The sequence below is a fragment of the Yoonia sp. D2-7 genome, from assembly GCF_055809435.1.
In genome coordinates, this window is the sequence record NZ_CM147912.1 from 2,797,393 (window position 1) to 2,910,000 (window position 112,608).

Annotated in this window: 99 protein-coding genes, 1 tRNA gene, 2 rRNA genes and 1 pseudogene (1 of these 103 only partly in view); 59 read left to right on the top strand and 44 right to left on the bottom strand. The window is 54.7% G+C overall.

Going from position 1 to position 112,608, the window contains the following annotated elements:
- The 5 genes in view from AC0L7R_RS13815 to AC0L7R_RS13835 are tightly spaced (at most 41 nt apart) and all read left to right on the top strand, a layout consistent with a single transcriptional unit that may run on beyond the window.
- Positions 1-1,814 carry the 3' portion of a molybdopterin-dependent oxidoreductase gene (locus AC0L7R_RS13815; protein ID WP_473657440.1) on the top strand. 763 nt of this gene lie to the left of the window's left edge, so 1,814 of the gene's 2,577 nt are visible here — the last part of the coding sequence; its start codon lies off the left edge, out of view; the stop codon is at positions 1,812-1,814.
- Positions 1,811-2,734: a glycosyl transferase family 3 gene (locus AC0L7R_RS13820; RefSeq protein ID WP_473657441.1), complete on the top strand. Its 924-nt coding sequence runs from the start codon at positions 1,811-1,813 to the stop codon at positions 2,732-2,734. The genes AC0L7R_RS13815 and AC0L7R_RS13820 overlap by 4 nt, the downstream gene beginning before the upstream one ends.
- Complete coding sequence (gene cysG / locus AC0L7R_RS13825; protein WP_473657442.1) at positions 2,731-4,137, top strand: siroheme synthase CysG; 1,407 nt, start codon at positions 2,731-2,733, stop codon at positions 4,135-4,137. Before AC0L7R_RS13820 ends, cysG begins: the two co-directional genes overlap by 4 nt.
- Positions 4,138-4,178: 41 nt before the next feature.
- Positions 4,179-4,934, top strand: coding sequence for a DeoR family transcriptional regulator (locus tag AC0L7R_RS13830; RefSeq protein ID WP_473657443.1), 756 nt, complete (start codon positions 4,179-4,181; stop codon positions 4,932-4,934).
- A 32-nt stretch (positions 4,935-4,966) separates the two neighbouring features.
- Positions 4,967-6,100: an MFS transporter gene (locus AC0L7R_RS13835; protein ID WP_473657445.1), complete on the top strand. Its 1,134-nt coding sequence runs from the start codon at positions 4,967-4,969 to the stop codon at positions 6,098-6,100.
- A 26-nt stretch (positions 6,101-6,126) separates the two neighbouring features.
- On the opposite strand, the gene AC0L7R_RS13840 is transcribed toward AC0L7R_RS13835, so the two are convergent.
- From AC0L7R_RS13840 to AC0L7R_RS13870, 7 genes are all read right to left on the bottom strand, one after another.
- Complete coding sequence (locus AC0L7R_RS13840) at positions 6,127-8,694, bottom strand: HWE histidine kinase domain-containing protein (protein WP_473657446.1); 2,568 nt, start codon at positions 8,692-8,694, stop codon at positions 6,127-6,129.
- The gene (locus tag AC0L7R_RS13845; protein WP_473657447.1) at positions 8,691-9,107 is read right to left on the bottom strand and encodes a heme oxygenase-like domain-containing protein; all 417 of its coding nucleotides are present in this window, start codon (positions 9,105-9,107) and stop codon (positions 8,691-8,693) included. The genes AC0L7R_RS13840 and AC0L7R_RS13845 overlap by 4 nt, the downstream gene beginning before the upstream one ends.
- 354 nt (positions 9,108-9,461) lie before the next feature.
- Positions 9,462-10,001 (bottom strand): EF-hand domain-containing protein, encoded by a 540-nt coding sequence (locus tag AC0L7R_RS13850; RefSeq protein ID WP_473657448.1) that lies wholly within the window; start codon positions 9,999-10,001, stop codon positions 9,462-9,464.
- A gap of 28 nt (positions 10,002-10,029) precedes the next feature.
- The gene (locus tag AC0L7R_RS13855; RefSeq protein ID WP_473657449.1) at positions 10,030-10,269 is read right to left on the bottom strand and encodes a hypothetical protein; all 240 of its coding nucleotides are present in this window, start codon (positions 10,267-10,269) and stop codon (positions 10,030-10,032) included.
- An 89-nt stretch (positions 10,270-10,358) separates the two neighbouring features.
- The gene (locus AC0L7R_RS13860; protein ID WP_473657450.1) at positions 10,359-11,684 is read right to left on the bottom strand and encodes an ATP-binding protein; all 1,326 of its coding nucleotides are present in this window, start codon (positions 11,682-11,684) and stop codon (positions 10,359-10,361) included.
- A complete protein-coding gene (locus tag AC0L7R_RS13865) occupies positions 11,653-12,336 on the bottom strand; it encodes a response regulator transcription factor (protein WP_348109282.1) in 684 nt (227 codons plus the stop codon). The genes AC0L7R_RS13860 and AC0L7R_RS13865 overlap by 32 nt, the downstream gene beginning before the upstream one ends.
- 29 nt (positions 12,337-12,365) lie before the next feature.
- Positions 12,366-13,727 (bottom strand): ferric reductase-like transmembrane domain-containing protein, encoded by a 1,362-nt coding sequence (locus AC0L7R_RS13870; protein WP_473657451.1) that lies wholly within the window; start codon positions 13,725-13,727, stop codon positions 12,366-12,368.
- 156 nt (positions 13,728-13,883) lie between these two features.
- Between AC0L7R_RS13870 and AC0L7R_RS13875 the strand changes: the two genes are divergently transcribed.
- Positions 13,884-14,798, top strand: a complete 915-nt coding sequence (locus AC0L7R_RS13875) for an endonuclease/exonuclease/phosphatase family protein (RefSeq protein WP_473657453.1) — start codon at positions 13,884-13,886, stop codon at positions 14,796-14,798.
- A 30-nt stretch (positions 14,799-14,828) separates the two neighbouring features.
- Here AC0L7R_RS13875 and AC0L7R_RS13880 read toward each other — a convergent pair whose 3' ends face one another.
- The 4 genes from AC0L7R_RS13880 to AC0L7R_RS13895 form a co-directional block, all read right to left on the bottom strand.
- Complete coding sequence (locus AC0L7R_RS13880) at positions 14,829-16,319, bottom strand: AMP-binding protein (RefSeq protein WP_473657455.1); 1,491 nt, start codon at positions 16,317-16,319, stop codon at positions 14,829-14,831.
- Positions 16,316-17,614, bottom strand: a complete 1,299-nt coding sequence (locus AC0L7R_RS13885; RefSeq protein WP_473657457.1) for a malonyl-CoA decarboxylase domain-containing protein — start codon at positions 17,612-17,614, stop codon at positions 16,316-16,318. Before AC0L7R_RS13885 ends, AC0L7R_RS13880 begins: the two co-directional genes overlap by 4 nt.
- A gap of 75 nt (positions 17,615-17,689) precedes the next feature.
- Entirely contained in the window at positions 17,690-18,352 is a 663-nt protein-coding gene (locus AC0L7R_RS13890; RefSeq protein WP_348109277.1) for a GntR family transcriptional regulator, read from the bottom strand.
- 12 nt (positions 18,353-18,364) lie between these two features.
- Positions 18,365-18,751 (bottom strand): YciI family protein, encoded by a 387-nt coding sequence (locus AC0L7R_RS13895; RefSeq protein ID WP_473657458.1) that lies wholly within the window; start codon positions 18,749-18,751, stop codon positions 18,365-18,367.
- 88 nt (positions 18,752-18,839) lie between these two features.
- On the opposite strand from AC0L7R_RS13895, the gene AC0L7R_RS13900 reads away from it, so the two are divergent.
- From AC0L7R_RS13900 to AC0L7R_RS13930, 7 genes are read left to right on the top strand one after another with little or no spacing between them, the layout of a single operon-like run.
- Positions 18,840-19,721: a fumarylacetoacetate hydrolase family protein gene (locus AC0L7R_RS13900; RefSeq protein WP_473657460.1), complete on the top strand. Its 882-nt coding sequence runs from the start codon at positions 18,840-18,842 to the stop codon at positions 19,719-19,721.
- Positions 19,718-20,383, top strand: a complete 666-nt coding sequence (locus AC0L7R_RS13905; protein WP_473657461.1) for a malonic semialdehyde reductase — start codon at positions 19,718-19,720, stop codon at positions 20,381-20,383. The genes AC0L7R_RS13900 and AC0L7R_RS13905 overlap by 4 nt, the downstream gene beginning before the upstream one ends.
- A 10-nt stretch (positions 20,384-20,393) precedes the next feature.
- Complete coding sequence (locus AC0L7R_RS13910) at positions 20,394-20,852, top strand: OsmC family protein (RefSeq protein WP_473657462.1); 459 nt, start codon at positions 20,394-20,396, stop codon at positions 20,850-20,852.
- 41 nt (positions 20,853-20,893) lie between these two features.
- Entirely contained in the window at positions 20,894-21,967 is a 1,074-nt protein-coding gene (locus AC0L7R_RS13915; RefSeq protein ID WP_473657463.1) for a TRAP transporter substrate-binding protein DctP, read from the top strand.
- Between the two features lie 30 nt (positions 21,968-21,997).
- On the top strand, positions 21,998-22,567 hold the full coding sequence (locus AC0L7R_RS13920; protein WP_348109272.1) for a TRAP transporter small permease subunit: 570 nt from the start codon (positions 21,998-22,000) through the stop codon (positions 22,565-22,567).
- Positions 22,564-23,868 (top strand): TRAP transporter large permease subunit, encoded by a 1,305-nt coding sequence (locus tag AC0L7R_RS13925; protein ID WP_473657464.1) that lies wholly within the window; start codon positions 22,564-22,566, stop codon positions 23,866-23,868. The genes AC0L7R_RS13920 and AC0L7R_RS13925 overlap by 4 nt, the downstream gene beginning before the upstream one ends.
- A gap of 12 nt (positions 23,869-23,880) precedes the next feature.
- A complete protein-coding gene (locus AC0L7R_RS13930; protein WP_473657465.1) occupies positions 23,881-24,747 on the top strand; it encodes a dioxygenase family protein in 867 nt (288 codons plus the stop codon).
- 15 nt (positions 24,748-24,762) lie between these two features.
- On the opposite strand, the gene AC0L7R_RS13935 is transcribed toward AC0L7R_RS13930, so the two are convergent.
- Both AC0L7R_RS13935 and AC0L7R_RS13940 read right to left on the bottom strand, forming a co-directional pair.
- Entirely contained in the window at positions 24,763-25,722 is a 960-nt protein-coding gene (locus AC0L7R_RS13935) for a DNA topoisomerase IB (RefSeq protein WP_473657466.1), read from the bottom strand.
- A 209-nt stretch (positions 25,723-25,931) separates the two neighbouring features.
- On the bottom strand, positions 25,932-26,831 hold the full coding sequence (locus tag AC0L7R_RS13940; RefSeq protein ID WP_473657468.1) for a LysR substrate-binding domain-containing protein: 900 nt from the start codon (positions 26,829-26,831) through the stop codon (positions 25,932-25,934).
- Between the two features lie 110 nt (positions 26,832-26,941).
- Between AC0L7R_RS13940 and AC0L7R_RS13945 the strand changes: the two genes are divergently transcribed.
- The 3 genes from AC0L7R_RS13945 (at position 26,942) to AC0L7R_RS13955 (ending at position 30,186) form a co-directional block, all read left to right on the top strand.
- Positions 26,942-27,652 (top strand): DUF4386 family protein, encoded by a 711-nt coding sequence (locus tag AC0L7R_RS13945; protein ID WP_473657469.1) that lies wholly within the window; start codon positions 26,942-26,944, stop codon positions 27,650-27,652.
- A 12-nt stretch (positions 27,653-27,664) separates the two neighbouring features.
- A complete protein-coding gene (locus AC0L7R_RS13950) occupies positions 27,665-28,666 on the top strand; it encodes a zinc-binding dehydrogenase (protein WP_473657470.1) in 1,002 nt (333 codons plus the stop codon).
- A gap of 161 nt (positions 28,667-28,827) precedes the next feature.
- On the top strand, positions 28,828-30,186 hold the full coding sequence (locus AC0L7R_RS13955) for a DUF3179 domain-containing (seleno)protein (protein ID WP_473657471.1): 1,359 nt from the start codon (positions 28,828-28,830) through the stop codon (positions 30,184-30,186).
- 30 nt (positions 30,187-30,216) lie between these two features.
- Here the strand turns inward: AC0L7R_RS13955 and AC0L7R_RS13960 are convergent, their stop codons facing one another.
- The 3 genes from AC0L7R_RS13960 to pcaQ all read right to left on the bottom strand — a co-directional run bounded on the left by AC0L7R_RS13960 (position 30,217) and on the right by pcaQ (position 32,947).
- Positions 30,217-31,170 (bottom strand): YHYH protein, encoded by a 954-nt coding sequence (locus tag AC0L7R_RS13960; RefSeq protein ID WP_473657472.1) that lies wholly within the window; start codon positions 31,168-31,170, stop codon positions 30,217-30,219.
- 23 nt (positions 31,171-31,193) lie between these two features.
- Positions 31,194-31,835, bottom strand: coding sequence for a PEBP family protein (locus AC0L7R_RS13965; protein WP_473657473.1), 642 nt, complete (start codon positions 31,833-31,835; stop codon positions 31,194-31,196).
- Positions 31,836-32,005: 170 nt separating this feature from the next.
- Entirely contained in the window at positions 32,006-32,947 is a 942-nt protein-coding gene (pcaQ, locus tag AC0L7R_RS13970; RefSeq protein WP_473657474.1) for a pca operon transcription factor PcaQ, read from the bottom strand.
- A gap of 93 nt (positions 32,948-33,040) precedes the next feature.
- Here pcaQ and pobA point away from each other — a divergent pair, with 93 nt between their 5' ends.
- A complete protein-coding gene (pobA, locus tag AC0L7R_RS13975; protein WP_473657475.1) occupies positions 33,041-34,210 on the top strand; it encodes a 4-hydroxybenzoate 3-monooxygenase in 1,170 nt (389 codons plus the stop codon).
- A 218-nt stretch (positions 34,211-34,428) separates the two neighbouring features.
- On the opposite strand, the gene AC0L7R_RS13980 is transcribed toward pobA, so the two are convergent.
- From AC0L7R_RS13980 to AC0L7R_RS14000, 5 genes are all read right to left on the bottom strand, one after another.
- Positions 34,429-35,031 (bottom strand): NAD(P)H-binding protein, encoded by a 603-nt coding sequence (locus tag AC0L7R_RS13980; RefSeq protein ID WP_473657476.1) that lies wholly within the window; start codon positions 35,029-35,031, stop codon positions 34,429-34,431.
- 17 nt (positions 35,032-35,048) lie between these two features.
- A complete protein-coding gene (locus tag AC0L7R_RS13985) occupies positions 35,049-35,663 on the bottom strand; it encodes a glutathione S-transferase N-terminal domain-containing protein (protein ID WP_473657477.1) in 615 nt (204 codons plus the stop codon).
- A complete protein-coding gene (locus AC0L7R_RS13990; RefSeq protein WP_473657478.1) occupies positions 35,660-37,036 on the bottom strand; it encodes an aldehyde dehydrogenase family protein in 1,377 nt (458 codons plus the stop codon). The genes AC0L7R_RS13985 and AC0L7R_RS13990 overlap by 4 nt, the downstream gene beginning before the upstream one ends.
- A 109-nt stretch (positions 37,037-37,145) precedes the next feature.
- A complete protein-coding gene (locus tag AC0L7R_RS13995; protein ID WP_473657479.1) occupies positions 37,146-38,087 on the bottom strand; it encodes an NAD(P)-dependent oxidoreductase in 942 nt (313 codons plus the stop codon).
- Entirely contained in the window at positions 38,084-38,497 is a 414-nt protein-coding gene (locus AC0L7R_RS14000; RefSeq protein ID WP_473657480.1) for a VOC family protein, read from the bottom strand. Before AC0L7R_RS14000 ends, AC0L7R_RS13995 begins: the two co-directional genes overlap by 4 nt.
- A gap of 90 nt (positions 38,498-38,587) precedes the next feature.
- Between AC0L7R_RS14000 and AC0L7R_RS14005 the strand changes: the two genes are divergently transcribed.
- The 7 genes from AC0L7R_RS14005 to AC0L7R_RS14035 all read left to right on the top strand — a co-directional run bounded on the left by AC0L7R_RS14005 (position 38,588) and on the right by AC0L7R_RS14035 (position 46,901).
- The gene (locus AC0L7R_RS14005) at positions 38,588-39,421 is read left to right on the top strand and encodes a LysR substrate-binding domain-containing protein (RefSeq protein WP_473657481.1); all 834 of its coding nucleotides are present in this window, start codon (positions 38,588-38,590) and stop codon (positions 39,419-39,421) included.
- A 115-nt stretch (positions 39,422-39,536) separates the two neighbouring features.
- The gene (locus AC0L7R_RS14010; RefSeq protein WP_473657482.1) at positions 39,537-40,607 is read left to right on the top strand and encodes a substrate-binding domain-containing protein; all 1,071 of its coding nucleotides are present in this window, start codon (positions 39,537-39,539) and stop codon (positions 40,605-40,607) included.
- Positions 40,604-41,953: an extracellular solute-binding protein gene (locus AC0L7R_RS14015; protein WP_473657483.1), complete on the top strand. Its 1,350-nt coding sequence runs from the start codon at positions 40,604-40,606 to the stop codon at positions 41,951-41,953. The genes AC0L7R_RS14010 and AC0L7R_RS14015 overlap by 4 nt, the downstream gene beginning before the upstream one ends.
- Before the next feature lie 61 nt (positions 41,954-42,014).
- Entirely contained in the window at positions 42,015-43,313 is a 1,299-nt protein-coding gene (locus AC0L7R_RS14020) for an ABC transporter permease subunit (RefSeq protein ID WP_473657485.1), read from the top strand.
- On the top strand, positions 43,310-44,542 hold the full coding sequence (locus AC0L7R_RS14025) for an ABC transporter permease subunit (RefSeq protein WP_473657486.1): 1,233 nt from the start codon (positions 43,310-43,312) through the stop codon (positions 44,540-44,542). The genes AC0L7R_RS14020 and AC0L7R_RS14025 overlap by 4 nt, the downstream gene beginning before the upstream one ends.
- A 3-nt stretch (positions 44,543-44,545) precedes the next feature.
- Entirely contained in the window at positions 44,546-45,823 is a 1,278-nt protein-coding gene (locus AC0L7R_RS14030; protein ID WP_473657487.1) for an MGH1-like glycoside hydrolase domain-containing protein, read from the top strand.
- Between the two features lie 25 nt (positions 45,824-45,848).
- On the top strand, positions 45,849-46,901 hold the full coding sequence (locus AC0L7R_RS14035; RefSeq protein WP_473657489.1) for a sn-glycerol-3-phosphate ABC transporter ATP-binding protein UgpC: 1,053 nt from the start codon (positions 45,849-45,851) through the stop codon (positions 46,899-46,901).
- A 29-nt stretch (positions 46,902-46,930) separates the two neighbouring features.
- On the opposite strand, the gene AC0L7R_RS14040 is transcribed toward AC0L7R_RS14035, so the two are convergent.
- Positions 46,931-47,944 carry an AraC family transcriptional regulator ligand-binding domain-containing protein gene (locus AC0L7R_RS14040; protein WP_473657490.1) on the bottom strand — a complete coding sequence of 338 codons (1,014 nt, stop codon included), beginning with the start codon at positions 47,942-47,944 and terminating at the stop codon, positions 46,931-46,933.
- 111 nt (positions 47,945-48,055) lie between these two features.
- Between AC0L7R_RS14040 and AC0L7R_RS14045 the strand changes: the two genes are divergently transcribed.
- From AC0L7R_RS14045 to AC0L7R_RS14060, 4 genes are all read left to right on the top strand, one after another.
- Positions 48,056-49,819 (top strand): acyl-CoA dehydrogenase C-terminal domain-containing protein, encoded by a 1,764-nt coding sequence (locus tag AC0L7R_RS14045; RefSeq protein WP_473657491.1) that lies wholly within the window; start codon positions 48,056-48,058, stop codon positions 49,817-49,819.
- Between the two features lie 21 nt (positions 49,820-49,840).
- Positions 49,841-50,650: a methylthioacryloyl-CoA hydratase gene (gene dmdD / locus AC0L7R_RS14050; RefSeq protein WP_473657492.1), complete on the top strand. Its 810-nt coding sequence runs from the start codon at positions 49,841-49,843 to the stop codon at positions 50,648-50,650.
- A gap of 240 nt (positions 50,651-50,890) precedes the next feature.
- Positions 50,891-52,135, top strand: coding sequence for an efflux RND transporter periplasmic adaptor subunit (locus AC0L7R_RS14055; protein ID WP_473657494.1), 1,245 nt, complete (start codon positions 50,891-50,893; stop codon positions 52,133-52,135).
- Positions 52,132-55,257, top strand: coding sequence for an efflux RND transporter permease subunit (locus AC0L7R_RS14060; RefSeq protein WP_473657495.1), 3,126 nt, complete (start codon positions 52,132-52,134; stop codon positions 55,255-55,257). The genes AC0L7R_RS14055 and AC0L7R_RS14060 overlap by 4 nt, the downstream gene beginning before the upstream one ends.
- A gap of 93 nt (positions 55,258-55,350) precedes the next feature.
- On the opposite strand, the gene AC0L7R_RS14065 is transcribed toward AC0L7R_RS14060, so the two are convergent.
- On the bottom strand, positions 55,351-56,241 hold the full coding sequence (locus AC0L7R_RS14065; protein WP_473657496.1) for a LysR substrate-binding domain-containing protein: 891 nt from the start codon (positions 56,239-56,241) through the stop codon (positions 55,351-55,353).
- A 104-nt stretch (positions 56,242-56,345) separates the two neighbouring features.
- Here AC0L7R_RS14065 and AC0L7R_RS14070 point away from each other — a divergent pair, with 104 nt between their 5' ends.
- The gene (locus tag AC0L7R_RS14070) at positions 56,346-56,636 is read left to right on the top strand and encodes an antibiotic biosynthesis monooxygenase (protein WP_473657497.1); all 291 of its coding nucleotides are present in this window, start codon (positions 56,346-56,348) and stop codon (positions 56,634-56,636) included.
- Positions 56,637-56,741: 105 nt separating this feature from the next.
- The gene (locus AC0L7R_RS14075; RefSeq protein WP_473657498.1) at positions 56,742-57,755 is read left to right on the top strand and encodes a zinc-binding alcohol dehydrogenase family protein; all 1,014 of its coding nucleotides are present in this window, start codon (positions 56,742-56,744) and stop codon (positions 57,753-57,755) included.
- Positions 57,756-57,821: 66 nt separating this feature from the next.
- Here AC0L7R_RS14075 and AC0L7R_RS14080 read toward each other — a convergent pair whose 3' ends face one another.
- Positions 57,822-58,466, bottom strand: coding sequence for a DsbA family protein (locus tag AC0L7R_RS14080; protein WP_473657499.1), 645 nt, complete (start codon positions 58,464-58,466; stop codon positions 57,822-57,824).
- A 196-nt stretch (positions 58,467-58,662) separates the two neighbouring features.
- Positions 58,663-59,682 (bottom strand): AraC family transcriptional regulator ligand-binding domain-containing protein, encoded by a 1,020-nt coding sequence (locus tag AC0L7R_RS14085; protein WP_473657500.1) that lies wholly within the window; start codon positions 59,680-59,682, stop codon positions 58,663-58,665.
- 131 nt (positions 59,683-59,813) lie between these two features.
- Here AC0L7R_RS14085 and AC0L7R_RS14090 point away from each other — a divergent pair, with 131 nt between their 5' ends.
- Positions 59,814-60,860 carry an efflux RND transporter periplasmic adaptor subunit gene (locus AC0L7R_RS14090; protein ID WP_473657501.1) on the top strand — a complete coding sequence of 349 codons (1,047 nt, stop codon included), beginning with the start codon at positions 59,814-59,816 and terminating at the stop codon, positions 60,858-60,860.
- 9 nt (positions 60,861-60,869) lie between these two features.
- Entirely contained in the window at positions 60,870-63,917 is a 3,048-nt protein-coding gene (locus tag AC0L7R_RS14095) for an efflux RND transporter permease subunit (protein ID WP_473657503.1), read from the top strand.
- A gap of 81 nt (positions 63,918-63,998) precedes the next feature.
- Here the strand turns inward: AC0L7R_RS14095 and AC0L7R_RS14100 are convergent, their stop codons facing one another.
- Genes AC0L7R_RS14100 through hmgA form a run of 6 tightly spaced genes read right to left on the bottom strand, consistent with a single transcriptional unit; the run spans position 63,999 to position 70,029 of the window.
- A complete protein-coding gene (locus AC0L7R_RS14100; protein WP_473657504.1) occupies positions 63,999-64,193 on the bottom strand; it encodes a DUF2783 domain-containing protein in 195 nt (64 codons plus the stop codon).
- Positions 64,190-65,818: an FAD-dependent monooxygenase gene (locus AC0L7R_RS14105; RefSeq protein WP_473657506.1), complete on the bottom strand. Its 1,629-nt coding sequence runs from the start codon at positions 65,816-65,818 to the stop codon at positions 64,190-64,192. The genes AC0L7R_RS14100 and AC0L7R_RS14105 overlap by 4 nt, the downstream gene beginning before the upstream one ends.
- A gap of 5 nt (positions 65,819-65,823) precedes the next feature.
- A complete protein-coding gene (locus AC0L7R_RS14110; RefSeq protein ID WP_473657507.1) occupies positions 65,824-66,774 on the bottom strand; it encodes an MBL fold metallo-hydrolase in 951 nt (316 codons plus the stop codon).
- A gap of 11 nt (positions 66,775-66,785) precedes the next feature.
- Positions 66,786-68,033, bottom strand: coding sequence for a fumarylacetoacetase (gene fahA / locus AC0L7R_RS14115; protein WP_473657508.1), 1,248 nt, complete (start codon positions 68,031-68,033; stop codon positions 66,786-66,788).
- Positions 68,030-68,671 (bottom strand): maleylacetoacetate isomerase, encoded by a 642-nt coding sequence (maiA, locus tag AC0L7R_RS14120; RefSeq protein ID WP_473657509.1) that lies wholly within the window; start codon positions 68,669-68,671, stop codon positions 68,030-68,032. The genes fahA and maiA overlap by 4 nt, the downstream gene beginning before the upstream one ends.
- Positions 68,668-70,029, bottom strand: a complete 1,362-nt coding sequence (gene hmgA / locus AC0L7R_RS14125; protein WP_473657510.1) for a homogentisate 1,2-dioxygenase — start codon at positions 70,027-70,029, stop codon at positions 68,668-68,670. Before hmgA ends, maiA begins: the two co-directional genes overlap by 4 nt.
- A gap of 184 nt (positions 70,030-70,213) precedes the next feature.
- On the opposite strand from hmgA, the gene AC0L7R_RS14130 reads away from it, so the two are divergent.
- The gene (locus tag AC0L7R_RS14130) at positions 70,214-70,546 is read left to right on the top strand and encodes a MarR family transcriptional regulator (RefSeq protein ID WP_473660429.1); all 333 of its coding nucleotides are present in this window, start codon (positions 70,214-70,216) and stop codon (positions 70,544-70,546) included.
- Between the two features lie 72 nt (positions 70,547-70,618).
- On the opposite strand, the gene AC0L7R_RS14135 is transcribed toward AC0L7R_RS14130, so the two are convergent.
- Positions 70,619-71,770, bottom strand: a complete 1,152-nt coding sequence (locus AC0L7R_RS14135; protein WP_473657511.1) for a helix-turn-helix domain-containing protein — start codon at positions 71,768-71,770, stop codon at positions 70,619-70,621.
- Between the two features lie 172 nt (positions 71,771-71,942).
- Here AC0L7R_RS14135 and AC0L7R_RS14140 point away from each other — a divergent pair, with 172 nt between their 5' ends.
- The 3 genes from AC0L7R_RS14140 to AC0L7R_RS14150 all read left to right on the top strand — a co-directional run bounded on the left by AC0L7R_RS14140 (position 71,943) and on the right by AC0L7R_RS14150 (position 75,951).
- The gene (locus AC0L7R_RS14140) at positions 71,943-72,638 is read left to right on the top strand and encodes a hypothetical protein (protein ID WP_473657512.1); all 696 of its coding nucleotides are present in this window, start codon (positions 71,943-71,945) and stop codon (positions 72,636-72,638) included.
- 92 nt (positions 72,639-72,730) lie between these two features.
- A complete protein-coding gene (locus AC0L7R_RS14145; RefSeq protein ID WP_473657513.1) occupies positions 72,731-73,561 on the top strand; it encodes a MipA/OmpV family protein in 831 nt (276 codons plus the stop codon).
- A 386-nt stretch (positions 73,562-73,947) separates the two neighbouring features.
- The gene (locus AC0L7R_RS14150) at positions 73,948-75,951 is read left to right on the top strand and encodes a Hint domain-containing protein (protein WP_473657514.1); all 2,004 of its coding nucleotides are present in this window, start codon (positions 73,948-73,950) and stop codon (positions 75,949-75,951) included.
- Positions 75,952-76,039: 88 nt separating this feature from the next.
- Here AC0L7R_RS14150 and AC0L7R_RS14155 read toward each other — a convergent pair whose 3' ends face one another.
- On the bottom strand, positions 76,040-76,939 hold the full coding sequence (locus tag AC0L7R_RS14155) for a LysR substrate-binding domain-containing protein (RefSeq protein WP_473657515.1): 900 nt from the start codon (positions 76,937-76,939) through the stop codon (positions 76,040-76,042).
- Positions 76,940-77,046: 107 nt separating this feature from the next.
- Between AC0L7R_RS14155 and AC0L7R_RS14160 the strand changes: the two genes are divergently transcribed.
- The 4 genes from AC0L7R_RS14160 to AC0L7R_RS14175 all read left to right on the top strand — a co-directional run bounded on the left by AC0L7R_RS14160 (position 77,047) and on the right by AC0L7R_RS14175 (position 81,345).
- On the top strand, positions 77,047-77,685 hold the full coding sequence (locus tag AC0L7R_RS14160; protein ID WP_473657516.1) for a glutathione S-transferase N-terminal domain-containing protein: 639 nt from the start codon (positions 77,047-77,049) through the stop codon (positions 77,683-77,685).
- Complete coding sequence (locus AC0L7R_RS14165; RefSeq protein WP_473657517.1) at positions 77,682-78,158, top strand: DUF1348 family protein; 477 nt, start codon at positions 77,682-77,684, stop codon at positions 78,156-78,158. Before AC0L7R_RS14160 ends, AC0L7R_RS14165 begins: the two co-directional genes overlap by 4 nt.
- A 69-nt stretch (positions 78,159-78,227) precedes the next feature.
- On the top strand, positions 78,228-80,201 hold the full coding sequence (locus tag AC0L7R_RS14170; protein ID WP_473657518.1) for a pyridoxamine 5'-phosphate oxidase family protein: 1,974 nt from the start codon (positions 78,228-78,230) through the stop codon (positions 80,199-80,201).
- Between the two features lie 262 nt (positions 80,202-80,463).
- Positions 80,464-81,345: an MBL fold metallo-hydrolase gene (locus AC0L7R_RS14175; RefSeq protein WP_473657519.1), complete on the top strand. Its 882-nt coding sequence runs from the start codon at positions 80,464-80,466 to the stop codon at positions 81,343-81,345.
- Positions 81,346-81,383: 38 nt separating this feature from the next.
- On the opposite strand, the gene AC0L7R_RS14180 is transcribed toward AC0L7R_RS14175, so the two are convergent.
- Positions 81,384-82,142, bottom strand: a complete 759-nt coding sequence (locus tag AC0L7R_RS14180) for a GntR family transcriptional regulator (RefSeq protein WP_473657520.1) — start codon at positions 82,140-82,142, stop codon at positions 81,384-81,386.
- Positions 82,143-82,346: 204 nt separating this feature from the next.
- Here AC0L7R_RS14180 and AC0L7R_RS14185 point away from each other — a divergent pair, with 204 nt between their 5' ends.
- The 8 genes from AC0L7R_RS14185 to AC0L7R_RS14220 are packed head-to-tail and all read left to right on the top strand — an operon-like array spanning position 82,347 to position 90,586.
- Positions 82,347-83,357, top strand: a complete 1,011-nt coding sequence (locus tag AC0L7R_RS14185) for a TRAP transporter substrate-binding protein DctP (protein ID WP_473657522.1) — start codon at positions 82,347-82,349, stop codon at positions 83,355-83,357.
- 11 nt (positions 83,358-83,368) lie between these two features.
- Complete coding sequence (locus AC0L7R_RS14190) at positions 83,369-84,388, top strand: TRAP transporter substrate-binding protein DctP (RefSeq protein ID WP_473657524.1); 1,020 nt, start codon at positions 83,369-83,371, stop codon at positions 84,386-84,388.
- Positions 84,389-84,442: 54 nt separating this feature from the next.
- The gene (locus tag AC0L7R_RS14195) at positions 84,443-84,982 is read left to right on the top strand and encodes a TRAP transporter small permease subunit (protein WP_473657525.1); all 540 of its coding nucleotides are present in this window, start codon (positions 84,443-84,445) and stop codon (positions 84,980-84,982) included.
- Positions 84,979-86,340 (top strand): TRAP transporter large permease subunit, encoded by a 1,362-nt coding sequence (locus tag AC0L7R_RS14200; RefSeq protein ID WP_473657527.1) that lies wholly within the window; start codon positions 84,979-84,981, stop codon positions 86,338-86,340. Before AC0L7R_RS14195 ends, AC0L7R_RS14200 begins: the two co-directional genes overlap by 4 nt.
- Before the next feature lie 15 nt (positions 86,341-86,355).
- Entirely contained in the window at positions 86,356-87,795 is a 1,440-nt protein-coding gene (locus tag AC0L7R_RS14205) for an aldehyde dehydrogenase family protein (protein ID WP_473657528.1), read from the top strand.
- Complete coding sequence (locus AC0L7R_RS14210) at positions 87,774-88,610, top strand: glutathione S-transferase N-terminal domain-containing protein (protein WP_473657530.1); 837 nt, start codon at positions 87,774-87,776, stop codon at positions 88,608-88,610. The genes AC0L7R_RS14205 and AC0L7R_RS14210 overlap by 22 nt, the downstream gene beginning before the upstream one ends.
- 15 nt (positions 88,611-88,625) lie before the next feature.
- Complete coding sequence (locus tag AC0L7R_RS14215) at positions 88,626-89,378, top strand: SDR family oxidoreductase (RefSeq protein WP_473657531.1); 753 nt, start codon at positions 88,626-88,628, stop codon at positions 89,376-89,378.
- Between the two features lie 26 nt (positions 89,379-89,404).
- Positions 89,405-90,586, top strand: coding sequence for an OsmC family protein (locus AC0L7R_RS14220; RefSeq protein WP_473657532.1), 1,182 nt, complete (start codon positions 89,405-89,407; stop codon positions 90,584-90,586).
- 307 nt (positions 90,587-90,893) lie between these two features.
- On the opposite strand, the gene AC0L7R_RS14225 is transcribed toward AC0L7R_RS14220, so the two are convergent.
- The 3 genes from AC0L7R_RS14225 to AC0L7R_RS14235 form a co-directional block, all read right to left on the bottom strand.
- Complete coding sequence (locus AC0L7R_RS14225; protein ID WP_473657533.1) at positions 90,894-91,706, bottom strand: SIP domain-containing protein; 813 nt, start codon at positions 91,704-91,706, stop codon at positions 90,894-90,896.
- Between the two features lie 81 nt (positions 91,707-91,787).
- Positions 91,788-93,326, bottom strand: a complete 1,539-nt coding sequence (locus AC0L7R_RS14230; RefSeq protein WP_473657534.1) for a glutamate synthase-related protein — start codon at positions 93,324-93,326, stop codon at positions 91,788-91,790.
- Between the two features lie 86 nt (positions 93,327-93,412).
- A complete protein-coding gene (locus AC0L7R_RS14235; RefSeq protein WP_473657535.1) occupies positions 93,413-94,180 on the bottom strand; it encodes a nuclear transport factor 2 family protein in 768 nt (255 codons plus the stop codon).
- A gap of 260 nt (positions 94,181-94,440) precedes the next feature.
- Between AC0L7R_RS14235 and AC0L7R_RS14240 the strand changes: the two genes are divergently transcribed.
- Positions 94,441-95,328 carry a LysR family transcriptional regulator gene (locus AC0L7R_RS14240; RefSeq protein ID WP_348106695.1) on the top strand — a complete coding sequence of 296 codons (888 nt, stop codon included), beginning with the start codon at positions 94,441-94,443 and terminating at the stop codon, positions 95,326-95,328.
- Here AC0L7R_RS14240 and AC0L7R_RS14245 read toward each other — a convergent pair.
- A complete protein-coding gene (locus tag AC0L7R_RS14245; RefSeq protein ID WP_473657537.1) occupies positions 95,322-96,248 on the bottom strand; it encodes a LysR substrate-binding domain-containing protein in 927 nt (308 codons plus the stop codon). The genes AC0L7R_RS14240 and AC0L7R_RS14245 overlap by 7 nt on opposite strands.
- Positions 96,249-96,340: 92 nt before the next feature.
- On the opposite strand from AC0L7R_RS14245, the gene pcaC reads away from it, so the two are divergent.
- The 8 genes from pcaC to AC0L7R_RS14285 all read left to right on the top strand — a co-directional run bounded on the left by pcaC (position 96,341) and on the right by AC0L7R_RS14285 (position 104,614).
- Positions 96,341-96,727, top strand: coding sequence for a 4-carboxymuconolactone decarboxylase (gene pcaC / locus AC0L7R_RS14250; RefSeq protein ID WP_473657538.1), 387 nt, complete (start codon positions 96,341-96,343; stop codon positions 96,725-96,727).
- Positions 96,724-97,452 carry a protocatechuate 3,4-dioxygenase subunit beta gene (gene pcaH, locus AC0L7R_RS14255; RefSeq protein ID WP_473657540.1) on the top strand — a complete coding sequence of 243 codons (729 nt, stop codon included), beginning with the start codon at positions 96,724-96,726 and terminating at the stop codon, positions 97,450-97,452. The genes pcaC and pcaH overlap by 4 nt, the downstream gene beginning before the upstream one ends.
- 1 nt (position 97,453) lies before the next feature.
- Positions 97,454-98,074, top strand: a complete 621-nt coding sequence (pcaG, locus tag AC0L7R_RS14260) for a protocatechuate 3,4-dioxygenase subunit alpha (protein ID WP_473657542.1) — start codon at positions 97,454-97,456, stop codon at positions 98,072-98,074.
- Positions 98,075-98,084: 10 nt separating this feature from the next.
- The gene (locus AC0L7R_RS14265; protein WP_473657543.1) at positions 98,085-98,933 is read left to right on the top strand and encodes a 3-oxoadipate:acetyl-CoA acetyltransferase; all 849 of its coding nucleotides are present in this window, start codon (positions 98,085-98,087) and stop codon (positions 98,931-98,933) included.
- Positions 98,933-99,718, top strand: a complete 786-nt coding sequence (gene pcaD, locus AC0L7R_RS14270; RefSeq protein ID WP_473657544.1) for a 3-oxoadipate enol-lactonase — start codon at positions 98,933-98,935, stop codon at positions 99,716-99,718. The genes AC0L7R_RS14265 and pcaD overlap by 1 nt, the downstream gene beginning before the upstream one ends.
- Positions 99,715-100,785, top strand: coding sequence for a 3-carboxy-cis,cis-muconate cycloisomerase (locus AC0L7R_RS14275; RefSeq protein ID WP_473657545.1), 1,071 nt, complete (start codon positions 99,715-99,717; stop codon positions 100,783-100,785). The genes pcaD and AC0L7R_RS14275 overlap by 4 nt, the downstream gene beginning before the upstream one ends.
- 687 nt (positions 100,786-101,472) lie before the next feature.
- The gene (locus AC0L7R_RS14280) at positions 101,473-103,062 is read left to right on the top strand and encodes a substrate-binding domain-containing protein (protein ID WP_473657546.1); all 1,590 of its coding nucleotides are present in this window, start codon (positions 101,473-101,475) and stop codon (positions 103,060-103,062) included.
- Positions 103,063-103,189: 127 nt separating this feature from the next.
- Entirely contained in the window at positions 103,190-104,614 is a 1,425-nt protein-coding gene (locus AC0L7R_RS14285; protein WP_473657547.1) for a type IV pili methyl-accepting chemotaxis transducer N-terminal domain-containing protein, read from the top strand.
- Positions 104,615-104,822: 208 nt separating this feature from the next.
- Here AC0L7R_RS14285 and AC0L7R_RS14290 read toward each other — a convergent pair whose 3' ends face one another.
- From AC0L7R_RS14290 to tnpB, 3 genes and pseudogenes are all read right to left on the bottom strand, one after another.
- Positions 104,823-105,026, bottom strand: coding sequence for a dodecin family protein (locus AC0L7R_RS14290; protein ID WP_247125784.1), 204 nt, complete (start codon positions 105,024-105,026; stop codon positions 104,823-104,825).
- Positions 105,027-105,226: 200 nt separating this feature from the next.
- Positions 105,227-106,356, bottom strand: a protein-coding gene (locus AC0L7R_RS14295; protein ID WP_473660431.1) for an IS3 family transposase whose coding sequence is annotated in 2 segments (ribosomal slippage) — positions 105,227-106,122 and positions 106,122-106,356 — 1,131 coding nt in all. Because the reading frame shifts where the segments join, the coding sequence is not laid out codon by codon here.
- Positions 106,357-106,481: 125 nt separating this feature from the next.
- Positions 106,482-106,850, bottom strand: a pseudogene (gene tnpB / locus AC0L7R_RS14300) (IS66 family insertion sequence element accessory protein TnpB); the annotation flags it as partial.
- Positions 106,851-107,017: 167 nt separating this feature from the next.
- Between tnpB and AC0L7R_RS14305 the strand changes: the two are divergent.
- Positions 107,018-107,173 (top strand): hypothetical protein, encoded by a 156-nt coding sequence (locus tag AC0L7R_RS14305; RefSeq protein ID WP_473660433.1) that lies wholly within the window; start codon positions 107,018-107,020, stop codon positions 107,171-107,173.
- Positions 107,160-108,107, top strand: coding sequence for a hypothetical protein (locus AC0L7R_RS14310; RefSeq protein WP_473657549.1), 948 nt, complete (start codon positions 107,160-107,162; stop codon positions 108,105-108,107). Before AC0L7R_RS14305 ends, AC0L7R_RS14310 begins: the two co-directional genes overlap by 14 nt.
- A gap of 457 nt (positions 108,108-108,564) precedes the next feature.
- Here the strand turns inward: AC0L7R_RS14310 and AC0L7R_RS14315 are convergent.
- The 3 genes from AC0L7R_RS14315 to AC0L7R_RS14325 all read right to left on the bottom strand — a co-directional run bounded on the left by AC0L7R_RS14315 (position 108,565) and on the right by AC0L7R_RS14325 (position 112,263).
- Positions 108,565-108,641, bottom strand: a tRNA-Arg gene (locus tag AC0L7R_RS14315).
- A gap of 566 nt (positions 108,642-109,207) precedes the next feature.
- Positions 109,208-109,322 (bottom strand): 5S ribosomal RNA (gene rrf / locus AC0L7R_RS14320).
- Between the two features lie 101 nt (positions 109,323-109,423).
- Positions 109,424-112,263, bottom strand: a 23S ribosomal RNA gene (locus AC0L7R_RS14325).
- Between the last annotated feature and the right edge of the window lie 345 nt (positions 112,264-112,608).

A 112,608-nucleotide genomic window follows, 5' to 3' on the forward strand; every position in this document is an offset into this window, starting at 1 on the left:
CGGGTCTGTCCGACATTGAGTTGCAGGACTTTTATGCGCTTTGGACTGGCACGAAGAAGGTCATGACCCTTTATTCCCAAGGCGTGAACCAATCCGCCGGCGGTAGCGACAAGGTCAACGCGATCCTGAATTGCCACCTTGCGACGGGTCGTATCGGCAAGGTCGGCGCAGGCCCGTTTTCCCTGACCGGACAACCTAACGCGATGGGTGGTCGCGAAGTTGGTGGTCTGGCCAATATGCTCGCTAATCACCTCGATATCGAAAATGCGGACCACCGTGACGCGGTGCAATCTTTCTGGGAAAGCCCCACGATCTGTACGCAAGCGGGTCTGAAAGCCGTTGATCTATTCGACGCCTGTGCATCCGGCAAAATCAAAGCGTTATGGGTCATGTCCACCAATCCCGCCGTGTCGATGCCGAATGCCGATGCAGTCGCTGATGCGATAAAGGCGGTGCCTTTCGTTGTCGTGTCCGACATCATGGAACGCACTGATACGGGCGATCTGGCCGACGTATTGCTGCCTGCCGCTGGTTGGGGCGAAAAGGACGGCACAGTTACAAATTCCGAACGTCGAATTTCACGACAACGGTCGTTTCTACCGATGCCGGGTGAAACGCGTGCGGATTGGAAAATCATCTGTGATGTGGCTGTGAAGATGGGATTTGGTGATGCATTCGCATTCGAAACGCCTGCCGATGTTTTCGCCGAATACGTCGCCCTGTCCGCCGATGTGTCAGGCTTTGACCGCGATTTGGATCTCAGCGTTTTTGCAGATGCCGATTATGCGAACCTGATCCCGACACAATGGCCCGTGAACGATCGTCGCTTCTTTGCAGACGGGAAGTTCTACCACGCGGACGGCAAAGCCAAGATGCTGCCGATAACCGCCCCGACCCTGAGCAAGACAGATTTTCGTCTGAATACAGGTCGTAACCGCGACCAATGGCACACAATGACGCGCACGGGTAAGACTGCGCGGCTTGGGGCGCATCTGGCAGAACCATATCTGGAACTACACCCCGACGATGCGCATGCCAAAGGTGTCACGGACGGTGATCTGGTCACGATCAGCAATGATTTCGGACATGCCGTGCTGCGTGTACTGGTGACTGACCGCGTGGCCGTTGGCCAGCCGTTTGCCCCGATGCATTGGACGAAACAACGCAGCCGCAACGGGACCGTGAACGCGACGCTCGCGCCCGTGACTGATCCGTTTTCGGGTCAACCTGCCCTGAAAGGCGGCGATGTGGCCCTCGCAAAATTCGACGCCGCTTGGTTCGGGTTTGTGGCCTGTGCCAATGCGATGGAACCGACGGCCGATTACGCAGCGCTCGCCCGCACGCAGACAGGCTGGCAGATGGAATTGGCAGGTCAGACATTGCCCGACGACTGGGCTGATTTCACGATCATGCTCACTGGCTTAACTGACGCCGATGTCGCCCTTGTGACTGATCCCGCGTCAGGCACAACGCGGATTGCGATTTCCCAAAATGGTATCGTGCAGGCGCTTGGCTTCTTTGGCAAATCCCCGATCGCGTTGTCACGCAACACTGCGATCAACACGATTGGCACGACCGACGCGCCACTGTCAGCGCTCAGCGGGCGTCCTGCCGCCGATCGTCCTGATCCCGGTGTGACCGTATGCGCCTGTCTGAATGTGGGCCGGAATACATTGCTGAACGCGATCGCGGGCGGCGCCGTTACGGTCCCTGCTTTAGGCGATTGCACCGGTGCCGGAACCAACTGCGGATCGTGCAAACCCGAATTGGCAGCGTTAATCGCAAGTGCGACAATCCCGATGGCAGCCGAATGAGCCTCGCACCCTATGTCCAGATCGTCGCCCGTGGCCAAGGGCGCGCACGGCCAATGACGCTGAATGAGGCCCGCGCTGCCATGACGCTGATGCTGTCGGGCGACGCGGAACCCGAAGCTGTTGGCGCATTGCTGATGGTGTTGCGTTTGCGCGGCGAAGTTCCCGACGAAATCGCAGGGTTCACCGCCGCATTGCGAGACCATGTGCATGGCACGGTCCCAGAGGCTGATCTGGATTGGCCCGTTTATGCGGCGGGCCGGACACGCGGTGTGCCGCTGTTTTTGCTGTCTGCAAGGTTGGTTGCGCAGGCAGGTTACAAAGTTTCGATGCATGGCTGGAACGCCCCTGCGGCGCTTCGTGACCACCTGCATTTGGCGGGGCCAAGCATTACCTACAGCCCACTCGAAGACATCGCGCCTGCCGCGTTTCGCCTGCTGAAATTGCGCGATAGCTTTGGCTTGCGATCCTGCATCAACACGGTTCTACGGATGTGGAACCCGTCGGGTGCTGCTGCGACTGTGCAAGGTGTGTTTCATCCGTCATATCGCAGCCTACAGGCCGAAGCCGCGCATCTATTGGGCCAGACCGATCTGACGATTATCAAAGGCGGCGGTGGCGAATTCGAACGGCATCCGTCCAAAGGCGTCACGCTGTTTGGTCTGCGCGGTGGCGATCATATTGCCGAAGATGCGCCCGCGCTTTTGCCCGTTATCCGCCGTTTGCACGAAGCGGATGACGCGCTGGACCTTGGCCAAATCTGGCAAGACCACCGCACGGACAGCTTCGCGACAGCAACGGTCACCGGAACGGCTGCGCTGGCTTTGTGGACATTGCGCGCCGCACCAACCTTACCCGACGCACAAACGATGGCTGATGATCTTTGGGATCGCCGCCATCAGACAGAAGGACTAAGCGCATGAAAACCTTCCCGATGTTTCTGACAATGGCGGGCCGTCGCGTTGTTATCGTGGGTGGCGGCGAACAAGCCGCGCAGAAATCGCGTTTGATCTTGAAAACCGAAGCCGAAATTGTCGTGATGGCCCCTGTGTTGGATGAAGAGCTGTCCGCGCTCGCCGCCGCCGGTAAATTGCGCCATGACACATCACCGATTACCGCCGCACATTTCGCAGACACCGCTTTGGTTTTTGTCGCCTCTGGTTGCCCGGGCATTGATGCCGCGATCCACGCGATTGCGAAAGATGCAGGTGCCACCGTCAATGTCGTCGACCAGCCGGCGTTGTGCGACGCAATTACCCCGTCGATCGTGGACCGTGACCCTGTTGTCGTGGCGATTGGCACCGAAGGCACAGCACCCGTTCTTGCCCGCCAGATCAAAACGCAAATGGAACAAGCGTTGGAACCGCGGCTTGGGGATCTTGCCGCACTTGCGGGACGGTTGCGCGACGCAGCCGCCGCCCGTCTTGCCCCACGCGCACGGCGTGATTTGTGGCGCTGGGTCTTTAACGCAGCCCCGCGCGAAGCCCACGCACGCGGCGCAGAACGCGAAGCGGCCAGCCTGATCAAGAACGCGATCGCCACAGGCGAGATTGACGCAAAAGGTGCGGGCAGCGTGTCGCTGGTCGGAGCCGGTCCGGGATCAAAGGACCTGATCACATTACGCGGCGTGCAACGCCTGCAAGAAGCCGACGTGATCTTTTACGACCGCCTGCTGGAGCCTGAAATCTTAGAACTGGCCCGCCGCGATGCCGAACGCGTTTACGTGGGCAAAGCCCCCGGATGCCATAGCTGGCCGCAGGAAAAGATCACGCAAACGTTGATTTCTGCCGCAAAACGCGGGCAGCGCGTGGTACGTTTGAAGTGCGGCGATCCCGGTATCTTTGGACGCGGTGGCGAAGAGGCGCGCGCGCTGAAAGCCCATGACATTGACGTCGAAATTGTACCGGGCGTTACTGCTGCTTGCGCGGCAGCCGCTGCGATTGGCGAAAGTCTAACAGACCGCGACGAAGTGAATACCCTAGTACTGACGACGGGGCATCTGCAAGACGGCTACGTTGTCCCCGAGGCCGTGATGAACATGCGTCCGGGCACTTGCGTGGCGCTGTATATGGCAGTGGGCGCTGCGGCAGATATCGGTGCCCAGATTGAAGCCCTGTACGGTGTCGACCAAATCGAAATCACGGCAGTGGCCCACGCACAACGGAGTTCGCAGAAGGTCGTCAAAAGCTGCGTGCGCCAGCTTTCCGATGATCTGGAGGCGGCAGGCATTACGGATACGGCGATTGTGTTCCTGCGGTGGCCTGACACGAAACAGATCAAACAGCCTGTTGTTCCCGCGGCACCGAAGTTGACGATGGTCTCGTAAATCAGGTATGCATGATTCTGCAGCTTTTTGCAGGATTTTGCATGAATCTAAATATCCCTGATACGCGCCAACAGGTTTTGGCCGAACGTCTTGCTGACGGACGACAAATCATTGCGCAAGACGTCGCTGTAGAATTTGATGTTTCTCTCGATACGATCAGACGCGACATTCTCGCGCTGGAAGCGGACGGGAAAGCCCAACGCGTGCGCGGTGGCGCAGTGCCGATCGCAGCACCTTCATCCCCGTTACATTCACGCTTGGCGAAGCAACCGCCCGTCAACACGGCACTGATTGATGCGGCAATCGCCTGCATCGTAGATGCCCCAACGGTCCTGTTTGACGGAGGTACAACGACGCTCGCGATTGCCGTGCGTCTGCCGATCATCCCCGGACGGCTTGTTGTGACACCATCACCATGGATCGCGGTCGCCTGCCAAGAACGCAGCATCCCCGTGTTTTTGTTAGGCGGCACATTAAGCGCGTCGGGCGGGATCGCGACGGGCGACGTGACACATGCAAAGATCGCGACCCTATCTGCGGACATCGCGGTGCTGGGCGCATGTGGGTTGGACTGCGACTTTGGCCTCAGTTCCGATGATCACGCCGAAGCATTGGTGAAGGCCGCAATGGCAACCGCCGCGTCCCGAACGCTGGTTGTGACAGATGCCGCGAAGATTGGTCGCCGCGCCCGACATCACACACTTGCGTTGGACCAGATCGACGACATCGTCACCGACGCCTTGCCTGAAACGACGCTACCGCTTTCATGTGCGGGCGCGCGTGTCATCACCGCATAGTCACAAGACATTTCATTCCCCGAAGGACCGCCATGACCGATTACATAGAAACTGCGCCTGCACGCCTTGCGACGCGATTGGCGTTCTTGGTTGCAGGGTTTGCGATGGCCTGCTGCGCCCCGCTTTTCCCGTTTATCAAAGCCAATGTTGGCGCGGATGAAGGTCAATTTGGTTTACTGCTACTCTGCTTGGGTCTTGGGTCAATTGTCGCGATGCCCGTCACAGGTGTGATCGCGGCAAGACGCGGGGCACGGTTGATGATCCTGTGCGGAGGTTTCGGTCTTGTTGGGATGCTGCCGCTTTTGGCTTTGGTCAATACGCCCATAGGGTTGGGGGTTACGTTGTTTGTTTTCGGAGCATCAATTGGCACTTTGGATGTTGCGATGAATGTTCACGGGGCCGAAGTCGAAGGGCGCGAGGGACGCCCGCTGATGTCTAATTTCCACGCACAATTCAGCATTGGCAGCCTTGCTGGGGCCGCGATGGTAACGGTATTGCTGTCTGTCGGTGTGCCGATCCCGTTGACTGCCCTGGTCGGCGCGATTCTGGCGGGCGGCGCGATGCTGCACACCCGTACACGGTTGCTGTCCGTCAGCGGAAATGACCCCGAACCATTTGCGGCCCCGCGCGGCGTTGTTTTGTTGCTGGCCGTGCTCGCAGCGATTACATTCTTGGTGGAAGGCGCTGTGCTAGATTGGGGTGCCCTGCTGGTCATCGAACGGGACCTGAGCACAGCAAAGAACGCAGGCATCGGATATATTCTGTTTTCGGTAGCCATGGTTGTCGCACGGCTTGGCGGTGATCGGATCATCCGCGGATTGGGCGAATTTCGGGTGCTGATCGCGGGCGGGATGATCACCATATGCGGTGTCGCGTTGATCCTACTGGCAGAGGCACAGGTCGCTGCATTTGCCGGATTTGTCCTGATCGGACTGGGGGCCGCAAACCTTGTGCCGATCTTCTTTAGTGCCGCTGGGCGTCAAACGATCATGCCCGCCGGACTGGCAATCGCATCGGTGACAACGACAGGATACGCTGGGGTGCTGCTTGGGCCCGCGCTGATCGGGTTCACGGCCGATGCAACGAGCCTACCCAGCGCCTTCTGGTTGGTCGCGGCGTTAATGGCTGCGGTGCCACTGACGGCCCATATTGTCGTACGCAAATGATGTCCGGAAACAGCGTGGCAATCAGATCAGTTCATCGCGCGGAACACGGCATTCTTTAGCTTTTCAGCAGTGAACGGCTTTTTCACGACGTGCGTTGGCGGGTAATTTGCGGTGATGCTTTGCGCGTCGCCATACCCAGTCGCCAACACAAACGGGATGCCGCGTTCTGCAAGCACAATGGCGACCGGAAGAGACGTCTGATCACCCAAGTTCACATCAAGCAAAGCGAAGGAAACGTCAGCCTTTTCCAAAATTGCCAGCGCATCATCGACGGATCCGGCCATATGCACATGGTCGGCCCCGCAATCGCTTATGATATCAGATGCATCCAGCGCGATGACCATATTGTCTTCGACGACCAAAACTTCACCGGACAGAAGAACATCCGGGGTAACCGGTTTCGCATCGTTCGATTGTGTTTTTGGCACGACCGGTTCTTTTTCGCTGGAAATAAAGCGAGACGGGATCGTGATGTCTGCTTCAAAACCAGTCAGCAAAAACCGTGTTTCGACCTTACCTTTGAGTTCGTAAGGAATGGTCTTTTCGATAATCGTTGACCCAAATCCACGGCGCAGAGGGGCCTGTACGGGCGGGCCACCAACGTCGCGCCATTGAATGATCAATGCGCCATCGGCTTGTACCTTCAAGTCAATCGACACGGCCCCTGACCGATCCGTCAAAGCGCCGTATTTCGCAGAGTTGGTCATCATCTCGTGTATCACAAGCGCGAGGGTCGAAAACGCTTCGGGCATCAGCATCGGGGCGTCACCCGTGATCTTAACACGGTCGTTTCCGTTCAATAGAAAGGCCTGACCTTCAACGTTGATCAGCTGCCGCAAAGAACTTGGTGACCATTCCTGATTGGTCAATTGGTCATGTGCGCGGGCAAGCGCGTGAACGCGTCCATCCAGAACCTTTGTATAGGTCGCAACATCAGAGGCGCCACTGCGGCTTTGCGCGACCAACCCTTGGATCAAGTTTAGGATGTTGCGCACGCGGTGGTTCAATTCCGCGACAAGAAGTTCTTGTTTGTCGGCCGCTTTCCGGCGGGTTTCGTTTGCTTCATCCGTCAGCTTCAAGACGATTTCGGTCAAAGAAATCCGCAGCCCTTCGGCGACCATTTGATCGCCTTCGGACCACCGCGCGGACGTATTCCGGACCATTTCGCTCCAAGTGTCGAAACTTTTGCGTGGTGTCAGACGGGTGCCGTTTGGGCCGACCGTGACCGGCTTGTTCGGATCACCTGCCCATTTGACCGATTTGACGATTTCACGGCGGAAAAACACGATATAGTCGCGCGGCGTGCGCGAAATGGGCACAGCCAATACCCCGGCGACATCGGCATCTTGGTCCTCGATAGCAGGGTAAACTGCAGGCAACGCATGCGTTGAAAAAACCTGACCGGACGGCGCAGTATTCAAAAAGCGCACCAACTTGCGAAAGCTTACTTCATCCGGTGTATCACCGTGCGATGCAAAGCGGCCATCGGTGTAGACCGCAACGCCATCGTTTGCGATCAGACCGCTCAATTCACCAACGATGGAATCGAAACCTTCGATCAAGTCGGCCCCACCCGAAATCTGCACCATCAGATTGTCGTGCATCTGGCGGGTTTCTTGGGTCTTGAGCCGCGTCTCTAGTTCCATCTTTTGGATCAGTTCGTAAGTGAAGAACTGCGTGAACAACTCAATCGCTGTGCGCCGTTCAAAATCGACGTAACGCGCCGTTTCGTGGTGACACGCAAACAGGCCCCAGAGTTTTCCGTCTTTGATGATTGAAATGGACATCGACGCGCCAACGCCCATGTTCCGCAGGTATTCCAAGTGGATCGGGGACACAGCACGGGTCACGCAAAGCGACAGATCAAGCGGTTTACCATGGACGTTTGTCGCAGGCAGGATAGGCGAAACGGACCCGTCCACATCCGAGATCAAGCGCAGCGGACTACGTAGATACAACGCACGGGCCTGTTTCGGAATATCGCTTGCCGGGTACCGCAGCCCGAGAAACGGTTTCATATGGGCGCGGCGTTTTTCTGCGATCACTTCGCCCGCACCATCGTCATCGAACTTATAGACCATCACACGGTCAAAGCCTGACAAGGCTTGCACGGCGACCGCCGCTTGTTCGCACGCCTTCATGACGTCCGGCGCACGGGTGACACGCGCAACAAGCGGCTGCACGAGGCTCATTTCATCACGCGTTTCCAGCGCAATCTTCGGTTCAAATTCAAACACATAGGACTGGTCGACCGAACTGATCGAAATATCGAAGTAAGTGCCATTTTCAAGCACGTCATATCCAAAGACACGGGCGGTCGGCATTGTCGCATTCAACATCTGCAACTTCGTACGCAGGTCATGGACCATGCGTTGTGATAATAGATCATTCAGACGGCCACCGATCGCGGCATCTGGGTCGATATTCAATAGTTCTTGGACGTTCGCCGACACGTGCTTGACCATAAAGTCGGACGAGGTCGCAATCAGGCAGCCATAAGACTGCACATTGCCTAAAAACTGGATAGGTTCACGGTCACAGTTGGTCAGATCGACAGTTTCATTTGGGTCCAACCGGAGGCTTTCGTCAGTCAAAGGGTTGCATCCTTTCTTGAAGCAACGTTTTCGGATTCCGAGATAAATAACTGAAAAAGCGTTCTCGCGTCTTTTACAATATACGCAGCACGCGCATGCGCAACAGGGATGTCAGACAGGGCGCGACATGTAGCCGGCCACAAAGTCGGGTCGCTGGGCTGGCTGAAATACGTCTTAGCATTCTGAACCAACGGATCTTGCGATTGGGCCCAGCGCCGCGACAAAACCTTTGACCCCAATCGTGATCCAGCGACCAAATAGTCGATCGCCAAAGGATCGATCTGTTGCTCTAGCGCGGGTGGGTCGATGGAGTGATCGAGGCCGAGCACTGCTGCATCCAAAGCAAGGCCGCCGATCATGTCCTGCAACGTCGCAGCAGACAAATTCGGGGACCGCAGTCGCGCTTGCATCATCTGAAAACAAGCCAAATGAACGTCAACGAAAGCCTTAAGGCCATCCCGGCTAGCGATATCGATTTGAGTGAAATGATGATCTAGCTGATCATGCGCAACACGCGTTTCTTGACGTAGAATATTTCGGAAGTCTTGAGGCAAAGTAGAAACCATATGGAAGCGAAGTCGCGCGGGGTGTCGCTTCGATGAGAGGAGACAACTTTCATGACGCCGTGCAGTTGTCATTAATCTATGACATAGCAATTTACACTAAATGCGTCCATGGGGCACCGCTGCACAAGTGTCTTAGATTGCAAGCCACACATGTGAAAAGGGCCGCCAATTTGGCAGCCCTTCCCCGTATTGATGGATGTCTTACGAACGATCGCGACCATTTTTACGGTGTCCGCGATCATCTTCTGTCAACGCACCGTCATCATTGCGGTCCATCCGTTCGACAATGTCGCCGAATTTCTCGTCCATTTCGGCTTGCGTGATTTGACCATCGTCATCCGCATCAAGGCGTTCGAAACTGTGAACGACCCGTTCTTGCATCAGTTCCAGATAGATAGACTGGAATTCGTCGATAGAGATATCGCCTTCACCGGATGCATCTGCACCAGCCACCAGTGCGGTCCGGAACAAATCGATTTCGTCTTGCGTAATCGCACCGTCATCATTTGCGTCGTTCAGAAGCGCGCCGAATGCCATGCCACCGCCGCGACGTTCGCCACGGTCACGACCATGATCGCGGTCGCCCCGATGATCAGCGCGGGTCACTTGACCATCAACGGTTGTTTCAGCCTGTTCCGTAACGGCGTTGGTGTCAGTAGTTTGTGCGCCTGCCACACCGATACCTGTCAGTGTCAAAGCAACAGCAAGAAACGTAGCGGGGATCATTTTTTCGGTTTTCATAACAATTTCCTTTAGGTTGGGTTGGGAGTTAGGCAGACTGCGCATCAGATGCGTCGGCCTGTGTATCGGGCGAAGTCGCCCGAGGTTGACCAGTGTTGAACTGTGGTTGATTGCGCCAAGCAATGGCGATCATCGCAACGGTCATCAGGATCGACATGCCAAAGGCGAGGCCCAGCATGGTCAGCCCAAATACGGCGACAAAAGGCGCGATGAGCACTGCGACCAATGCGGCCCCTGCAGTTGCGGCGTATGTTTTGAACTTTTCCATTTTCGTCTTTCCATCTGTTGTTGCGATGAAAGACATTTGGAGGGTGGAGATGACGGTTGCTTGGCGCGAACCTTACATTTTTGTCAGGTTCATTTTTTGTTAAAAATCATGCGGGCAAACAGCCCTTGCCCCGCGGGATTATCAGATAGATCGATACGGGCATCATGCAAATCTGCGATCTTTGCGGCCAAGGCAAGCCCGAGCCCTGCCCCTTCGGTCGTGCGACTTTTTTCCAACCTATACAATGGCTCCAACGCGCGATCCCGCTCGGCTGCGGGTATGCCTGGACCGTCATCCATGAGGCCAAGTTCGTGCGCATTGGCGACAAGAACCATAGATGATCCTTCGGGCGTGTGCCGCAATGCGTTTTCGATCAGATTAGCCAAGAATTGCGTCAACAACACACGATCGCCGTTAATCTCAACTGCGGAAATCTGGGTTGAAAAATGTCGTCCGCTGTCTTCGACCACTGGCGCGTAGGTTTCGGCCAATTCGGTCGCAACGGCCGCAAGGTCGACAGGAGCGAAGGTCTGTTTCATGGCACCGGAATCCAGTTTCCCGAGCTGCAGAATTGCATCAAATATCGACATGACACGGTCAGTTTGTTCCAACGCCGCGCCGATCCCATCCATCGGATCACCATCACCAGTCAGCGCGGTTTCAAGTCGTATGCGCAACCGTGTCAGCGGCGTCTTGAGATCATGCGCGATATTGGCCGAAAAGCTGCGTGCCTGCACCAGTAGTACATCAATCCGCGCAATGGCGTCGTCCACTTGGTCACCAAGCATTTTCAGGTCGTCTTCTTGGCCCTTTGCATGCACCCGCGCCGATAAATCACCTTGCGCCGCTTGATTAAGCACCGTTGAGATTGCCGTGATCCGCCGTTGGCTGCGCCAGCCAAACAGCAGCCCAAATACCAACGCGACAATCGCGGCCAACGTCCCGACCCAGAGAAATGCTTGGGCCAAAACCTCATCGAAGATAGCGAATTCGCCGATATTCTGCCCGACGACCAGCCACCCGCCCGACACTGCCCCACCGTAGAACATCCAAACACTGTCATCGTCGCGCCGACGCGGCAAAAGACGCTGATCGGTAAAGAACCCCTGCCGCCTGAGACTCCGGTCTTGCGATGCCGTTTCTGGCGTGAAGAAAAACCGTTCCAGTCCGGTATTGCGCAGGTCTTTGAGATCGAATTCACCAGCGGCCACGTCGCGCACGATCTGGATATGGCGGCGTTCGATACGATCATCGGCCCGTCTGGACATTTCTTCGCGAACTTCGAATGCCGCGATGATCCCTGCCCCGACCAGCACGATGATGAACACACCAGTCAAAAGCACCGTTTGCCGCAGCGCTGTCATCCGCCAGATGCGGGCAGCGCTAGCCTTGAGGGTCGAAAATATATCCAGCACCTCGGATCGTCCTTATCACGGTATCGCCAAACGGCTTTTCAATCTTTCCACGCAAGCGGCTGACGTGGGTTTCCACGACGCTTGTGGTCGGGTCAAAATTCATGTCCCAGACTTTTTCCAGCAACATGTTGCGCGTCAAAACGCGCCCCTTTGCCCGCATGAATGCTTCGAGCAGTCTAAATTCCTTGGTGTTCAAATCAATATGCTGGCCCTGTCGCGTGCAGCTTTGCTTCAACAAATCCAGAGCAATATCGCCAACGTTCAAAGAAGTCGCTTCAGCCGTTTGGGCCGGTTGTGCTCGACGGCCAAGTGCTGCGACACGCGCTTCCAATTCGGTCAGCGCGAAGGGTTTGGGAAGGTAGTCGTCCGCGCCGGCCTGCAGGCCTTCGACACGATCATCAATATCGGACAATGCGGTCAGGAAAAGAGCTGGCGTTGTATTCTTGGATGCGCGCACAGCTTTCAGAACAGACATACCGTCCAGACCCGGCGTCATCCGGTCCAACACCATCACGTCAAAATCCTGCGTGGTGGCCAAGACCAACGCATCTTTGCCGTCGGTCACCCAATCAACGACGTGACCCGCCTTTGACAGGCCATCACGGACCCAACTACCAATCTCTTGATCATCTTCCAAAAGCAGGATTTTCACTGTGTTTTCTCCGGGTTCACGGATCAGGCTTAACGCCTAAATCCACGCGGGACCAGTGGCACGAAAGTAGTCGAAAGCATCCTCAGCACGCTCTGCGCTGACTTCCAAAGGTCAGAAACATGCCATGCATTCCTGAAATCGAACGCCTCCGTGTGGATACGCCCCGTCTGCCCCACGTCGCGCCAAACCGTTGCAATCATTGCCTTCAATTGCTCTGATCCACACATGAACAAAGCTGCCCCTTTGGGCATCTGGCCAATCACAGACTGGACTTGATCCAGTGTTAGGCGCCCCGCCGCGCTGCTGTTTGCTTCGATTAGGGTGAGTTGCGGCAGTCTATCCGCATGGTGGCGTAAGGCAGCCAACCCCACAGCCGTGTTTTGCCCACGGTAGCAATAGATCATTGTCACACCTGCGCCGTCATCAGGTTTCATCGCCTCAAGAGCCGCCAGAAAAGGCGTCACGCCGATACCGCCCGCAACCCACATTTGCGCAGGACGGGTGTCGGCGATTTTGGGATAGAAACGCCCTTCTGGTGATCCTAACTCCAATGTGTCCCCTGCGCGGATGCGGTCCACCAAATTTCGCGTCCAATCGCCACCAGCTGCAATCCCGAACTTGCGTTGTCGACCGGAGCCACCTGCGATCGTGAAGGGATGGCGTTCTTCCCCAAGAGACGGATCGCGCAGTGTCGCAAATTGTCCCGGACGGTAGTCCTGCAAAGGATGGTCAGCGGCGACAGTCAATTCGATGGCATGCCCCACTGTATTCACATCCACGACGGACACAGTGGTCACGCCACGTTTGTGCCGCGATAGCGTTCGGCCCCATGCGATCAGACCCAGAACACTGACTACGGCAAGGTAAATCCAAGGGGCGCTGAATGGCGCAAGCGGCGTTGCGGCTAGAAACGTATGATAGACGGCGATTAGGAACATGGGGCCCATCAGCCAATGGCTGGCTTTCCAGATATGATAGGGGATCATCTTCAACGCAGACACCGCCGCCAAGATGAGCATGGCGTAGGCTGCAACGACGCCGGCGGCTTCGCCAGTTTCGGCAAGCGGTGGGAAAATCCCCCGCCCCACGGATGACGCCAGAGCCCAGTGCCCCGACAAACCAATCATCGACAAGATACCTGCTGCGCGGTGCGCTTCATAACTTTTGTCCGGACCACCAAGGATCGTGTCGACAACCCGCCATCTCGCGGCAAGCACCAACGCCGCCGCCAGCGCGGTCAGCGTTAACGCACCAAGACTTGCAGGCAATATAGTGCCAACGGGCACAAACGGCGCGACGATTGCGACTTGTGCAAGCACGATGACACACATCCAGACCAGCGAACCTGTTTTTTTCAGTCTATGTTTCGCTGACGATAATCCCAAGCCCATTCCATGTCCCTTCTGATTGGATTGGAATGACCTAGGCGTCGACCTTTACCTCGGGCTTGCCGCAACATTACATTTTTGTCAGCAAAGCGAATTTGCCTGTGCGCAAGGCTATCGACGCGATAAACGGAGCAAGACAAATACGAAAGTAGCTGCCCCATGATCAAACGAATTGCCAAGATTTTCGTCAGCCTTGTTTTGACATGCTTGACCGTTGTCGGCTGCCAGATTGCGCGCAATTCCGGCGAAACCGCGCTACCGCCTACGACAGATGAAACGCTGCGCATCGCGACTTACAATGTGCACTACATCATCCTGAGCAAAGAAACCGGCCCGTGGTCGGTCGCCGATTGGGAACGCCGGAAGCGCCCGTTAGACCTTGCCTTTAAGGAAATTGGCGCTGACGTCATTGCGTTTCAGGAAATGGAAAGCTTTGCGCGTGGCAGTAACGGGGATACGAACCTGACGCTCGACTGGTTGCTGGAAAACAATCTCGATTATGCCGCGGCGGCCGTTGGCGATCCCAATGAATTTCCGTCAACACAGCCCATCTTGTACCGCGCAACACAGTTGGACTTGGTCGACCAAGGCTGGTTCTTTTTCTCGGACACGCCGGATGTCATCTATTCACGCACCTTTAACGGATCGTTCCCCGCTTTTGCATCATGGGCCATCTTTCAGGACAAAAGAACCAACGGTCAGTTCCGCGTTGTAAATATCCATACGGATTACGCCAGCCGATCAAACCGCCTTCAATCGGCGCAGTTGGTTGCTGACCGCGTTGCCCCTTGGATCGCAGCGGGTGAAACGCTTTTTGTTGTGGGTGATTTGAACGCACGCATAGGCGACAAAACCGCAAACATTATTGCGGATGCCGGTGTCGATTTTGCGCCTGTGCGTGGTGCGACGTACCACATGAACAGAGGCATCAACCTGTTTGGTGCAATCGATCATATTGGCAGTGCGGGGGCGGTTGATCTGGTCGGCGATCCCGTTGTTCTTAGACGCAAATTTGACGGCGAATGGCCGACAGATCACTATCCGGTTGCTGCGGATTTCAAGTTCAGCAGGTAATCATTCGCGCGTGTCTACGTGACGCTTCATTCAGTCCGTATTTTCGGCACGCAACACATTCTTTTGCACCTTGCCCATCGTGTTGCGCGGCAACGCGTCGGTGATCATGTAGCGACGCGGGTGTTTAAAACGGGCTAATTTCGGTTCGACCTGCGCTGCAATCGCATCGGGGGTCATGTCCGTATTTTCGAGCACCACTGACGCCAAAACGCTTTCGCCAAAATCAGGATGCGGCACACCGAACACAGCGCTTTCAAGCACGCCGTCAATGTCGTTGATGACATCTTCGATCTCTTTCGGGTAAATGTTGTAGCCCCCCGAAATGATCAGATCTTTTTCGCGCCCGACAATCGAAATGCGCCCATCCTCTGACTTCACACCCAGATCGCCAGTGATGAAAAAACCGGTGTCGCGCAGTTCTTCTGCCGTCTTTTCCGGCATTTTCCAGTAGCCTTGAAACACGTTGTCGCCGCGTACTTCGATCATGCCGATTTCGCCTGCGGCAACCGACGTGCCGTTGTCGGTGATTTCGACCTCTGTGCCCGGCAATGCGTAGCCGACGGTCCCTGCGATCCGGTCCCCGTCAAACGGGTTTGACGTGATCATGTTGGTTTCGGTCATCCCGTAGCGTTCGAGAATACGGTGTCCTGTGCGGTCTTCAAAAGCCGTGTGCGTTTCAGCAAGCAATGGCGCGGACCCAGAAACAAAAAGACGCATGTTGGCGACCAGATCACGCGTCAGCCGCGCATCGCCAAGTAGCCGTGTGTAGAACGTCGGCACACCCATCAACATCGTCGACTGGGGCAATTCAGCGATAATCGTATCAATGTCGAAAGCTGTCATAAACCGGACCTGCGCCCCCGCCAGCAACGACGTGTTCATCGCCACGAAAAGTCCATGCGTATGGAAAATAGGTAGGGCATGGATCAAACGGTCGTCGGCGCTGATCTGCCACAGATCGGTCAGGCTTTGCGCGTTCGACAGCAGGTTTTCATGCGACAGCATTGCGCCTTTCGACCGCCCAGTGGTGCCAGACGTGTAGAGCAATGCAGCCAAATCTTCCGGCCCCCGTGGCACAGTTTCAAAGGTCTTTGATTTCGCATCCGCCTGCGCGGACAATGTCCCTTGCCCTTTTGCATCAAGCGTCAGGATTGTCGTGCCATCCGCGCAAATCGACGCTACCTCTGCTTGGCTGCTTGCGTCACAGACCACCACTTTGGGTCCAGCGTCTTCGATGAAATACGCCAGTTCGGTCTGCGTGTAGGCAGTATTCAACGGCAAATAGACCGCACCTGTCTGAACAGACGCACCATAAAGCGCGACGGTATCCAGAAGTTTCGGCGCCTGCACCAAAACCCGATCGCCAGCCGATACGCCAGCATCTTGCAAAACATGCGCCAATTGCGCGACCCGACAGGTGAAATCGGCAAAACTGAGTGTGCGACCATCATCGAGCGTCAGGAAAGTTGCATCACTTTTAGCGTGCGGCGCAATCAGCGCGTCATAGAGTGTATTGGTCACGTTGCGACTTCCTTGGGCTTCGCTGAAAGCGTTGAATTTGACAGTGCCACCGCAGGCTTCGCAGCTGTCACAATTGCGTTTAGGGCAAAATCTTCGTGGTGCCGCTGGGTGAGCGACAAATCGTATTTGTAATTGACCATAGCGCCGCTGGATTGAGCAAGACCATTGGCAGACATGTCCGCATCCGCATGCACATCAAAGACCTCTGCGCCATTACCCAAATGAAACCGCGTCACGGGATCAACGGGCATCCCGTCATCACGTTTCGCGTGCAAAAGATATCGGGCCGCCATTGCGCGAATGTCTTGCGGTTTAGCGCTTTGGTCCAGAATGGCTGTCGCAATATGCCCATGATCGGGATCCGACGTTTGGGTCGATAGCCAGCGTTTCAGGCCGGGTATGGGGGACAGGGTGACGAAGTCTTCCAATTGCGGAAATGCGTGGGACAATTCCGCGACGACCTGTTTGATCAGAAGGTTGCCAAAGCTAATCCCCGTTAACCCGCGTTGGCAATTAGAAATCGAATAAAACACCGCAACTTTCGCATCTTCAGCGGCGAGCGGGGTGCGCACTTCGGACAGTAGCTTCGTCACGGACCCCGGCACCGTTTCCGTCAGCGCGACCTCCACAAAAATCAACGGCTCATCCGGCATCGCAGGATGAAAGAATGCAAAGCAACGGCGGTCCGCAGGGTAGAGCCTGCGCCGCAAATCATCCCAATCGTTGATCTGATGCACCGCTTCGTAAGCCACAATTTTGTCGAGCAATCGAGCAGGTGTATCCCAATCGATGGCCTTCAATACCAAGAACCCGCGATTAAACCAGCTGCTGAACAAATGGATAAAGTCGTGGTTGGTGCGTTGCAGTTCGGGGCGCGATTTCAAGATGCGCAGCAGATCGACCCGCATCCCGACGATGATCTGCGTCGCACCAACCGGTTGGTTCAACCGGCGCAGTAATTCCTGTCGTTTGGGTTCAGCGGCAAACGACATGGCTTCGAAATTCTTGGGCGTGGGGTTATCCGCGTAGGACTGGACCAAGCTGGAAAGTGCGCCCGTATCGACATCAAGCTCATCGTTCAGAAACGTGAAGAATGAAACTTTTTCCGCATCAGTCAGTGATTGGTAGCGTTGCAGTACCGTTCCCGCCAATGTCTGTCCGGAAACATTTCCTTCTGCCGACAAAAGCGCGCGACATAAGGCGTAGATATCGCGCGTGTCATCCGTGCTGCGCAACGTGCTGTTACGATCAAATAATGTGGACAATAGGTCGCCAAGGAATCGATTGCGCTGCACGTGTCTCTCCGTCTTTCAGAGTGATGCTGTCAGAATATCGATATTATTGCAATCATATACTTTAAATCGGTATATTTACAGATCGGTCAGCTGAGACATGAGGTATTCGCCTGTTAGTCGATAGTGGCTGAGCAATGCATCAGATGCCGCATCTGCATCGCGCTGCACGGCTGCTTCAAAGATGGTGTCATGCTCGGCTGCGATATCGCGGCTTTGATAGTTGTCACCAGACGCCGCTAGATAACGATACCGAATGTTCAGATCATAAAGCTGACTGCAATAGCGTTCCAACATGGGCGATTTCGCACTGCTCAGCAGCGTCATGTGAAATGTCTTATGCGCATCTTCGAAGACATCGGTATTTGTCATGCGCTTCATGCGGTGATGCGACAAAACAAGCTGTTCTTCCCATTCTGGGGTGCCCTGCCCGATAGACTGGCGCAATGCCATATCTTCCAGAACACACCGCAGCCTGAGAATTTCATCAAAGTTGGCAAGGCTCGCAGGGGCCGCACGAAAACCGCGCTGATCGATGCGTTCGACCAACATGTCAGACGTCAGCAGGCTTAGCGCCTCGCGCACTGGCGATGCGCCGGTGTCCAGCAATTTGCGCAATTGTTCGATCTTCAGCTTTTTACCCGCCGGCAATTCGCCGGTCAGGATCATATCCCGCAAAGACAGATAGGCCGCGCGGGTGGCAGATGTTTCTCTGCCGCTAGTGTCGTCCATCATGTTCATGCGGAAATCCCCTTAAGTCAGCGTTACGGCGTTCGTAGATAGACCAACCGACAAATTCAATGATCCCTCGTTGATCATCCAGCGTCGCAAAGTAAATGCCCGCGCGCCACTTTGGTGCATCGGGTCGCCCTCTGCCAAAGCACGTGCCGCTTCAAGGCTTTCGGCCCGGTAAACGACCAACCCGACCCCTTGCATGTGGTCGCCGGTTTCATCGGACATCGGTCCTGCGAAAGCCAATGCGCCCGCTTGTTCCAGTTTCGCCTGATAGGCGAGGTGATCTGGCAAGGCGGCTTTGACGTCCTGTGGTTCTTTAGCCGGTGTCGACATAGCGACGTATAATTCCAAGGCCAAAGCGCCGCGCGACTTTGCTTCCGCCTTATAGTCTGCCCATGCAACCATTTTGCACTCCTTAGTAAAAATATCGATATTTATTGACTTACACCGCAATTGTAGGCAGAAATCATCCAAACTGACAAGGATTGTACTTATGAAATATTTGGTGGGCGAGACGGCGAACGGCGCAGCGGTGTTTGCTGTTAAGGGTGACGAGGCCGTTAATTTGACGGCTTTGGACGCTGCTGTCGGCTCTGACTTGATGGCCCTGATTGCGGATCCCGCGCTGGCGGAATCGGTCGCGGCCAAGATTGACGGTGCTACTCGTGTTCCAGTCAGTGACATCACGCCTGCCTTGCCAGTCGCCAAGCCCGGAACGATCATTTGTCTTGGTTTGAACTACACTGATCACATCAAAGAGGGTGGCTACGACATCCCCGACTACCCTGCCCTGTTCATGCGCGGGAAGAATTCGATCATGGCAGCTGGCGCACCTTTGGTTCGCCCGACGTGTTCCGAAAAGCTGGACTACGAAGCAGAGCTGATGATGATCATCGGCAAAGGTGGTCGTCATATTTCAGAGGCCGACGCGCTGGATCATGTGTTTGGCTATACCGTCTTTAACGACGGGTCGGTGCGCGACTATCAACGCAAAACCCACCAGTGGACCCCCGGCAAAAACTTCGACAACACAGGCGCAATCGGCCCATTTGTTGTAACGCCAGATGAAGTCCCCGCTGGGGCTGCGGGCCTGAAGATCGAAAGCCGCGTCGGGTCCGAGATTTTGCAATCATCCAATACCGGCAACATGATCTGGTCGGTCGCGCAAACCATTGCAACCATTTCAGAATACACAACGCTTGAACCCGGAGATTTGATCGCAATGGGCACACCACCGGGTGTTGGCCACGCCAAGAAACCGAACCCGCGCTGGCTGGTCCCCGGGGAAACTATTGATATCGAAATCGAAGGGATCGGCATTTGTTCGAACCCAATCGTTGATGAAAAAGATAGCCAAGGGGTAGCGGCAGAATGAACGCGCCAACCGGTTCAGAACTGGACGCTTTGCGCGCCAAAGCGCAGGAAGACCACCGTACACTGCGTGCTCGCATCGGGCGTCTGTCCGACGATGCCATTGATCTGATCCTGCGCGAAGCAAGATCGCATTATGCGTGGACAGATCGCCCGATACCGGATGGCATGCTCGAGGAAATTTTCGACATCACCATCAATGGCGCCACGTCGATGAACACGCTGCCTGCACGTTTCATATTCGTGAAGTCCAAAGAAGGTAAAGAACGGCTGGCCAAATCGCTTAAGCCGCAGAATGTCGCAAAGATGATGGGCGCGCCAGTCACTGCGATTATCGCGCAGGATATGGATTTTTGGCACGAACTGCCGTTCCTTTTCCCGCATGAAGACCGCCGCCATTTGTTTGATGGGAACGATGCCTATTGCGAAGACACCGCAAACCGCAATGCGACGTTACAGGGCGCTTATTTCATGATCGCGGCACGTGCTGTTGGTTTGGACGTTGGTGCGATGTCCGGTTTTTCAAACGCAATTGTTGATGAAGAATTCTTCAAAGGCACGCGTTTGAAATCAAACTTTCTATGCAACATTGGCTATGCTGACGAAACGGCGCTGTTTCAAAAACTACCACGCTTTTCATTCGACAAAGTCTGTAGCGTAATCTGAGGGTACGAAGATGGCTGTTAAAATGAAAACCGTCGTGACGTACCGCGCCAAAGCGGCCTGTCCGACGCATGCCCGCACCGAAATTCCGGTGCGCGATTTGAATGTCGTTATTGATGAACCTGCGGAACGGGGTGGCACAAACCTTGGCCCGACCCCGACGGAAGCTGCAATGACAGCCTTAATCGCTTGTACCAACGTCATTGGACATAAAAATGCAAAGCGGCTCGGCGTTGATCTGGGAGAGATCGACATCGACGCCAACTGCAAATTCGACCGGCGCGGCGTTCTCATGGAGGAAGAGATCGGCGTGCCGTTTCCCGAAATCACACTCACGGTGAATTGCACCACCCCGGCCAGCCAAGAGGAGTTGGATTTGGTTGGGGTGGAGACTGCAAAGTACTGTGCCATTGCCAAGCTGTTCGAAGCAGCGGGCACGGATTTGACCGTGAATTGGGTGAAAGCAAACTAAAATCAATTGGGCGAATGCCCGTATTCTGGGAGGAATGACAAATGATGACTTGGACAAGACGCACCGTGATGGGTGCTGCGCTTGCGACGATGACGGCCCTGCCCGTCGCCGCACAAGAGACGATTTCAGCAGTTGTGATCGACGGTTATCCGGATCGCGCCCTGTGGGTAAAAGAATTCACGAATTTCTTCATTCCGGAAGTTGACCGCCGTCTTGCCGAGAACGGCAATTACGTCATGGACTGGCAGGAAAACTACGGCGGCTCAATCGTAAAGCCTAAGGGCGTTCTTGAAGGCATCCAGTTGGGTTTGGGCGACATCGGGATCGTCACCACGATCTTCCATTCTTCTAAGTTGCCAAGCCAAGGCCTGTCCGCCGTCACACCGTTTGTGTCATCTGATGCCCGCGCCGTGGCACAAGCCGTTGATGAAATTGCCCGTGAATTTCCGGCGATGCAAAACGAATTCGCAGCCCAGAACCAAGTGTATCTGGCGACGGGTGTTGTGCTGAACAGCTATCAGGTCTTTTCGACCCAAGAAGTCGCAGGAGTTTCTGATCTTGAAGGTTTCAAGGTTGCCGGCGCCGGTATGAACTTGCGGTATCTCGAAGGTATTAATGACGCAGCCGGCGTCCGTGGCGGCCTGACTGATTTTTACAACATGATGCAGACCGGTTTGGCCGATGCAGGCATGCTGTGGCCAGAAGCTGCCGCGACCTTCAAGATTTCCGAAGTAGCGCCTTACATGCTGCGCGCCGATCTGGGGGCTGTGAACTCTAAGACCGTGACGGTGAACCAAGACTACTGGAACAATCTGCCGGATGAAGTGAAAGAGGTCCTGCAAGCCGTGGCAATTGACTACCGCGATCACCTTGCAGGCATCGCAATGGATCGCGCTGCAGCCGCCGAAGAGACTTATGTCGCAGCCGGTGGGACTATCGTTGATGTGCCCGAAGAAGATCGTGCCGCTTGGGCCGCCGCCATTCCTAACATTGCGCAAGAATGGGCAGCGACACTGAACGATAACGGTGAACCGGGGACAGAGATGCTTGAAGCATATCTTGCCAAGCTTGAAGCGGCTGGTTTCACCGGCGTTCGTGACTGGTCCGCCCAATAATCACTTGTCGACCCGAGAAGGGAGCACAACATGCTCAAGTCAGCAATCGGCGGTCTTTCTCGGGTCGCCAATGCCTTAGCCATGGCCGCAAATATCGCTGGAACCTTGATGGTTCTCGCCCTTGTCATCATCCTGAACGTCGACGTGGTCGCGCGAGGGCTGTTCAATTCCCCGCTGAAAGGGACATACGAAATTGTCCAGCTTTCAGTCGTCTTTATCGTTTTCTTGCAGCTTGCAGACGTTGTCCGCGTGGACCGATTGACCCGCTCTGACGGGTTTCTCAACCTGCTGCATCAAAGCAAGCCACGCCTGACATCGAATATCCGGCGGATCATCAATGCCGTCTCTGCAATCTTTATGTTCCTGATTGCCTACATCATGTTCCCCGAGTTCATCAAAATGTGGGGCACGCAGGATTTCTTTGGCATCCCCGGCGTCTTTACCGTGCCGTGGTGGCCGATCAAACTTGTCATCGCAAGCGGCAGCGCGTTGGCCTGCCTCATCTTTACCATCAAAGTCATCACCGCGCAGGATCGCCCACAATTGATCCGCGCCCCAGAACATGACGACAATGCCAAGACAGGCGGCACCAAACCATGACACCAATCGAAATCGGCCTCATTTCGGTCGCTGCCATCGTTTTTCTGATCTATTCGGGCGTCTACATTCCAGTTGCCTTGGGCATGGTGTCGTTGATCTCGATTTGGTTGATGCGCGACAATTTCACTTTGTCGCTGAACCTGCTGAAAATTGCCGTCGGCGACAGTGCGATGGTCTACAGTTTCGCGACCATTCCGTTATTTACCTTCATGGGATTAATCGTGTCGAAAGCCGGATTAGGCAGGGACATCTATGAAGTGATGACCATGCGGTTTCGCCGCGTTAAAGGTGGCATCGGCATGGCCACAGTTGGCGCAAACGCTGTTTTTGCTGCTGTCACGGGATCGTCGATTGCATCGGCTTCGGTCTTTACCAAAGTATCTGTGCCCGAGATGATCGCCCAAGATTACAACCCGCGTTTTGCGGTTGGTGTTGTCGCGGGATCATCGGTGCTTGGGATGATCATCCCACCATCCGCGATGTTGATCATCTATAGCTTTGTCGCAGAGCAATCCGTGGGCGACATGTTTCTGGCAGGCGTCATTCCCGGCATCATGCTGGCGGTCGCATATGTTGCAGCGATTTGGTTCATGGGGCGTTTCACCCCCGAATTTGTCGGCGGTCGCACGGTTGCTGACAGCGAATGGATGTCCGCACGCGAAATCGCATCCAAGACCCTGCCCACTGTCGGTCTGATCACAATCGTGCTGGGTGGCATTTACACAGGTTGGATGACTGCCGTCGAAGCCGGCGCAACGGGTTCGCTTGTCGCGCTGATCATTGCATTGGTGCGTCGGTCGATGACATTGAAAGGCTTCTGGGAGGCGTTGCTGGAAACAGGTCACATCACAGCCGCCATCCTGTTTTTGATCACTGCCGCTTCGATCTATAGCCGGATGTTGGGCCTCGCCGGTCTGCCGAACCAACTGCAAGATCTACTGGCGGGCAATGCCGCGTCGTTCTGGACCGTAATGCTGCTTTACGTCTTGCTGATGATTTTCCTTGGCACAATTTTGGACACTGCATCCATCATCCTGATCGTCGTGCCACTGTTCCTGCCGCTGGTCGAAGCGATGGACATGTCGTTGATCTGGTTCGGCATCATCACAGTGGTTGGGGCCGAAATCGGGCTGCTCACGCCGCCGCTGGGCATATCCTGCTTTGTGATCAAATCAACGCTGAACGATGACAACATCACGCTCAAGGACGTGTTCATGGGCGCCCTGCCCTTCGCCTTTGTGATGCTGATAATTTTGTTCATTCTGATCGAGTTCCCAATTCTCAGCCTTGCACTACTTTAAGGACCTATCGCCATGCGTAACGTGACCAAAGACAATATCACCGACGTTTTCAAAAGCTACATGGCCGACGACATGGCACCGCGCACCCGCGAAATCATGTCGGCCCTGGTCCAGCACATGCACGACTTTGCCCGCGAAACGAAGCTGACCCACGACGAATGGCGGCAAGGCATCGCGTTTCTGGAAGGCTGCGCCGCGATCGAAACCGAAGACCGCCACGAATTTGTGCTGGCCTCTGACGTGTTGGGAATGTCGTCGCTGATCGACATGCTGCATTCCAGTGATGAAGCGACATCATCGTCCGTTTTGGGGCCATTCCACGTTTCTGGCGCGCCGCCGTTAGAGGTTGGTGGTGATATGAAACGCAGCTTTGGCGGCTCTGTTTTGCTGGCCGAAGGCGTCATTCGCGACACGGACGGCACACCAATTCCAGGTGCTGAAATCGACATTTGGCAGACTGCCCCAAACGGGCTTTATGCCAGCCAAGACGAAGACCAAGACACATTTTCGTTTCACGGATTAATGACAGTCGGCGGCGATGGCCGTTATGCGTTCACGACCGTTAAGCCCGTTGAATACACGGTGCCGTCAGATGGTCCGGTCGGTGGCATTCTGCGCGCATGCGGGCGTCACCCTTGGCGGCCGTCACACCTGCACTTCATCGTGAAAGCACCCGGTTACCGGACGCTGGTGACCGAAGTCTTCCCCGATGACGATCCGTACCTTGATCAAGACACGGTGTTTGGCGTACGTGATGATTTGGTCATGACCTATGTTGAGCAACCTGCGGCATCATTCCCTGAAGGGATGGCGCTGTCAGGCAATGTGGACGCTCCATATCTGTCGGTGAATTTCGATGTTGTTCTGGCGCGCGACTAAACGGCAGCGCCTTGATCAACGGGTCAGCAAACCAAGCAGACGATTTTCCGTCGCATAAAGACCGTGACGGTTAGCCGATGTGACGTCGATACTGTCCTGACCGGCTAAGTCGATTACTGCCGGATGTATGTAGCTGTTTCGCGCGACTGTTGGCGTGTTGTGCAACCGCGTGGCGGCGGCCTGTGCGATGTCTTTGATAGTCGCGCTGCCTTTTTCTGCGCAGGCAAATCCGGCAACCGTGCCTGCCCAAGTCCGAAAGGTTTTCGCTGTAACCGCATCGTCGCCTGCCGCGTCGGCCAGATAGTCGTTCAACTGATGCGACGACAACGTTTGCGGTGTTCCGTCTGCGTCGACCCAGCTTAACAACGCGCCGCCCGGCACATCGTTCATGTCATGTAGAAGTCGTTGCAGCTTCTTGTCCGTGACGGTCTTGCGCACTTTCTTGCCGCCCTTGGCCGTAAAGTTCAGCCCGATCTGTTCCCCGTCAAACGACACATGTCTGCGACGCAGCGTGAGAGCGCCGTAGCTACCATTTTGCGCGGTATAGTCAGGGTTCCCGACGCGGAGCGATGCGCGATCAATCAACATGACCGCGGCGGCGAGCGCAAATTCGACGTCACCGGGATCGGCTTCGACATCGCGGGCAATCCGACGCCTGATCTTCGGCAATGCTTCACCAAAATCGGCGAGGTGATCGAATTTGGTTTGGGATTGTGCGGCTGACCAATCGGGATGGTAGCGATATTGTTTGCGGCTGCGCGCATCGCGCCCCGTCGCCTGAAGATGTCCGTTAATCTGCGTGCAGATCCATACATCTTCGTAGGCGGGCGGGATGCCTAATGCCTCGATCCGTTTACGTTCTGGACCCCGCGCAATCGTCGTGCCGTCGGGACCGACGTAGGAAAACCCACGACCGCACCTGCGCCGCGCAATACCCGGATCTTTGTCAGACACGTAAACGAGGTGCGAAACCATGGGCGTGCCCTTTAGCGCAAGCCGAGGAACGAAAGGACAAACAGGATGACGACGATAAGGCCGATAATATAAATAATGCGGTTCATGGCTTGGGTTCCTTGATAAATTGATGCGCACGATTGTTGGCGCGTCGATGTTCAAGGAACTGGGTGAAGCGGAAAGAGTTCCACGGCATTACTGCGACAAGAACAAATCCCCGTTCCGACAGTCTAACGTTTCAGTTCTGCGACAAGGAAATCGTAAACCCGCCGGATGCGTCTGCTCGTCGTCAATTCGCGATGTGCGACAAGCCATATCGGGAAGGTCAGCGGTTCGAGATCAGGTAGGACACGCACGACGGCGGGTTCTGCGTCGCCAATCTGAGAATCGAGGATTCCGATTGCAGTGCCCTGCTTCACAAGTTCCCACATCACCAAATAGCTTTCCGTCAAAAGTGGAAAATTCGCCTCTGTCAGCCCAAGTCCTAGCGTGTTGAGCCCTTTTAGCATCATCCCGGCCCTGTCTAGATTCACAAAGTCAGCATGCCGCAGATCATAAGGCGTCTTGGGCGACCCCAATTGTTCAATATAGGCTGGCGTTGCGTACAGAATTGCATCGGCCATACCGATCTTTTTCGCGACGAGATCGGGTTCGGTCGGGCGGAAGTTCCGCAACGCGATATCCGCTTCGCGCCGCAACAGATCACTGGCCTGATTGGTGACGACAATTTCGACGTGAATGCCGGGTTCTTCTTTGCGCAGTTTCGCGATGATCGGCGGCAAGAGGACAGCAGCGTAAGTTTCGCTGGCAGAGATGCTAATCGTCCCCTCCAGCGCTTGCGATTGGCCAAGAGCGGCAAGCGAAACACGTCCAGCAGCCGCCCCCATGTCGCGCACATGTTCGAGCAGTTCCAACCCGCTTGGCGTCAGCGTCAGGCCCCGCCCGACCCTTTCAAACAGAACCACGCCCAGTTCCTGTTCCAATCCGTCCACTTGCCGTCCCAGTGTCGGCTGCGCCATGCCCAGCGCGCGTGCGGCGGCAGACAAAGATCCTTCTTCGGCCGTCACTAAAAACGCCCGTGCCTTATTCCAATCAAATCTAACCGCGCGCCAATCCATGCACATATGCATATCAAACTAAGAAATTTGGTCAATTCGCATGAATTCCCGTCTGCCGTACACCTTTCCCAACAGAAACGCAGTTATCGCCAAACATCGAATTGGCGCGGAAAGGAATGATTATGACCCGAACCATTCATCATCAATGGGACGCTCCCGCCGCACGTTATGCTGGTGCGCTTTACCTCGCTATCGCCGTATGTGGTGGTTTCAGTATTGGGTATGTGCCCATGCAAATCGTTGGCCCTGACGGCGCGACCTCTCTTGCAAACCTGGCAGCTAACGAAGGGCTATTCTTGCTTGGCGTATTTGCCGATTGCGCTGTCATCTTGTTTGAATTGGCCATCACGGCTGTTTTGTACCAGTTGTTCCGATCCATCAGTCCGGTGATGTCGACCGTCGCACTGATATCCCGCGCAGGCATGATCGTCGTCATGGGCCTGAACCTGCTGATCTGGGTGCTGCCCTACGCATTAATGCAATCGGCATCGGGCCCGCACGTATCGCCAGAAATGGTTCAACTCAGCTTCCGAGCCCACGACCTTGGTGTTTTCGTCTGGCAGCTTTTCTTTGGCGTACATTTGCTCGCGCTTGGCTGGCTGACACTACGATCCTCAATCGTGCCGACCATCTTGGGACGAGGCCTGTTCATTGGCGCCTTTGGTTACCTGATCCAAGGTGTCGCCGAGCTGATGTTTATCGACCTACCGATCATAAACGCGCTCATCATCTTGCTCCTGATCATCGTTAAAGTGTCTGAAATTAGCTTCGGTCTTTGGTTGCTGATCCGCGGCGCACGCAAGCCATCCACAACCGCACTTTCATTTATTTAAAGGACAACCAAAATGTTTGCTTCTTCATATAGACAATACGGATCACCCGACGTTCTAGAGCTGATCGAATTGCCGACGCCCACGCCAAAGTCCAACGATATCCTCGTGCAAATCGTCGCGACCACCGTAAGCGCGGGGGATTGGCGGGCGCGCAGCCTGACGATGCCAAAGGGGCTTGGACTGGTTGGCCGTTTGGTGTTCGGCATCACAGGGCCACGTAAGCCAATCCTCGGAACCGAGTTTTCGGGCGTTGTTGTCGCGAAGGGTGCAGATGTCACCAATTTTGAAATTGGCGATGCAGTTATCGGGTTTCCCGGCGCTTCCTTTGGTGCCCATGCCGAATTCATTACTATGCCGGCCAACGGCAAAGTCGTCCGCAAACCCGACAACCTGTCATTTGAAGACGCCGCCGCAATCCCGTTCGGGGCAACGACCGCCTACGATTTCCTTGTGAACAAGACAAAGTTGCAAAAAGGGCAAACCGTTTTGATTAACGGAGCATCGGGTGCGGTGGGGTCGGCCTGCGTACAAATTGCGAAGCACATCGGCGCACATGTCACTGCGGTCTGCAGCGGAAGAAACGTCGCATTGGTCAAAGAAATAGGGGCGGACAAGGTCATTAACTACCGCGAGCAATCAGTCATATCACCGACCGATACCTATGACGTCGTTGTCGACACAGTCGGCACGCTGTCATGGGCGCAGGCCCAACACGGTATCAAAGTCGGGGGCAAAATGGTCCTGATCGCGGGCAAAACGTCCGACATGATTTTTGGCGGGATCAAAGCGAAACTGGCGGGCAAGACAATGATTGGCGGTGTGGCAAGCGAAGCACCGGATATTCTTGCGGCGGTTGTTCAACTTGCGGCACAGGGGAACTATCGGCCTGTGATTGATCGTGTCTTTGCATTCGACGATATGCAAGCCGCGCATGCCCATGTCGATACTGGACGCAAACGCGGCAATGTTTTGATAACCGTAGCGCAACCATCCAGCATCGAAATCGTCGCTTGAATGGCGTGGCAGGATTGAGGGTGGCGGCAATGATCGCCGCCCCTTTTCCAGAGGTTTTGCCCCACGAAACCGATCTAACGAAAACCTGATGGAAACGTGAAGCTCGCATTGCGCTTTTCGAGGTAGTTTATCCCGAGAAGTCCCAGCGCATAGGAACCGTCATGTTTCGCCAAGCCATCGCAACTGTAATCGCCGTTTGTCTGTCCTCCGTCCCTGTTTGGGCGCAGACGACCACGCCGCTGCCTGATTACGTTATCGCCGCATTTGGCGAACCTCCGGCGATCCCTGAAGGGCCGCTTGCCGCAGATAGCATCGCCGCTGTGGATGACGTTCTCGCCATTGCGGTGAACCAGTCAGACTGGTCTCCGACAGATACAGACGCCTTAGATATCATTGCGCAAACTCGCGATCCGCGCCTTGTTTGGCTTTTGACGGACATGCAGCGTTTCGCGTGGCGTCCAGAGTTTCGCGCGGCGCTGACCCGTACGGCCGCAGACATACTTGATACATCTTTCGAAAGCGGTCGCCAGCGCACCGAAATCATCAACAAAATGATGGCGTGGGATATGCCTGCATATCCGGATTACCTAAGCCATAAGGCCCGTGTTTTCACGAACTACGTACCGGGATGGGAGACCTTATTTGTCGAAGGCGACATTGATTGGCATCTGGTCGACTGGGGCGGCGTGAATATTGATGCGCGCCCCTATGACACGACGGATGAAATCTGCCACTGCATCCCCGCTGTCGACAACCCTGAGGTCGACACCGCCGAAGACGCCACATGGCTGCAAGACGACGACATCGTATTCGGGATCGCCATCAATGGCGAAGCCCGCGCCTACCCCCGTCGCATCATGGAGGTGCGCGAAATGGTGAACGATACGTTAGGCGGCCGCGATCTTGGCATCCCATATTGCACCCTGTGTGGCGCAGCACAGGCTTATTTCACCGATCAACTGCCCGCAGGTGTGCAGCGGCCGATCTTGCGCACATCCGGCCTACTGATCCGGTCGAACAAGGTAATGTACGATATCGAAACCCAATCCGTTTTTGATACGTTTACTGGCAAGGCTATCGCCGGACCGCTAGCAGAAACTGGGCTGCAATTGGACCAAGCAACCGTCATTACAGCCGATTGGGGCACATGGCGGACCACATTTCCTGACACAACCGTATTGAAGGAAGAATTGGCATTGGGCCGCGATTTTAACTTGCGCGAAACACGCGATGCAAACGGCCCGATTTTTCCGGTTGGTGATGTTGATCCACGGTTGGGCGTCCATGAAGACGTCATTGGGGCGATCACCGCGAATGGGATGCCAGTTGCCTTTCCTCGATCGCTCGCGGTCGCGGCCCTCAGTGCGGGACAATCGGTGACGTTTAACGACGTGAAACTGGAACTCTTTGCAGGCGGGCTTCGTGCCGTTGGGCCTGACGGTCAGGACCTCGGAAGCCACCAAGCATTCTGGTTTGCATGGTCCCAGTTCTATCCCAACACGGCGCTTTGGGAAGGGTAAGCAGCAAGGCGCGCCTTCCTTTAAGCAAAGCTATCGACAGAATTTGCCCTGCATGACCTGACCTGCATTTGTCACCGTCTCAGTAGTGTAGTCATAGCAATTCGCCTGATCCGAAGGGGCGTACCGTATGTAATAGTCCTGTCCTTGATATGTGTAGTCCATGCTCCGGCTACCATCATCGTTTTGCGTGAAAACAAGGTCTTCCACCCCGTCTCTTGGGGGACGACCCGGCTCAGCCCCACCACCGGCAGTCGCCGTTAGCGGACGCACGCGCGGCAACTGATCAAAGTCGGCCACAACGCCCATCAAGCATTGCACTATATAGGGCGCATCAGGTGAGGTGTGATAGCGATACCCAAACGTATCATCCATTTGGCCATTACAGACGTCCAACGACCCCGCGATGATTGCGGACCCATCAGGGTTGCTATCGCCGTAGATAGGGTAGCCATCAAACGCCCAGCCGATAATGGCGTCAGGTCCCGCATTTTCCATATGCGCGATCATGCAGGTTGGGGCCACATGGTAATGGTAGTCATCCCCGCGACCCGCATGGCCACCGCAGACATCAAGTTGACCCGTCTGTAAGGTATCGTGCTGCGCTTGATGATGGGCCAAATCGGCTTCGGTCATTTCGCCGCCACCTGTGTAATCGTAGATCGGCACGCCATTCACCGCGACACCTAGTGCGGCATCACGGGTCAACGGGGTGCCACTGAGAACCGGTGCCAACAGGATCGGCGCGCTGTAATCTGCGGGAACCGGCACCTGTTCGTTTGTCGCAACGATCCCGGTCATCATATCATGATCGGGATAGGTATCGGATGTCAGGGTCGCGTGGCTATCCGTACAGTTCACTGTGACACTGTCGCTAAACCCTGCGTCCGCGACTGAATCTGCAACCGCAGCACAGTGATCTTCGTGTGCCGCGGCGGGGGCTGCGAAAAGGCACAGGACCGAAGCGATATAAGCGGGACGTGTCATGTTTGGTGTCCTTTGCAAGAGGGTCATTCGACCGTTAAACGGCACAGAACTGTGTTGCTTTGTTCAAGATCAGGGCCCCAGATCAATTCCGCATCGTCAGCCCAGTTGATCCGGTCATAGCCGTCTTTTGGGTCCACCTGCTGTTCAGTATAGACATCGGCCGCGGGCCAATCTGTAGCGTCGAACGCTGCGGTGTCCCACCCTGCCGGTTCGTCTTCAATTTCAAACGCGCATGCACCAGCACCAGCCACGGGATCGGATACGCTTTCGCAAGATTTATCGAGCGGGGCTGTATGGATGACGTGGCATTGCCAGTCACCGTCACTGACGGCCACGATGTCGCCGGACTCATCTGAAATCTGCACGATGACGCCGCCGTCGCCCATTTGTTGTCGACCTGTCCCGATGTATTCCAATCCGGTGTCATTTTCTTTGAAATCTTTGGCCACCAGACCAATCACAAACGGACGTTCGGCTGCAAACGTAAAGCTTTCCGCATTGAAAGAGCGTTCGGTCGTAATCGACACGCTATCTTCGGCCACCTGTTCGCCGTCTATGCGCATTTCGAACCAATTATCTGCCCAGACGTCGGCCGAAAAAGTCTCTGCGTGCGCGCTGTTCGCAGAAAGGCCTAGAAAGATGACGGTTGGTATTGTCGTGCGCATGGGATTGCTCCTGTCTGGATGTCTTTGAACATTGAACGTGCAAGGCAGACAGTTCCGTCGCATTCTTTTCGATCATTTTCAGCACACGCGGCATTTCCAACGATCCAAGACTTCATTCTGACTAGGGGTAATGCGTTTAGTGGTGAAATCGGTCCAATCTGAGCCCGTTCTTACCCTTGTTCTTTATCCATTCGCGCCCCGTGCGGGTCATCAATTGCGCATATGTCTTGCAACACTGTCGTGAAAGTGCGCGTAGCCACCGACGGGATTTCTTCCGCCCTGCTCATAATGCCGACTGCGCCTTCGGTCGCTCCAGTATCCACTGTAATCATCTTTAAGCGGCCTTTTGCGATGTCGTCGGCGACCACACCCTGACTGATGATCCAAACGGTGTTAGGGTCCGCTAGGGTCACAGCACGCCCAAAAACGGGCGATGCGGTTTCAATCCTATTGCGGAAAAGCGGCACGCCTTTCGAAATAAGCATACGCGCAACAAGTGGACGGATGGCTGCATCTTTTGGTGGGTATAAGACACGGTAAGCTTCAAGTTCCGCAGGATCGCGCACAGCCAACGCGGGGCTATCTGGTCGGGCAACGATGACGACCTGTTCAGAATATAGCTGCTGAAAGATCAGACCGATCATCGTATCGGGTTTGCCTAGACGCCCCACCACGATATCCATCGCGCCACTGCGCAGACGCGTCGTCAGATCAAGATGGGCCCCTTCATGGATTTCCACCTGCGTATTCGGGCTGTGCGCTGAAAAGGTCAAAACGGCCTGCGGCAGAAGCGACGACGCAACGCTTGGTAACGCCCCTATGCTCAACCGCCCCGCCGTACCTGCGGACGCTTGGATGCTGCGAAGACCATGGCGCAAAGCCGCTGTGCTTTGTTCGGCAAACTGCAAGAAAACTTCGCCTTGCGATGTCAAAGACACGCCCGAACGGCTTCGCTCGAGGACTTTCGTGTCAAGAATGTCTTCGAGTTCTTTCATTGTTTTGGAGATCGCTGGTTGGGTCAGGTTCAACTGATCCGCTGCCACCGTGAAACTACGTGCCCGCGCAATCGCGCTAAATGCATCAAGGTGCCTGAATTTGATACGTCGATCCATATTCATTCCAATATAAGCATGAAAAACACACAATAACTCATTTTAAATATCGCTCCAAGTATGGGAAAAATCGTAAAGGACGGGGAGGGTCATGTGAGAACGCAAGTCGCAATCATCGGTGGCGGGCCATCGGGTCTGTTGCTGTCGCAGCTATTGCACACGCGCGGCATCGACAGCGTTGTTCTTGAACGTAAGACTAAAGACTATGTCTTGGGCCGAATTCGTGCCGGTGTTTTGGAACAAGGCCTTGTTGCGTTGATGGAAGAAGCGGGGTGCGCGGATCGTTTACATGCCGAAGGCATATTGCACGATGGGACCCTGATTTCTTATGGCGATGACATGTTCCGCGTCGATTTCAAGGAACACACAGGCACGCCGGTTGTGGTTTACGGTCAAACCGAAGTGACCCGCGATTTGTACGATGCGCGTGAAGTGGCGGGTGGAAAGATCGAATTTAACGCCCAAGATGTTGTGATCCATGGGGCAGATACGGACACGCCGCATATCACCTATTCCGTCAACGGTGACGCACGCCAACTAAACTGTGATTTCATCGCAGGCTGTGACGGTTTCCACGGGGTCAGCCGCCAGACAATTCCGCGCGATGTTCGCCGCGAATACGAAAAGGTTTACCCGTTCGGCTGGCTTGGCATCCTGTCAGAAACGCCGCCGGTTAATCACGAACTGATCTACGCGAATTCACCGCGTGGCTTTGCATTATGTTCGATGCGCAACGAAAACCTAAGTCGCTATTACATTCAATGCGAACTGACCGATAAGCCAGAAGATTGGACAGATGACGCGTTTTGGGCAGAGTTGAAGCGGCGCATCCCTGCGGATCAGGCGCGGAAACTTATCACGGGCCCCAGCATCGAAAAATCGATCGCGCCGCTGCGGTCTTTCGTGACAGAACCGATGCGCTGGGGCCGGCTTTTCCTATGCGGTGACGCGGCCCATATTGTGCCGCCGACAGGCGCCAAAGGGTTGAATACGGCCGCTTCAGACGTGCATTACCTTTATAATGGCCTACGCGATTACTATGAAAACGACAGTAGTGACGGGATTGATGCCTATTCACAAAAAGCGCTTTCGCGCGTTTGGAAGGCGGAACGCTTTAGTTGGTGGTTCTCGTCGTTGATGCACAAATACCCGGATCAATCCGAATTCGACCGGAAAATGCAGGTAGCTGAAATCGAATTCCTGCGCACAAGCGAAACCGCCCAAAGATCAATGGCCGAAAACTATGTCGGTTTGCCTTACTAATGAGAGTGGTCCCATTGGGACTAACCAATGTAGGGCCGATGAAGCAGATCGTTCGGATCCCGAACGTTCACCTGTGACAATTCAGGCGTTTTACGATTTCATTCGCAAACATTCTGGATGTGATCCGCCGATCTTTATCGAGGCCAGTCCTGAAACGTAAATCGAGAACATCCAAGAGGTTTTAGGTCAGCGCAATACTGCGCTGACCAGATGATGTATCAGGCGGATTGCATATCAACCGCTGCTCCGTCGTATTGCCCGGTCGTGGCTGCCATAGCCAACACATGGGCGACGTCCGCACGGCTCGCTTCGGCGGATTTGTCGACGTCACTGCCAACGATCACGTCGCTGCTTCGCCCATCATCAGTGAGCGCGACAGGTCGTAGAATCGCATAGGTCATCCCGGATGCTTTTAGATGCTCGTCGGCGTCATGTTTGGCTTTCAAATAATGCGCCAGATCACCGGATGGATCAGACTGATCCGCACCGACAGAGCTGAGCATGACAAAACGTTCGGCCCCCGCATCCTTTGCCAGATCAACCAGTCGCATCGCGCCGTCGCGGTCAACTTTGTCGGTCATCTCGGGACCGGTTGACCCGCCGGATCCTGCGGCAAAGATCACAACGTCTGCGCCGTCGCAAACGCCTGCTTGCAGATCAGTGAGGTCTGCTTGCCGTAGCTTCGTGGCCTTGGGCAATTGGCTCGTGTCGGAACCATCGCGCACCAATGCTGTGACACTGTGCCCTTGGTCCAAAATCTCTTGGGTCAGGATACGGCCGGTTTTGCCGGTCGCACCGGCGATAAGAATATTCTTGGTCATGTCGTTTCCTTTCTTGTTCAAACGCTCGGGGCCATTGGGCCCGCGGCTTTTAGTGCGGCGATGTAGCCCGGCTGTTCTTGTAAAACGTCCCAATAAGCCGCGATTTCGGGATGGTCGCCCAACAGGTCAAGCTGCGCCAAAAGTGCTATGATGTAGGACATCTGGATGTCGGCCAGCATGGCGCGCTTGCCAAACAAGAGCGGGCCGTCACCAATCAGCTGGGTGATATAGTCAAGATGTTGATGCAGCGCCGCGCGCGCCTTGTCCGGTACGGGTTTGCCGTCAAAAGCGGGCAGAATGGCTTGCAAAGCGACCTCGGCGAAGGATGCCTCGACATAGTCGAGCACCGCTTCGTGCTGCCAATAGGCCGCGGTGTCCTGCAGCGGGGTGTGAGTTTCATCACCATACTTCGCCGCAAGGTAGCGCAGGATCGTAGCCGATTCCGCGACCATTTCACCGTCATCTTCGATCACTGGGGATTTCCCCAACGGATGCACCTGCTTCAACGAATCTGGAGCGCGAAAGCTATCTGTGCGGTCATAATCCACACGGTTGCAGGGCTGGCCAAGATCGGCCAGCAACCACAACACGCGCGTGGCGCGGGAATATTTCAATGCATGTAGTGTAATCATGAGAAAAAGATCGCCTTTGCGTTTGTGAATTCCTTCATGCCAAAACCGCCGTGTTCGCGCCCGTAGCCTGAATCCTTCACACCACCGAAGGGCATGTTAGGATCTGCGGCACCAAAGGTGTTGATGCGGACCATACCAGTATCGAAATGATCGCGGGCGAGTCTTAGCGCACGTTCTTCGTCTTTGCTGAAAATCCCGCCGCCAAGACCGTACCGGCTATCGTTGGCGATGCGCATCGCATCTTCGTCGTCCTTCGCGCGGATGACTGCGGCGACTGGACCGAAAATTTCATCATCGTAAGCGGGCATACCCGGGGCCACATCTGCGAGAACAGTCGCAGGATAGTAGGCCCCTGTGCGGTCAGGTGCTTCGCCGCCGCAAAGGATTTTCGCACCGTTTGCGACGCTTTTCTCGACTTGTTCTTTCACCGTGTTGAACTGGTCTTCGCTGGACAACGGCCCAAGCTGTGTGTCGTCGTCGGTTGGATCGCCTAGGGTGATCGCCTGCATCTGTTCAATGAAGGCGGACATGAATGCGTCATAGACCTTGTCCGTCACCACGAAACGTTTGGCGGAAACACAGGTTTCGCCATTGTTATACAAACGGCCCATGACGGAATATTTGACGGCCGTCTCAATGTCAGCATCTTCCAGCACGAGGTAGGCGTCGTTTGACCCCAGTTCGAGCACTGTCTTTTTCAGCGCCTTAGCAGCCGTTGCACCAATATGGCGCCCTGCCCCGTCGCTACCCGTCATGGTCACACCACGGACAAGCGGATGTTCAATCAGATCATCACTTATTTCGTGGTCGATCAGAATGACCTGAAACAAATCTTCGGGCAGTCCGGCTTCAATACAAAGTTCGCGCAGGCGCAGGCCCGATCCAGTACAGATACTTGCGTGCTTCAGCACACAGCCGTTGCCCGCCATTAGGTTCGCCGCCAAAACGCGGACCGGCTGATACAATGGAAAATTCCATGGCTGAATTGAATAAATCACACCGATGGGTTGGTGGGTGACCACACCACGGGCTTCGTTTTGGCCATGCACGCGTTCCTCGTCGGCCAGAACGTCCGGCCCGTTTTTCGCAGTGTAGTCAAAGATTGCGGCACAGATTTCGACTTCGGTTTTGCCATCTTTGATCAGCTTGCCCGTCTCACGGGTCATCAGCTCTGCCAGTTCATCCGAATGCGCACGCAGAACTTCGGCAATCCGCGACAAATAAGGGGCGCGTTCCGCATGTGATTTCGTCCGCCAATCAAGAAAGGCCGCGTGTGCTGCTTCCAGCTTCTGCACGGCTGTTTCTTTGGTCATCAAGTCGTAGGTTTCAATCGTCTCGCCTGTGGCGGGATTGGTCGTAGTGATCGTCGACATGGTGTCTCCTTCAAGCGTCTAAGCGTTGGGGGGACAACATCGAGATCATGATTTGGTTCCTGCCGTTCCTTTGCGATGCGGGCGCATCACCGAAACGTTATCGCACCGTTCAATATCCTCGCTGGCGATCAACGCAGTCCGGCACCTGACCCGTTCGAAAATAGGTTGCGATGTTTTTCGCGGCGACTTCAGATGCGGTTTTCATGTTTGTCGGCGCTGATACATGAGGCAGAATTGTCAGATTATCAGTGCGCCACAAACGATCCGTCTGCGGCAGCGGTTCGACTGCAAAAACATCCAACACGGCGTGGTTGAGATGCCGCGCCGCAAGCATATTGAGCAGCGCATCCGTTTCGATGATCTGCGCACGGGCGAAGTTGATGACCGATGCACCGCTTTTCATACGTGACAAACGGGTGTGGTCCAGCAATCCGCGCGTTGTTGTGGTAAGCGGTAGCAAAACAACGACGATATCGCTGACCTGTAACAAATCGGTCAGGCCGTCTTCGCCGGAAAAACAACGGACGTTTGGTATGGATTTGGGTGATCTGCTCCACCCCAGCACATCAAAACCGTGCTGTGATAATGCGGCGCAGGCGGAACGACCTAATGCGCCAAGCCCTAGAACGCCGACCTTGCGATCCTCGGGCAGGACGACGTCGTGTTGTTCCCAAATGCTGGACGCCTGTTGGGATACGTATTTTGGCAGATCGCGGTGTAGGTACAACGTCATTGTCAGAACGGCTTCGGCCATTGTTTTCGCCAACTGCGGATCGGTCATCCGCACGATTGCGACGTCATTCGGTAAGCTAAGCACCAGATTTTCCACACCAGCCCAAAGGCTTTGCACCCATTTCAGGTTTGGAAATTGCGACAGGTGGTCGGGGTTAGGATTTGCGACAAGGGCGAGCTCTGCGTTTGCGAAATCGACGTCCGGGTCAAATGGCACAATGCGGAATTCTGGCAGCGCAGCTTGCAGCTGGACCGACCACGCGTTGCGCGACGCATCGCTGATATTGCTGATGAAGGGGATTATTGTTCGGTCTGTCATGCGGCGAAAACCTTTGTTTGGTCCTTGAAGCCTTTCACTTCGATCGGATTGCCTGATGGGTCGCGAAAGAACATGGTTGCTTGTTCGCCCGGTTCGCCGGCGAACCGTAAACTTGGTGGAATGATGAATGCGACGCCTTGGCTTTCAAGGTGCGCGGCCAAGGCGTTCCAATCATCCATCCGAAGGACGACGCCAAGATGTGGCATCGGGACCAAATGATCGCCGACATGACCCGTTGCGACAGTTTTGAAGGGGTCGCCTAGATGCAGCGATATCTGATGCCCAAAGAAATTGTAATCGACCCATGTTTGCGTCGACCGTCCTTCAACGCACCCGAGCGTTTCGCCGTAGAACTGGCGGGCCGCATCAAGGTCGCGGACGTTATAGGCGAGATGAAAGGTGCTTTGCATGGTGTTCTCCGTAGTATTTTCGGAGACAGAGTAGCGCGCAGGCAACAAAACGAATAATGAGTATTCCGATGGTCAATCGAAAGAGATAGTTTGGATATTCGTTACCTGCAGACCTTACTAGACGTCGTCGAGGGCGGGTCACTGGCGGAAGCGGCGCGCCGTCAAAACCTGACCGCCGCTGCCGTTGGTCAACGTTTGAGGGCGTTAGAAAACGAACTTGACGTGGTTCTTGTCCGCAGGTCAGGGCCAACCGTGCGCGCGACCCCAGCGTGTACGCGGATCATCCCGCGCATCAAAACGATCATCGCGGAAACCGCCCTTTTGCCAAGCGATATCGCAGCGGACGGTTTGGCCGGTCCGTATCGGCTCGGTGTGATTTCAACTGCGTTGGCCGACCATGTGCCATCGCTGATCAAGCACCTTCAGGCGGTCGCACCGGATGTTGATCTGACCATTACACCGGGATCATCTGCCCATCTGTTTGACCTGCTGTCGCGTGCAGAATTAGACGCGGCCATTCTGGTTGCACCACATTTTGCGCTTCCCAAAAGCGTGAGGTGTGAAGTGTTGGAGGAGCAATCGTTTGCATGGGTCACCCCAACTAAAGCCGCGTCATCGGATCTACCACTCATCGTATACGACAAAACGTCGTGGGGTGGCGAAATCGCGTGGCGCTGGATTGCGCAGAATCTCAAATCACAGAACATGCTCTGCGAGATGGATGCGCCAGAAACCGTCGCGAGTTTGGTCGCGGGCGGCGCAGGTCGCGCCATTTTACCGATCTGGGCGGGCCTGTCGAACACGGCAGGGATCGACATTGAAATCATCCCAGAACTGTCGAAGCGATCTGTCGTGTTTGTACATTCTGCATCGCCTATTGATGAAGCCTGTCAGGCATTCTTCAAACGAAAAATCACCGTTTAGGGCCATATCCTGCAACGCGATCTGCAATTACGTCCGTCGCCCAAAAATCACCGAAACCGATTTCGGTTGATTTGCGAAACCGGTTTCGGTTAGCGTTTACTTAGGGGGAGAATCGATGGCGGACAAATCAGTTAATCTAAAAGTTCTGGCTGCGCATTTGGGGCTGACGGTCAGCACCGTTAGCCGCGCGCTGAACAATTACGCTGATATCAGCCCTGCGACTCGTGAACGGGTCAAGAAGGCGGCGGATCAACTGGGGTATCGCCCGAACCAAAACGCGCGGCGGTTATCGATCGGAACGCCTGAAACGATTTGCTACCTAATGCCACGCCAAATTGGTGCGATTGCCCAGCCTTTTGTAGCGCAATTGCTTGCCGGCTTGGGTGAAGCATTGAATGAACGCAATTGGGATCTTCTCGTTAGTCAGGCGGATGCATCCGTCGGTGATCTGGCCAGCATCGAACGGTTGGTCAAGTCAGGTCGCATTGCCGGCTTGGTTATTTCACGTCCCTTAAAGAACGATCCACGCGTCAAGCTGATGCAAAGTCTTGGTTGTCCGTTTGTGGTTCATGGCCGCACCCAAAACAGCGACGATTATGCATGGTATGATGTGGATGGCGAAGATGCGTTTGTGACGGCCGTCAACCACCTAGCCCGGCTGGGTCATCGCCGGATCGGATTTATCGGGGCGCCACTACAGTATCAGTTCGCACAGGAACGTCTTGACGGATATTTGCGTGGTCTCAAGCATAATGGCCTAGTCGAAGATCCTGATCTCGTGCAGATCGCCGAATTTAACGACGATGGCGGCACGGCGGCGGCCAGTTTGTTGATGGATCTGGACGTTCCTCCAACTGCAATGGTCTGTGTCACGGACATGATGGCACTGGGTGCCTTAGATGCGTTGCGGACCCGTGATCTTGTTCCGGGTCAAGACGTGTCTGTTATTGGGTACGACGGATTACATTTTGGCAAACACGCCAATCCGCCACTGAGCACGATGGCACAGCCGCAGGCACATGCGGGGCGGCGTCTGGGCGACATGCTGTTGTCGATCATCGACGGTGGAGACCCGACCAAGTTTCAAGAACTACAGCGCGCACATTTGGTGCAGCGCATGACGGATGGACCTGTGCATCAAAATGCAGGCCAAACTGAAGTTTCAATTAGGGAGGAACTACAATGAAACGGACGACAACTATATTAACAGGGCTCATGCTATCGACCGCTCTGGTCGGGGCTGCGTCTGCTGATACGATCCGCGTTTGGACGATGGAGGTTCAGCCAGAACGGATGGAAATTCAGCAACAGATGGCCGATGCGTTTGAAGCATCAACAGGTCACGTTGTTGAACTTATTCCTGTTGAGGAATCCGATATTCAGACCCGCGCTACCGCTGCTTTTGCGGCCGGTGATCTGCCAGATGTCCTAAACCACACAGTCCAGCACCTTTTGCCATACGCAGAAGCTGGTCTATTGGATACCGCAGCTGCTGACGAAGTGGTTAATGATCTCGGCGTCGACACATTCGCAGCGGGCCCAATTCGCATGGCTTCGAGCGACGGAGAGATCGTTTCGGTCCCAACCGACGGTTGGACACAGATGGTTGTCTATCGTAGCGACCTGTTTGAAGAAGCAGGCCTTGCAGCACCGACATCCTACGACGCGATCCGCGCTGGCCTTGAAGCACTGCACAATCCGCCAGAGATGTACGGTTTTGTAGCAGCGACCAAGATCGACGAAGGCTACATGATGCAGTTGATCGAGCATCTGTCATTGGCAACGGGCTATACACCGGTCAATGCAGACGGTTCCGTGAACGAGGACACAACGAACCTCAAGCAACTTCTTGAAATGTATCAGGAACTTGTTGCTGCATCACCAGAGGGCGACCTGTACTGGTCTCAATCTCGTGAGCTGTACCTTGACGGTAAAGCCGCGATGATCATCTGGTCCCCGTCCATCTTGGACGAACTGGGCGGTCTGCGTGATAGCGCGCCTGTTACAATCAACGACGATCCGACAACAAAAGAACTGGCTGGCAACACTGGTTTTGCCACGATGGTTTCCGGTCCGGGTAATGCGGACGGTGCGGCATGGTCCGACGTGCGCTACATGGGCATCACCGCCGATGCGAACACAGAAGTGGCACAGGAATTTGTGAAATTCCTGCTATCCGACGGATACGGTGACTGGCTCAGCCAAGCGCCTGAAGGAAAGTTCCCTGTTCGCACGGGTCCTGAAGCCGGTTCTTCGGAATACGAAGCCACGTGGGCCGGACTTGATGTTGGTGTGGATCGCAAGGCCCCGTTGGGTGACATCTACCCGCAGCAAGTCATCGACGATATCGTTGCAGGTCTGTCAGTGGGCGACCGTTGGGGCGTGGAATCAGGCCAGTTGGCCGCCGCATCCACCATCATCAACAGCCAGATCATGAGCAAGGTCATTCGCGAAATGACAGACGGCGATCTGTCCGTCGATGAAGCCGCCGATAAAATCGTCGCAGAGCACATGGCGCTGATGGCCAACTAAGCCAAACGATCGGGGCGGCCTCGCGCTGCCCCGACCATTCATTTGAACCGAGTATTTCAATATGCCCATCCCCGACATCCCCAATCAAGGTCCGCCGAAAGGTCTTGGCCCGCTCGCCAAACGCGAGATGCGGTTTGCCTACCTTTTGCTGCTGCCGACCTTTCTGATCGTGCTGTCCGTTGTGCTGTTCCCGTTGATTGCAAACGTTTGGATCAGTTTCAAACCAGTCACGCTTGGCGATCTTCGTGCGCCAGCAATTTTGATGAATGAACGCCTGATGGGTGATCTTGCGGTTGCAGGCGATGAGGCCGATATTCGCTACCGCGCCCGCAATTCATCGCGCAAAAGCGCGATTGCAGATGTCGTTTTCACGGACACAGTGCCCCCTACGCTCGAAATCGTCACGGTTGATGATCGGTGTGAACGTATGGGTCAGGACCTAACGTGTGATCTGGGGGATTATGAGCCCGGACAACGCGAAGACATTATTGTCAGAGTTGCCGCAACGCAGGCGTTTATCGACGCGCCGGACAATATCAAGGACAGCGATCCCGTCTTTACCTTTGTGCCTGAAAACATCCTGACGAATGGCGATTTCACGCTTGATAACTTCCGCCGCGTTTTCAACGCGTCTGACTTTTGGACGGTCCTGTGGGCGTCGATGTACTACACCATTGCCGGCACAGTTGGTGCGTTGGTTATGGGGCTTTTTGCCGCCCAATTGATGAACATCTCATTTGGCGGTCGGGCTTTCCTGCGCGGTTTGTTCCTGTCCCCTTACGTAGCCCCCGTGATCGCCGTCGCATTGGCGTGGGTGCTGCTGCTGGATCCCGGACCGGGCGGCACGTTAAACGCGCTTTTGATCCAACTTGGCGTGATCGAAACGCCGATCAGTTTCTTGGGCCAACGCGCTGTCGAAATCCGTTTCCTTGGTCTGACTTTCGACTTCCCAGTCGCATTGACAGTCGTGATCATCTTCGAAATCTGGCGTTATTTTCCGCTTGCGATGTTGTTCATCCTTGCGCGGATGCAATCCATGTCGACCGACATTTATGAAGCCGCCGAGATCGACGGGGCCACCCCTTTGCAGCAGTTCCGCTTCATATCGTTGCCGCAACTGATGGGTATCATGGCGGTCCTGTTCCTGCTGCGCTTCATTTGGACGTTCAACAAATTCGACGACATCTTCTTGCTGACTGGTGGGGCCGCTGGCACCCGCACACTAACCGTCAACGTCTATGAACAAGCCTTTGCAGTGTCCAACCTTGGTGCTGGTGCGGCGGTCGCTGTGGTCGTGTTCTTGGTGCTGCTGTGTTTCTCGGTCATTTTCTTCAAATTCTCGCCGGAGGATGACGCATGAGCCGTCTTGGAAACATCTTCTATCTCTCGGTCCTGTTCGGGGCACTTTGGGGGGCGATTTGGTCGATCATTGTCACCTTGCTGGCATTGTTCATTTCCGGCCTGACGTTCCAGCCACAGGTAACCGCAGGTGCACTTGGTGGATTGGTTGCGGCGGCAGCACTCGCGTTTCATGCACCGCGCGACCGAACCATTGGCATATGCCTGATCGCGGGATTTGCATTTATCGTGGTGCTTGTCGTGGCATCCGGTGCGCAGCCACTTGGGCTTTCGCTCGATACCTATTCAATTGGCCAATTGATCTTCACCGTTTTGATGGCCGTTGTTGTAATGCAGTCAATTCATCTGACCTGCGCCAATCTGGGTCCGGGGCACGAAAAGCGGTACAATGTCGAAGTCTTGTGCCTGCGGTTCGTGAAAGGGTTTGGTCTGGTGACCTTCACCATCGCTGTGGCCTTGCCGTTCTTTGTCATGGTGATGATGAGCCTCAAGAACCAGCAATTGCTGTTGTCCAACCCGCTCGATTTCTCAATCGACTTTGGCCAAGGCTTTACCGCATTGTTCCGCAGCTACATCGAACTGTTCACCCAATACCATTTTGGGACCTACTTGTTCAATTCGGCGTTGGTGTCTGTCGCGACGGTGGTCATCACACTGTTTTTCGCAGTGCCGGGCGCTTACGCCGTCGCAAGACTGCGGTTTCCCGGTCAGAACTTTCTCAGCCGGTCGATCCTGCTGATCTATATGGTGCCGATGATCGTGCTGGTCATTCCGCTTTATGCAATCTTTAGCCAACTGGGAATGCGCAATACGTTATGGGGGCTTTTGTTCGTCTACCCCGCCACAACGATCCCTGTCGCGCTATACATGTTGCAAGGATATTTCCGCGGTATTCCCGCCGAACTGGAAGAAGCGGGTCTGATGGACGGCCTTACCCGGCTGAATGTCATTCGCAAGATTACGCTGCCGCTGGCTCTGCCCGCGCTGGCATCGGTCGCGCTCTACGTCTTCATGATCGCTTGGAACGAATTTTTGTTCGCCTTCATGTTCCTCGACAACGTCGATCTGTTCACCTTGTCACGCGGCATCGCGGAACTGAATTCGTCAGAGGTCCCGCGCCAACATCTTATGGCGGGGGCCGTGATTGCGACTGTTCCCGTTCTTGCCCTTTTCCTTTGGTTCGAACGCTTTTTGGTAGCCGGACTGACTGCTGGCAGTGTGAAAGGATAACACATGACCTTAACCCAAAGCGCCATCGATATCCTGTCTCGCAACGACAGGGGTGGCTTCACAATCCCGACCAAGGGGCTTTATCCCTACCAGTGGAACTGGGACAGCGCCTTTGTCGCGCTTGGCATCGCGACCTATGATATGGATCGTGCATGGGGCGAAATTACATCGCTGATCGAAGGGCAATGGCCCGATGGTATGATCCCATCCATCATTTTCCGCAGCGATGACCCGGACTATTTTCCCGGGCCATCACGGTGGGGCAGTACAAAGGGACCGATCCCGTCAACTGGCATTTCCCAACCTCCTGTTTTGGCGACGATTGTTCGCAAGCTGACCGAAGGCGGCAGCATGCAAGACAAAGCGCGTCTCGCCGACGTGTTCGACGCAATCTATCGCTGGCACGCTTGGTGGCATGATGCCCGCACAGTTGATGGTATCGTCACAACTGTGCACCCTTGGGAAACGGGTCGCGATAATTGCCCCGAATGGAACCTTGGGCTTGGTGCAATGACCGTTGCCCCCGATCTGGCGCCCTATACGCGCAGGGACAATAAACACGTCGACGCAAGCTTCCGCCCTAGCCAAGAGCAATACGACAAGTACCTGACCATCGTGCAGTTTGGCGATAGCGTGGATTGGGATCAACGTCGGTTGACTGACGAAGGGCCGTTCCTGATGGCCGATCCTAACCTGCATTTTGTCCTGCTACGCGCCGACAAAGATCTGCGCGACATGGCAGCGGAGCTGGGCAAACCGCAATCGGTCTGCGACCAGATCGACGCATGGATTGCCAAAGGCGAGGCTGCGACAGACACAATTTGGAACGATGAACTGGGCGCCTTCACAGCCCGTGATATGCACTCTGGCACGTTCTGCAACGGCTTCAGCAATTGCAGCCCTTTATGTTTCTACGCCGACAGCGGTTCCGCTGAACAATGGGGCAAGACGATTGATCATATGACCCGGATCGCGGCACAGGTCGAATACATGTTGCCAAGCTGGGACCCTGAAGCGCCCGACTTTGAAGCGCAGCGGTACTGGTGTGGGCCGTTGTGGCCACAAATGAATTACATGACAGCCCTTGGTCTTGCAGAACAAGGCCACACCGACATGGCTGCCCGTGTCCAAAACGACCTGTGCCGTGTCATCGAAAAAAGCGGCTTTTGGGAATGCTTTAATCCCCTGACGGGCGAAGGGTGCGTCGGCAACAACTTTTCCTGGACTGCCGCGGTTTGGCTGTCTTGGCAGCATGATAAAAAATTGGAAGGCGTGGCTTAGGGCCTGCCTGAAGCGAGGAAAGAACATGGGGTCAATCAGCCTGAAATCGGTCGAAAAATGGTTCGGCAATGTACAAGTTATCAAGGGCGTCGATCTGGACATTCACGATGGCGAACTAATCATTTTTGTCGGCCCTTCCGGCTGCGGGAAGTCCACATTGTTGCGGATGATTGCAGGTCTAGAGGAAACCAGTCGCGGGCAAATCGTGCTCGACGGGGATGACGTGACGCATAAGGTTCCGTCGGAACGGGAATTGTCGATGGTGTTCCAATCCTACGCCCTCTACCCGCATCTGTCGGTTGGCGACAACATGGGGTTTGCGTTGCAAACGGCTGGCGCGTCGAAAGCCGAAATTGCCGAAAAGGTGAACCATGCGGCGGACACGCTGAAGCTGACCGATTATTTGGATCGCCGTCCCAAAGACTTGTCAGGCGGGCAGCGCCAGCGCGTCGCCATTGGACGTGCGATTGTGCGCAAACCCAAAGGGTTTCTGTTCGACGAACCCTTGTCCAACCTCGACGCTTCACTGCGTGTAGATATGCGGTTCGAAATTGCGCGGCTTCACAAGAGCCTGCAAAGCACGATGGTATACGTGACGCACGATCAGGTCGAAGCGATGACGCTTGCCGACCGGATCGTTGTCCTGAAAGACGGTCAAATCATGCAAGTCGGCACACCGCGCGAATTGTACGAAAACCCGCAAAACGTTTTTGTAGCGCAATTTATCGGCAGCCCGAAAATGAACCTTATGCCTTGCGGGACTGACCGTGATCAGTTCACGCTCAAGGGCGGCGGACGTGGCCCGCTTCAGAACGATACCCAAAGTGCCGCTGTCCAGCTTGGAACACGCCCCGAACACATCAATGTCGTGGCATCGGGCGCGGGTCATTGCGACGGTGTTGTGCAAGTGAGCGAATATCTGGGCGCGGATTATTTTCACTACGTTGATTGTGGTGATCTTGGCCTCATGACTGTGCGGACTGCCGGTTCGACCGAAGCGCTTGAAGGACAGACCGTGGGGCTTCAATTTGATACGAGCCGCCTGCATTTCTTCGACAGCGCGGACCAACGGGTCTAGATCGGAGCATATTGCCAAGTAATTGGGGATCAGGCGCGATAAGACCCCGGCGTTTTGTTCGTCCATTTCCGAAAGGCGCGATGGAAATTTGCAGGCGCCGAAAAACCGGTTTCATAGGCGATTTGTTCGATACTGACGGCACCTTCCTGAAGCGCACGGATCGCGATGTCGCGGCGCAACGCATCTTTGATGCCCTGAAACGATGTGCCTTCATCTTTCAGGCGTCGGTTCAACGTGCGGGGTGTCATTTTCAGATCATTCGCCGCGTCAGACAGCTGACCGGTCTGCCATTTCGCTCCGTAAAGAAAAGCGCGCACCTGCAGGCTGTAAGTATGGGCGCGTGAGCTAGTGAATATCCAATCAATCGGCGCGCGTTCAAGAAATTCAGACGCCTCTTCAGTGCTACGTTTGATCGGACGGGTGAATTGGCGTGGATCAAACCGGATGCCTGTTTCTTTGGCCGCGAATATCACGGGACACGGGAACACAACGGCGTAGTCGGCAGCAAAATCCGGACGCGCAAATGCAAAGTGAACTGCTTTCACAGGCGTTTCAACACCGCCAAGCCAAGACAAAAGCCCATGCGCCAACTTCAACAAAAGCATATGACCAAACCGTTGTGGCCGTGTGTCGGAGACGTAAGGAACAAGGGTCAGTTCCAACTCGTCAGGATCGGTACGCAAATCCAGTCGGAAATCATCTAACATCAAATTCCAGAACGTCGAAAAACGGTATAAAGCAGACGTCAGGCTGCCAGCCTCGCGCTGCACCGTGACAAGATGCTGCAACGCGCGTGGGCGAATTGGTCGGCTCCATAACCCCATCATTTCGTCCTGCGTTTCAGGTGCTGCCAGTTGATACAGCTTCACGAATTCATTCAGCGTAATACGTTGCGCAGGCGCCATTGGCCCCGTTTGCAGGCCCGAGCGGGTCAGTAATGCAGCCAATTCATCGGGTGTGCAGCGCACCCTTAATGCGTCCAACCAGTCCTGAATGAAGCCCGCCGATACTGTGGTCAGAGCAATAGGATCGTTATCTGGCATGCGCGCACCTTCTGTCGTGATCGGATAAGACTTTGGCGAAAGATGAGCTTATCGACAAGCCTTTCTGCGAATAGATGACGTGAAGCCATAGTTTGCACGAGGACGTCAGGCATGCCATTTCAGCCGCCCGTACAAGATTTGATGTTTTGCATCGAACATTTGTCCCACTGGGACAAGGTGTCCGCACTAGATACTTATGAAGACTATGACCTGCCTGATATCCACGCCGCGCTAGACGCATACGCACGGTTTTGCAGCGAACAGATCGCTCCGCTGTCCCACATTGGTGATACGCTGGGCGCGCGGTTCGACCAAGGGCGCGTGACAATGCCTGAAGGGGATGTTCAAGCATATACGCAGTTTGTCGAAATGGGATGGCAGGCGCTGACACATCCGATTGAGCATGGCGGAATGGGTCTACCGCGTGCGGTCGGCGCGGCGGCAGTCGAAATGCTGAATGCGGCGGATATGAGTTTTGGCCTTTGCCCCCTACTCACCGATGGTGCAATCGAAGCGCTCTTGCTGACGGGGTCAGACGACCAAAAAGCCACGTACCTGAAGCCGCTTATTGCAGGACGTTGGTCAGGTACGATGAACCTGACCGAACCGCAGGCGGGCAGCGATCTGGGGCGCGTCTCTACGAAAGCATCACTGCGCAGTGACGGCAGCTACGGGATTTCCGGCACTAAGATCTTCATCACTTACGGCGCCCATGATCTGACTGAAAACATCATCCATCTCGTTTTAGCACGCACATCTGACGCGCCCGCGGGGCCAAAGGGACTTAGCCTATTTATCGTGCCCCAGAAAATGGTGAACCCAGACGGTACGCTGGGCGCCGAGAACGCGGTCAACTGCGTCAGCATCGAACATAAGCTGGGCGTGCGTGCGAGCCCAACAGCGATGCTGAACTATGACGACGCAACTGGTTTTCTGATCGGGGACGAAAACTGCGGGTTGAAATACATGTTTATCATGATGAACGCCGCGCGGTTTTCTGTGGGCGTTCAAGGTGTCGCAACATCTGAAAGGGCCTACCAACGGGCGCTGGCCTACGCGCGTGACCGTGTCCAAAGCCGGCCCGTTAATGGCCAAAACGTGGATGCTGTCCCCATCATCTCGCATCCGGACGTACGCCGTATGCTTTTGCGAATGCGCAGTCTGACCGAAGCAGGTCGCGCCATGGCCGCAGCAACCGCGGGGCTGCTCGATATCGCTCACCTTCAAGGCGACTCTGGAATAGCGGCACTCGCTGAATTCATGGTTCCTTTGGTGAAAGGTTATTGTTCAGAACGTGCCGTCGAAGTGGCGTCGCTTGGCGTGCAGATTCACGGCGGGATGGGTTTTATCGAAGAAACAGGTGCAGCACAGCATTATCGCGACGCCCGGATCTTGCCGATCTATGAAGGCACCACAGCCATTCAAGCGAATGACCTTTTGGGCCGCAAAGTGATGCGGGACGGCGGCACAACCGCCCGTCTTTTCGCAGCGGGTATTGCTGAGACCGAAACAGCACTGGCGCAGGGCAATACGAGCATGCAGGCAATCGGCGAAAATCTCGGGTTGGCACGGACTGCGTTCGAAAGCAGTTTGGACTGGCTGCTAACAAACAGCCGCAAAGATATCGACGCGGCCTTTGCAGGGTCTGTTCCTTTCTTGATGCTCTCGGGCACGTTGGCGGCGGGGTGGAAGCTCGCTGATGGTGCGCGCGCGGCGCAAGCCGCAATTGACACCGGACAGGACACAGATTTTATGACTCAGAAAGTCGCGACCGCGCTATTCTTTGCCCAACATGTGTTGCCGGAATGTACAGTCGAACAAACCCGCATTCTACACGGGTCCCGCAGCCTGTTGGACGCGGCATTCCCTGAATAATCCCAGAAAGGACCCCTTCCCATGAACGACGTTGTGAACCCAGACACCTACGAAAGACTTTCGATTTCGCCGCGCGATAATGGCGTCTACGTTCTGACGTTGAACCGCCCGTCCAAACGCAATGCCTTGGACGTGACGACAATCGAAGAACTGATCCGCTTCTTTTCCGGTGCGCGTATCGCAGGTGTCAAAGCGGTTCTACTGGCGGGTGACGGCGATCATTTCTGCGCAGGGCTTGATTTGATTGAACACTGGAAAGCAGACCGAAGCCCCGATGATTTCATGCATGTTTGTCTGCGCTGGCATGAGGCATTCAATAAGATGGAATATGGCGGCGTGCCGATCATTGCCGCACTACAAGGTGCCGTTGTCGGTGGTGGACTGGAATTGGCAAGTGCCGCACATGTGCGCGTATCAGAAACCGGCACTTACTTCGCCCTTCCCGAAGGCCAGCGCGGTATTTTCACGGGCGGCGGCGCGACAATTCGTGTGTCCGAGATGATCGGCAAATACCGCATGATTGACATGATTCTTACCGGACGCGTCTACCAAGGTCAGGAAGCCGTCGATCTGGGCCTTGCGCAATACATCACCGAAGACGGTGGCAGCTTTGCTAAAGCGATGGAAATTGCCGACAAGGTCGCGCAAAATCTGCCGCTGACGAACTTTGCCATCTGTTCCGCAGTCAGCCACATGAACAACATGTCGGGTATGGATGCGGCATATGCTGAAGCGTTTGTGGGCGGAATCGTCAACACGCAACCCGCCGCCCGCGAACGTCTGGAAGCCTTTGCAAACAAGACCGCGGACCGCGTGCGACCCAACAGTTAGGCAGGTGGCACTGGTTGCGAACTGCCATGAAAGACGTGCGCGACCAGATACCTGCCAATCAGATGCTACACATAGAAATAACTGCATCATTGTAATGCCCCGCCACCCGCAGGGGCATTGTGTCTAATGTCGTTTTCTATGCTTCTTTGGATGCGGCATTGGAATCGGCTATCATCGGGCTTAATTCTACAAAGAATAAATATCAGGGGCAGCAGCCCGTAGCCCCAAAGGACAAGTTTGATGACCAGCAAGAAAAATGCCGCTGAAGCGCCGACCGAAGATGCATCGTCTGGCGCGACGGCGGCAGACGTTGTCGAACCTGTTCCGACCGAGACATCGTCAGCAAAACAGGCCGTGATTGATACATCAGCGGCGCCTGATGCTCGCCCACAGCGTTTGGAGTTTACGTCTGACAAGGGGGCATCACGATCGACTTGGGTCGCGGCCCTTTTAGTGCTTTTGATCGTCGGTTGGATGGGGAGCGGGTTCGTCATTCCATCCGAGGACACAGATCCAGTGGTTGCCCGAGAGGACCCAAAACCGGTTGCCGTCGCCGTCACCACGTCAATGGCTGAAACGGTCACACAGTTTTATCAAGCAGAAGGCCAAGCCTTACCGGATCGCGACACAACGATGCGGGCTGAAACGTCTGGCGATATTGCCGAAGTTTTGGTGAGCAAAGGACAGGATGTTTCGGCTGGCGATATCATTGCTCGCTTTGACCCAACGAATAACGATGCCGACGCCAATCGCGCATCCGAAGCGTTGATCCAAGCACAGCGCGAATTCGACAATGCCGAACAATTGCTGGACCGCGGTGTGGCGACGACTGACCGTGTGGTCCAAGCACGTGCCGCGTTGGCGTCCGCGCAGGCACAGGTCACCGCAGTGGAACAAGCTGCCGAAGCACTGACAATCACAGCCGCATTTGACGGGCGCATCGAGACATTGAACCTCGATGAAGGTGAATTCGTTTCAGCAGGCACAGAGGTCGGCCGTCTGGTGGATATCACACCGTTGACGGTTGCCATTCAGGTGCCGCAACAATCACTAACAGGGTTGTCGGTCGGGCAACCCGCGACTGTTCGTTTTATCACGGGTGAAGAACGCGAAGGTGTGCTGACGTTCGTGGGCACATCCGCTGCATCCGAAACCCGTACATTCTTGGCCGAGATCGAGGTCGCGAACGAAGACGGCGCAATCCCCGCCGGTGTCTCTGCTGAGGTCGTGATCCCGACGGGCGAAGTCACCGCGCACTTTCTGTCGCCGTCTATCGTATCTCTCGACGCCGAAGGCGCGTTGGGTATCAAAACGGTCAATGGCGACAATGTCGTGGAATTCTACGAGATCGAAGTCGTGAAAGCGCAGATCGACGGGATTTGGGTCACTGGCCTGCCCGAAAGCGTTGATATTATCACCGTCGGCCAAGGTTTTGTAAACGAAACCGAAACCGTCGCGCCGATGGCTGGGGAGCAAAGCGAATGAACGCCATCATTGATTTTGCGTTTTCGCGGTCTCGCGTCGTGGTCATGGCCCTGATCATGATCCTATCTGTGGGGGCTTATGCATATGGGTCGATCCCAAAGGAAGCCAACCCTGAAGTCCCCCTGCCCCTGTTCTACGTGTCCACAGGCCTAGACGGCATCAGCCCCACAGATGCAGAGCGCCTGCTGTTGGAACCAATGGAAACCGAATTCGGGTCAATCTCTGGCCTTATGTCGATGAACTCTGACGCGACCGAAGGGTTTGCGTCCATTCAACTCGAATTTTCCCCTGGCGGCGACAATCAAGAAGCCTTGGACAAGGTACGTGAAGCTGCAGATCGTGCGCAAGGCGATTTGCCCGAAGACGCCCGTGACATCACGATTACTGAAATCAATACCGCCCTGTTTCCAATCATCACAGCTATCCTGTCCGGCCCTGTCCCCGAAAGGACCTTGAACGATCTTGCAAACGAAATGCAGGAAGAAATTGAGGGGCTCAGCGGCGTGTTAGAGGTCGACATTGGTGGCCAGCGGTTCGAATTTCTGGAGGTCCTGATCGACCCCACGGTTTTCGAGACCTACAACCTGTCCTTCGATGAACTCATCGGTCAAATCCAACGGAACAACCGCCTGATTGCGGCCGGTGCGATCGAGACGGGTGCTGGACGCATCGTGCTCAAGGTACCGGGCTTGATCGAAGACCTTGAAGACGTGATGGCGATGCCCGTGAAGGTGCGCGGCGATGCAGTTGTGACATTTGGCGATGTAGCGACTGTCCGCCGTACGTTTGAAGACCCCACATCATTTGCACGCATCAATGGCCAGCCCGCTTTGGCGCTGGAGATCACGAAACGGTCTGGTGCCAATATCATCGACACTGTGGATGAGGTCAAAGCACTGGTCGAAACCTTGGCGGTTGATTGGCCCGAAAGCGTTGATGTCACTTATCTGCAGGACCAATCGGTACAGGTCAAAGACATGTTGTCTGACCTAGAGGCCAACGTAATTGCAGCCGTGATCCTTGTGATGATTGTTATTGTCTTTGCATTGGGCACGCGGTCTGCCCTCTTGGTTGGCCTATCCATCCCCGGTGCGTTTTTGGCAGGGGTTGTGGCCCTATGGGCGATGGATTTCTCGATGAACATCATCGTTTTGTTTGCTCTTATCCTTGTGGTCGGCATGCTTGTGGATGGTGCGATTGTGACCACCGAATTGGCGGATCGAAAACTGCAAGAAGGCCAGCCCGCAAAACAAGCCTACGCAGAGGCCGCAAAGCGGATGGCATGGCCGATCATCGCATCGACTGCCACCACATTGTCCGTGTTCTTTCCGCTGTTGTTTTGGACAGGCATGGTCGGCGAATTCATGAAATACCTGCCGATCACAGTGATCCTGACTCTTTCGGCATCGCTGTTCATGGCGTTGATTTTCATTCCAGTCATGGGCGGCTTGATCGGCAAACGCCCACCGCAATCGGCCAAAGCGCAGGCTGCGCTGCATGCCGCTGAAATCGGTGATCCGCGTGAAATGGGCGGTTTCACCGGCGGATATGTGCGGCTGCTGGAATGGGCGATCACACGTCCTGCGGCAACGCTTCTGCTTGCCGTGGCTTTGCTGCTTGGCGGGTTCAGCGCCTACGGTCAATTCGGCAAAGGCGTTACTTTTTTCCCGGCCGTCGAACCCGACTTCATGCAGGTGCAAGTGCGGGCGCGTGACAACTTTTCGATTTTCGAACGTGACGCGTTGGTCCGCGCGGTCGAAGACCGCATCCTGCCCTATGACGAGATTGCCAGCATTTATGCGCGATCCGTCATGTCGGCGGGACAAGGCGACGAAGAAACCATTGGCACATTGCAATTGGAACTGATGCCTTGGGACACCCGTCGCACTGCCGCGGAAATTGGCGTAGATATCCGCGAAAGCGTATCCGACATCGCCGGCATTGACGTGCAGGTCCAAACCGAAAGCGGTGGCCCAACGGCAGGCAAGCCCGTGAATTTGCAAATCACGGCTCGTAATCCGGATGTACAGGCGCAGGCCGTCCAGCAGGTCCGCGACATCATGGATGGTGTTGGTGGTTTTACAGATGTGACCGACACGCGACCTGTGCCGGGCGTTGAAGTCTCTATTCTTGTGAACCGCGCGGAAGCCGCAAGGTTCGGCGCCGACGTCAGCCTTTTGGGGCAAGCGGTGCAACTGCTAACCCAAGGTATCACCGTGGCCGACTATCGCCCCGATGACGTTGACGGCAGTTTGGACATTCGCGTACGTTTTCCGCGCGAAGAACGGACTTTGGCAGAACTTGGCGGGTTGCGTGTCCCGACAACATCGGGGTTGGTTCCCATCTCGAATTTTGTGACCTTTGCCCCGTCCGAACGTACAGGCGTCATCCGCCGCATTGACGAAAAACGGGTCGCCACGATTGAAGCCAATGTTGCACCAGATTTGTTGGTCAACGATCAGGTCATCGCACTGACGGCTGCGCTGAACGCGGCTGATCTGCCCGAAGGCGTGGATTTCAGTTTTGCGGGTGAAGCGGAGGATCAGGCCGAAAGCATGATCTTTCTTGTCGGTGCTTTCATCACGGCCATCTTCCTGATGTTCGTCATCTTGGTGTTGCAGTTCAACAATTTCTACCAAGCCTTTGTCGTCATGTCGGCGATCGTCTTTTCCATCGCAGGTGTGCTGCTGGGCCTGATCGTGACCGGCCGTCCGTTCGGCATCGTGATGGGCGGGATCGGCGTCATCGCATTGGCGGGGATCGTAGTGAACAACAACATCGTCCTAATCGACACGTACAACGATCTAAAGGCTTCCGGCCAATCACCAATGGAAGCGGCACTGCGCACAGGTGCACAGCGTCTGCGTCCTGTCATTCTGACGTCAATCACGACGGCGCTCGGGCTGATGCCAATGGTCATCGGGGTCAACCTGAACTTCTTTACCCGTGAAATCGTCTATGGCGCACCGTCAACGCAGTGGTGGACGGAACTGTCTTCGGCGATTGCAGGTGGTTTGGTCATCGCGACGATCCTCACACTAGTCGTGACCCCCGCCATGCTGATGTTGGGCGAAAAACGGGCCAAGCGAAATGTCTCCACCGAAGGTATCCCTGTCACCTAAGGCGGGCGCCGATAACTGTCGTTGCGAAGCACCAAGTTGTTTTGCAACGGCGCAGGGTCATCAAAGATGACACCTACGCCCGTGTCTATCATGCTATAATTCTTCGGCCATCGCTGTCTTTAGTGCCTCTGCCAATGCACGGACCCGGCGCGGCTGTGCCCGACCCGGCGGGAACATCATCTGGAGCGGGTTTGGCGGTGACGCATAGTCTTGCAGCAACGCGACAAGTTTCCCATCCTCCAAATCCGTTGCCACATCGAGTTCTGATTTCAGAATAATCCCATGCCCTTCGAGCGCCCATTTTCGCACAAGTGAGCCATCATTCACGATCATATTGCCGCGCACGGTGACTGTTTGCGGCTTCTTTTCAGCACCAAAGCGCCAGACATTATCCAAGGTCGTCCCGAAACGCATGATCAGGCAGTTGTGTTGCGCCAAATCGACGGGTGTCTCGGGCGCGCCGTGCTTTGCGATGTAGGACGGTGCGGCGCAAACGATACGGTGGAATTGGCCCAGATTGCGCGTGCGTAGGGTGCTGTCTGTGACCGTGCCAAATCGTATGGCCAGATCGAAGCCCTGCCCGACGATGTCGACATAGCCGTCTGACAAGAGCAGTTCGATTGAAATGGCTGGATGCTCTGCCGTGAATTTCGATATGACCCGCGACACGAAACTGCGGCCGATGTCGATTGGCGCGCTGACACGGATTGGACCGGATAACGTATCTGCGCCGTGCCGTATACGTGTTTCAAGGTCTTCGACTTCGCCCAATACCACCTTGGCGCCACTCAGTAACGTGCGCCCTTCGTCCGTCAGGCTTAGCGACCGTGTCGTGCGGTTGAATAGAACCACGCCGTAATGCGCCTCAAGAGCTGCCAAACGTTCGGATACTGTGGTCGCGGACAGGCCCGCCTCACGCCCTGCCGCGACGAGACTACCCTTTTCGGCGATGGTCAAAAACAGGCGGATATTGTCGATCAGCATTAAACGGATTTTCCGGATTATCATTTCGAATGACGATTGCTTATCCGTATATGCCAACGATGTATATGTACCTCATCAGAAAAGACACCCAAAGAAACATTACAATGTCCAAGCTTACAATCGTCGCCAACATCACAGCAAACGCAGACAAAATCGATTTGGTGAAAGCCCAGCTTTTGAAGCTGATCCCGATCACCCGCGCCGAAGAAGGTTGCATCAACTACGACCTGCATCAGGACAACGAAGACCCAGCGCATTTCACCTTTTACGAAAACTGGGAAAGCCGCGAACTGTGGCAGACGCATATGAACGCGCCACACCTTGCAGCCTACATGGCGGCCACAGATGGCGCTGTTGCTGAATTCATCCTGAACGAGATGACCCACATCGACTGAACCCCGCGACCATAAACTGACATCGTTTTTTTCCCCCCCCAACCAAACATCGTGCGGTACCTATTGCAGGTGCCGCGCAGCCCCCATCACATTCGGAGAATGAACATGAAAGCCATCGGCTATACCACAAAAGGCGCAATTGATCGCGCTGACGCCTTTCTCGATCTGGAGGTCGATAAACCAACAGCAACCGGCCATGACATTCTGGTCAAGGTCGCTGCCGTTTCCATCAACCCTGTCGACACCAAAGTCCGCCAAAACCGCGATGCGACGCCTGACGCGCCAGTAGTCCTTGGTTGGGATGCGAGCGGCGTTGTCGAGGCCGTTGGCCCGGACGTGACGCTGTTTCAGGTTGGCGACGAAGTTTACTATGCGGGCGACATCACCCGCGCCGGATCAAATTCGGAATTCCAGCTTGTGGACGAACGGATCGTAGGCGTTAAGCCAAAATCGCTAAGCTTTGCAGAATCTGCCGCGTTGCCGCTGACAACCATCACGGCCTATGAAGCATTTTTCGACCGGCTTGGCATTGATCGCGACGGCGCGAACAAAGGCGATAGCATCCTCATCATCGGGGCTGGCGGCGGCGTTGGATCCATCGGTATCCAGTTGGCCAAAGCTGCTGGACTGACGGTTATCGCGACCGCATCACGGCCAGAAACCGAAGCTTGGGTCAGGGAACTTGGCGCGGACCACGTCATCAATCACCGCGAAGATATGGTCGCACAAACCCGCGCGCTTGGCATGCAACAAGTCGATCACATCGCAATTTTCAACGACATGCGCCATTGGGATACGGCAGTGGAATTGATCCGTCCACAAGGCGGCATTGTGTCAATCGACGACACCAACCTGCCGATGGAAATGGCTGGCATGAAGACCAAGGCGGCCAGCCTGCATTGGGAATTTATGTTCGCCCGCGCCATGCACCAGACCGACGACATGATCGAGCAGCACAACCTGTTGAGCTATGTCGCGGATGAAATTGACGCGGGCCGCATCCGCACAACGCTTGATACAGTGCTGTCCCCTATTAACGCAGAAAACATGCGAGAAGCGCACCGCTTGATTGAAACACGCACCGCAAAAGGCAAAGTTGTCGTCGAAGGTTTCGAATAGGCCACTTTGGTCCAGCGGCCTCTTCGTGAGTGCCGCTGGACCAAGCTAACAAACAAATGATGCAGGTTATGCGTCCATTTCGGCAAGTTGTGTCAGAATGCTGGTGTAGTTTTCGACGCCCTGCGCCCCTGTCACAAGGTGTTTGCGGTTAAACACAACCGCTGGCACACCGGAGATACCCTGTTGTTGCCAGAACTGTTCGGCGCCGCGCACGTCATTGGCAAAGCGCTGATCGTCAAGCACCGCCAGAGCCTCTGCACGGTCCAACCCGATTTCGGCGGCAACATCAGCTAAGACGGCATTGTCAGACAGGTTGCGTTGGTCTGTGAAATGGGCGGTAAACAGCGCCATCTTCAAATCATGCATGCGACCTTGGGTGTTCGCCCAATGCAACAACTGATGGGTGTTGAACGTGTTGTGCATGCGTGACTCTTCGGTCCATTCGAAATCAAACCCCAGATCGGCCGCCAGTGCTGTCATCTGCTGGCGGGATTGCTCGGATTGTTCAGGCGTACTGCCGTACTTTTCCGCAATATGTTCACGGGTGTTTTGACCTTCGGGCGGCATTTGCGGGTTCAGTTCGAACGGATGCCACTGAATTTCGTGTTCAGTGCCAGTGGCGTCCAACGCCTTTGACAACTGGCGATACCCGATGATGCACCACGGGCACATGACATCAGATACAATATCGATTTGTAGAGTTTTGGACATTTTCATACGCTCCGTTTGGGATCAAAGGTACGGCGGTCGCCGCCTAACCAAAGCCTAAAATCATTGATGTCGAAAACCCTGAACAGGGCCGTCGTCACCGACAGAATGTCTAGATAGGGGGCGGGAACACCATTTGCCACAGGGCCCGCGACGATCCGCGGTAAACCTTACGGCATCTCCGCAAGAAATCGGACCGCTAGCCGATCTTTTTGCGGCTCTTGCGAATGGCGATGGGCGGCATGTCGAACCATTTGCGGCAGGCGCGCGACAATGCGGATTGTTCAGGGAAGCCGAGCAACGCAGACAGTTGCGCCAGCGTCGCATTTGTTTCTGTGAGGTATTTCAGGGCCAGCTCTTTGCGCAGGGTGTCTTTAATGTCTTGAAAGCTGGTCTTTTCATCAAGGAGTTGTCGGTGAAGGGTTCGCGGGTGAATGGCGAGGATGCGCGCGACATCCTCGCGGTTGGCTTGGGGCGTTCCGATCATGGGTCGTAGAACAATCCGAACGCGATCTGCGAGGCTTTGGCCCGGAACCGGAAAATTCCGCTCAAGGTGTTCCTTGACGATTTGCCCAACCTTCGGCACGACATCCCCGATCGGCACATTCCATGCGGCTGCGTCACAATGAAACGCAGCGTGCGGTTGGTTTTCGTACACCGGAAGACCGAAAAACTTCTGATACCGGCCTATTGATCCGCCCGCGCTATGCGGCAAGGAAACCGCTTTGATCGTCTTGCGGAGCGGGTCGCGCATTTGTCCGGCTTGGAAGCTCATGCCAAGGGTGAGTTGAAGGGCCTGTCGCTGCGCCTCTGCCGATACGCCATCGATGAAAACGTTGATGGCGACCGTGTTGGGGATAAGTGTGCCGGGGTCTTGAACATCGATCCTCAGCGCCGTGCCTTGCAGGAAAATAAAACGCGAAACGACGCTCGCCGCTTCGGCTGGGGTGCTCGCGTTCATCATGGCAAGTCCAAGGATGCCTAGAACTTCGTGATCCTGATATTTGGCAATGCGCAGCCCGAGGTCGGGACATTTTGTGGCCATACTGCTGGCTTCGAGCAGGCCGCACACAGCGCCGATGGGCAACAACGCGTCTTCATCGCGCAAAGTTGCATCGCTGATTGCGAATTGTTCCAGCAATTTGGCATGCGAAACGCCCAGTTCCTGCATGACCTTAGTGTAGCCCCGAAGGGCAGCGGCGCGGATTACATATGTCATGTCCTTAAATGACAATTTTTTGTCCTTAAATGTCAAGACAGACTACATGCGGGGGCTTAAGTGAACGGTTCAGTTTAGATAAGAGTCTTTGTGATAGGTCCACGAATCTATCGCAGCAAGGAGAGTTCAACGTGAACCGGATACATCTCGCAATACGGACAATTGCCATCGCTACAATCTTGGCATTCCCAACGATCAGTCTGGCGCAGACCCCTATCGTTAAGATCCAGACCGTTGACGCAACGGGGTCCGGCCTTAGCCGTGTATTCTTTGGTCACGTTGTGGCGCGCGAAACTGTTGATTTGGCGTTTCAGGTGTCCGGTCAAATCGTTGAAATCCCACTGGACGAAGGTGCCGATGTGCCCAAGGACGGTTTGGTCGCCAGCCTTGATCTTGTGCCGTTTGAACTAGCCTTGGAACAGGCGTTGGTGAACAACCAACAGGCCCAGCGCACATTAGATCGCTACCGCCAACTTGAAGGCAACGTCGTCAGCCCGACCACCGTGCAGGACGCCGAAACGCAGGTCGAATTGTCGGGCATCGCGGTCAGCAACGCCGAACGCGCATTAAGTCAGGCCACCCTTGTTGCCCCTTTTGATGCATTGGTTGCGTCACGTCTTGTGCCCAACTTTTCAACGACGGCTGCGGGGACACCGGTCGTGCGCTTGCACGATATGTCAGATCTTCGGATCGAAATCGAAGTTCCAGAAATCCTGTTCCGGCAAGCTGGCCGTAATCCGGATGTCGAAATTTACGCCGAATTTACAGGCGATCCAAACCGCTATCCGCTTGGAATTCGAGAAGTGAATGCCGAAACGGCGACTGTGGGTCAGACCTATTCGATCACGCTTGGGATGGCACCTACGGACGGATTAACCGTGTGGCCCGGTTCGTCAGTCAAGGTCACAACCACCTTGGCGACGGACGATACTGTTGTGATGATCCCCTCCTCCGCCGTGGTAATTGCGAACGACGGATCGACCCACGTCATGGTGTTTACGCCAACCGGCGAACGCGAAGGGCAAGTCACGTTAACAGCCGTCGAAGTCGCGGCAACAGAGCGCGGTGAAGTTGAAATCACATCGGGCCTTGAGGCCGGGCAGGAGATCGTGACCGTCGGGGCATCCGCATTGATAGACGGCCAAGACGTCCGCCGGTTCACCGGTTTCGGGGGCTAAGAGCGCACAATGGATATCGCACGCTTTTCGATCAACAACGCGATCTACACATGGATCGTCATTCTGACGTGCCTGTTCGGGGGCATCTGGGGGTTTTCGTCGCTCGGGCGGCTCGAGGACCCCGCATTCACCATCAAGGTGGCGGTTGTGGTAACGCAATACCCCGGTGCCACGGCTGAAGAAGTCGCTGACGAAGTATCCGAACCGATTGAATCAGCCATTCAGAAGATGGGTGAAGTCCGTCTGATCGAAACGATGAACCAGCCCGGTCTTTCGTGGATCACTGTGGAAATGCAGGATCACTACGACGGCAGCGAGTTGCCCGGCATCTGGACAAAACTGCGCAATCGCGTCAGCGAGGCAGCGCTGCCAAGTGGTGCGACAACGCCGTTTATCAACGACAGTTTCGGCGATGTGTACGGGTTATACTACGCGGTGACCGCGCCCGGATTTAGTGACCGCGAAATCAATGACCTTGCGGATTTCCTGCGGCTCGAAGTGCTATCCGTTGATGGTGTGGCAGATGCCGTGGTTTCCGGTAATCCAAACGAACGCATCTACGTTGAACCTGATCTGGCTTTGTCGACGTCTTTGGGTATTCCGCCCGCGATGATGCAAGCCGCCCTCGCGAACGCAGACGAAGTCGTCGATGGCGGATCGATCCAGAGCGACAAAGGACGCACGTTGTTACAGCGTCCCGAAGGGTCCGACAGCGTGTCGGCGATTGCCGCACTTGATGTTGGTGTCGGTGGTCAGGTCGTCAATCTGTCCGATTTCGCCAATGTCTATCGCGGCCGCGAAGATACCCCGAACCTGATCTTGCGGCACAACGGTGTAGAGGCGTTCAGTCTTGGGGTCGCGGGGCTTTCAACAGAAAACATTGTCGAAGTCGGCCACGCCGTTGACGCACGATTGGAACAACTTAAGACATCCATCCCCCTAGGCGTTTCGATTGAGCCGATCTACCAGCAGCATGTGGTCGTCGAAGAAGCGTCCAACACGTTTCTGGTGAACCTCGCGATGTCAGTCGCGATTGTGATCATCGTGCTCGCAATTTTCATGGGATGGCGGGCGGCTGTCGTGGTTGGTGCCACGTTGTTGCTGACGGTGGTTGGCACGCTGTTCTTCATGGCGCTTGGATCAATTGAAATGGAACGCATTTCGCTGGGTGCGTTGATCATCGCCATGGGGATGCTGGTGGATAACGCCATCGTTGTGGCCGAAGGTATGCAGATCAACATGCAGCGCGGGCAAAACTCGCGCGAAGCATCCACAGAGGCCGCGAGCAAAACACAAATACCCCTCCTCGGTGCGACTGTGATCGGGATCATGGCCTTTGCCGGAATTGGTCTAAGCCCCGATGCGACAGGTGAATTCCTGTTCTCGTTATTTGCGGTTATCGCAATTTCGTTGCTGTTATCTTGGGTGCTGGCGATTACTGTCACGCCGTTGTTGGGCCACTACTTTTTCAGTCAGGGCGAGGCGGGCGGCACTGGCGGCTACGATGGATTGATTTTCCGTGGCTATGCCAGCGTCTTGCGGGCCAGCCTGAAACTGCGTTGGCTTGTGCTGGCCGCGCTGATCGGCACAACGGTTGTTTGCTACGCAATGTTTGGGCAAATCAAGCAACAGTTCTTTCCAGACAGCAACACGCCGCTCTACTTTGTGAACTACAAACTGCCTCAGGGCGCAGGTATCAATCAGACGTCGGGCGACATGCAAACGCTGGAAGACTGGCTGATCGAACGCGACGACGTGGTCGCTGTCACGTCCTATTCTGGCATGGGCGCGTCGCGTTTCATGCTGACCTATGACAGCGAAGATCCGAACCCCAGCTACGGTCACCTGATCGTGCGTGTCACGTCGCTTGACGTGATCGAAGTTGAGATGAACGCGCTTGAGGCATTCGCGGTCGAGGCCGTGCCGCAGGGTGAATTCCGCGCGAAACGTCTGGCTTTCGGTCCGGGTGGTGGGGCGCCGATCGAAGTCCGCTTTTCCGGTGCTGATCCAGAAGTCCTACGCGATTTGTCTGACGAAGCTGTCGCACGTCTGCGCGCGGCATCACCCAATATCATATCGCCGCGTTATGACTGGCGTGAAAAGGAACTGGTGCTGCGGCCAATCTACGCCGAAGACCGCGCCCAAGAATCCGGCATTTCGCGATCCGATATCACCCGCACCTTGCAATTTGCCACCGAAGGAAGCGCCGCTGGCGTTTTCCGCGAAGGGGATCGGCAAATCCCGATCATCCTGCGTACCGCCCCGGATGCAGATATATCGTTGATTGATCACGTGATCTATTCGGACAGCAACGCTGCATTGGTGCCCTTGGAACAGGTAATCGACGGTTTCCAATTCGAACCGCAGGACACGCTGGTTTTCCGCCGTGACCGCACAAATGTCATCACCGTGGGTGCGGATATCCCACGCGACATGACGGCAACCGAAGTCTTGTCCGAAGTGCGCGCTTCCATCGAAGACATGGACATTCCGGACGGCTACATCATGGAATGGGGCGGCGAATACGAAAGCTCGACTGATGCGCAAGCGTCTCTTGGGTCACAGCTTCCGATGAGTATGATCATCATGGTTTTGATCACCGTGCTGTTGTTCAACGCATTGCGTCAACCGATCATCATCTGGCTATTGGTTCCCATGTCTGTCAACGGCGTCAGCCTTGCGTTGCTGGGTGCAGGATTACCGTTCACCTTCACCGCTTTGCTGGGACTGCTGTCCCTGTCCGGCATGCTGATCAAAAACGGTATCGTGCTTGTCGAAGAAATCGACCTGACACGCGCGGCAAACCCCACCATGCCTCTGGAACAGGCTATCGTTACGGCATCGACATCCCGACTGCGGCCTGTATTCCTCGCGGCTGCGACGACAATCTTGGGGATGTTGCCATTGCTATGGGACGCTTTTTTCCAATCCATGGCGGCAACGATCATGGGCGGATTGGCGTTCGCGTCCGTTCTGACGATGATCGCGGCACCGGTGTTGTATTACCTTTTCTTCAAGCGCGTCGTTGAGCGCGCTGAAGTCGCGTCGGCGGGGTAAGTTTTGACATTGCAGGCAGCCGTTGCCAGCGCTCAATCGAACATTCGCGGCAACGGACTGCTACCCAATGAAACTGAATCCTTAACCGGTTTGGGACGCGATATTGATCGACTGCTCCAGTATATTTTGATCCCCGACATGATTAGCGAGAACCAGAATGAGGCGCGCGTTGAATGCGTTCGTCTCTTCTAAGGTGAGCCCATCGTGAGCCGCGAGCAATGCGGCATAGAAATCATCGGGGTTTTCTAGGTTGGCCGAAAGGTTCAACTTCGTCATTGTTCTGTCCCCCCGAGCGCCATGCGCACAGCTTTCTCAATAGCCTCGCGATCAAATTGTTCCCAACGCGCCGCGACGTGTTGATCTGGCCGAATGAGGTAAACTCCGGCGCTGTTCGTGCCGAGATAACGATCTGCTAGCGCACCCGTCGGGTCGTCATCCTCGGCCAGTTCAACAACATCGATATCAAGCCCTGCAACGTGAAAGGTTTCGGGGATATTTACCTTTATCGCCAGCAACTTGAAGACATCACCAAGCCGGTCCAGCAAGTGCCCCTGCGAGAGCGTGGCATCAGAGCACGCGCTACCTGGACGAGTTCGCGTAGGCGCATCCGGCAGTTCATCTGGGCCGTTCAATTTGGACTGATCGTAAGTACAAGGCAGCGACAAGCGGCCGGAATTAACCAACGGACGTGCGAATGCCTGATCTTCGACAAGGTCAAGGACCGCGTCACGAAACAACGTATGGGCGGGATTGCGCGGCGTCAGGAAATCGGCCGTGCGGCTAGAGTTCTTGATGTTTTCCTCTGCCCCATATTTGCGTTCGTCATGGTAGCTGTCCAGCAAGGCATCGCCCGCTTCGCCATTGACGACAGCCGCCAGTTTCCAACCAAGGTTGTCTACATCCTGCATACCACCGTTGGCACCACGCGCCCCAAACGGGCTGACCTGATGGGCGGCGTCACCTGCAAAGAACACATTGCCATGGCGGTATTCATCCATTGTGCAGCAACGGAACGTGTAAATTGATGTCCAAACCAATTCAAAATCGATGTCCTCGCCGATCATGGCAGAGACCCGTTCGCTGATCCGTTCCGGTTTTAGTTCTGCTTCGCGATCAATGTCCCAGCCAAGCTGGAAATCCAGCCGCCACACATCATCAGGTTGCTTGTGCAAAAGCGCCGTTTCACCCCGGTTGAATGGAGGATTAAACCAAAACCGGCGTTCCGTCGGGAAATCCGCCCGCATTTTGATGTCAGCGATCAGAAAGTTATCTTCAAACACCCGCCCGTCAAAATCGAGCCCCATCATCCCACGAATAGGGGAATTCGCCCCGTCACAGGCAACCACATAGTCAGCTTCAAGCTGGTAAGGTCCATCGGGCGTATCAACTGTCAGAACAACATGATCCGACTTTTGATCAAGCGCCGTAACGCAGTTGCGTCCCCGTATTTCGATAGGCGCACCCATGGCCTGTTGGCGACGAATTTCGTCGACCAAATACTGTTCAAAATACGGTTGTTGTAGATTGATAAAGGCGGGGCGTTTGTGGCCGTCTTCGGGAAGAAGGTTGAAGTTATAGACCTCTTTTTCATCCCGATAAACGCGTCCAACATTCCACACGACGCCTTTGTCGACCATCGGATCGCCGCATCCCAAACGGTCGCAAATTTCCAACGTCCGTTTCGCAAAGCAAATTGCGCGGCTACCTTGACCGACGCCGTCATGATCATCCAGCACGACACAAGGCGTGCCTTTTCGCCCTAGATCAAGCGCAAGCCCCATACCAACAGGTCCGCCCCCAACGATCACGACGGGGTGGCGATGCGGCCTGTCCGCATCTTGCGCCGCTACCTTTTCATACGGGTATAGCTGAAACGCGGTTTGATATCTGACGGCGACCATGGCGATTACCCCTGCAATGCTTCCCACATTTCGATGTCACGTTTATCTGTCCAAATGCGGGGGTGCGCGATGCCGCGGGCTTCGTCGTAGGCGCGCGCTACGTTGAACGGCAGGCAATGCTCGTAGATCGCATAATCGGAGAATTTTGGATCACATTCAGCGCGCACAGCGTCCCATGCATCCTTGAGCGAACCGCCTTTCACAGCGACACGCGCGGCTGGTGCATAGGTTGAATTCACAAAATCACGGGTACTTTCGATCGCACGTTCGACGGCATCTTTTCCAATCAATGCACCGCCACGACCCGGCGCGATTGCGTCAACATCATAGGCCTTGATCGCATCAAGCGTATTGCCCCAATCCGCAAAATGGCCATCGCCGCAATAGCAGGCAGAATGATCTTCAACGATGTCACCTGTGAACATGACGTTTTGGTCCGGCACATGAATGACAGCATCCCCGGCCGTATGCGCCCGGCCAATCTGTTTGAGATCAACGCGGCGATTGCCGAGATAGACGGTCATGCTGTCGCTGAAGGTTGTTGTCGGATAGGTCAGGCCCGGGATGCTTTCATGGCCTTCGAACAAACGTGGGAAGCGTTGGAATTCGCTATCCCAGTCTTCTTGACCACGTTCGATCACCATTGATCTTGCAGCATCCGACATGATGATCTGACTGGCCCCAAAGGCCGATGCCCCCAAAACGCGGACCGCGTGATAATGCGTCAGAACTACATGACTGATCGGTTTGTCTGTGACTTCGCGGACCTTTTCGATGACTTTGTTTGCAAGACGCGGGGTTGCCTGCGCTTCTACGATCATCACGCTTTCGTCGCCGATGATCACACCGGAATTCGGGTCCCCTTCAGCGGTAAAGGCGTATAGCCCTTCGCCGATCTCGTCGAATGTGATCTTCTTTTCAGACATATCCCCTTGGGATGCGAACGCTTTTGCCATTGTTGTGGTCCTTATAAAGGGAATGATTTTGCAGGAAGAATGGTACCAGTGCAGGTTCCAAAACCAATTTGATAGCCGTCGCCCTTAGCGGCGCCATGCAGCGTCAAGGTGTCGCCATCTTCGATAAATGTGCGAGTTTCGCCAGTCTCGAGGGTCATGGGTTCTTTGCCGCCCCACGTCAGTTCCAGCAGTGATCCACGTTCGGTTTTTTCAGGGCCAGAGATGGTCCCCGATCCGATCAGATCACCGATATTCATCGCGCAGCCGGACGTCGCGTGGTGCGCCAGTTGCTGGGCTGCGGAATAATACATCTGGTTGTAGTTCGTCCGAGCAATGGTTGTCGCACCCTTGCCCGCTGGAGCCATGGTGACAGACAGGTCAATGTCATAAAGCATCGGCCCCGGTTCCACCAAATGCGGCAACAGATCCTTTTCGCGGGCAGGTGTGCTGGTGCGGAACGGTTCCAACGCTTCTTTGGTCACAATCCATGGACCGATCGACGTAGCGAACGCTTTCGCTTGGAACGGTCCAAGCGGCTGGTATTCCCACGCTTGAATGTCGCGCGCGGACCAATCGTTCAGCAGCACATATCCAAAGATCATATCGTCGGCCTGCTGCACCGTTAACGGATCACCCATCGCATTTGCCCCACCTACGATGGCACCCATTTCCAGTTCGATATCCAAACGCTTACAGGGACCAAAGGATGGCACCTCGGCGTCCGGCGCTTTGGTCTGCCCGTTCGGGCGCACGATGTTCGTGCCCGACACAACGACAGTTGATGCCCGTCCGTTATACCCGATCGGGATGTGCAGCCAGTTAGGCGGCAATGCATTTTCTGGTCCTCGGAACATCGTGCCGACGTTCATCGCGTGATGCTTGCCTGCGTAAAAATCGGTGAATTCAGCGACCTTAAACGGCATCTGCATTGTCACATCCGATTGCGCGACAAGATAGTCTGGCAATGCTTCCGCACCTTCCGCCAATAACGCGATCAAGCGTGCACGCAAATCGGCCCATCCCTCAGGCCCGAGTTCCATGACTTCGTTCCAATAGGGGACGTCGAAAACGGCAGCGCCCAGATCAATCAGGCCATCCCCTTCGGCTTTGCACAGATCAAAAATCATATCGCCGATGGCGACCCCACACCGCGGCATCGTTTCTGCGTCAGGTGCAAAAACACCGTAAGGAAGGTTGTTGAGCGGGAAAGGCGTATCGGCGTTATTCGCGCTTTCCACCCAAGATTTAAGCAATGTCATGTGTCATCTTTCGCGTCGGGTTGGTTGTCGGGATGAGCGGCCATGATGGCCGGCACGGCAAGGCAGTTTGCAGTGATTTTTGCGAGTTTCGGAAACCGATCTAAAGGAAGGTCCCAGCGATCGGCATTATACATTTGAGAAACGATACAAAGGTCAGCGAGATCAGGTGCGTCACCAAAGGCGAAAGGCGTATCTCCCGAAATCTGAGTTTCGATCACAGCCAGACCTTCTGCCATCCAATGCTGCATCCAATCTTTCTTTTGATCCGCTGTGGCACCAAATTCATCGCCAAGGGCTTTAATAACACGCAGGTTGTTCACCGGATGAATGTCCGACGCGACTCCATGTGCGATTGCCTGAACCTTTGCGCGCGATATCGGATCAGCCGGAATAAGCTGCGGGTCGGGCCATGTCGCATCGATGTAATCCAAAATGGCCATCGACTGGGTCAGGACTGTCCCATCATCCAAAACGAATGTCGGAACGCCCCCACTTGGGTTCAGCGCCATATAGCTGGCTGCAAGATGGTTGCCCGCGCCCAAATCCACGGACACCGTTTCATAAGTGACCCTCTTTAGGTTCAGGGCGGCCCTTACCCGAAACGATGTGGTTGAACGCCAATAGCCGTAAAGCTTCATTTTTTACCGGGTGTCCCGTCAAATTTCTTCTCCATGTCCGCCCAGCAATCAATGTAGTCGTCCTGCAACGGGGCCTCGGTTCCTGCGAACGTCGTCAGGTGCTGCGGGAAGCGGGTTTCGAACATGAATGACATGGTATTATCGAGTTTATGTGGCTGAAGGTCGGCATTAGATGCGCCTTCAAACGCGTTCCTGTCGGGCCCGTGCGGCAGCATCATATTATGCAGACTGATACCGCCCGGTATGAACCCTTTGGGTTTGGCGTCGTACTGACCGTAAATATTACCCATCAGCTCGGACATGATGTTCTTGTGATACCACGGCGGGCGGAACGTATCTTCGGCGACCATCCAACGTTCGCGGAACAAGACGAAATCGATGTTCGCCGTGCCTTCTTGCCCAGATGGCGCGGTCAGAACAGTAAAGATCGACGGATCGGGATGATCAAACAAGACCGCGCCCACAGGGCAATAGGTTTTCAGATCGTATTTGCACGGCGCGTAATTGCCATGCCACGCAACCACGTCCAACGGGCTTTGGTTGATCTTCGTTTCATGGAATTGGCCGCACCATTTGATGGTGACCGTCGACGGCACTTCACGATCTTCGAAGGCGGCGACAGGCGTCTTGAAATCACGCGGGTTGGCCATGCAGTTTGCCCCAATCGGCCCCCTGCCCGGCAATTCAAATTTTTGGCCATAGTTTTCACAAACGAAACCGCGGCACGGACCTTCTAGAACCTCGACACGGTACACAAGACCACGCGGCAAGATCGCTATTTCCTGCGGTTCAATGTCAATGACACCAAGCTCAGTACAAAACCGCAGACGGCCCTCTTGCGGGACGACCAACATTTCTGAATCGGCGGAATAAAAGTAGGCGTCGACCATGCTTTCAGTCACCAGATAGACATGCGTCGCCATGCCGACCTGTGTGTTTACATCACCCGCCGTTGTCATTGTGCGCATGCCCGTGAGCCACGTCAAAGGCGCGTCCGTATGCGGGACAGGATCCCAACGATACTGACCAAGCGATGTTACATCTGCGACAACGTTGGGCGCCGATTTCCAGTACGGAAGGTCAATTTTCTCATAGCGATGCGAATGCTTCACGGACGGACGGATCCGGTAACACCATGTCCGTTCGTTTTGATGGCTTGGCGCAGTAAATGCGGTGCCCGACAACTGTTCGCCGTAAAGGCCGTAGTTGCATTTTTGCGGAGAATTCATGCCTTGCGGCAATGCGCCCGGCAATGCCTCGGTTTCAAAGTCGTTGCCCCAACCGGGCATATATCCTTCGACAGTGCCTACCGCTGTCGGTGCTTGTTGTAGGCCATGTGGTGTAACAGTTTTATTCATGGGTCTTCCTTCAACATGATTCACACTTAAGTATTTGTTGCATTTGTAACTATCAACGGGTTATTTTCACAAGATGTCAAAAGAATCTCAATTCCAACTATCCGACTTCATGCCCTACCTGCTGAACCGCGCGGCTGAAGTGACGAGCCTCGATTTTCAAAGGGCCTACAAAGACCGCTACGGTATGCTGCGGACTGAGTGGCGCGTTTTGTTTCACCTCGGCCGATACGGTGACTTAACCGCCAAACAGATTTGCGAAATGGCGGACCTGCATAAAACAAAGGTCAGCCGCGCCGTGTCGGCTTTGGAAAAACGACGCTTTTTGACACGATCAACCGTTCCAACCGACCGCAGGCATGAAACCCTTTCATTAACCAACCAAGGGCAAAGCGCCTTTGTCGATCTTCAAAAAGAGGCGTTGGACTTCAACGATAACCTGATGGCTTCTTTTTCGGCCGAGGAACAAAAGGTGCTTCGTCAATGTTTGGAAAAGCTGATTGCGCCACGCTCATCATGAAAACGTAATGGCTAGTTGTCGTTCTTGCGGCGGTTCAGTTCCATTGGGGGCTGACCTTGGATTGCGAGACGCTCATGCACCCTCAAGCTCAGCCGCCATCGTGTCCCGATAGGCCTTGGGCGTCATGCCGGTTTCCCGTTTGAACGCTTTGTAAAATGTCGAACGCGAGTTGAAACCAACGTCCAATGAAATCGTCAACGAGGATTCTTTATTCTCAATGATGAGCGGTTTGGCAGCTTCAATCCGGTGGTGCGCAATAAAGTCGAAGAACGTCAGCCCAATGCGTTCATTCAACGTTTGAGAAATCTGGTTGGGCAAAGCGCCGACATGACGCGATAGTTTCTGTAACGACAGATTAGGATCAAGATACAACGCATCTTGGCTCATTGCAGCCTTGATGCGCGTGGCAAGTTGTTCTGCGTGATCATCACTCAACGCTGACCGCGCATATTTTGCCTCCAACGGCTCATTTGATGCCGCGGGGTCTTCAATCATTGGCTCGGGTGGAGATATCGATGCAAAAGCCATGACAAATAACAATAGGCACGCGGTCAGCCCGTAAACCAGTTCTTCGACCACTACCTGATCGAAGCCTGTATTTTCGGCGACAAACGTAACAGCGACCACACCCCAAACGATGACAATAGAAACCACAAACCAGTCGAGCCACCGCAATTCGCGATCATCGAGATTGGAATAAAGTGTCCGAAGTTTTGATCGATATTCACGCAATCTTTGCAACGTGGCGATGAGATAAACAAACGACGACACGACCCAGCAGAAGATCAGGACAAACGTCGTCAAGACAAGCGTTGACGGAATAACGCCCGCAGGCAGTTCACCCGAAATGAACATCGCGGTTTTGGCCTGCGCGGGCTGCAACCAGTAGCCAACCATCACCAATCCGGCCGCAATCGGTAGAACGATGTCACGTCGCCGCATAGACGAAGATGTCAGTTCGGTCGTCTTTGCGGAGACATAATAGAAAACGGCAGGCGGCTGAATCAGCAGTAGGACCAAGATGACCGGCAAGTAAAAGCCGTACATTGACGGGGCGAACGCAAAGACGAGTGGCGTAGCAACGATGCCGCCAAACACGCCAAAGACTAGCATAAGATAAAGCCGTGCGGGCCCGCCTTGCGGGCCGCGTATCGCTGACATCGCACCGGAGAGCGCGATGCCCAAGCACGCCGCTGACAGGGCAATGATTCCATCGGTAAGCATGCCGATTGATAGGCGAAATTCGCTACCAGCATCAACGTTCAAAACGGATCAACTGAAATACACGAAAAGTGTACGCGCCGTCCCGCGCGGACGACAGGCACAAATTTGACGGGCAATGAGGGTTCAAATTTCACGGCCAGCAGATGTTTGGCCACAACCGAAGAGACCTCAAATGTTCATATTTCTGACGATCACCACGATCGCCCATATCGCCACTGGAACCGTTGCCGTTGTGATGGGTGCCATCACATTCGCAGTCCGAAAAGGTGGATCACACCACGTCAACGCAGGGCGTGTGTTTACGATCACCATGGGACTGTCTTCATGCCTCGGTGCGATCCTCGGGCTGATCAAGTTCGACACATTCTACATCACATTTCATGCAGGTGTGTTGGGCATGACTTTGGTCATCAGCGGGTGGTTGCTCGCCCGTATGCGAAACAGGCGTCGCTTTGCATCTTTCGGTGCGGTTGCAGGTATGAACTTTCTCAACACCGGGGGTCTGTTAGCAGCCGGGTTTTGCGCACTGACGTTCCCAGATCAGGCGCTGCGCGGTTTTGCGGCCGCCGACTACTTCTTCCTCGCGGGGATGGCCGGTGTTGGCGTGATCAACGATCTTGTCGTGCTCTTGAGCAAATCCCTGACGGATCGCCACCGGATTGCACAGCACATCTGGCGCATGTGTCTTGGTTTCTTCATCGCTGCAGGTTCTGCATTCACTGGCCCCGGCGCCAGCATTTTCCCACAGGCGGTGCGCGACAGCGGGATCCTATCGCTGCCTGAGCTGACGATCATTGTGCTGATGCTGTTTTGGCTTTTCCGGATTCTGTTCGGCAAAGGGCGTCGCTTGCAAGTGAAGCAGGCTTGATCCGCACCAACCAGTTTGCGCCGTCCTTAAATCAACCAATCCCTCACCATTTCCAAAAACGCGCAATACCGCGCATCTAGAAAGAGAAGACTATGAAACCTATCACAACACTCGCCGCGATCATGTTGGCCTTCCTCCCCGCCAACGCCTTCGCGCAAAACGCGCCGGAAGATACTTTTGCCGGACACGACATCTTTTTCACCATCACGGGTGGCGTAGTCTCCACGCCATCATTCTTCGGCAGCAATAAGACGTCGACCTATGCGATCCCTAACGTGTCTGTCGCTATCGGAGATCGTCTCAATATCTCTTTGCTCGATGGGGTGTCGTATGACGTCTACAAAGATGACAACCTGACCGCAGGCGTCGCTTTGACATATGATTTTGGCCGCGAAGATACCCCATCCAAACACGATCTGTTGTTGTCTAGCGTCGCTAAGTCGGAAATCGCGGGATTGGGGGATATTGAAGAGACCGCAGAAGTCGGCGGCTATCTCGCCTATACTTACGGAAATCTGCAGGCCAATCTTGCGATCCGCAAGGGCGTCGATGGCGGCCATGATGGGATCGTTGGAGACGTTGATATCACTTACAACGCACCCGTCGAAATTCTAGGGAAGCAGTCCGTCATTTCATTTGGTCCGACGGCAAGTTTTGCTGACGATAGCTATGCGAGCACCTATTTTGATGTCTCGGCGGCCCAATCCGTGGCGTCCGGTATCAGTGAATATGACGCAAACGGCGGCATCATGTCATACGGTCTGCACGCATCGGCATTTGTGCCGCTTAATCAGAATGTATCGCTTGTTGGGTTTGCCGAATTTGATCGCCTCAGCGGTGACGTGCGTGACTCTTCAATTGTGCAAGAACGCGGATCAGAGGAACAAGCGACTGCTGGCCTAATGATCAACTATACCTTCTAGTAATCTACTTGTTGAGGTTGGCGGCACCTTCCCTGCGTCGGTTGCTGCCAACCTTGATGTTATACGCAAACGGCCAGCACCAAAGCTATTGGCAGAAAAATCGCCAATTCGGATAGTCGACTAACCTTTCTGGTAGGTGCTCGGTCAATTCCCGTCTCTGGATATATCTTTAGCTGCCACGCTACCCGTTTGCTGCTTAGGGATTCCTTAGCAGGAGCATCTATCTTTTCAGCAAGTCCCGTCCAACGACCACGCAATAGTATCTACCTGGCAATCAACCGAAAGGTTGAGGTTCAAGGGGTACGCATCTTTGATGTAGAATTTCGGATGCAACCGACTTTGCGAAGCCTGTGTTCATGGGGCCTGAAGCGAAGGAGACCTGCAAGATGGCTTTTATTGATAATGCTCTGTGGCTGACCGGTCCCAACGGGACGGCAGAGAACGGTACGACAACCGTATCTGAAGGCGGCAACAGCACAGTCGTGACGGCCAGCTTTACAGCCAATGCTTGGGACGCATCACAAGGTGGTAATGCGGTTTCTGAATTTGGCGCGTTTGGGGTTACTTCCCCGATCACGGCGAGCTACGATTTTTCGACGCCAATTGAAAATCTGAATTTTGACTTCATCCACGTCAACGACGACGGCGCATCGACGTTTGATGACCTGTGGATCATCTACGCGTATGACGAGAACGGCGTACTTCTGGATCCTACCACGGTCATTGCCGGCTTAAGCGGCGTTCAGGACGAAAACGTATTTGCAAACCCTGACGGTTCGGTGACCATTGAATCCGCAGGCACGATCGCGAACGATGTATCCGTTAATCTACCGGGCCCTATATCGCAGATCGATTTGACCTTTGCACCCGGACCGAACGGGACGAGCACGGGTGGCTCGGGTATCAGCGACTTGCGGTTTGATGTTCCTGCCTTGGACACGGATGGCGACGGCATTACAGATGACCAAGATATCGACGATGATGGCGACGGAATCTTGGATACTGACGAAGGGTACTCTGTCACCACGCCAAGCACGATCACGATCGCATTCGACGCCGATGAGTTCACTCAGATGGACAATACGCGGTGGGAACTACGTGATCCTGACGGCAATCTTATCGCCAGCGACACGACGATTAATGATAACGTCGTCGAAGTCACGAATGTCAGCGTTGCTGGCTTCGGTGACTACACCTTCACGGTTATCGATGATTTTGGCGATGGCATAAGTGGTGCGGACCCGGCGAGCTATACGGTTTCGCTTGATGGCGTTGTCGTTATCGATTCAGGTGCAAATCCGAATTTTGGCGGAACGACCACAGAAGTCTTCAATGTCAGCGGTATCGTTAGCACAACGGATAGCGACGGTGATGGCGTCGCTGATCACCTTGATCTTGATAGCGACAACGACGGGATCACCGACAACGTCGAAGGCCAAAGCACAGCCAATTACATCGCGCCTACGGGCAACGATAGCGACGGGGATGGACTTGACGACGCATACGAGGCTGGCGGTGTCACACCGGTTGACACAGATACCGACGGGACTGCTGATTTTCTCGATACGGACTCGGATAACGATGGCGTCAATGATGTCACTGAAGCAGGTCACGGTTTCAGCCAAGCGGCAATTGACGCATCCGCGGATAGTGATGGCGACGGACTGAAGGACGTCGTTGATAATGTTGTTGGATACGACGCCAACGACGCTGATATTGATGTGGCTGGGAATTTTGCGTTGTCGGATTCTGACAACGACACCGCAGCAAATGGAAGCGGGGCTACACCGCTTGTTAATGACCTAGACTACCGTGACGTTCCTTGCTTCACGAAAGGCACCTTGATCAAGACACCTATGGGGGAAAGGTTAGTTGAAACCTTGCAGCCGGGCGATCTGGTGCTGACCCGAGACCATGGTCTTCGTCCAATCCGCTGGATCGGAAGCCGAACGGTTGTTGGGCGGGGCCGATTTGCCCCCGTGAAGTTCCTAGGCGCAAAACAAGGTGACACGCAGCATTCCATTCTCGTTTCCCCGAACCACCGCGTTCTGATCGTGGGCTATCAAGCAGAGCTCTACTTCGGAACGAACGAGGTGTTGGTTACCGCGAAACACCTCGTCGGGACCGGTGCTGCGTTCGAAAAACCATGTGACGAGGTGACTTACATTCACATCATGTTCGACCAACACGAGATCGTTTATTCAAACGACCTACCGACAGAAAGCTTCTACGCAGGCGAAATCGGACTGAATGCGATTGAAGATTCCTCACGCGACGAGCTGTTTGATTTGTTCCCCGAGCTACGGACAATGGGCAGCCCACACAACCAAACCGCACGGCGCTGCGTGAAAGAATATGAAGCGCGGGTTTTGGTTAATCAACGTTCGTGATGAACGACGCCTAATGATCATTGCCTGATCACAACCGTCGATACTGCTGGCGAAAATCCCTAATATCGGCGCGTAAAAATCGCGGTCATCATGCACCGTCTGGGCACAATGCCGAGTCGTTTGCGAGGTGATCAATCAGAGCGCGCACTCTTGTCGTCAGCCGCCGGTTTTGTGGGAAAAGCGCGGCCACAACATAAGGCGACACACGGTTCTCGGCGAAAAGCTCGACCAACTCACCCGACCGCAAAGCATCGGCAACCGTATAGGCAGGACATCGTGCGATCGCCGCCCCTGATATGGCAAGACGGGCCGATCCCGCTGGCGCGTTCATCCGAAATCGCCCGTTTACTTGCACAGCTTCATCTTGGCCGTTGACCGAAAATCGCCAAACTGTCGGTTCAGTCATATTGCCGTCGAGTATACATTCGTGTGTGGCAAGCGCCTTCGGATGCTCCGGTTGCCCGTGACGGATCAAATAGGCTGGCGATGCGCAGACAACCAAAGGCATGCGGCCAAGTTGGCGTACCTTAAGGGAACTGTCGCGCATTGGGCCAATTCTGACTGCTAGGTCAAGGCCTTCTTCGACAATTGAAACCCTACGGTCAGAGAACTTCAAATCAAGTTCTACGTTCGGATGTTTCTCGGCAAATCGCGCAAGCGATGGGACAAGTCGCAAAGCCCCAAACCCTGTGGGTGCGGAAATGTGGATCACGCCGCGCAACGATGCCTGTTCATTTCTCACTCTGTCTTCAAGTTCATCAAACCCATCGAGCAGCGGCGCGCATAGTGCCAAGTAAGTCGCCCCCGCATCCGTCAATGATACGCTCCGCGTCGTACGGTTAAGCAATTGTACACCCAGCGCATTTTCCAGATCAGCAACGTATTTGCTAACCAAACGCGCAGACCGCCCCATACGCTGAGCAGCGATGGTGAATGAAGCGTTGTTTGCAACCAACGCAAACGCGCGCATGCGGTCAATCTTGTCCATGACATTGCGCCCTTTCAGGGCTTAAAGTTACACCAAAAGTGGCAATTATCCCCCATGACTGCAACTGCTAATCATCCACTAACTTTCAAAACTAACTGGAGACGCTCATGTCGAACGCGGTCCGCATTCACCATTTCGCCAAATCAGGTCACGCGCATCGTGCTTTGGTATTCGCAAAACTTGCAGGAATTGCTCATGAAGCCGTCCCTGTCGATCTTGGCGGCGGTGCGCATAAATCGCCTGAATTTCTCGCGATGAACCCGAATGGCCAAGTGCCGGTTCTTGAGGACGGCGACGTGATCGTTTCGGATTCGAACGCGATCTTAGTCTACCTCGCGCGGACATACGCCCCCGACTGGATACCAAGCACGGCAATCGGCGAAGCTAATGTGCAACGTTGGCTCACGCTCGCTGCTGGTGAAATTGCGTTTGGAACTTGCGCTGCGCGGTTGATCACCGTTTTTGGCGCACCGTTAGAGCCAGAATTCGCCGCCGCAGTAGCTGCGAAAGCAATGCAAAAGCTGGAACAAGGTCTGGTAGGCCGTGATTGGCTTGTCGGTGATCGCCCGACAATCGCGGATGTTGCGACGTATTCCTACACGGCCCATGCGCCGGAAGGAAACGTATCACTTGCCCCCTATCCGAATGTGCAGGCCTGGCTTGCCCGTTTCGAAGCATTGCCCGGATTTGAAGCCATGCCCACGACCGCCGTTGGTCTTCTAGCTGAAAAGGGAGAACTGAAATGACATCCGAAGCCCCGCGTCACCCGTTGCCGCCCTTCACACACCAAACCGCAATCGAAAAGGTCCGTCTTGCCGAAGATGGCTGGAACGGTCGCGATCCCGCCAAAGTCGCACAGGCCTACACAGCTGACAGTAAGTGGCGCAACCGCGCCGAGTTCCCCGAAGGCCGTGCTCAGATCGCTGAATTTCTCGCCCGAAAGTGGGACAAGGAATTGGATTACCGTCTGATCAAGGAACTATGGGTCCATGATGGAAATCGCATCGCGGTGCGTTATGCGTATGAATATCACGATGACAGCGGCAACTGGTTCCGCGCCTATGGCAATGAGAACTGGGAGTTCGATGAAAACGGTTACATGGAACGGCGGTTTGCCAGCATCAACGAACATCCTATCGCGGAAACTGACCGGAAGTTCCACTGGCCGCTCGGGCGTCGTCCCGACGATCACCCGAGTCTGAGCGACCTGGGCCTCTAGGCCATCAATCGATAGCATCGAAATATCCAACAAAACGTAACCCGACGACAGGTGCCGAAGGATCAGGCAATGACGCAGATACATAGGTCGCACAAAGGCGAATTGCTGCTGCAAGCGCAGCGCAATACGCCCAAAGAACTTACCGACGCCATTCCGCAATACATCAGCAGTGACATGCCGCAGCAGCACGCAGATTTTTTTGCTGGCCTGTCCTATCTGCCTCTAGCAACGCTCGACCAAATGGGGCGTCCATGGGTCAGCCTTTTGGTCACAACGTCGGGCGAAGACCCCACCATAGGCATTAAGGTTTCAAGCGGGAACACAACGGAAGTCGTCGCTGAAACAAACCCCTATGATCCTTTTGCGCGCGCGTTGCTGCAAGAACCGACATCGGCTAATGACCGTCAGCTCTTTGCAGGGGTCGGGATCGATTTCACGAACCGTCGACGCAATAAGATCGCCGGATCAATCGAAGATGCCGCTGTTGATCGTATGGGGAAAGTCCGGCTGCGCCTCCTTTCCGACCAGCATCTTGGGAATTGCCCGAAATACATTACTGTGCGTTCGTTGACGCATGTGCAGCGCATGGCATACCTTTCTCATGATAGCTTTGACGTTGGCACCACCGCCTTGCCCGCCGACGCCAAAGCAGTGGTTCATCGTGCAAGCACAGCCTTTCTAGCGACAAAGCATACGGTTACAGACGATGCGTCGGACATCCAAACTGACATGGGCGTCAATCATCGCGGCGGCGCCCCCGGTTTTACACGCATTTACGAAAAACTTGATGGCGATCAGGTCACGACATATCTGGTTTTGCCTGACCATTCCGGCAACCGCTTTTATCAGTCTTTGGGCAATATCGAAACGGACCCGCAAGTCGGCCTCGTGTTTCCAGATTTCGCGACAGGCGATGTCCTTTACGTCACTGGTGACGCGGAAAACATGCTGGATCAGGACGCAGAGGCGCTTATGCCACGCATGAACTTGCTGACGCGCATCAAGGTGACTGGTGCAGTATTGGTCAAAAATGGACTAAACCTAAAACTGACATCTGACGAACAGTTCTCGCCCTACAATCCGCCGGTGCGGCTCTTGCGTCAGGAATTGGAACAAATGGGGCATGCGTCGGCGCCACATGACGGCACTCCTGCTATTTCTGCCACTCTCGTTTCAACGCAAGCTGTTTCCGACAGCATCAAGACATTCAACTTCCGCCTCTCGACGCCAACCGATGCGCCTTTGCCGGGTGGCTTTGGCGTCTTCGACTTCTCGGACATCTTGGACGTCGGTTACACCCATATGAACGACGCAAACCCGCAATTGGTGAACGACGATTTTGTCCGCACATGGACGATTTCCAGTGCGTCCGATTTTGACCCGAATACCAACGCGTTCATCGGCACCGATCGCGTCAGTGTCACCGTCAAACGCAAAGCGGGCGGTTTGATGTCGAATGTCTTACACGACAATATCGACAGGCTTATCGAACGAAAACTACCGGTCGTCTTTAAGGGCACCGGCGCTGGCTTTTCCTGTTTTTCTACGACCCAAAAGGGCAACCCTCCGCGTGTTCCGCCCCAAATGCTTTGGATTGCAGGCGGCGTGGGCATCACGCCGTTTATGGCGATGTGGGACGGTATTCTTAAGGTTGCGAACGCAAATTCTGGACTTGGTTCAACCGACATTGTGCTTCTGTTTGCTGGGCGTGATGACGATATTAATGTCCTGAAGCGTTTCGCCGCGCAGCACGGTTCGCGTCCGAAAAACGTGAAGCTACGCGTCATGGCGTTCCAAAGCATCAAGGGAAACGTCTGCGCCGCACAGACGGCACGGGACGGTCTACGCCCAGCGCTGTTTGATAATGCGTTAAGAGTTGAAGAACGGCGCATGGGGATCGACGACATTCAATCCGTCGCGAACGTTAAGGATCGTGAAGTGTTCATGTGTGGACCCGATGCGATAATGAATTGGAGCGAAACCACGTTGACCGAACTGGGCGTGGAAGAATCGCGACGCCATCGCGAGACATTTATTTTCTGATTTGGACGCACCAGAAAGAAGCGGCTTGTATTTCTCGCTCGGCACAAAAGTCGCGATCAGAAACTGGATGCCATGGCACTGACATTCGCTCTTCCCCGCCAAAATCATGCGCGACACAATTAATACTACATTATTCGGCTCACCCGAACGATCTAGTCTGACGATACCGTCTAATTCGAATGCGGCGCGGGCCGTACAGTTCCGCCAGCTGCGCGGTGCATTCCGTAACGCGCTGGTCATTCTTCATTCGAAAGGACATCAAATGTCGACTTCATTGAACCGCCGCGATTTCTTTAAAAGCGCTGCACTTTCCGCCGGCGCTCTCACACTGCTACGTGCTGGTTTTGCGACAACGCCTGCCGCTGCGCAGGGCGAAATGGCTGCTGGCAACATCCATTCCTTTGCCAAGGGTGGCGTCACGTTCCACACGTATGTCTCCCCTGCAGAGGCCGTAAACGTAACGGCCCATGTCATCGAGATGGGCGATCAGTTGCTGCTGGTCGATTCAACATTCATCCCACCAACCGCCATGGAAGTCACAGCCCTGATCGAAAACACCGGCAAACCTGTGCACACCGCATATATCAGCCACGAGCACCCAGACCACTGGGGCGGTGTTTCCACAATGGAAGGCATCACGTTCTCGACCTTGCCGGAAATTCGCGAAGGTTTGCGCGCCGAAGCAACCAATGGCGAAAATCCTGAACCAACAGCATTGTTGAACGGTCCTGACCTCGCGCTTGGCATGACAGAAATTGGCGGTGTGGCAGTTGAATTCCGGTCTTACGACAATGCTGAGGCCCCCAAAATTATCGTCGCGGTCTTCCCCGAACAGAAAGTCGCTGTAGTGCAAGACCTCGTCTATAACGGCGTGTATTTTGCACCCGGCGTAGACCGTAAAAACTGGATCGCGATCTTGGAAGGCATGCGCGATGATCCGTCATTTGAAACACTGCTCGTCGGTCACGGCCTTCCAACCACGCGCGGCGAACTCGACGTTGCAATCGGTTACCTGAAGGTACTGGATGCGGCATGGGAAGCTGGCACAACACCAGACGAAGTGAAGGCTGCGATTGCAGAAGCTTATCCTAGCTACGACGGCGAATTCCTACTTGGTCTTGTCGACGCGTACTGGGACAAATGATCCTGAACGAAGGGCCGGTGAACGCACCGGCCCCTCTTTTACCCGTCTTCCAGAACGATGTCGGCCGCCGAATAGGCGACAAGATCGGCCACCGTCAGGGTGCCATCGCGCTTTTCAAAGGTCTCGATGTATTCGATCATGGTGTTGGCATGCTCGCGCATCATACCTTCCGCGCGCACGGCATCCCCTGCCGCAATAGCATCATAGATGACGCGGTGTTGCGCATTACCCAATCGCAAACGAAACAGCCCGCGCTCCAGATGTTCGGGCGTATCGCCAACCGATCTGTCAAAAACCATGGAACCCGCCGCAAGCATGGGCAAGTGGCTGATCTGCTGGCAGGTAAACCCGACATAGTCGTTGCCGCAGCTGTCCAACATGGTGGAGTGAAACACGCGGTTCGCCGTTTGCATCCTTTTTATCGCATCAACGTCCAGACGCCCAGCATCTACCGTCGCTTCGATCTCATCAATGGCGCCTGCCATTGCCGGCAATCGTTCATGTCTGTCCTCCGCTTGCGCCATAAGTCGCGCCGCCAGACTTTCCAAATGCCCGCGCACTTGCACCGCTTGCTTTACATCGGTGATCGTCGGGCTTTGGATCAGGTAGCCCCGCCCGTCACCGCGACGGATTACGCCTTCTCGTTCCAAAAGCCGCAGCGCCAGCCGTACAGGCGTGCGCGAAACCTTGTGTGCCTCGCAAAGGTGCGCCTCAGACAGGCGCGCACCCTCTTCGTAAACCCCATGAATGATATCGTTGCGGATCCGTGCCGCGAGCTCTGTGTCAATTGATTGCATGTCACTACTTGCACCGATTTGGGATCCCAAAGTCAAGCGCATTGTCCAATAGCCTGGCGTAAAATCAAACTTTTTGCTTGATTTGGGATCCCATTATCGACTTACTTTGAAGAACAACAGCACAGATTCGGCAAAACCCGAGTCGGAAAATAGAACTTGGGATCCCAAAAGGGTCGTCAGTTCAGCCACTTCTGGGAGGATATTATGGCTTTTTCACGCTACACCCGCGCATTCGCGCTTGCTTCGGTGCTTGCGAGCACTGCGTTTTCGGCGTCGGCCGAAGAACTGACGGTGGCGACATTCGTGCCACCGCAACACCACTCCAATACAGTTCTATTTGCGTGGTTTGCAGAAGAACTTGAAGCACGCTCTGGCGGCACGATGACCATGCAGTTGTTCCCTGCCGGTCAACTGGGTGCGGGCCCTGTGCAGCAATACAAGCGCGCCGTTGAAGGCGTTGCCGACATCACGTTCGGCGTAACCGCCTACACTCCCGCCCTGTTCCCACGCACTATGCTCGCTATTCCACCAGGTGCATCCAATTCATCAGCCGAAGCGACCGTCCGGATATGGTCCGCGTTTGATGAACATCTCGCTGGGGAATATGCCGACGTGAAGGTTATTGCCTTGAGCACTGCCGCGGGTCTTGGGATCGCAGCAACACAAGACGTGTCCACTTTTGAAGGCATGCAGGGCGCGAAGATTGTGCCATATGCCGCCATGACAACGCCGATCATCGAAGCAATGGGCGCAGTTCCTGTGCAGATGCCAGTGTCCGAAATGTACACGGGGCTGTCGACGGGTACGATTGATGGCGCCTACGCGACCTACAACAACATGACGCCCCCTTGGAACTTTTGGGACGTAACAACGCACTTTGTAACGAACGTACCGGTCCAACACGCAGTCATTTTCGTGGTCATGAACCGTGAGCGCTACGAAGGGCTAAGCGACGAACACCGCGCGATTATTGATGAACTGGCAGGCGAAGCCGCATCCATGAAACTCGCGGAAGGTTTTGATGGAGCAGACGAACGTTCACTCGAAATGATGATGGCGAACACAGACAAGAGTTATGAACTTGTCGCTGTCACTGACGAAGAACGCGCCAAGATGGACGCCGCAGTTGCCGACGGCATGCAGGCTATCTTCGCCGACTACGCAGAACGCGGCATCGAAAATGCCGAAGAAATCTACAACGCAATCAACCAATAAGGAGAGTAGACATGACTATTTTGAATACCCTTCGTACCACCGCGCTATCTGCTATTTTTGCAATGTCGGCCCAGTCGGCAATCGCGGAAGAATTGTCCGTCGCAACATTTGTGCCACCAAATCACGAGTCGGTCACTGGCGCGCTGGCATGGTTTGAAAACGAGCTCACAGAACGTTCTGGCGGCACGCTGACCCTGAAAGTCTATGCTGCCGGTCAGTTGGGCGCGGGTCCGACACAACAATACAAACGAGCTGTTGAAGGTGTGGCTGATATCACCTTTGGCATCGCAGCCTCTACCCCGACATTGTTCCAACGCACCATGCTGGCAATTCCACCCGGCGCGGCAGTTGATGCTCTGGATTCCACGGAACGGCTCTGGACCGTTTTCGATGAATACATGGCTGACGAATGGAGCGACGTGAAGGTTCTTGGTGTGGCACCTGTTGCGGGTGGTATGATCATTTCCACGCGGGATGTGTCCACGATTGAAGGCATGCAAGGCGCAAAAATCGTTCCATTTGCCGCGATGACCACGCCAGTGCTGCAGGGTATGGGCGCGGTACCAGTGCAGCTAGATCCTACCGAACATTACACCGGCCTTTCTACAGGGACGATCGACGGCGCAATTTCGACCATCAACAACATCATGCCGCCGTGGAACCTTGATGAGGTTGCAGATTACGCAATCCTCAACACACCCGCGACGTTCAACCCAGTGTTCTACGTGATGAACAAGGAACGCTACGAAGGCCTGAGTGACGAACACCGCGTGGTCATCGACGACATTGCAGGCCTGCCGTTCTCAATGGAACTCGCACGGGCATTCCATCACGCAGACGAGGTTGCGTTGGAGTGGGTCGAAGAACAGCGCGCCACGGGTGAGCTGAACGTCGAGTGGATCACTGTTTCGGACGAAGAACGCGCCAAGATGGAAGTCGCAGCCGCCGAAGGCATGCAGCAGATCTACGACGATTATGCAGCACGCGGCATCGATAACGCGCAAGAAATCTACGAAGCGCTCAACCAGTAAATCAGCTTGGTGGGGCGGTTTCCGCCCCACCATCAACAATGGGGGGATTTCGAAATGTCTGAGGACACTCAACTACCAGGCATTATCCGGCTTTTAGACAAGACGCTGACATGGCTCGCACTCGTTTTGGGCGGGACCACGCTGATTTTCATGACGGTCTTTTCGGTCTGGAACGTGTTGATCATGCGCAAAGCGCTAAACTCGCCGATCATCGGCGCAGAGGATCTGCTGATCCTGTCTTTGGTCGTCATTGTCGCCCTCTCTATTCCTGTCGGAGCACGGACAGGCGCGCATATCGAAATCGAGGTTTTGGAAAGCAGCATGTCGGCCCGCTTCGCCAAATGGTCTTTGCTTGTAATGAAGGTTCTGGCCTTCTTTCTGTTGGCGATCATGGGATGGCGTCTTTGGCATGCCAGCGGCACAGCCGCGAAGTTCGGTGAAACCACCCAACAGCTCCTTATCCCCTACGGACCCTTCTATTATTTGTTGGCCATCTCTGCGCTGATCTATGCTGTCGTGATTGTCCTCGACATCTGGCAGATCCTGCGCGGCGGCAAGGTCATCACACTGAAAGTCGATGGTGAAGACCTATGATTAGCATGACACTTCTAGGCATTCTTGGCCTTCTAAATCTTTTCATCTTGCTCGCCCTGCGCATGCCTGTGGCACTGTCCATGCTGGGCGTTGGCCTTGTGGGCACGGTGGTCGCCAATGCGAACCAGTTCATCGCTGTGGGCATGGCGTCGGATCAAGCATGGGCGCGTGGTGTGCGCATCGCCTATTCCAACCTTGCCGGCGAAACCTTTGAAGCGGCCTCTAACTTCAACTTGCTGGTGATCCCGATGTTCGTGCTCATGGGCACGCTTGCCGGTGTGTCAGGCATGTCCAACGATCTTTATGCAGCAGCCTATCGCTGGATGGGTCACATGAAGGGCGGTCTTGCATCAGCTACGATTGCGGCCTGTGCAGGATTTGCGGCCTTGTCAGGGTCGTCGCTTGCGTCTGCGGTCACAATGGGCCGCGTCGCCCTGCCGGAAATGAAGAAGTATAAATACCACGACGGTCTTGCCACCGGTTCGGTCGCGGCAGGGGGCACGCTTGGCTTTTTGATCCCTCCATCAGGCGGAATGATCATCTATGCGGTGCTGACGGAACAATCCATTGGTCGCTTGTTCATGGCCGGTGTCTTCCCCGGTATCATCCTGACAATGCTGTTCATTGGCGCCATCTATCTGGTGGTGATGCGCAATCCGACTGCGGGTCCTCCCGGTCCGCGCTCTGCTTGGCCTGAACGCAAGGAAGCGCTGATCAACGCGTCCCCGATCCTTGCAGTCGTGTTCTTGACCATTGGCGGGATGTACACGGGGTTCTTCACACCGGTTGAAGCGTCCAGCGTAGGAGCCTTTTTTACCTTCATCGTTGCAGCCGCACGGCGATCCCTGACGTTTCCCGCAATCAAGGCCGTTATCCTGCAAACCATGAACGCCACTGCGACGGTGTTCCTGATCATTATCGGTGCGTTCGTCTTTATCCCATTTATTTCACTGACAGAAGTGCCCGCCAACCTTGTAACGTTGCTTACGTCCTTACCAATCGGCGAATTGGGCGTCCTGATGATCATTATCTTGGTCTACATCTTCCTTGGCATGTTCCTGGAATCTATCGCCATGCTGGTGCTCACAATCCCTGTCGTAATCCCGATTGCAATTGGACTGGATTGGGATCTGATTTGGTTCGGTATCATCGTCGTCATCGTGCTTGAAATGGGGATGATATCGCCCCCTGTCGGGATCAACGTCTTCATCGTGAAATCAATCGCGCCCGATGTGCCCATGGCCACAATTTTCCGCGGCATCTGGCCGTTCTGGTTCGCCATGGCCTTCATGATCGTACTGCTGATCATATTCCCATCTATCGCATTATTTCTCCCCGAAACCTTAGTCGGCGGATAGCCTAGGAGACCCACAATGGACGCTAAAACAGATATCAAAACCCTACAGCACTTTATCGGTGGGAACTGGGTGAACGCAGACGACGGAGGCACCTTTGAGGTTCTGAACCCGCTTGACGACAGCCTGTATTGCTACGCGGCCAAGGGCACCGGAAATGACATGCGCAAGGCTGTAAGTGCTGCGAAGTCCACGTGCGCCACGTTCCGCGACACCACGCCAACACAGCGCGAACGTTGGCTGCTGCGGGTCGCCGAACTGATGGAAGACCGCCAAAAAGAGCTGGTGGACTGCCTGATTGATGAAATCGGATCGCCCGTCCAAAAGGCGATGTTTGAATTCAACAAGGGCCTGACGATGATCCGCGCGGCGGCCGGGCTATGCCGTCAGGTACGCGGTGAAACCATTCCGTCAGATCGTCCCGGCACAATGTCAATGTCGATCCGCGAACCTCTTGGGGTCGTTGCTGTGATCACGCCGTTCAACGTGCCCCTGATCAAGACCACACGACTGGTCGCCAATGCCTTGGCCCTTGGAAACACGGTTGTGCATTTGCCATCTGAAATGGCACCACACCTTACGGTTATCTTTGCTGAAATCATTGCTGAAGCTGGCATTCCCGCAGGTGCTTACAACGTAGTCACAGGCCTTGGTGTTGAGATCGGGGATGATTTGACAGGGCACACAGACGTCGATTTTGTGACCTTTACGGGCTCCACAGTTGTGGGTCAGCACATCAACGAAATCTGCGCCAAAAACAAAACGCCCAGTACACTGGAACTGGGCGGCAAAAGCCCGACGGTTGTTCTGGCGGATGCGGATCTGGACAAAGCCATGCCGCTGGTTGCGCGATCCATTTTCATGTTCGGCGGGCAGGCCTGTATCGGGTCCAGCCGCTTTTATGTGGAACACCCGATTTTTGATGAATTCGTCAAACGGTTCTCGGCAATTGCTGGCAAAGTAGGCATGGGCGATCTGCGTGATCCAGACACTGTCATCGCGCCCATCATTTCAGACCGCCAGCGTCAGCGTGTCAAAGATCACATCGCAGATGCCATCGCCAACGGCGCAACTGTCGCAGCAGGCGGCGAATTCGAAGGCAACCGCTGCCAGCCCACCCTGCTGACTGGGGTGACCGAAAAGATGACCGTTTGCAAAACCGAAACCTTTGGACCTGTCACCGCGATCTACCCCGTCGACAGCTACGAAGAAGCTTTGGAAAAAGCCAACGATACAGCGTACGGACTGTCTTCTGCTATCTTCACCAAAAACATCGATCGCGCATTCCATTTTGCCCGCAACATCGACGCCGGCATGTGCCACATCAATGGCCCGACCATCCATGACGAAGCGCACGTGCCCTTTGGCGGCAACGGCGAAAGCGGCGTTGGGCGTGAAGGTACGGATGCGGACATGGAAGCGATGACGGAACTGAAATGGGTTACCGTGCAACTATGACTTTCACGCTTTATCACCACGGATCATCAGTTTGTGCCGCCAAAGTACGCTTTGCGATGGATGAAAAAGGGCTGCCTTGGGACGGCGTCTATATCGATATCCTCAAGGGCGAGCAGTTCGATCCTGACTATCTCAAGCTGAACCCCAAGGGCGTTGTCCCGACATTGGTACATGACGACACGGTTGTTCCCGACAGCACCGTCATCATCGAATACCTGGACCAGATTTCACCTGAAAACAGCGTGCACCCGACTGACCCTTGGGAACGCGCGCAAGCTCGTTATTGGACCAAAGCGGTGGATGAAGACCTGCATCCGGCATGTGGGGCCGTCACCTTTGTTTGCTCACATCGCCACACGGTGTTGAAAAACTTTGGGGAAGACGGCGTAAAGAAATTCCTCGCGTCCACACCGACCATGTCGGTCACGTCTAACTGGAAAGACCTCAAGGACAGCTACACGCGTTTCGGATTTGATGCGCCGGGGGCTGCAGATAAGGTCAAATTGTACGACAGCTACCTGCAAAAAATGGAGACAGCCCTGAACGGGCAGGATTGGCTGGTCGGCAACAAGTTCTCTATCGCCGACATCGTCATGACGCCTTACGTCAACCGGCTTGCAATGATGTCGATGCGCGGCATGTGGGAAAACGGACGTTTGCCAAACGTCGAAAAGTGGTTCGCAAGGATCGGGGCGCGACCGAATTTCAGAAAGTGTTTGATCGACTGGGTTCCCGAGGATCTGACCAATGATCTGCGCGAGAACGGGGCCATGAGCTGGCCCGAAGTCGCGAAAATTCTTGAAATAGAAATCTAACAGCGGGAGGACACAATGGATCGTCTTAAAGGAAAGGTCGCGGTAATCACGGGCGCCGCACAGGGCATTGGCGCGCTTATGGCGAAAGCGATGGCCAACGAGGGCGCAAAGGTTCTTGTAACGGATGTTCAGGATACGAACAAAGCCGTCAAAGCAATTACCGATGCGGGTGACTCTGCGCAGGGCATGAAGGTCGATGTGACAAATAACGACGACCTCAAAGCGATGGTCGAAGCGGCCACAAGCATGGGCGGCCTTGATATCATGGTTAACAACGCCTCGATTTTCGCGACGCTGACACCAAAGCCATTCTTTGAAATTTCGGACGAAGAGTTTGATTTGATCATGAGGGTCAACGCCCGCGGCGTTCACCAAGTGATGCGCGCAATCGCACCGACAATGATCAAGGCGGGTGGTGGCAAAGTCATCAACATCGCATCCGGCACGTTCTATTACGGCCCTCCCGGCCTATCGCACTACACCGCGTCCAAAGGGGCGATCATCGCGCTGACACGCTGCCACGGTCGCGAACTTGGCGACAAGAACATTCAGGTGAACGCTATCGCCCCCGGCCTGACGGAAAGCGAAGGCATCGCAGCTAATTCCGGATTTGATATGGCGCGCGGCCCCACAGTGGCGTCGCGTTCGATCAAGCGAGAAATGCTGCCCGAGGATCTGTTGGGCACGCTGCTTTATCTTGCGTCACCCGATAGCAACTTTGTCACCGGGCAAACGCTCAACGTCGATGGCGGCAAGGTTAACCTCTAGCGACATTTCAACTTAGGAAAAATACCATGGCAGCACTTGGTGATGACATCATCGGTAGCAGCGGCGTTGCGCCGTTCTACAAGGTTACGAATGCAGACGCGGTTTCGATTGACGCGCCGGAAAACCGCAAGGGCGATGCGCTGCGCACATGGGTGCGCTCACTGTCCGGTTTCCAAAAAGAGGCGTTAGTCCGGTCCGCCAAAACGGGTGAAACTTGGCGTCTCGTTTCTGACGAAGGCCCCTACCTGAACGGCCATGACGCGGCCCCCTGCCCGCTGGCATTTTTATCCTGCGGTATGGCGGCGAGTTTCATGAATGAAATTCTTGCGCTGGCCAAAATCAAGGGCATCGAAATCCGCAAGTTGAAGCTTATTCAGGACAATTACTACACGATGAAAGGCTCTATGCCGAAGCGCACGATGGTAGGCGGGGCCGAAAACATTGACCTTCAGGTTGAAATAGATTGCAATCTGAACGACGCGGCCCTGAATGAATTCCTGATCAATGCGACCTACGCGTCCCCCCTCAACGGGTTGATGCGAGGGCAGTTGGAAAGCTTGTTCAAATTAGGCAAGAACGGGACAGAGTTGCCAACTGCAAAAGTCGCAGAGCTTGACGGCGCATTGTTCCCAGATCCGGGCAACCATTTCGCCAAATCCGAAGCCGAAGCAAGTGACTTGGACCTAATGGAACCAGTCGGTCCGACACCAAAGAAGGATGTCGTTCTTGGGACATCGGCGGCGGGCGGCAGCATGGCCTCGGAACAAGATCGTCGGTTGAACATCGGTGCAGTCGCTGTGATGCGCGAAGACGGCATCAAAGAAATTCAACAAATGCAGTATTCGCCCTACGGCACGTCGTTCCGGTTCCTCAGTTCAGAAGATGGGCGGGCGCCGGACGCCAATTCGTTGATTTCGGCGGGCATCGGGTTTTGCTTCATGACGCAGTTCGGGCGCTTTGTGTCGATGCTGAAACTGGACCTTCCAGACTACCGGATCGTGCAAGACACGCATTTCAGTCTGGGTGGCGCATCGGGCGGCACTGGCAAAGCAGGCGAGGCGGATTCCATCGAAACGCACGTCTATCTCGAAACAACCGAAGCCGACGAGACGGCGCAAGAGATGCTCGACATTTCTGAACAAACCTGCTTCTTGCATGCCTTCTGCCGCACCGACCTTAAGACAAAGCTAAAGGTCGTGCGGGTCTAGGGTTTATGTCTTGAGCGATGAAAAATAGGCGTCCCAACCCACGTGGGGGCGCCCTGCGGCCGCTTCGAAATCACCCGGTTTGGCGAACGCACCGCCGCGGATGCATTCACAGATGCCCGCCATGATGGGGCCCAGAACTTCATCTAGTTCCCCGACACGATCAGCATTTCAGCATAGGGGGCAGCCAATTCATCGCGGACCGTGTAGCCGCAATACCCGCGCCTCGGCACCTTCAATCGCCACGACGGCCGGTTGCGACGGAAACTGCGGTAGTCATGGTGATCGTCCTCTTGCCTTGGCTTGCGATTTAACCTTCGGCGCGTTTCATCTGCTGATGTTCGTCTTCAACAAGGCCAATCTTCCAATAACCGGAAATATAGGTGTCCGCGCGCGGCACTTCTTTTTCCTGTGCAAGAAACGCCCTCAGGCTTTTGATCACGCCAGATTCTCCCGCGATGCAGGTCTGCACGCGACCTTGGTTCCAATCCAGTCCCCGGATCAATTTCTCTTGCGCTGACGATGCGATGCTTGGATCGGGGTGGATCAACCAATGCGCTTCTATGCCACTTGGCATGTCGATGTCTTGCTTGTCTTCAATTGACGGGACCTCAAAGATCGCGACACCCTTGGCATCACGCGGCATTGCCTCCAACGCAGCGGCGGCCACGGGAATGGCGGATGGGTCCGCTGCTACAAGGTACCAGTCGGCATCAAAATTGGTCACCTTCGACGTGCTTGGACCTGCGAACCCCAGAAACGATCCCGGCTTGGCCGCCCGCGCCCATCTTGATGCAGGGCCTGTGTCACCATGATCGACAAAATCAATGGCCAGTTCACCCTTTTCCGCATCATAGCTGCGCACTGTATAGGTCCGTTTAACCGGAGCTGGCCCGCCAGAAAGGCGCAACTTGAACGCCGATAGGGTTTCGTTCGCGTCAGGCAGCAACAGCTTGCAATTACCCCCGTCACGACCTTCGGGGAAGCCTTCCAATTCGGGACCAGCAAAGATCACGCGGATCATATGCGGCGTCAGATGAAACGCCTCTTTGACGCGCAAAACGCGAGGTCCAGAACGCCCGACAGCCTGACGTACTGCGTCTTTGATTTTTGTAAGAGCCATTTCAGATGCCTTTTCTAAATACCCGACTTATTTTGTCAGACTTAACGTTTGGACAGCAATTTACAAGAACCAAGAGCAATATTAACGAACACCAAGGCCCGCGTATGAAATCCCGCTCAGCTCGGACATTTCTTTCTTCCACGTTGCGATGTCCCGTGGCGAAAAATCAGAAAGAGATGCATGGCCACAGGCCCGCGCGAGCACGCTCATCAATTCGACTGAGGCACTGAAATACCGTTCCAACCTTTCTGCGCCGACCTGCACATCAAGCCGTTTGCGCAGTTCAGGTTTCTGCGTGGCAACACCGACAGGGCAGTTGTTGGAATTGCACATACGCGCCGCGATACAGCCGACCGCTTGCATGGCTGAATTGGATAGGGCAATCGCGTCCGCCCCCATCGCCATTGCCTTAATGAAGTCCTCGGGCATACGTAGACCTCCGGTAATCACCAAGGTGACCTCGCGGTCCGTTTTTTTGTCCAAATGCGCACGCGCACGCGCAAGCGCGGGGATCGTTGGTACCGAAATGTTGTTGCGGAAGATTAACGGCGCAGCACCTGTGCCACCACCGCGACCATCCAGAATGATATAATCGGCGCTTGCTTCCAGTGCAAAATCGATATCGTCTTCGATATGGTTGGCCGACAATTTAAACCCGATCGGGATACCGCCAGATTCTTCTCGCACCTGATCAGCCAGCTTTTTGAAATCGGCTGGCGTGTGTAGATCGATGAAGGTTGAGGGCGAAATTGCCGCCTCGCCTACGTTCAATCCGCGCACTTCCGCGATCTTGGCGTCTACCTTGTCACCGGGTAGATGTCCGCCCGTACCCGTCTTGGCCCCCTGACCGCCTTTGAAATGAAACGCCTGAACACCTTTGACCTTGGCGATGTCCCACCCGAACTTGGCCGATGCTAATTCATAGAAATAGCGCGTGTTTTCGGCATGTTCTTCGGACAGCATACCGCCTTCACCGGAACAAATGCCTGTGCCTGCCATTTCTGCGCCCCGCGCAAGCGCGGTCTTCGCTTCAAGCGATAAGGCCCCAAAACTCATGTCAGAGACGAACAGCGGGATATTAAGATGCAGCGGCTTCGCCGCACGTGGCCCGATCGTCACGCCTGTCGCCACTTCAACATCATCCAGCAATGGTTTTCGCGCCATTTGGGCTGCCAGAATCTGAATGTCGTCCCAATGAGGCAGGTCTTTGCGCGGAACACCCATCGCGCCCATTTCGCCGTGATGACCCAACTTGCTTAACCCGTCACGCGCCAGTTCGTGGATGCGCGCAACCGTCGGCTCTTCGGGGGTCGCCGTTGCGGTGGGAACATCAGATTTCGGTTCAGGCGAAGGATCACCGACCGCGAGGTCTTTAAGCTGCGCATGAGTGCCATCGCAAAACGGCTGGTTCGCCGTTGCTTTACACTGGCACAGCGCAGCCTTGCCCGTTTTCTCTGCGGTGAATTTCACAGGGGTCACATCGGTCCCCGCATGCGATCCATCACAGAATGGTTGGTTCTTGGACATACCGCACGCGCACCAGAAATAGTCTTTGCCCCCTTCCAGATCGGCCATTGCGGGGGCCTTAGCGGCGATGATTGGTACAGTTTTCGTGACCATCTGACATGTCCTTTTTTGTATGTGAATTTAGGCGACCGCCGGCCTTCCCAGTGGTACGGGTCGCCAGAGACGCGCCATCGCTCAGCTTAATACTTTCCAGAATTGCCCCATGCATCGCGCGGGCTAATCTCTTCTTCGTTCATCCACATTTCGACGATCTTGCCGCCTGCAATACGATAAAGGTCAAACACGGCGACTTCTTTACTCGCAGCGAACCGTTTGCCGTAAGTGACAACGAAATCGCCCTGACCAACCAGTTGGAACAACATTTCGTACTGACCTGCGTCGTCTGATTCCAACCACGTCGCCAAACCATCTAGGCCCGCACCGATAGGGGCAGCATGTTGGACCACGCCAGCGGAAACAAAGTTGCTTAGCTTTGACACATCTCCCTCTTGGCGGACCTGTTTGGTATATTCCAGCACGAGCGCTTTGTTCTCTTCAATGTCCCCATTGATATCAACATCGGTGACGCCGCCGACCATGTCTTCGCCGGATTCCGTCTTGGCAACGTAGGGTGCAATTGTGTCCCAGTGTTCGAGGATCAGACCGTCTTTGTCGGTGTAGAACAAATCCATTGTGACCCACTGCGCGGCCCCATCGTTGAGCGACTGATAGGCGCTGCACCAAACCCAACGACCGTCTTCCAAGATGCGTCTAATCTCGATCTCGCGCTTTGGATTACGAGCAACGAAAGGTTCAAAAAATTCAAGGAAGCCTTCAGCACCATCGCCCACGCCGGTGGAATGTTGTGTGTAACGATGCCCAGTGTTGCGCAGAACCGCCTCGCGTGCGTTGCCGCCTGCGATGCCATCCAGATAGATGTCACGTACGTTGTCCAGTCCTTTGCCCATGATGATCCGTTCCTTGTTATGGTTTCATTCGTCTGTGTGAAGTTCGCCCAAAGGCGCCCGCTTTCGGCCATCAGGCTGCGTGGTTTTGTTGAGCAGTGCCATGACCGTGTCGAATGAAGCTTGCGAAGTTTCGGCCATGTCTTGTGACCCCGCTTTCTGCGATGACGTTGCGCGCGAACGCCCACGCCTCAACGGTATTGACGCAGGGGCAAGGTTATAAGTATGTCAATTTGGATCACACCATTCGGCTGAGGCGAACAATGATTGATAAGCTGCGCAGCATCGCGATCTTCGCCACAGTCATTGAGCAAGGCACGTTTAGGGCAGCGGCGCTCCACCTTGGTTTGGCGCCGTCGCGCATAAGTGAGACAGTTTCCGAACTGGAAAAAAGCCTCGGCGTGACGTTGCTTTACCGTTCGACGCGGTCTTTGTCCCTGACGCAAGAAGGCAGGCTGCTTTACGAGAAAGCACAAGAAATGCTGGTCGCGGCTGAACTTGGGCTAGACGCGATCAACCCCCAATCATCTGATCCACAAGGGGAACTACGGGTAACAGCACCCGCATTTATCACACAAACCGAAATGATGGATCGTTTCGCGGACTTTTGTGCGGCTTATCCCCGGATATTTCTATCGCTGGATTTTTCGGATCGCCAACGCGATGTCATCAAGGATAACTATGATATCGCGATCAGGGCGGGCTGGTTGGAAGACAGTCAATTGATGAACCGCAAAGTCGGTATTGCCGACCGTCTCCTTGTGGCCAGCCCCGCCTATGTTGAACGGATGGGCTTGCCAGAACACCCTAAGGATTTGGAAGATTGGGAATGGATTCGTTTTTCCATGCGTCCCAACCAGACTGATCTAACGGACAAGGATGGCGAAACGGTCACGGTTTTAGGGCGCTCCAAGATACTCGTGAACACGGCCGACGCGCTATTCGAATTCGCAACGCGCGGTCTTGGTGTTACGGCTATACCGGAAAACCTTGCATGCCGTGGTCTTGGGCGCGGCGAACTTTTTCACGTCCTTCCTGAATGGACTCTAAAGCCTTTGGGCCTACATGCTGTTTGGCCAGATCAATCGCGGCGCAACAATCTGACGATGACATTTGTACGGTTTCTGGCGCATCACTCTCCCGATCAATAGTGTTTCTCGCGCATCGCGCGGGCGGTATCCTGCAGAACAGATTCAAGGCTGCTTCGTTCAACGCTGACAGGTGCGGATCGCGACACGCTGACCCCAACGGGTCCGGACAACAACGGCGACGCAAGGGCCACAGCAACAAGACTGCCTGCCGCTAATTCATCCGCGACAACCCCGCGAGAGATAAACCAAATCGCATCCGACATTGCCACGATCTTGCGGCCTACCGGCAAAGCGACCGTTTCAATGTCGCCTCGCATTTCTGGCAACCCAATGCTCGCGAGATACCGTTCAACGGTCTGGGAAATCACGGCACCCGACGGGGGCAGGACCAATGGATACGCGGATACCGCACTTTCTGGGTTTTCTATGCCAAGAATAGGGTGACCCGGACGGCAAACCAGCACGACGTCTTCGATATAAAGCTGTTGAAAATTCACCCCTGCTCCAGCAGAACTTTCGGGCATGCGTCCCACCACAATGTCCAATTGGCCGTCGCGTAGCTGGTTAAACAACAGCCAGTTAGGTCCTGTCAGAATATGCAACCGCACCTGAGGCATCTCTGCCCGAAACGTCAAAGCGGCACGTGGCACAAGTTCAGTCGCAGCCGTAGGCAAAACACCAACCTTGAGCTGCGACATCACATCGCCAGTCTTTGTCAGCCGATCGCGCCCCCGCATCAATTCCAGCATCGACGCGCTTGCGTGACTTTGAAAAACGCGGCCCGCCTCATTCAAGCGCAACCCGCGACCAACGCGATCAAACAACCGCGTATCCAGCATGTCTTCCAGTTCCTTAAGGCTACGCGACACGGCAGGCTGGGTTACATTCAAGCGCGTAGATGCCACCGAAACACTTTCCGCGCGCGCGACTTCAAGGAACACGCGGACATGACGCAGGCGAAGATGAAGATCCCAATACATACCAGAAATATTATGAATTAAGGCGCATTAATCAATATAAATCGCAAAGAAGTAATGCAAACTACAGGCATTGATCAAAATGGGGGCAATTGATGGACAAGACACGATTTTCTTCGGGAATGGAGGTACGTCGTTCCGTCTTGGGCGACGCTCACGTCGACCGCGCCGATGCCGCAAAGACCGACTTTGATGAACCTTTTCAAACGCTCATCACCGAAGGCGCGTGGGGCACTGTTTGGGCAAGCGATGCAATTGATCTGCGTGACAGATCAATGCTGACACTTGCTTTGCTTGCAGCGGCCGGTAACTTTGATGAAATCCCGATGCATATTCGCGCAACTGCGAACACCGGTGCAAGCAAGGATGATGTGATGCAGGCATTCCTGCACGTCGCGATCTACGCGGGCGTCCCGAAAGCCAACCACGCCATCAAACTGGCGAAACAAACCTACGCAGAGATGGAGGCGGGCACCACATGACCAAACCCGGAGAATTCTACCAACGCGACCGTAACCTGCAGCCTCCCGCTTACACCCCAGGCTACAAGACGAGCGTGGCCCGCAGTCCCGGCTATGCAATGATATCGTTGCAAAATTCGGTGTCGGAAATCACAGGGCCTGTCTTTGGCCACAATGATATCGACCCAATCGACAACGACATGATCTTTAACTACGCGGCTGACGGCGAAAGCGCGATTGGTGAACGCATCATCATGCACGGGCGTGTGCTTGATGAAAACGCGCGACCTGTTCCCAACACACTTGTCGAAGCTTGGCAGGCCAACGCAGGTGGACGGTATCGGCACAAGAAAGACACCTACCTTGCTCCGATTGATCCCAATTTCGGCGGCTGCGGACGAACCATGACAGACGAGAACGGCTATTACTTTTTCCGAACTGTCAAACCGGGTGCGTATCCTTGGCGCAACGATGTCAACAGTTGGCGGCCAGCGCATATCCACTTGTCGGTTTTCGGGTCTGGCTTTTGTCAACGATTGATCACGCAGTGCTACTTTGAAGGCGATCCGCTGATCCCCAAGTGCCCTATCGTGCAAACGATCCCCGATCAGGACGCAATCGATCAGCTGGTCGCACGGCTGGATATGAACGCGACCATTCCGCTCGACAGTATCGCCTACAAATTCGACATCGTGTTGCGCGGACGGCGCAGCACCCTTTTCGAAAACAGACTGGAGGGGAATTAAGATGTCGCAAACCCTTGATTACTTGAAAGAAACAGCGTCGCAAACTGCTGGTCCCTATGTTCATATCGGACTTGCGCCAGGTGCCGCGGGCTTTGACATCTACGACAATGAACTTGGACACGATATCGTCGGTCCGAACGCCAAGGGCGACCGGATCCGCGTCGAAGGCGTTGTAACTGATGGAACAGGTGCCGCAGTTAAAGACGTCTTGATCGAAGTTTGGCAAGCCAATGCAGACGGGTTCTACGCCCATCCAGAAGGCGGCGGCGAAGTCGAAGACGGTTTTCGCGGTTGGGGCCGCGTTATCTCTGATTTCGACACCGGCGAATGGTCGTTTGAGACGGTCAAACCTGGTAGCACTTCGGGCCGCGCCAGGTCTGAACAGGCCCCGCACCTCAACCTGTGGATTGTGGCGCGCGGCATCAACATCGGACTGAACACGCGTATGTATTTCGGCGACGAAGATGCCGCAAACGCAGCCGATCCGGTGTTGAACCTGATCGAATGGGTCGGTCGCCGCAAAACCTTGATCGCTGCACGCACTGAGACAGACGGAACGACGGTCTACCGTTTCGATATCCGGCTTCAGGGCGAAAACGAAACCGTGTTTTTCGATGTCTAAGGAACGCGAAATGTCATCTCCCTGCATCATTTGTGTTGCGATCACAGGGTCGTTGCCGACCAAGGCCAACAACCCTGCCGTACCGATTACGGTCAGTGAACAGATTGAATCGACCCATGCCGCGTTCGAAGCAGGCGCTTCAATCGTGCATGCCCATGTACGCAACGACGATCAAACGCCGTCATCCGACCCCGAGAAATTCGCAGCCTTGAAAGAGGGCGTTGAAAAGCACTGTCCAGGCATGATCACCCAGTTTTCGACCGGCGGTCGTTCAGGAGCAGGCGAATCACGCGGCGGTATGCTGTCGCTGGGCCCTGACATGGCTTCAATCTCTGTCGGATCCTGTAACTTTCCAACGCGGGTCTATGAAAATGCACCTGACCTCGTGGATTGGCTCGCGTCAGAAATGCGGACCCACAACATCAAACCTGAGGTCGAGGCGTTTGATCTGAGCCATATTCTTCAGGCTGCTGCAATGCACGCACGCGGCGAAATCGTGGACATTCCTTACGTACAGTTCGTGATGGGCGTCAAAAACGCGATGCCTGTCGATCGCAACGTTTTTGACTACTACATCCAGACTGTTCACCGCCTTTTCGGACCTGACGCTGCGTGGTGCGCCGCTGGCATCGGGTCACATCAAGCCACGCTAAACGAATGGTCCATCTCGTCAGGTGGACACGCGCGCACTGGCCTTGAAGACAACGTCCGGCTTGATCGTGACACCCTTGCCCCATCAAATGCTGCGCTCGTGGAACGCACCGCTAGCATTTGCGAAAAATACGGACGCCCCGTGGCGACACCGGCGCAAGCCCGCAGCATCCTAGGATTACGACCAATCGGCAGCGAGACCGCCTGATGCCCCATTTCGTGACCGTCAATGAACGATTACACCATTACGCCCACCACAAAGGTGCGGGCGCACGCGCGGTAGTGTTCGCCAATTCGCTAGGTACGGACATGCGCATTTGGGACCAAGTTTGCGCCAATCTGCCGCCGGAAATACCCACGTTGACCTATGACAAATCCGGACATGGCATGACCCAAGGTGGAGCTGGTTCCATCGCCGCCCTCGCCCAAGACCTTGCGGCTCTTATGGATCAGTTAAATCTGCGCGACGCGCTGATATGCGGCGTGTCTGTTGGCGGACAAATCACACAGGCGCTGGCATTTGCGCGCCCCGACCTCGTGGCAGGTCTGGTGCTTTGCAACACCTGTTACAAGATTGGCACGGCGGATCTTTGGGCCACACGGATCGCGACACTAAAACAATACGGTCTAGACGCCATGGCGGATGGCATTATCGAACGTTGGTTTTCCGCTGACTTTCGCCGGACCCAGCCGGAAGCAGTAGCGGGTTACCGCCTGATGCTGACCCGTACACCGCAGAAAGGCTATGCAGCTGTTTGTGGTGCAATCAGGGGCGCCGATTTAAGTAACGGCACTAGTCAGTTGGCCTGCCCAGCGCTGTGCGTTGCGGGCGGTAATGACCTTGCAACCCCGCCTGAGGTCGTCGAAGCCCTTGCCGCACTCATTCCGGATGCGCAAAGCACTTGCTACGAAGGCATAGGCCATTTGCCCTGCATCGAAGCGCCGTCCCGTCTGGCGACCGACATCGTAGCGCATTATGCGCGTCTGCCATGACGTCTGTATTTGATCATCCATGGCTTGGCGGCCTGTTTCGCGACGATGATCTCGCCGCAATCTGGTCTGGCGACGCACAACTTTCCCACATGCGTGCCTTCGAAGCTGCTCTGGCGAAAGCACTCGAGGCGTGCGGCAAGGTCCCTGCCGGACAAGGCCATATAGCCGCACATGCCATCGCCACCACTGTGATCGACATGGATGCGTTGACCCAAGGCACAGCCCGCGATGGCGTGCCAGTGCCAAATTTTGTGAAACAACTTCGCGCGGCTGCGGGCGATGCAGCCGCAGCTGTCCATACGGGTGCCACGTCGCAAGACGTGATGGACACGGCTTTGGCGCTGACCTTGCGCAAAACCTCCGATCTGCTGACTGGACGCCTCACCGCGCTTCACGACGCGCTGTCCGAGCTGAAACGCACGCAGGGGTCCAACGACATGATGGGGCGCACACGCATGCAGGCTGCAATGCCCATCACGACGGCCCATCGGATTGATGCGTGGTTGCGCCCGATCAGTGGTCACATTCAAGCGCTCGGCACCCTGTGCCCGCAAGTAGAATGCTTGCAACTAGCCGGCGCTGTCGGAGACGGAGCAGCCTTCGCAGGACAACGGGACGACATTGCCACCCACATGGCCCACTCTCTCGACCTGACCGATGCTGGCAGTTGGCACACAGACCGCACGGCAATTGCAGATTACGCCAATCGCCTGTCCTTGATTTCAGGAACACTGGGCAAATTCGGTCAGGACATTGCCCTAATGGCACAGCAAGGCATCGACGAGGTGCGCCTGTCCGGTGGCGGCGGGTCGTCCGCCATGCCCCACAAATCCAATCCTGTCTTGGCCGAACTTCTGGTCACACTTGCACGCTACAACGCAACCCAAATTTCGGGCATGCATCACGCTCTGGTTCATGAACAAGAACGCTCAGGTGCTGCATGGGCACTTGAATGGATGATCCTTCCAAACATAACCGCGGCGACAGCGCGCGGTTTGTCGGCGGCTAATGAGTTGTGCGAGAAAATTGAAGATATTGGCTGTCGAGAGAGCAAGCAAACGCGATAGTTTCACGAAATCTTTGAACCCTCAGTACGTGGCCTTTTGGGTTCTGATTACTGCAGTGTATTCTCGCCAGTGGTTTTACGCGGAGCAATGTCCCGAAAAGGAGGCAAGCATTATTCATCTCAAGTTAAGATCAGGATCGTGCTTGATAGCCTGCGCGGCGTGGACGGCATCGCGAACTGCCCACAGCGGAAGTTTTTATTCCCCGCTGGACGCGTTCGTAGCGTGAAGGTTACTGCACCACGCCAGCGCAGTCTGACCACATCAACACCAGGAAATAATTGCTACGAGCGAAGCTCTGATGCCTCGTCGAAATGGCCCTGAACTGTCCTTAATGTCCCCGCTGCAGCTGCATCCTAAATCTTCTGTTTCATTTGATGGTAAACAGGCGCGAACATGCCATGCCGTTTGTATTCGTCTGTTGGGTTGTCGAACGTTTCTATGCGATCAAATGCGTTCGGTTCTTTCACCTGCGCGCCACTCGTTTTCTTTTGGGCAGCATATCTGAAAGATGGCAGCGATCCCTTACGTCAAGCCAAACATCCGCCTCATTCCGATCACAAAGCGTTGGTTAATACGCCGAACCCTCCGAGCAGTTTTTGAGGGTAGCGTATGGTGAAATGGTTGTCGGTTGTTGGAAGAAGTTCTGTCGCCAATCACTGCGTTTGAGTGGTTTCAGGAGAAGATCTAATGGCTTTAAATCTCACAAAAAATGGCGCGGCTCTCGCGCTCATCACGTTTGCTGCCGGTGCAGTACCAATGTCCGTTCTTGCGGATGAAATTACGCTAAAATCTGCGGATGGTACGGTTAACCTCGTTGGCGAATTCGTCGAATTTACAGACAACAACTACGTCATCCGCACAGGTCTTGGTGATCTGCGGATTGCTGCGTCCCGCGTCCGCTGTGAAGGCGATGCTTGCCCGTCCTTCGAGACCGCAACTGCCGACATTCATATTGCAGGTTCCGATACAGTCGGTCTTGGCATGATGCCACTGCTTCTGTCTGGCTATGCGGCACACCTTGACGCCGAAGCGACAGTTGTTGCGACCGGTAACGATCAAGATATCTTGGCAAACTTCGTTTCAGATGGCGGTTTCGGTGACGAGATCGGTTCGTATTTGGTTTCAGCAACTGGTTCGAACGATGCCTTTGCAACGCTTTTGGACGGCACATCCCAGATCGGCATGTCGTCGCGCCGCATCACACCGCCAGAAGCACGCGCATTGCGCGATAGCGGTGCAGGCAACATGGTGAGCCCCGGCCAAGAGCACATTCTTGCGGTTGATAGCCTCGTTGTCATCCTCCACCCAAACAACCCTGTTCAGGAAATCACGACAGCGCAATTGGCTGACATTTATGCAGGTAACATCACGAACTGGTCCGAACTGGGCGGTAACAACGCACCTATCACATTGATGAGCCACGTTGATGGCTCCGGCACACGTTCCACTTTTGACGCACGCATTTTTGGTGAGACAAAGGACACAGTAGCTGCTTCAGCGATCGCTGTTGATGGCAGCAACGAAATGGCCGCAGCTGTGAATAACGACGAGAATGCTATTGGCTATGTCGGTTACGCATTCCAGCGTGGCGCGAAGGCAGTGACACTGGTGAACGAGTGCGGCATCAGCATGACGCCTGACGCGTTCTCTGCGAAGACCGAAGAATACGCGCTGCAACGTCGCCTGTACCTCTACAACCGTGGCGATGCCGTCGATGATACAGCGCTGAACCTGATCAACTACGCGATTTCAAGCGACGCCGACGGCGTTATTGCAAAGTCCGGCTTTATTGATCTTGGCGTTCAAGCCCGCGCACAAAGCCTTGATGGCGACCGTGCCCGTTCATTGCTTGACCCGAATGTTGACGCCTTTGAGGGCGGTGTGATGCGCGAGATGCTGGGTCAGATGGTCGACTATGATCGTCTGTCCACCACGTTCCGTTTCGCCACAGGGTCATCCCGACTGGACGAACGGAGCCGTGTCGATATGGCCCGTCTGACGGATTACCTCGAAGCGAGGCCAGAAGGCACGAAAGTCATGATCGTAGGTTTCACAGATTCACTCGGCGCGTTTGAAAGCAACCGGACTTTGTCCGTTGGCCGTGCAGAACAAGTGATGCAGGAACTGGTAGCGCAAGCCGGCGGTCGCCTTGCTGGGATCGAATTCGCTGCCGCCGGTTACGGTGAAATCGCGCCGACAGCGTGTAACACAGCAGACGACGGTCGTGCGATCAACCGCCGCGTGGAAGTATGGATCGAAGCCAGCAACGACGCCTAAGGAATAGGTCAGGTTGCGAAGCCATCGCAGCCTGAACCACTTGCTACGGCCTGCTTTGCAGGTCGTAGCGACTTGATCTTTCACTTTAATCTCGGGGGATGCCCTATATCCCCATGAAGGACATCTCATGTTGAACAAGCTTTCCACAGGCGCGCGTGCACTATCAACAGTGTCGCTAGCATTACTTGCCAGTGCGGCGTTCGCGCCAACAGCACACGCACAATTAATCTCAGAAGATTCTTATTCAGGCAGCAAAGCCCGCGTAAACCAATCCGCAAAGCTGCGGACCTACAGCGAAGAAGTTGCTGCCGCCACCTGCCGCGTCGCAAATGACCTTGACCCAGAAGCGGCCTCAGAAGACCTGACGCGAATTCGGTCCAATGTAACAGCCATTCTGGCGGGCCTACGCGACGGTGATCCGGCACTGGGCATCCCTTCCGGGGAAACATCCAGTAGCGGCATCAAATCAATCGCTGCTGTCAACGAAATCTGGACGCAAATCGACGCAGCAGCTGCAAAGATCACAGACAACCACGGTGACGCTGAAAGTTTGAATTTAGTGGCAACGTCATTTGCCGAATTGTCCGAACGCACATCAGTTCTGGCATCTGACATTTCCGGCGCGCATTCTGACCCGCTGGAATTGCTGCAGGGTGACGCAATTACACTGAACTTCGTCGGCCGTCAGACCACGTTGTTGGATCAAATGGACCGTATCGTCTGCGGCATGGCGACCGGCAACGTGGCCTTCGGAACCGCCGAAGACCTCACGGCCTCCATTGAACTGTTTGAGCTGTCCTTGAATGCACTGCGCAACGGTTACAGCGACGCTGGCATTGCACCACCGCCGAATGACGCAGTCGCACAAAGCCTTGAAGAAGTGCACAAGCATTGGATCGAAGAAAAGGCCATTCTGGAAGATATCGTTGTAAACGGTGGAACTGCCGAAAGCGTTGTAGAAGTTGCGTCCTTTACACGGGTCCTTTTGAAGGACGTTTACAACACCATGACTCTGTATTTGATCGCAACGCCCGGCCAAGAAGGCGTTTACCGCTTGCCGGTCAATACCTATGCGACAGGTGAATTGTCTGGGTGGTTGGACGACGCTGACATGATCGCTGCGATCAACGCGCAGAACGCAGCACATGCTGATTTGAAAGAAGCCGATATCATCGCGCTCGACCAAGACTGGCGTGCGCAGGCAGATGCAGGCGGTGAATTGATTTCCAAGCTGCTCAACCACGATGTGTCAGCATGGTTGCGTGATCAACAAGCTGGTACAGCGGGTTTGGTGACGGAAGTCTTTATCATGGACAACCGCGGCCTCAACGTCGCGCAAAGCGTCAAAACGTCGGACTATTGGCAAGGTGACGAAGCCAAATGGCAACAGACTTTTGCTGAAGACGACGCCGAAATGCACATCGCCGAAATCGAATTCGACGACAGCACCGGCTACTATCAAACACAGGCCTCAATGCCGATTTTTGACCCTGCTACAAATGAAAAAATTGGCGCGATCACATTCGGGATTAATGTGCAAAGTTTGATGTAAACCCGCCTAATTTCATTAAAGAGCAAGGCCGCAGGTAAAACGTGCGGCCTTGTTTCGTTGTGTCGGACGTCAAAATTCGTTGGACGGACTTAAATAAGAGAAAATTACCAACCAATTGAACCGAACGGCCCCGATATGTAGAATTCAGCCAACACCTTCAGTCCAAATTACAAGAACCGGTCAACAGAATCGCCGCCGCTAAAATCGATCAATCATCCAAAACGAATGTAATTTTTAAGGCTACCCGGTATTCGGTGATTTTACCGTCTGTCACGATGACCTTTTGGTCTGCAACCCAAGCGCTTGTGATGCCCTTAAGTGTCTTGGCCGCACGCGCAACACCATTCTCAACGGCGTCATCAAACGATTTCGTGGAGGATGAAATAACTTCTGTAACTTTTGCGATAGACATAACGGTCTCCTTTGATTGGGCTCAATAAAGAGCCAGAAGCTTAAACTGTAGTTTGCAAACGATCCGTTTTACCACCCTTGATATGATGATAGGAAAAGCGGCGCCTACTCAATGCGACCATTGATCCAACCCCGGCCTTGGTACACGCATAATCTGGCACTTTGGACCTGTCACGCTTTAGTGCCGCCCCAGGTACTTGTTTAAGCCACTTTCCGTTCGAATTCGACGGGGCTTTTCCAACCCAGTGCTGAGTGCCGACGGCGTGGGTTGTAGAAGCCATTGATGTATTCGAAGATTGCCATCTCAGCCTGCCGCCGTTTTTCCCATGATCGCCGCCAGATCAGCTCGGCCTTGATGGTTTTGAAGAAGGTCTCGACTGCTGCATTGTCATAGCAATTACCCTTCCCAGACATCGACACCATGAACCCATGCTGGCGCAGGATCTTCTGATAATCGTGAGAACAATATTGCGACCCACGATCTGTGTGATGGATGCAGCCTTTCGGCGGTGATCTGAAGGCTATGGCCATGTTCAGCGCACGGATCGCCAGGTCGCGCTTCATACGATTGCTTACCGCCCAGCCAATGATACGGCGTGAATGTAGGTCAAGGATCACCGCAAGATAAAGCCAGCCCTCTCGGGTCCAAACATAGCTGATATCGCCCGCCCATTTCTGGTTCGGTTGGTCAGCCACAAAATCCTGATCCAGCAGGTTTGGCGCAATATTGAACTTGTGATCGCTGTCGGTGGTCACCTTGTGTTTGCGGGTTCTGACAACGGATATGCCGTTCTGGCGCATCAAACGGGCCACACGGCGATGACCGACGTTCAGGCCGATCTCCTTCAACTCTTCGGTCATTCGAGGTCTGCCGTAGCTGCCAAGACTGAGACGCGATTGTTCTTTGATATGTGCCAGCGTCACCAGATCAAACCGCTGTCTGCGGCTTGCAGGTCGGCTGCGGAAGGTACGTAAACCGCGGGGACTGACAGCCATTACACGACACATCAGATCAATGGAAAACGCAGATCGGTGTTCTTCGATGAACTTAAACCTCACGGCTTTTGGCTCGCAAAGAAAACCGTGGCCTTTTTTAACACTTCCCTTTCCTCCTTGAGAATCCGGTTCTCACGCCGAAGCCGGTCATTCTCTTGGGCAAGGCTTAAATCCTCTTTCGATACCACATCCGTATCTCGGTGGGCTGTGATCCATTTGTTCAGCGTCGACATCCCGACACCTAGATCATCCGCCACCTGTTTCCACGTAAGCCCGCTGGTCAGTGCGATCCGCACTGCATCTTGGCGGAATTCGTCCGTCCGTTTCAGTCTAATAGTCAGTCTCCTTTGGTGCAGTAAATGCTATCAAAGGAGCGGCATCAAACCGCGACAGGTCCAAAACGGGTACATTTCTTGATTGAGGTGCAAATCCAAATGGAGGTCGGCGAGGACGATGCATTTCATCGGCTTGCCCCTACCGCGTGTTCTTGAATAGGGGCGTTACGGCTCTCACGCATGTTCCTAGGTTCCGCTTGGTGCGGATGGAACGTCTTTCTCTCCGATATGCTCTTCCAATTCAGCCCATCGAAGAGGGCTTCGAATTGGGCTTTGGAAATACTGATCGTGCCATCGGAGATTCTGGGCCAGGCGAAGCCTTTTCCTTCGATTCGTTTATGTATCAACACGAGACCAGTGCCGTCCCAAAAGATGATCTTCAGCCGGTCGGCACGTTTGGATCTAAACACGAAGATGGCGCTATCATATGGATCAAGGTCAAACTCGTTGACGACAATTGCGGCCAATCCATCCATTCCCTTTCGAAAATCACAGGGGCGTTTGCAATGTCGATCTTAAAGCTATTGGCTAGAGAGATCATTCAACCGACCTGACGGCTTCGAACATACGCTCTCGTGTCGTGACCGCCACTCCCACCGATGCAGAGGTGGGAGACACCGTTTGCCGACGCTTCCGGAGCGCCGTGCGGATCAGCAATGGCATGGGTTTCACCGATGATGGAATATTCATTCCGCCTGACATCGTTCGCTGCCATGACCTTCAGGATGACGGAATTGTGTCAGGCCAGGCCGTTATCAACTTCAACAAGAGAAAAAGCAGTTGGGGCTGGAAGGCTATGACGATTGAAGTCCTTTGAAGCAATGGAGCAGCATGGATACAAGGAACATCTGTATTTGCAATTCATTGACGCTGTGACAATTATTTTACCGCAGGGAGCGCAAGCGTTGTACAAAAGATTAGCTGAGAGCCACGCTACGAAGTTCATCCAGAATCGTCCAGATCTGAGCGTGATAACAGACTGGTTGAACTCGCCGCGGTGCAAAGCCGCACTGTCCGCATTTCATGAATCCGTCCCCTCCAAGAAACCGGGTCGCGTTATCGAGCGCGTATCCAAGAATATGCGCCCTGCGTTTGGCGGCACCCATTTGGCCCAATGGGACAAAGTAATGAAGGCTGTATTCGCCGTGCGGATGGCGTCTGCCCGTGAAACTGATGTCTTTGCAATGACCGGCGAAGAGGAGGTGGCCTTTTCTGAACGATCAGTCATTCTTGCCGATTTTTTGTGTATCGCGAGCGCCGGAGAGAGTAATTCGCACATAAATATCGCCGCCAATATCTCGCACCATGCCATTTCCAGGTTGATGGAACGCGGTGCTTCGACCCCCGAGACACTGAAGGCTGATGTTCTCCAGGTCCTTCAGAAGGCGCGTTCCCTTCGAACCATGTTGTCTTCGGGGCTTGAGCACAATCTGACCAAGCTGAAGGACGACATGACGTACGACATGCTCATGCCGCACGGTGACGGGGCAATCGTCTTGCGCACGCTGCGCGTGAATGCTGCGACTAAATCATTTTTTCCAAACTCCATGCCGGTCTTTTCGATCCGAACATACTTAGAAGGATCGATACTGGGAACTCGCGATCTTGAGCGCATGGCAGGGTTTCGCATCTCTCGCGATGCGACGGTTTCGGTAGAAGATTCTCGGCATGTCCTTGCATGGATTCAAGGAAATGCTGAGGAAACGGATCCGCGGCGAAGGCTATCAATCGAACAAGAGGCCGACTTTTAGGCGGCAGGAACAGAAAGGCTGTTGGCGGGAGATAATCGCCGAATCTGCTTGGTATTCTCGGCTTTGGTCACTCACTGCTCAGGCGCTCTGGGGCAGTTAGTAGCATTGGAGGCATAAGCTTGGCCTTTACTGACATGCATTCTCTTCCTTTGAACTGCCGACGTCGATTCCTCGCAGATGCTGCGCGATCGACGAGTGGCCGGTTTGGTGAAGCTGCACCGCCGCGATCAGTCATGGACTGAACGGCAGGTTAGGGCCGTTTGTGTAACTTAATTTGCGCTTATTGCCCTTCAAACACCACTTTACAGCGGATCCTGAAAATCAGCTATCTTCGGTGAGGCGGCGTTTGAGCTTCGGTCACAAGTATGTGCAAAAATACAGGCATTGACACCCGCTTGCAAAGTTATGGTCCCAAATTTGCATTCTTATGGGTTAATGACACAGCTTTGAATGAATGTGGCGATCCCGGGAGGACTCGAACCCCCAACATCCTGATTAGAAGTCAGGTGCTCTATCCAGTTGAGCTACGGGACCACTCGCGCTTTCCTACCGCTTCACCATGTTGGGTGCAATGGTATGGGATTGTTACACGGGTTGTTGTTTGAGGATATTCCTAACGTACTGTCGCCAACCACGATCTCGAACGAGCGATCTATCTTTGAGGGTTTGCCAAGTCGATTTTTTGCGTCAGTCGACATCCACATACATCTCGCTGGCCGTTAGTCGCGCCGCTTGTTTTACCTATTATTTATTCGTGAGATTTTTGGATTAATCGTCGAGAGATGCGGGTGGCTTCTTATTGGATTTGGCAGTGACTTACTCTCCCACGCCTTAAGACGCAGTACTATCCGCCGACCGACAGGCGTTTGCTTGCCAAACGCCGTAAGGGGGCGCAGCGGCACTTAACTGCCGAGTTCGGGATGTGATCGGGTGTTTTGTCCCTTTCAAAAAACCACTGTGTTTTTTGAAGGCGTAGGAAGGTTACTTTGCTTGCAAAGTGACAGCTACTCAGACGTTATGACCACTGTCGTGTTTTCGAGTTTGATTGTTGGATTGGTATTTTTATCGTTGAGAGATACTTTTTTGACGTTGCTCATTAGATTTGGCAGTGACTTACTCTCCCACGCCTTAAGACGCAGTACCATCAGCGCAGCGGCACTTAACTGCCGAGTTCGGGATGGGATCGGGTGTTTTGCTCGCGCTATGACCACCAAATCAAATGAACAACGTCAGAGAGTTCCAAGTCGCGTACGACTGCATGGTTGTGTGTGTATGTATCATGATTTTAATTCAGTAAAGTCAGACTATTACTGGATCAAATCAAGCCTATCGGACCATTAGTACCAGTCAACTGAACGCATTGCTGCGCTTACATCTCTGGCCTATCGACGAGGTGGTCTACCTCGGTCCTCAGGGATACCTTGTTTTGAGGGGGGCTTCCCGCTTAGATGCCTTCAGCGGTTATCCTGTCCGATCATAGCTACCCTGCACTGCCGTTGGCACGACAACAGGTCCACCAGTGGATCGTTCACCCCGGTCCTCTCGTACTAGGGGCAACTCCTCTCAAGTATCCTACACCCACGGAAGATAGGGACCGAACTGTCTCACGACGTTCTAAACCCAGCTCACGTACCTCTTTAAACGGCGAACAGCCGTACCCTTGGGACCTGCTCCAGCCCCAGGATGAGATGAGCCGACATCGAGGTGCCAAACGGTGCCGTCGATATGGACTCTTGGGCACCATCAGCCTGTTATCCCCAGCGTACCTTTTATCCGTTGAGCGATGGCCCTTCCACTCGGGACCACCGGATCACTATGGCCGTCTTTCGACTCTGCTCGACTTGTCAGTCTCGCAGTCAGGCTGGCTTCTGCCATTGCACTCAACGAGCGATTTCCGACCGCTCTGAGCCAACCTTCGCGCGCCTCCGTTACAATTTGGGAGGCGACCGCCCCAGTCAAACTACCCACCACGCAGGGTCCCGGATCCGGATAACGGACCGCGGTTAGACATCAAACAGAATAAGGGTGGTATCTCAAGGGAGGCTCCACCGAGACTAGCGTCCCGGTTTCAAAGCCTACCACCTATCCTGCACATACTGTGTCTGATGCCAATGCGAAGCTATAGTAAAGGTGCATGGGGTCTTTCCGTCTAACCGCGGGGAGCCTGCATCTTGACAGGCAATTCAATTTCGCTGAGTCCACATTTGAGACAGCGGGGAAGTCGTTACGCCATTCGTGCAGGTCGGAACTTACCCGACAAGGAATTTCGCTACCTTAGGACCGTTATAGTTACGGCCGCCGTTTACCTGGGCTTCAATTCGGAGCTTGCACTCCTCCTTTTAACCTTCAGGCACCGGGCAGGCGTCAGACCCTATACGTCGTCTTGCGACTTCGCAGAGCCCTGTGTTTTTAGTAAACAGTCGCCACCCCCTGGTTTGTGCCCCCGGCAAAAACTTGCGTTCTCACCGGGCCTCCTTCTCGCGAACTTACGGAGGTATTTTGCCGAGTTCCTTAAATGTGGTTCTCTCAAGCGCCTTGGTATTCTCTACCAGTCCACCTGTGTTGGTTTAGGGTACGATCTCATGGAGGGCTATTTCCAGGAACCTCTCAACGGCCTCCCCAATCCGATAAGGGGAAACAATCTTCGAGATCCGTCACATCCTCCTGGCCCAGGAATATTAACCTGGTTCCCATCGACTACGCCTTTCGGCCTCGCCTTAGGGGTCGGCTTACCCTGCTCAGATTAGCTTTAAGCAGGAACCCTTGGACTTTCGGCGAGGGAGTCTCTCACTCCCTTTGTCGCTACTCATGTCATCATTCTCACTAGTGATCTCTCCACCGGATCCCTCACAGGCCGGCTTCACAGAAAGCACCATAACGATCACAACACCCAAAGGTGCTGATATCGTCAGGTACTATGTCACACTACGCTCTGCTACCATGCACTATGTGCATCCTAGACTTCGGCTCATGGCTTGAGCCCCGTTACATCTTCGCCGCAGGACAACTTATTTAGACCAGTGAGCTGTTACGCTATCTTTAAAGGATGGCTGCTTCTAAGCCAACCTCCTGGTTGTTTTGGTCGTCCCACCTGCTTTCCCACTTAGCCATGAATTAGGGGCCTTAGTCGTAGGTCAGGGTTGTTTCCCTCTCCACAACGGACGTTAGCACCCGCTGTGTGTCTGCCGGATATTACTCCTCGGTATTCGGAGTTTGGTTAGGATCAGTAAGACGGTGAGTCCCCATTACCCATCCAGTGCTCTACCCCCGAGGGTATTCGTCCGACGCTCTACCTAAATAGATTTCGCAGAGAACCAGCTATCTCCGAGTTTGATTGGCCTTTCACCCCTAGGCACACCTCATCCCGACCTTTTTCAACAGGTGTGGGTTCGGACCTCCAGTTAGTGTTACCTAACCTTCATCCTGGACATGCCTAGATCACTCGGTTTCGGGTCTGATCCATCTAACTCATGCGCCCTATTAAGACTCGCTTTCGCTGCGCCTACACCTAACGGCTTAAGCTTGCTAGATAGACCAAGTCGATGACCCATTATACAAAAGGTACGCTGTCAGGCCGCATGGGCCCTCCAACTGATTGTAGGCGTTCGGTTTCAGGTACTGTTTCACTCCCCTCGTCGGGGTGCTTTTCACCTTTCCCTCACGGTACTGGTTCGCTATCGGTCAGTAAGGAGTACTTAGCCTTCGAAGGTGGTCCTCCGATGTTCAGACAGAATTTCACGTGTTCCGCCCTACTTAATACGTCCTATCATGCTTCTTATACGGGACTATCACCCACTATGGTTGCGCATTCCAACGCATTCTAATCACACTCAAGGCTCGGCTGGTCCCCGTTCGCTCGCCGCTACTAGGGGAGTATCTATTGATTTCCTTTCCTCCGGGTACTTAGATGTTTCAGTTCCCCGGGTTTGCTTTTGTAAACCTATGTATTCAGTCTACAAATACCTGGTTAACCTCATTGATAATCACGCAGTCCGAAGACTGCATAATAACAACAAAGTATCAGGTGGGTTGCCCCATTCAGAAATCCATGGATCAAAGCTTATTCTCAGCTCCCCATGGCTTATCGCAGAGTATCACGTCTTTCATCGCCTCTTACTGCCAAGGCATCCACCAAACGCCCTTTTCGCGCTTGATTTGATCCAGAAAAAGCGTGGCTTTTCCTGTGGGCCCTCCCTTTTGTAAAATCAAAAGGGCCCTTAATCAAAATGCATACATTGCAGTGCCAGCCGCTGGTTCGCAACTGACACCGTTCGAATGAGATTACTCTCATTCCGGTTAGTGTACTTGACTTGGAACAAAATAGATTTTCGAGGCCTCAAACAATGATCCGAAGATCATCTCAACCCGTCTGGCAATCCCTTCACGCGGGTTGCCTCTATTCTGATGTTGTATCTCTCTAAACGATGTCACTGAACCCGAAGGTTCAAACGTCCAATTGGACGGCTAAACAGCTCTTGCTGCTTAGCGATCAAATTGATGC

What these genes read in the sequence shown, in the direction of transcription:
- AC0L7R_RS13820 (WP_473657441.1), top strand. Translation starts at nt 1,811, where the DNA reads ATGAGCCTCGCACCCTATGTCCAGATCGTCGCCCGTGGCCAAGGGCGC.
- cysG (WP_473657442.1), top strand. Translation starts at nt 2,731, where the DNA reads ATGAAAACCTTCCCGATGTTTCTGACAATGGCGGGCCGTCGCGTTGTT.
- AC0L7R_RS13830 (WP_473657443.1), top strand. Translation starts at nt 4,179, where the DNA reads ATGAATCTAAATATCCCTGATACGCGCCAACAGGTTTTGGCCGAACGT.
- AC0L7R_RS13835 (WP_473657445.1), top strand. Translation starts at nt 4,967, where the DNA reads ATGACCGATTACATAGAAACTGCGCCTGCACGCCTTGCGACGCGATTG.
- AC0L7R_RS13845 (WP_473657447.1), bottom strand. Translation starts at nt 9,107, where the DNA reads ATGATGCAAGCGCGACTGCGGTCCCCGAATTTGTCTGCTGCGACGTTG.
- AC0L7R_RS13850 (WP_473657448.1), bottom strand. Translation starts at nt 10,001, where the DNA reads ATGAAAACCGAAAAAATGATCCCCGCTACGTTTCTTGCTGTTGCTTTG.
- AC0L7R_RS13855 (WP_473657449.1), bottom strand. Translation starts at nt 10,269, where the DNA reads ATGGAAAAGTTCAAAACATACGCCGCAACTGCAGGGGCCGCATTGGTC.
- AC0L7R_RS13870 (WP_473657451.1), bottom strand. Translation starts at nt 13,727, where the DNA reads ATGGGCTTGGGATTATCGTCAGCGAAACATAGACTGAAAAAAACAGGT.
- AC0L7R_RS13875 (WP_473657453.1), top strand. Translation starts at nt 13,884, where the DNA reads ATGATCAAACGAATTGCCAAGATTTTCGTCAGCCTTGTTTTGACATGC.
- AC0L7R_RS13890 (WP_348109277.1), bottom strand. Translation starts at nt 18,352, where the DNA reads ATGAACATGATGGACGACACTAGCGGCAGAGAAACATCTGCCACCCGC.
- AC0L7R_RS13895 (WP_473657458.1), bottom strand. Translation starts at nt 18,751, where the DNA reads ATGGTTGCATGGGCAGACTATAAGGCGGAAGCAAAGTCGCGCGGCGCT.
- AC0L7R_RS13900 (WP_473657460.1), top strand. Translation starts at nt 18,840, where the DNA reads ATGAAATATTTGGTGGGCGAGACGGCGAACGGCGCAGCGGTGTTTGCT.
- AC0L7R_RS13905 (WP_473657461.1), top strand. Translation starts at nt 19,718, where the DNA reads ATGAACGCGCCAACCGGTTCAGAACTGGACGCTTTGCGCGCCAAAGCG.
- AC0L7R_RS13910 (WP_473657462.1), top strand. Translation starts at nt 20,394, where the DNA reads ATGGCTGTTAAAATGAAAACCGTCGTGACGTACCGCGCCAAAGCGGCC.
- AC0L7R_RS13915 (WP_473657463.1), top strand. Translation starts at nt 20,894, where the DNA reads ATGATGACTTGGACAAGACGCACCGTGATGGGTGCTGCGCTTGCGACG.
- AC0L7R_RS13920 (WP_348109272.1), top strand. Translation starts at nt 21,998, where the DNA reads ATGCTCAAGTCAGCAATCGGCGGTCTTTCTCGGGTCGCCAATGCCTTA.
- AC0L7R_RS13925 (WP_473657464.1), top strand. Translation starts at nt 22,564, where the DNA reads ATGACACCAATCGAAATCGGCCTCATTTCGGTCGCTGCCATCGTTTTT.
- AC0L7R_RS13930 (WP_473657465.1), top strand. Translation starts at nt 23,881, where the DNA reads ATGCGTAACGTGACCAAAGACAATATCACCGACGTTTTCAAAAGCTAC.
- AC0L7R_RS13935 (WP_473657466.1), bottom strand. Translation starts at nt 25,722, where the DNA reads ATGGTTTCGCACCTCGTTTACGTGTCTGACAAAGATCCGGGTATTGCG.
- AC0L7R_RS13940 (WP_473657468.1), bottom strand. Translation starts at nt 26,831, where the DNA reads ATGCATATGTGCATGGATTGGCGCGCGGTTAGATTTGATTGGAATAAG.
- AC0L7R_RS13945 (WP_473657469.1), top strand. Translation starts at nt 26,942, where the DNA reads ATGACCCGAACCATTCATCATCAATGGGACGCTCCCGCCGCACGTTAT.
- AC0L7R_RS13950 (WP_473657470.1), top strand. Translation starts at nt 27,665, where the DNA reads ATGTTTGCTTCTTCATATAGACAATACGGATCACCCGACGTTCTAGAG.
- AC0L7R_RS13955 (WP_473657471.1), top strand. Translation starts at nt 28,828, where the DNA reads ATGTTTCGCCAAGCCATCGCAACTGTAATCGCCGTTTGTCTGTCCTCC.
- AC0L7R_RS13960 (WP_473657472.1), bottom strand. Translation starts at nt 31,170, where the DNA reads ATGACACGTCCCGCTTATATCGCTTCGGTCCTGTGCCTTTTCGCAGCC.
- AC0L7R_RS13965 (WP_473657473.1), bottom strand. Translation starts at nt 31,835, where the DNA reads ATGCGCACGACAATACCAACCGTCATCTTTCTAGGCCTTTCTGCGAAC.
- pcaQ (WP_473657474.1), bottom strand. Translation starts at nt 32,947, where the DNA reads ATGGATCGACGTATCAAATTCAGGCACCTTGATGCATTTAGCGCGATT.
- AC0L7R_RS13980 (WP_473657476.1), bottom strand. Translation starts at nt 35,031, where the DNA reads ATGACCAAGAATATTCTTATCGCCGGTGCGACCGGCAAAACCGGCCGT.
- AC0L7R_RS13985 (WP_473657477.1), bottom strand. Translation starts at nt 35,663, where the DNA reads ATGATTACACTACATGCATTGAAATATTCCCGCGCCACGCGCGTGTTG.
- AC0L7R_RS13990 (WP_473657478.1), bottom strand. Translation starts at nt 37,036, where the DNA reads ATGTCGACGATCACTACGACCAATCCCGCCACAGGCGAGACGATTGAA.
- AC0L7R_RS13995 (WP_473657479.1), bottom strand. Translation starts at nt 38,087, where the DNA reads ATGACAGACCGAACAATAATCCCCTTCATCAGCAATATCAGCGATGCG.
- AC0L7R_RS14000 (WP_473657480.1), bottom strand. Translation starts at nt 38,497, where the DNA reads ATGCAAAGCACCTTTCATCTCGCCTATAACGTCCGCGACCTTGATGCG.
- AC0L7R_RS14010 (WP_473657482.1), top strand. Translation starts at nt 39,537, where the DNA reads ATGGCGGACAAATCAGTTAATCTAAAAGTTCTGGCTGCGCATTTGGGG.
- AC0L7R_RS14015 (WP_473657483.1), top strand. Translation starts at nt 40,604, where the DNA reads ATGAAACGGACGACAACTATATTAACAGGGCTCATGCTATCGACCGCT.
- AC0L7R_RS14020 (WP_473657485.1), top strand. Translation starts at nt 42,015, where the DNA reads ATGCCCATCCCCGACATCCCCAATCAAGGTCCGCCGAAAGGTCTTGGC.
- AC0L7R_RS14025 (WP_473657486.1), top strand. Translation starts at nt 43,310, where the DNA reads ATGAGCCGTCTTGGAAACATCTTCTATCTCTCGGTCCTGTTCGGGGCA.
- AC0L7R_RS14030 (WP_473657487.1), top strand. Translation starts at nt 44,546, where the DNA reads ATGACCTTAACCCAAAGCGCCATCGATATCCTGTCTCGCAACGACAGG.
- AC0L7R_RS14035 (WP_473657489.1), top strand. Translation starts at nt 45,849, where the DNA reads ATGGGGTCAATCAGCCTGAAATCGGTCGAAAAATGGTTCGGCAATGTA.
- AC0L7R_RS14040 (WP_473657490.1), bottom strand. Translation starts at nt 47,944, where the DNA reads ATGCCAGATAACGATCCTATTGCTCTGACCACAGTATCGGCGGGCTTC.
- AC0L7R_RS14045 (WP_473657491.1), top strand. Translation starts at nt 48,056, where the DNA reads ATGCCATTTCAGCCGCCCGTACAAGATTTGATGTTTTGCATCGAACAT.
- dmdD (WP_473657492.1), top strand. Translation starts at nt 49,841, where the DNA reads ATGAACGACGTTGTGAACCCAGACACCTACGAAAGACTTTCGATTTCG.
- AC0L7R_RS14055 (WP_473657494.1), top strand. Translation starts at nt 50,891, where the DNA reads ATGACCAGCAAGAAAAATGCCGCTGAAGCGCCGACCGAAGATGCATCG.
- AC0L7R_RS14060 (WP_473657495.1), top strand. Translation starts at nt 52,132, where the DNA reads ATGAACGCCATCATTGATTTTGCGTTTTCGCGGTCTCGCGTCGTGGTC.
- AC0L7R_RS14065 (WP_473657496.1), bottom strand. Translation starts at nt 56,241, where the DNA reads ATGCTGATCGACAATATCCGCCTGTTTTTGACCATCGCCGAAAAGGGT.
- AC0L7R_RS14070 (WP_473657497.1), top strand. Translation starts at nt 56,346, where the DNA reads ATGTCCAAGCTTACAATCGTCGCCAACATCACAGCAAACGCAGACAAA.
- AC0L7R_RS14075 (WP_473657498.1), top strand. Translation starts at nt 56,742, where the DNA reads ATGAAAGCCATCGGCTATACCACAAAAGGCGCAATTGATCGCGCTGAC.
- AC0L7R_RS14080 (WP_473657499.1), bottom strand. Translation starts at nt 58,466, where the DNA reads ATGTCCAAAACTCTACAAATCGATATTGTATCTGATGTCATGTGCCCG.
- AC0L7R_RS14085 (WP_473657500.1), bottom strand. Translation starts at nt 59,682, where the DNA reads ATGACATATGTAATCCGCGCCGCTGCCCTTCGGGGCTACACTAAGGTC.
- AC0L7R_RS14095 (WP_473657503.1), top strand. Translation starts at nt 60,870, where the DNA reads ATGGATATCGCACGCTTTTCGATCAACAACGCGATCTACACATGGATC.
- AC0L7R_RS14100 (WP_473657504.1), bottom strand. Translation starts at nt 64,193, where the DNA reads ATGACGAAGTTGAACCTTTCGGCCAACCTAGAAAACCCCGATGATTTC.
- AC0L7R_RS14105 (WP_473657506.1), bottom strand. Translation starts at nt 65,818, where the DNA reads ATGGTCGCCGTCAGATATCAAACCGCGTTTCAGCTATACCCGTATGAA.
- AC0L7R_RS14110 (WP_473657507.1), bottom strand. Translation starts at nt 66,774, where the DNA reads ATGGCAAAAGCGTTCGCATCCCAAGGGGATATGTCTGAAAAGAAGATC.
- fahA (WP_473657508.1), bottom strand. Translation starts at nt 68,033, where the DNA reads ATGACATTGCTTAAATCTTGGGTGGAAAGCGCGAATAACGCCGATACG.
- maiA (WP_473657509.1), bottom strand. Translation starts at nt 68,671, where the DNA reads ATGAAGCTTTACGGCTATTGGCGTTCAACCACATCGTTTCGGGTAAGG.
- hmgA (WP_473657510.1), bottom strand. Translation starts at nt 70,029, where the DNA reads ATGAATAAAACTGTTACACCACATGGCCTACAACAAGCACCGACAGCG.
- AC0L7R_RS14130 (WP_473660429.1), top strand. Translation starts at nt 70,214, where the DNA reads ATGCTGCGGACTGAGTGGCGCGTTTTGTTTCACCTCGGCCGATACGGT.
- AC0L7R_RS14135 (WP_473657511.1), bottom strand. Translation starts at nt 71,770, where the DNA reads ATGCTTACCGATGGAATCATTGCCCTGTCAGCGGCGTGCTTGGGCATC.
- AC0L7R_RS14140 (WP_473657512.1), top strand. Translation starts at nt 71,943, where the DNA reads ATGTTCATATTTCTGACGATCACCACGATCGCCCATATCGCCACTGGA.
- AC0L7R_RS14145 (WP_473657513.1), top strand. Translation starts at nt 72,731, where the DNA reads ATGAAACCTATCACAACACTCGCCGCGATCATGTTGGCCTTCCTCCCC.
- AC0L7R_RS14150 (WP_473657514.1), top strand. Translation starts at nt 73,948, where the DNA reads ATGGCTTTTATTGATAATGCTCTGTGGCTGACCGGTCCCAACGGGACG.
- AC0L7R_RS14155 (WP_473657515.1), bottom strand. Translation starts at nt 76,939, where the DNA reads ATGGACAAGATTGACCGCATGCGCGCGTTTGCGTTGGTTGCAAACAAC.
- AC0L7R_RS14160 (WP_473657516.1), top strand. Translation starts at nt 77,047, where the DNA reads ATGTCGAACGCGGTCCGCATTCACCATTTCGCCAAATCAGGTCACGCG.
- AC0L7R_RS14165 (WP_473657517.1), top strand. Translation starts at nt 77,682, where the DNA reads ATGACATCCGAAGCCCCGCGTCACCCGTTGCCGCCCTTCACACACCAA.
- AC0L7R_RS14170 (WP_473657518.1), top strand. Translation starts at nt 78,228, where the DNA reads ATGACGCAGATACATAGGTCGCACAAAGGCGAATTGCTGCTGCAAGCG.
- AC0L7R_RS14175 (WP_473657519.1), top strand. Translation starts at nt 80,464, where the DNA reads ATGTCGACTTCATTGAACCGCCGCGATTTCTTTAAAAGCGCTGCACTT.
- AC0L7R_RS14180 (WP_473657520.1), bottom strand. Translation starts at nt 82,142, where the DNA reads ATGCAATCAATTGACACAGAGCTCGCGGCACGGATCCGCAACGATATC.
- AC0L7R_RS14185 (WP_473657522.1), top strand. Translation starts at nt 82,347, where the DNA reads ATGGCTTTTTCACGCTACACCCGCGCATTCGCGCTTGCTTCGGTGCTT.
- AC0L7R_RS14190 (WP_473657524.1), top strand. Translation starts at nt 83,369, where the DNA reads ATGACTATTTTGAATACCCTTCGTACCACCGCGCTATCTGCTATTTTT.
- AC0L7R_RS14195 (WP_473657525.1), top strand. Translation starts at nt 84,443, where the DNA reads ATGTCTGAGGACACTCAACTACCAGGCATTATCCGGCTTTTAGACAAG.
- AC0L7R_RS14200 (WP_473657527.1), top strand. Translation starts at nt 84,979, where the DNA reads ATGATTAGCATGACACTTCTAGGCATTCTTGGCCTTCTAAATCTTTTC.
- AC0L7R_RS14205 (WP_473657528.1), top strand. Translation starts at nt 86,356, where the DNA reads ATGGACGCTAAAACAGATATCAAAACCCTACAGCACTTTATCGGTGGG.
- AC0L7R_RS14210 (WP_473657530.1), top strand. Translation starts at nt 87,774, where the DNA reads ATGGGTTACCGTGCAACTATGACTTTCACGCTTTATCACCACGGATCA.
- AC0L7R_RS14215 (WP_473657531.1), top strand. Translation starts at nt 88,626, where the DNA reads ATGGATCGTCTTAAAGGAAAGGTCGCGGTAATCACGGGCGCCGCACAG.
- AC0L7R_RS14220 (WP_473657532.1), top strand. Translation starts at nt 89,405, where the DNA reads ATGGCAGCACTTGGTGATGACATCATCGGTAGCAGCGGCGTTGCGCCG.
- AC0L7R_RS14225 (WP_473657533.1), bottom strand. Translation starts at nt 91,706, where the DNA reads ATGGCTCTTACAAAAATCAAAGACGCAGTACGTCAGGCTGTCGGGCGT.
- AC0L7R_RS14230 (WP_473657534.1), bottom strand. Translation starts at nt 93,326, where the DNA reads ATGGTCACGAAAACTGTACCAATCATCGCCGCTAAGGCCCCCGCAATG.
- AC0L7R_RS14235 (WP_473657535.1), bottom strand. Translation starts at nt 94,180, where the DNA reads ATGGGCAAAGGACTGGACAACGTACGTGACATCTATCTGGATGGCATC.
- AC0L7R_RS14240 (WP_348106695.1), top strand. Translation starts at nt 94,441, where the DNA reads ATGATTGATAAGCTGCGCAGCATCGCGATCTTCGCCACAGTCATTGAG.
- AC0L7R_RS14245 (WP_473657537.1), bottom strand. Translation starts at nt 96,248, where the DNA reads ATGTATTGGGATCTTCATCTTCGCCTGCGTCATGTCCGCGTGTTCCTT.
- pcaC (WP_473657538.1), top strand. Translation starts at nt 96,341, where the DNA reads ATGGACAAGACACGATTTTCTTCGGGAATGGAGGTACGTCGTTCCGTC.
- pcaH (WP_473657540.1), top strand. Translation starts at nt 96,724, where the DNA reads ATGACCAAACCCGGAGAATTCTACCAACGCGACCGTAACCTGCAGCCT.
- pcaG (WP_473657542.1), top strand. Translation starts at nt 97,454, where the DNA reads ATGTCGCAAACCCTTGATTACTTGAAAGAAACAGCGTCGCAAACTGCT.
- AC0L7R_RS14265 (WP_473657543.1), top strand. Translation starts at nt 98,085, where the DNA reads ATGTCATCTCCCTGCATCATTTGTGTTGCGATCACAGGGTCGTTGCCG.
- pcaD (WP_473657544.1), top strand. Translation starts at nt 98,933, where the DNA reads ATGCCCCATTTCGTGACCGTCAATGAACGATTACACCATTACGCCCAC.
- AC0L7R_RS14275 (WP_473657545.1), top strand. Translation starts at nt 99,715, where the DNA reads ATGACGTCTGTATTTGATCATCCATGGCTTGGCGGCCTGTTTCGCGAC.
- AC0L7R_RS14280 (WP_473657546.1), top strand. Translation starts at nt 101,473, where the DNA reads ATGGCTTTAAATCTCACAAAAAATGGCGCGGCTCTCGCGCTCATCACG.
- AC0L7R_RS14285 (WP_473657547.1), top strand. Translation starts at nt 103,190, where the DNA reads ATGTTGAACAAGCTTTCCACAGGCGCGCGTGCACTATCAACAGTGTCG.
- AC0L7R_RS14290 (WP_247125784.1), bottom strand. Translation starts at nt 105,026, where the DNA reads ATGTCTATCGCAAAAGTTACAGAAGTTATTTCATCCTCCACGAAATCG.
- AC0L7R_RS14305 (WP_473660433.1), top strand. Translation starts at nt 107,018, where the DNA reads ATGGGTTTCACCGATGATGGAATATTCATTCCGCCTGACATCGTTCGC.